Consider the following 114835-nt stretch of genomic DNA (forward strand, 5'->3'; position numbering starts at 1 on the left):
ACTCGCCGCCAGGATTGCTCCCGCGCTGCCGTTCGACTTGCATGTGTAAGGCATGCCGCCAGCGTTCAATCTGAGCCAGGATCAAACTCTTCAGTTCAATACCTGTTACTGTTTTCGGTCTCTCTCGAGACCGGTCGCTCACTCAAAGCTGACAGGTTCTGAATAAATTCAAAAACCTGACTTACTTTAGTGTGAGACTCTTGATACTTTTGCTGCTCCCGATATCGCTCCGAAGAACCACATCAGGCCGCCACCGCATCAAGCGCCCACACTTATCGGCTGTAAATTTTTAAAGAGCAATTCGTCTTAATCGCTTCGTTTTCGTTCGCAGCGATCAGCGAAGGAGGCGAATTATGCGGGTCATTCCAGATATCGTCAAGCGACTTTCGAATATTTATTTTGGGGGCTGCTACGCCGATTTTCGGCAGCCAGCGGCACCCACGCGTAACAGGTCGCCCCTTCTGTCACCAAATCGGGTACGGCAGCTGCGTCCGACCCACAGCACAATCGAATTTGAGCGCAGTGATGTCGTTGCCGATCAAGCGCCGACAGTCTCGACGACGCCTTCGGGAAGGGGCTGGGGCAACCCGACACAAAACCCTTGTGCGTAGTCGATGCCAATGCCGCTGAGACGCCCGATGATCGCCTCGCTTTCCACAAACTCGGCGATGGTTGCCTTGCCCGCGGCGTGGGCCACCTGGTGAATGGACTGGACGATCGTGCGATCGAGGTCGCTGCTGGCAATCCCGCGCACAAAGCTGCCGTCGATCTTCAGATAGTCCACCGGCAGGCGCTTGAGGTAAGTGAACGAGGACATGCCGGAGCCGAAATCGTCGAGCGCGAATCGGCAGCCGAGCGCTCGCAGGCTCTCCATGAGGGCAATCGCTTTCGAGAGGTTGGTGATCACGGCCGTTTCCGTGATCTCGAAGCAGACGCTTTCGAAGCTGATTGCGCAGCGTTGCTGCTGCTGCACGATGTACGCGAGCAAGTCTTCGTCGCCGAGCGACGCGCCGGAGAGGTTGATCGACCAGACGTTTGCCGCAAGATGGCCCGCCGCGATGGCTTCGAAAGCACGGCCGATCACCCATCGGTCGACGAGCGGCATCAAGTTGAAGCGCTCGGCGGCGCCAATGAAGTACGCGGGAGGAATCACACCACCCGATTCGTCGACCATGCGCAGCAGCAACTCGACGTGCACTTCCTCGCCGGGACCGCCCTCCTTGAGCGACTTGATCTGTTGCGCGTAGAGGCAGAAACGGTCGTGCTCGAGCGCCGCCTTCACGCGGGCCACCCACTCCATCTGGGTATGCGTAGTCGACTGGAGCTGATCTTCGAGGCAGTACTGATGCACGCGGTTGCGGCCTTTTTCCTTGGCCATATAACAGGCGACGTCGGCCGCCTTCATGATGTCCCACGTCGAGATTTGCGTGGCGTCCACCTCCACCACGCCAATGCTCACACCAGTCGTCAGCAAACGCTGGTCCCATGGTAGCCGGATGACCGTCACGGCCTCCCGCAGATCCTCCGCGACCCGCATGGCGTCGCCGATGCAGCACTCCGGCAGCACGACGCCGAATTCGTCACCGCCCAGGCGTGCGAGGATATGGGCGGCGCGCAGTTGTTGTTTCAACGCAGTGCCCACGCTGCGGATCAATTCGTCGCCGGCAGCGTGGCCGCACGTATCGTTGACGACCTTGAACTGATCGAGGTCGAGGAACATCACCGCATGCGGGCGTGTCCCGGCCTTCTCGAGCAAGCCCGATAGCCGGCGCTCGAATTCGCGGCGGTTCAGCAAACCCGTCAGATGATCGTGCGTAGCCTGATATTCGAGTTCGGCGGCATGCTTGCGCTCCGTGCTCGCGTCTCGAAGCACCATCACCGTGCCCAGCATTTCCTCTTCGTCGTCGCGGATCGTCGCCACAGAACAGGCCACGGGCAGGAGCGTGCCATCCGGGCGCGTCACCGAGAGTCTGCGCTGCGCGTCGTCGTCGGCCGCTGCTGCACGGTTGTGCAGACATTGCGCGGTGACGATATTGCCAGAGCGCTCGTCGTAGAGATCACACACGTCGAACAACGGCTTCTGGCAAATATCGCGCGAGGGACGCCCGAGCATGCGCTCGGCGGCGGCGTTGCAATAGGTCACGCTCGCCTGGTTGTCCATGCGGATCACGCCGTCGTCGATCGAAGCGAGCGTGGCCTCGGTGAGGCTCTTTTCCTTCGCGGCGGCCGCTTCTGCCCGCTTCAGCCCGGAGATATCGAAGAGGCAACCGACGATGCGCGTGGCCCGGCCGCTTTCATCGCGTATGGCCTTGCCGCGTCCCCGGCACCACAGGTATCGACCATCGGCCATTCGCAGCCGGTACTCGACGTCGTAGAGGCTGTCATGCTTCAGATGGTTGATGATGGTCTCGCGCAAACGGAGCAGATCCGCAGGATGCACGAGCGCGTTGAAAGCGCGGGTGTCCATGGGGAGGTCGCCGTCGCCATAGCCGAGTTGCTGGTACAGATAGCGGGAATAGTAGGCACGGTCGCTGACCAGGTCCCAGTCCCATAGTCCGGCATTGATGCCCTCGAATCCGAGGCTGAGGCGCTCCTCGCTCAAGCGCAAACGGGCGCCAAGGCGCCGGGAGAGGCGCAGCAGCAATAGCATGCCGGTGCAAGCGAGCACCGCGACGGGCCACGCTATGACAGCACGGGAGTACTGGGCGAGCACGGCCGCCGCTACGGCACTCACCCACACAGGGACGAGCGCCACAATGAGTCGACCGCGGCGGTTGCCTTCGGTAATCCAGTTCACAGCGCGTGTGATCAGTCTCATGGCTGATTTAGTATTCTTCTTGGTTCAGCTTCCATGCGTAGCGTGCGCGCGGCACTACGAGACAGCGTCACAGTAAAGCGTGACGGCGTGTATCTGGAAAACGCGCAAACGGAGGAAGGCCCACGGACGGGTGGGTAAGTCTACCCGCGTTCCCTATTCTGAATGAATGGGGATTACCCGCGGAAGTTATTTATGTTTGCGGGAATACGCATTCGCGTTCTTGCGCGCGCGAATGATAGAAACGAAAAGCATTGCATATTCGATATTCAACCGGCTCGCAAACGTTCGCGAGCCGGCCGTTTTCGAGAATAGAAAACAGAGGCCGCAACGCAGCCTCCTTACGCCCTCCTGCTTACCGGCTCTGCAGGCGGATATCGCGCGACGAGGCGCCCACATACACCGCGCTGCCAGACACGTAGGCCCAATCGTTATGCGACGTGTCCCAAACGCTCTGCGCACGTTCGGTGATCGTCACGCGCACCGGTTGCGACTGCCCCGGCTTCAGGAACACCTTCTGGAACCCAACCAGACGACGCGGCGGCTCGCCGGCATAGCTCACACCAAGATACACCTGTGCCGTTTCCGCACCGGCTACGCGGCCATCGTTGCGCACCGTAAACGACGCCGTGAGCGTATGTCCCGGGCCTTGCTTCACCGTCAGTCCCGAATAGCTGAAGTGCGTATACGAAAGGCCATAGCCGAACTCGTAAAGCGGCGTGATGTTGTTCGCGTCATACCAGCGATAGCCCATGTCCAGCTTTTCGGAGTACACGGGATCGGTCGCGAAGGCGCCGTTCGTCCCCCACGTAGGCGTGTCCTGATCGTGTACCGGGAACGTGACAGGCAGCTTGCCCGAAGGGTTCACCTGACCGAACAGCACGTTCGCGATCGCCTTGCCGCCACCTTCGCCCGGGTACCATGCCTCGACGATTGCCGAGACCTGGTCCTTCCAGGGCATCAGTACCGGATTGCCGCTCTCGATGATCACGATCGTGCGCGGGTTGGCCTTCGCAACGGCTTCGACCAGTTGATCCTGATTCGAGGGGTTCGCGAGGCTCAGGCTTTGCAGATCGCCGAAGTCCTCACCCGCTGGCTGCGCCACGACAACGATCGCGACATCGGACTGGCTGGCGAGCGTCGCGGCCTGGGTGATCTCCTGCTGCGTATAGGCGCGGAACGGCTGCGTCTGGTCGGTGTTGCCCGCGAAGCTCACCTGCGCCGAAGGCGCGAGCTGCTGGATCGCCTGGGTGATAGGCGTATTGAGCTTGAGCCACGGGTTGGTCCACCAGCCGCAGCCTGTGGACGAAGAGAACGTGAGCCCGCCGCAGCCCGAGAAGTTGCCCGTGACCGGATCGCGCGTATTGCCCGAGCCGCCGCCAGTCAGCACGGCCGTATCGGCGTGAGCGCCGATTACCGCGATCTTGTGCAGGCTCGGCGCCGAAAGCGGCAACTGGCTGTTGTCGTTCTTCAGGAGAACGATGGATTGTTCTTCTGCGGCCTGCGTGAACGCGTTGTACTTCGCGAAGTCGATCGTGGCACCGCCCTGCGCCGGATGGTCCAGCACGCCCGTGCTGATCATCACATAGAGCTTGCGCCGCACCATGTCGTCCAGGCGGTCCTGCGAGACGGCCTTCGAGGCGATCGCCTGTTTGACCAGATCGGGCGTGAGATAGACCGTCGGGCCCACGTCCTCTTCCTCGTCGAGACCCGCGTTGATCGCCGGGGCCGTGCTATGCGTCGCGCCCCAGTCCGACTGCACCTGGCCCTGGAAGCCCCAGTCCTTCTTCAGCACGTCGGTCAGCACATGCGTGTTCTCGCACGCGTAGGTGCCGTTCAGGCGGTTGTAGCTGCACATCACGCTGCCTGGCCGCGCTTCCTTCGCCGCGATTTCGAACGGCAGCAGATAGAGTTCGCGCAGCGTGCGTTCGTCGATCTGGCTGTTGCCGCCCTGGCGGCCCGTTTCCTGTTCGTTGCCGACGTAGTGCTTGATCGTGGCGATCACCTGCTGGCTTTGCGTACCGATGGTGCGCGCCGCCAGCATTTCGCCCGCCAGCACGGGGTCTTCGCCGAGGTACTCGAAGAGACGCCCGCCGCGCGGTTCGCGCGCGAGGTTCGTGCCGCCGCCGAGACCCATGCCGAATCCTTGCTCGCGCAACTGGTCGGCTATGCGCGCGCCGAAGTCGCGCGCGAGGTACGGGTCCCAGCTTGCCGCGAGCGCGATCGTCGCCGGAAAGGTCGTGCTCTTCTGGCTCGTGCTGCCTGAGCCCGTTGCGGAATCAACCATATTCAGGTCGGGAATGCCCAGACGCGGCACGCCCTGAATATAGCCCGCGCCGCCGCCCGGCACGGCGCTCATCTGGTATTCGGAATGGATGAACTGGAGCTTCTCGTCCTGCGTCATACGCTTGAGCAGCAGGTCGGCACGAACGTGCGCGCCGAGGTTCTGGGGGACGGCCATCAACGGCATCGGCAACGGATAAGGTACGTCGTTGCTGCTTTCGCCGGCATGGGCGGTAGCGGCCATCGCAACCAGCACGGCGGCGGTGGGCCAACGGGTGATCCTCATATGTCTCTCCGAGAGTTCGAGTACGTTATGGAGTACTGATCAGACCCGGTAAGCAGGGTCTGGCAGAGCGGCCGGCCGCGTCAGGCGCCGGCAAACTTCCTGCGGGGGAAACCGGTTGAGCCGCGATGCGCAAACGTTTGCTTTTGTACGTCCGCGTGGACCTCGCCGGTTGATGTAGCAAAACTCCAAATAATCATATAAAAACTATTGAGTAGCCTTACGAGCTTTTATCTCGGTGTTTTCCCGGCTGGCGGTAGCTGACACGCATGAAAGGCGTGAAATAGACAGGAACTCGTAAGCTATGAGTAATGCGATTGTTGCGAACGCAACGGAAATTCAGAATTCGATGTGATTTGCATGACGCTCGCGAAGGCGGAGCGGCGCCCCGTGAACGCAGCGCGCAGAGCGCGTCGCGGGCCGAAAGAAGCTAATCTGTTACGAGGCCTGCAGAACCGGCGGCGCTCGCGCCTGCGTGCGCGAAATCGACATCACTGTAAGGAGTGGCCACGATGGAAAGGCAACGCAAGGTTCCCCGAATCGCTTCGACCCTGCTCGCTGCAACGTGCGCATTCGCTCTGGCAAGCAGCGCACTCGCGCAAACGGGCATGCCACAAACGGAGCAGCAAGGTGACGTCTCGTTCGTGTCCGGCGGGGTCGGCCGCGACGAGTCCACGGCGCTGCGGCATGCGCGCAGCCAGTGGCCGCTCTCGCTGCTGTTTACCGGTCCCGGTTCGAGCTATGTTGCGGACGTGCAGGTACAGATAACGAACGCAGGCGGCACGTCCGTGCTCGACACGCGTTCGCACGGTCCGTACATGCTCGTGCGGCTGCCCACCGGACGCTATACGATCACCGCCACCTATAACGAGGTAACGAGGACGCAGCGCGTGAACGTCGCCGGCAACGGCAGCGCGCGTGCGACGTTCTCGTTTCCGGGCAAGCACTGAGCACGAGTCGCGTCTCCAGCCTGTCGAGATGGCTCACCAGGGAACGACTCTCCCGAGGTAGTCGAGGTAATGCAGTCCGGTGCGGCCTTCGTACGCTTCGATCGTGCTGACCAGGTTGGGGATGCTCTCCTCGATGCCCAGGCGCGCTTGCGGGCCACCCATGTCCGTGCGTACCCATCCCGGCGCCATGAGCAACAAGGTTTTCGCCTCGTCTTGATGGCGCGCCGCATAGCTGCGCATGAACATGTTCAGCGCGGCCTTGCTGCCGCGGTAGACCTCATGGTTGCCATTCGTGTTGTTGGTCACGCTGCCTTGCCCGGACGACATGACGCCTATCGTCCCGGCCGGCTGCACGAGGTCCTGAAATGCCTCGACGACGCGCATCGGACTCAACGCGTTCGTCACCATCACGCGAACGAACTCATCGGTTGAAACATCTGCAATCGTTTCACGATGGTCATTCGTGACGCCGGCGTTCACGAAGAGCATGTCCACCCGGCGATCCTGAAGGCGATCGTGGAGTGCCGCGACCTGCTCCGGCACCGTAATATCGACCGTGTCGACTTCGAGCGCACCTTGCGAGGCCTGCGCCGCCTGCGCAAGCCGACCCATCGAACCCGCCCTGCCGGTGGCCATCACCCGCCAGCCGCGCTTGAGATATTCCTCGACCATGGCAAAGCCAAGTCCGCGCGATGCGCCGATGAGAAGAACCGTCTTTGAGTGCGGTGATTCCTGCATGGCTATTTCCCTGTATTCAGTGGAGATGGGAAATATAGTGGCGCCTCAGACATGGCGGAAGACGCATGCCTTGCAGCTATAAGTTGCACGGAACGCCATGCCAAAAAAACCCGTGCTAGCATCGGGCATGTCTGAACCCGACCTGAATCTTCTCATCGCGCTCGACGCATTGCTCGACGACGGCAGCGTGGTCGGCGCGGCGCGTCGACTGGGGTTGAGCGCCTCGGCAACGAGCCGGACCTTGACCCGCCTTCGCGAGGCGACCGGCGACCCGCTCCTCGTTCGCGCCGGCCGCGGCATGGTGCTCACCCCGCATGCGCAGGCGCTGCGCGAGCGCACGCGAAACGCGGTTCACGAAGCACGCGCCGTCCTTGTGCCGTCGGCCGCCGAGCCCGATCTCGCCACCTTGCAGCGGACCTTCACGATTCGCGCCAACGATGGTTTCGTGGAAGCCTTCGGCGCGGCGCTCATCGCCGCGGCCACCGCGGTCGCGCCATTCGTGCGCTTGCGCTTCGCGCCCAAGGCGGAGAAGACGTCGACACATTTGCGCGAGGGTTCGGCCGACCTCGAAATCGGCGTGCTGGGCGAGATGGGTCCGGAAATTCGCGTGCAGGCGCTCTTCAGGGACCGCTTCGTAGGCGTCGTCAGAACGGGCCATCCGCTAGCGCTGGAGCGCGGGCCAAGCGCCGAACGGTATGTCGCTTTCGGGCACGTTGTTGCGTCGCGAAGCGGCCGCGGCAGCGGACCGGTCGATGTTGCATTGGCCGCGCTGGGACTGGAAAGAACGATCGTCGCCGTGGTGCCCAGCTTCCCTGCCGCGCTAGCCGTGGCGCGCGCTTCCGATCTGATTGCGCTCGTGCCCGGATCGTTTCTGTGCAATCACCGTGAGCAACCGCAGGGACATCATGACGAGTTGCGCGAATCGCCACCGTCCGCTGGAATCCACGTTTTCGAGTTGCCGGTCACGACCGAAAAGATCACGGTGTCGCAGATGTGGCATCCGCGCATCGAGGCCGATCCCGTCCATCGCTGGCTGCGGCACCTCGTGCTCACGGTATGCCGGCAACGCGTACCGCTGTGATGTCGCCGCAATCAATGCGCCGCGGCCCAGGCGACGATGAAATCGATGAATGCGCGCGTCTTCGCGGGCGTGTAGTGCCGCGACGGATAGTAGACGTATAGCGGGAAGCGTTCGTCGGGCCAATCGGGGAACAGATTCACCAGCCTGCCATCGCCAATCAGAGGCTCGGCGCCGAGAAGCAGCATTTGCGCAATGCCGGAACCGGCCAGGCACGCATTGAGCAAGGCGCCCGGATCGTTCACTGTGAGCCGCCCATGCGTCGCCACCACTGCATGCTTGCGCTTGCGATGAAACTCCCAGGGATAGGGCTTGCCTGTCTCGGGGTCGCGGAATTCGAGGCACCGGTGAGCGGGGCCTTCGAGATCCTCGGGGCGCAGCGGCCTTCCCCAGCGCGAGAGATAGCCTGGCGCCGCGACCGTCACGACGGCAGTATCGAGCAGCTTGCGGGCAACCAGCGTGGAGGATCGCGGCTTGCCGAATCGCATCGCGACATCGAATCCCTCCGCCACCAGGTCGCCAAGACTATCTCTCGCGATCAGTTCGATCTCGAGTTCGGGATGGGCGTCCATGAAGCGGTCGAGATCCGTGCCGAGAACTGCCCGATAGCACACCGGGTCCAGATTCACCCGCAGCCTGCCGCGCACCGCTGACGCATTGCCCGATGCCGCGATGGCCGCTTCCTCGAGCCCCGCGAGATGCGGGACGACCTGCTCGTAGAAACGGCGCCCGCCTTCGGTGAGCGAAATCGAGCGCGTCGTGCGATTGAAGAGCCGGATATCGAGCCGCTTCTCCAGCCTCGCAATCGCGCGGCTCACGCCTGGCGGCGACATGCCGAGCACGTCTGCCGCGGCGGCAAACGTCCCCGCGTCGACGACGGCGGCAAACACGCTAATCGCGCCGGAAATGTTCTCGAGTGTCGTTGTTCTCAATGTCGTCGTTCCAATGGCAGCCGGCACGGCGGCCCTAAAGCAGCCTTTGGCGATGATGGATCGGCCATCCGATTCGTGCGCGCGAGTCACTGATCTAGTGCCCTTCGCGGCATTTAGCTTCAGCCGCCCTGCGTCCAGAATGCGTCTCACCGAAACGGAACCAGGCAGCACCTTGCTGCCATCGTGTTCGGCTTTTTCGACAATCTCGTCGTCGCATGCGGAGGGTTTCAAGTGTACGCAATTACAGGCATTACCGGAAAAGTGGGCGGCGCACTCGCCCGTGCGCTGCTTGCCTTGGGGCAACCGGTGCGGGCAGTCGTGCGCGACGCTGCACGCGCCGCGTCGTGGCAAGCACAAGGATGCGAGCTGGCGACGGCAAGCATGGAAGACGCCGCAGCGCTTACCGCTGCATTCAGCGGCGCGCAGGGCGTGTTCATCCTGCTGCCTCCGCAGTTCGATCCCTCGCCGGGCTTTCCGGAATCACGCGCGGTCATCGATGCCGTTTGCACCGCGATCCACAACGCACGGCCCGCGAAAGTCGTTTGTCTCTCGACCATCGGTGCGCAGGCGCAAGAGAGCAATCTGCTCACGCAACTCTCGCTGATGGAGCAGGCGCTAGCCGCGCTGCCTGTGCCGGTGACTTTCCTGCGGCCTGGCTGGTTCATGGAGAACGCTGCGTGGGATGTCGCGTGCGCGCGCGACAACGGCGTGATCGAGAGCTACCTGCAACCGCTCGACCACGCCGTCCCGATGGTCGCGACCGCGGACGTCGGCCGTCTCGCCGCCGACTTGCTCCAGCAGACAAGGAGCGGCACACGCGTGGTCGAGCTGGAGGGCCCGCGCCGCGTGAGCGCCAACGACATTGCTTCCGCGTTCGCCCGCGTGCTTGGCAGGCCTGTGCGCGCGGTGGCGGTGAACCGGCAGGAATGGGAGTCGCGCTTTCTGGCACAAGGCATGAAGCACCCCTTGCCGCGTATGCGCATGCTGGACGGATTCAACGAGGGCTGGATCTGTTTCTCCAAGCCCGCCGATGAAATCCTTCGCGGGCGCGTCGAACTGGACACCGTGCTCAAAGCGCTCGCAAGCGGTGCGTGACGAAAGGCATTGGCGGGAATAACGCCAAAGATGACGCGTTCGGCCGTGGTCCGCCGAACGCGCCTCGTCTAGACTATCGTCACAAACCGTCCCCATCCCTTACCGGAGCGCGAATCATGTTCGATGTGCTGGCAACGAAACCTGCGGGCAGCACAACCGCGCTGGACAACGTGCCAGGGCACGCGCTGACCGGCCGCCAGCGCCATCTTGCCGTTGGGAACGATCGCGCGGTGCGGTATGTGCCCGCCGTCGCCCCCTTTGCGGCGATGACGGACACCACGCCTGAATCGTTCGACGCCTTGCGAGGACTGATCGAAGAGCACGCACCCGTTGCCCTGACCACGCTGGATGCCGTGGAGCCACCCGCCGGCTTCGCGCTGATCCGGCACGCCACGCTGCTGCAAATGGTCTGGCAAGGCGAAGCGCCTGCGCCCACCGCGCTGGAGCACGTGCGGCTAACGGAGCATGACGTGCCGGAGATGCTCGCGCTGGCCGCGGCAACACAGCCCGGTCCGTTTGGCCCGCGCACCATCGAATTCGGCGGCTACCTTGGCGTGCGCAGAGAGGGCAAACTCGTCGCCATGGCCGGCGAGCGCATGAAGATCGAAGGGCATACCGAAATCAGCGCCGTATGCGTGGACCCGGCCTTCAGGGGGCAAGGGCTCGCGGCGGGCCTCATGCAACTGCTGATGGCGGCAATCAGCGCGCGCGGCGAGACACCGTTCCTGCACGTGCTGACGTCGAATCACGGCGCCATTTCCATCTATCGCACCCTGGGCTTTGTCGAGCGCCGCGAGATGCATCTCACGGTGCTTGGCGTCGCGCCATAGAAAAGCCGCCCGTTCACAACAAGTCGGCACGCAGTTCCCGCACCCCTCTTCCCAACCGCTGCCGCAACAGGCTGCGCAGCGTCGCGCCGTCGCCGTAACCGACTTCGGCGGCGATCCTTTCCAGGTCGAGCTTGCCGCTGCGCAGCAGCGACTGCGCGTGCTCGACCCGCAAATCCTGAAAGTACGCCAGCGGCGACTTGCCGAGCACCTCCTGGCAGCGGCGCTGCAATGAGCGCGAGCTCGTTGCCAGCGCCTTCGCGGCGTCCTGCAGCGAGAATCCCGACTTGAGATTTTTTCTCGCCCATTGTTCGAAGCGCTGAATGAGCGGATCGGCCTGCGCCAGATGATTCGGGATGATGTACGGCGCCTGCGAAGAGCGGATGTCGGCCAGCAGATAGCGCGATACGAGCGATGCCAGTTCGGGGCTCGCCGAGCGGATCAGCCAGAGCGCGAGATCGAGATGCCCCATGGCCGCGCCGGCCGTCACGCCAATATCCGAAGGCACGAGCATGCGCGATTCGTTCAACTGAACATGCGGATAGCGTTGCCGGAAGAACGGCGCGAGCGACCAGTTGGTCGTGGCTTCGCGATGATCGAGCAGCCCCGCCTCCGCGAGGATGAACGTCCCCACGCACGAAGCACCGACTCGCGCGCCCCCCGCTTGCCATTCGAGCAAACGCGCCATGCCCTCTCCGACGTCCCGGCGCTCGAACGACTGCATCAGCTCCTGCGCAGATAACGTCACCAACGCCGGCACGATCACCCAATCGGGCTTCGAGTCCGGCGCGACCGGCTGCACCGGCACCGCGAGGCCGTGAGCCGAGCGCACCCGCTTTCTCACCCCCACGAGCGTGACGTCGAAACGCGGAACGCCACCCATGGTCGCGGCCGAAAGCTTGTTTGCGGCAGAGAACGCGTCGAGCGTAACGGAGAGCCCGGTATCGAAGACGCCGTCGAGAGCCAGGACAGCAATGCGCATGGCGTAAATGCCTCTAAAGTTGTCGTTTGTGACAGTACAGCCGACGAGACCCCAACGATACACTCAATCGTGTTGCAAGTCGCAACAAACATAGATCAAGGAGGTTGTCATGAAGGTTCTCGCCATTGGATCGATCGTCAAGGAACTCACGCCCGCGCAGCGCGACGAGATCATGCCGCACGAAGTGCCGGCCACGCTCAAGCTCTACCTGGACGACAAAATTGAGCAGTACTGGTTTCGCCAGGACAAACCGGGCGTGGTGTTTCTCATGAGCTCGGGCTCGGTCGACGATGTGAAGGCTACGCTGGATACGCTACCGCTCGCCCAGGCCGGCATCCTCGCGTTCGATCTGCTGCCGGTGGGCCCGCTCGCGCCGCTCGGGCTGCTTCTTCAAGGAAAGTAGGCGCTACGCAGGAGGCGCCGTCCACGCATGCACCATGGGTTGTCGGCGACCTCCTGGCAGCCTTCTTCTCCTCGCCAGAGATTTCACCTACAACGTACTGATCCGCCGCTTGGTTTCGATGCTGCCTGGCGGCGGGCGCGGAACCTTGGGGAACCTGCAGAACCTGGCAAAGGGAAGAAGGATGAAAACTAACGGTAAAAGCCAAATCGCCCGCGCGCTGGTGCTCGTGGCCATCGCGAGTTGCGCGGGCTATGCGCACGCACAAACGGCCGCGAGCGCGCCCGGCGACGCCTCCGCTCAAGAAGGCGCGCCCGCGCAGTCGGGCCGATCGGACAGTGCGTTGGTGCGTGACGTCCGCCGGGCCTTCACGCGCACAACAGGGCTGAATTTCGCCAACATTCACGTCACGGCGCGTGACGGCGTTGTCTCGTTGACGGGGTCGGTACCGCACAAATCGCAGATAGCGCGGGCCGGCGACGCGGCCGGGTCGGTGAACGGCGTCACGTCGGTGTCGAACCACTTGACCGTGCGTACGGCCCGCGGCAGCGGGCCTTGATCCGCGCCAGGCTCAGAAGCAAGCTCAGAAGCGGATTCGATCGGCCGCACAGCAGGATCGTCCTATTCCTGGCGCGCGCGCCCTGTCAAAGTGAGCCATCGACCTTCGATCAAGGAGCCCGCCGTGTCCGGCCAGCCTGCGTCCTCGAGCCTCGTCTGCGAGACTTTCACCGAATCCGACATCGAGGGCGCCCACGCGCTTTCCCTGCAATTCCGTTGGCCGCATCGTAGCGACGACTGGCGTTTCGCCGCCGCGGCCGGGCAAGGCTTCGTGGTTCGCGAAGGCACCGCCGTGGTGGGCACCGCACTATGCTGGCCGTGGGGCAAACATGGCGCGACGCTCGGGCTCGTGATCGTCTCGGCCGACCAGCAAGGCCGCGGCATCGGCCGGTTGCTGATGGAGCGCCTGCTCGAAGTGCTCGGAGCGCGCATGACCGTGCTGCATGCCACCGAGGCAGGCCAGCCGCTCTACGAAAAGCTCGGCTTCAGGAAGATTGGCCTGCTGCATCAGCACCAGGGCGACCGCTTTGCGGCGCCCATGGTCGAGCCGCCGCCGGGCGAGCGTTTGCGGCCCCTCGAACCGGGCGATACGCCGCGCCTCATCGAACTCGCTTCGCGCGCGAGCGGGCTCGACCGCAGCGCACTCGTGCCGCCGCTGCTCGATGTGTCCCAGGGCGTCGCGCTGGTGCGCGGCGACACGGTGCTCGGCTTCGCGCTGTTGCGCCCGTTCGGCCGCGGCCATGCGATCGGTCCAGTGGCCGTCGCCGCGGACGATGGATTGCACATGCAGCGCGCCAAAGCGCTGATCGCCAACCGCCTGGCCGCCAACGCGGGCGCCTTCACGCGCCTCGATACCCCCGACGAGCAGGGCCTCGGCCCATGGCTCGAATCGCTCGGCCTTGCGCGCGTCGACACGGTCGTGAAGATGGCGCGCAACGGCGCGCCCGCGCCCGATCCGGGCGTGCTGCAATTCGCCATCGTCAATCAGGCGCTAGGCTGAGCGCGGGAATCGGCTTCATGACGCTCCTCTACAAGGCCGACCCCGAGCGCGGCAAGCAATGGGCGCAGCTTTTCGCGCACAAGGCTCCCGAGATCCCGTTCCGCCTCTGGCCCGATACCGGCGACCCCGCCGCCGTGCGTTATCTCGCGGCGTGGCAGCCGCCCGAGGACCCCGCGCGCACGCTGCCCAATCTCGAAGTGATCTTCTCCGTGGGCGCGGGCATCGACCAGTTCGATCTTTCCGGCGTGCCGGAGCATGTCGCCGTGGTGCGCATGATCGAGCCGGGCATCGTCGAGGGGATGGTCGAGTACGTGATGCAGTCGGTCCTGACCATCCATCGCGATCTGTTCGACTACGCCCTGCAACAGCAGCAGCGCGTGTGGCGCGCCCTGCCCGTGCGCGCCGCCGCGTCGCGCCGCGTTGGCGTGCTGGGGCTCGGCATGCTGGGCAGCGCGGTGCTCGAACGCCTGGGCCTTTTCGGCTTTGCATGCGCGGGCTGGAGTCGCTCGCCGCGCGCCTTGCCCGGCGTGGAATGCTACGCGGGTGCCGAGGCGCTCGACGCCTTCCTCGCGCGCACCGATATCCTCATCTGTCTGCTGCCGCTCACCGAAGCCACGCGCGGCCTGCTCGACGCCACGCTCTTCGCGAAGCTGCCGCAGGGCGCGTCGTTCATCAACGTCGGACGCGGGCCGCAACTGGACCAGCGAGCGCTGCTCGACGCGCTCGACAGTGCTCACCTGCGCAATGCGATTCTCGACGTCGCGGACCCCGAGCCACTGCCGCCGGAGCATCCGTTCTGGACGCATCCGCGTGTGCGCCTCACGCCGCACATTGCCAGCGCCACGCGGCCCGAAACGGCCGTCGATGTCGTGCTCGAGAATATCCGCCGCCACCGCGACGGCGTGCGGATGCTCGGCCTCATCGACCGGACGCGCGGCTATTGAGGCTCGTGGCCGTGCCGAGGGCGCAGCACAATATGCTGCGCCCCGCGATCAAAACGCCACAAACACGCTATTTCGCGAATGATTTGGCGAAACGCGCACCGGTATCGGCCCGGTAGCATGGAACGGTGAATCAACGGCCAGCCAACGCCCAATCAACGGCCAGGCGCCGCACTCCTCTGACTCATCCGCCGGGAACCGAACCATGCCGAATCGCTCGCTCATTGAAGCCGACCGCAAACATCTGATCCATCCCGTCGTGAACTACCGCGCGCACGAAGCGCGCGGCGTGACCGTGCTCGAATCCGCCCAGGGCGTGTTCCTGCGCGACGCCGCCGGCCACGAACTGCTCGACGCGTTCTCCGGCCTCTGGTGCGTCAACACGGGCTACGGCCATCAAAGCATCGTCGAAGCCGCCGCGCGTCAGATGGCGCGCCTGCCCTACGCCACGGGCTATTTCCACTTCGGCTCGGAGCCCGCCATCGAACTGGCCGCGCTGCTCGTGGAGCGCGCGCCCGCTTCGCTGCAGCACGTGTACTTCACGCTGGGCGGCTCGGATGCAGTCGATTCCGCGCTGCGCTTCATCACGCACTACTACAACGCCACGGACCGCCCAGCGAAGAAGCACATCGTCGCGCAGGAGCGCGGCTATCACGGCTCGTCGGCAGTCGGCGCGGGGCTGACTGCGTTGCCCGCGTTCCATCGCAACTTCGACTTGCCGCTCGCCACGCAGCATCACATTCCCTCGCCCTATGCGTATCGCAGCGAGCATGCGGACGACGCGGCGCTCATCGCCGCTTCGGTCGCCGCGCTCGAAGCGAAGGTCGCAGCACTCGGAGCCGAAAACGTCGCCGCGTTTTTCTGCGAACCGATCCAGGGTTCGGGCGGCGTGATCGTGCCACCCGTTGGCTGGCTGAAAGCCATGCGCGAAGCGTGCTGCAAGCTCGACATCCTGTTCGTCGCCGACGAGGTGATTACGGGCTTCGGCCGCACGGGTCCGCTCTTCGCCTGCCAGGCCGAAGACGTCGAGCCGGATCTGATGACCGTCGCCAAGGGCCTCACGGCAGGCTACGCGCCGATGGGCGCCGTGCTGATGTCGGATGCCCTTTATCAAGGCATTGCCGATGGCGACGCCGCCGCCGTGATCGGCCACGGCCACACCTATTCCGCGCACCCGGTGAGCGCGGCCATCGGCCTCGAAGTCATGCGCCTCTATCACGAAGGCGGCCTGCTCGCGAACGGCGTCGCGCGCGCGCCGCGCTTCGCTCAGGGGCTCGACGCGCTGCTCGCCCACCCGCTCGTGGGCGACTCGCGCCACCGCGGTCTGCTCGGCGCGCTCGAACTCGTCGCCGACAAGGAGAGCAAGCAGCGCTTCGACGTAGCGCTCGGCCTGCCCGATCGCATCGCCGCCGCCGCGTATGGCAACGGCCTCGTATTCCGCGCGTTCGGCGACGGCATTCTCGGCTTCGCGCCCGCGCTTTCGTACACCGAAAGCGAGATCGACCTGCTGTTCGAGCGCCTCGAAAAAACGCTCGACGACGTGCTCGCGCAGCCCGAAGTGCGCGCCGCATTGAAGGCCGGAAACGGGACGAAGAATGGGGTCAGCGCCCGTGTCGCCGCGTGATACCATCATTCGACACTTCGACATGCAGGGCCGCCCCCATCACGATGAGCAACGACTGCAAGCTGGACCGAATCGATCTGCGCATCCTCTCGCAACTGCAGAAGCGGGGGCGCATCACGAATGTCGAATTGGCCGACGCAGTCGGGCTGTCGCCAAGCCCCTGCCTGATCCGCGTAAAACGTCTGGAGAAGGCGGGGTTCATCGTCGGCTACGGCGCGCAGATCCAGCTGGAAAAACTGGGCGACGTGCAGATGGTGTTCACCGAGGTCACGCTCGCCGACCATCGCCGCGAGGACTTCATCAAGTTCGAGAAGGCAATACGCGAGGTGGACGAGGTGGTCGAGTGCCATCTCGCGAGCGGCGGCTACGACTATCTGCTGAAGTTCGTCGCGCGCAGCGTGAGCCATTATCAGAGCATTGTCGAGGGGCTGCTGGAGCGCGATATCGGCATCGAGAAGTACTTCAGCTACGTGATCATCAAGACGGCGTTCGTCAAGACGCATTACCCGCTCGAAACGCTGTTCTCGCAGAACCTGCATTCCTGAGCACGGGCGACGCACGTGAGGCACGCGCCTCGCGCTCCTGCGTCCCGCCTCCGTATTCTCGCGCGCGCTTCGCGCTGAAACCTCACGGCTTCGGCGCACTCGTCGTGGGCACGCGCATCCCGGCATCGAACCATCTTCTTCCGCATGTGCGGAAAGGAATCGGCATATGACTACGCGTTATCCCTTGAGCGCGCTGATTCGCAGCGACAATTTCATCGACGGGCAGTGGGTGAGCGCGGCCTCCGGCACGCGCTTCGCCGTGACCGATCCCGCGACCGGCAAAACGATCGCCGAGGTCGCGGATAGCGATGCGAACGACGCACGCGCCGCCACCGACGCCGCCGCCCGCGCCTTCCCCGCCTGGCGCGACACGCTGCCCACGGAACGCGCCGCGGTGCTGCGCCACTGGCATGCGCTGATCGTCGCGAACGCCGACGAACTGGGTCAACTGATCTCGCTCGAACAAGGCAAACCCCTGCACGAGGGACGCGGAGAAGCGATGTATGGCGCGTCTTATGTCGCCTGGTTCGCCGAGGAGGCCACACGAATCTACGGCGATCTCATCCCGCAGCAGCAGCGCGGCAAGCGCATGAGCGCGGTGAAGGAGCCCGTTGGCGTGGTCGCGGCGATCACGCCCTGGAACTTCCCGCTCGCGATGATCGCGCGCAAGATCGCCCCCGCCCTCGCCGCGGGCTGCACGGTGGTCGGCAAGCCCGCCGAGGACACGCCGCTCACCGCGCTCGCACTCGTCATGCTCGCACACGAGGCGGGTGTGCCGCCCGGCGTGCTGAACCTCATCTGCGCATCGCGCGAGCGCGGCGTGACAGCCGTCGCCGACTGGCTCGCGGACGCCCGGGTGCGCAAGATCACCTTCACCGGCTCGACGCCCGTGGGCAAGCATCTCGCGAAGGAATCGGCGGGCACGTTGAAGAAGCTCTCGCTCGAACTGGGCGGCAACGCGCCGTTCATCGTGTTCGACGACGCGGATCTCGACGCCGCAGTTGTTGGCCTCATGGCCGCGAAGTTCCGCAACGGCGGCCAGACCTGCGTGTGCCCCAATCGCGTGTACGTGCAAGCGGGCGTGTTCGAGCGCTTCGCCGACAAGCTCGCCACGCGCGTGGCGGCTTTGAAAGTCGCGCCCGCGACCGACCCCGCCGCGCAGATCGGCCCGATGATCAACGCGCGTGCGGTCGAAAAGATCGCCCGCCACGTGGACGACGCGGTGAGCCGCGGCGCACGCGTGCTCACGGGCGGCAAGCGCCTGAGCGAGCTGGGCGCGAACTGGTACGCGCCCACCGTGCTCGCGAACGCCACGCCCGACATGCAGCTAAGCTGCGAAGAAACCTTCGGCCCCGTTGTGCCGCTGTTCCGCTTCGACGACGAAGCCGAGGCGATCCACGCAGCCAACGACACACCGTATGGCCTCGCCGCCTACTTTTACAGCCAGGAAGTGAGCCGCATCGATCGCGTCGCGCGCCAACTCGAAGCGGGCATCGTCGGCATCAACGAAGGCGCGCTCGCTAGCGAAGCGGCGCCGTTCGGCGGCGTGAAAGAATCGGGCTATGGCCGGGAAGGCTCGAAGTACGGGCTCGACGATTACCTCTCCATCAAATACCTCTGCCAGGGAGGGCTCGCATGAGCACCTATCCGATCGAAGTCGCGTTCCCCGACATCGCCGCGCACGAGCGCAGCGAGACGGGCATCCCCTATGTGCATACCTTCGACTCGGGCGCGCCCGGCCCCCATGTGATGATCAATGCGCTCACGCACGGCAACGAGGTGTGCGGCGCAATCGTCGTCGATGCGCTGCTGCGCGCGCGGCTGCGGCCGCGACGCGGCAAGCTCACGCTCGCGTTCGCGAACGTGGAGGCCTACCGCCGCTTCGACCCCGCGCACCCCGACGCCGCGCGTTTCGTCGATCAGGACTTCAATCGCGTGTGGACCGCGCTGGCACTGGACGACCTCGCGCGCGATTCGAGCGAACTGCGCCGCGCCCGCGCGATGCGGCCCGTGATCGACGACGTCGATCTGCTGCTCGACCTCCATTCGATGCACGAGAAGTGCATGCCGCTGATCGTCGCGGGGCCGCTCGCCAAGGGCGTCGAACTCTCGGCGCGGCTTGGCGCGCCGGCCACCGTCATATGCGACGAGGGCCACCCGGAAGGCCGCCGCATGCGCGACTATGAAGGCTTCGGCGACCCGGCGAGCGCGAAGAACGCGCTCTTGATCGAGTGCGGACAGCACTGGGAAACGAGCGCCGTGACCGTGGCGCGCGATGTCACGGCGCGCTTTCTGCTTCTCGCTGGCGTGATGGAAGAAGCGGATCTGCCTGCCGACTGGCTACAGCCGCTGCCGCCGGAAATGCGCGTGGTGCGCGTGACTGAGCCGGTGGTGGCGAAGAGTATGGACTTCCGTTTCGCGGGCGACTACACGGGCCTCGAAGTGTTCCCCAAGGCCGGCGCCGTGATCGGCTGGTCCGACGGCGCGCCGGTAGTCACGCCTTATGACGACTGTATTCTCGTGATGCCTTCGCTGCGCCAGTTGCGCCCCGGCGTGACCGTGGTGCGGCTCGGCAAGATCGAGCAGCGCATCGTTCAGAAGCGCTGAAGCGCCTTCTCGTTTTATTCAGGCTAACGAACGAATGATGAAAGTTCAACAGATCGCGCAAAGCGTCGACGTGCAGGCGGAAGGCACGTGGGAAGTCGACGAAACGATGCGCAAGGTCTACGTCATTCTGTGACGCGCGACGCAGGATAGAAGGCGCTCAAGCCGCTTCGAGCGCCTTCGCCCGCTGCAGGAAGGCGCTGGGCGTGACGCCGCAAAAGCGCTTGAAATGGCGCGCCAGATGGCTCTGGTCGAAGAAGCCGACCTGCGTCGCGACCACCGCGCCCGGCACGCCCGCCAGCAGCAATAGCTGCGCACGGCGTACGCGCACTTCGCACAGGTACTTGTAGGGCGAGAGGCCGACCTGCTGCCGAAACACGGTAGCGAATCGCGAGACGCTGAGCGCCGATACCTCGGCCAGTTCGGCGAGGCTCACGGACTTGTCGAAATTCGCGTCGATATACGCCAGCGCGTCGCGAAGCGGAGTGACTGGCGCGGCAACGGATGCATTCGCGTCATGCATGATCAAGCCTCGCTGGCCGTCGATGTGTGCGCGCTGACAGCGGGCGCCGCGCGCCCGAAGCGCGCAATTGAAAACGGCTCGAGCGGTATGCCGGTTGCGCCGGCATCGAGCAGTTCCGCGAGCGTCTCGCCCACGCCCGGCCCGATCTGGAAGCCCGAGCCGCTGAAGCCGAACGCATAGAAAAGCCCCTCCGTCGTCGAACTCGCGCCGATCACCGGCTCCGAATCCGGCAGGTAGCTTTCCACGCCGCTCCACACGCGGATCACATGCAGCGGCGCGAGCGCGGGAACCAGCCGGCGGAACTGTGCGATCTGCTGCACGGTGTTGCCGGGCAGCACGCCCGCGCGGCGCGTGCCGGCGTCGGCAGGCCCCGGAGCGCCGCCGCCCAGCACGAGGTTGCCGCGCGGAATCTGCCGGAAGTACACGCTCTCTTCCTTGATCGACGTGTAGACGCCCATCGAATGCATGAAGCGGTAGGGCACGGGCTCGGTCACGGCCATTTGCGGGCCGCGCGCGACGAGCGGCACCGGCTCGCCGAATTGCGCGGACAAGGCGCCCGCCCACGCACCCGCACAGATAAGCAGTTGCTCGGCGCGCCACACGGCGCCTGTCGCGCTCTCCACGCGAAAGCCGCCCGCTTCCTTTTCCACGCGCACGATCTCGGTGTTCTCCACGAGAGTCGCGCCGAGCCTCGCGGCGGCGCGGCCGAAGGCCGGTGCGGCCAGACGCGGATTGGCGTGGCCGTCGCGCGGCGAGATGGAGGCGGCCAGCACCTCGCGGCCCAGGAACGGAAAGCGCTTGAACAACGCGGCACCTTCGAGCACTTCGAGATCGAGCCCATAGGCGCGCGCCTGCTCGGCGTAGCGATGAAAGTATTCGGCGTCGTGTGCGTGGTAGCACACGCGCGTGTGGCCCGAAGGCAGAAATTCGACATCCTCGCCAAGCAGCGACTGCGCGCGATACCAGATATCGAGCGCGCGATTGGACATGGCAAGCTGCGAGAGTGCGCGTCCCTGGCGGCGCACGCCGCCGAAGTTCACGCCGCTCGCCTGCTGGCCCGTGAGCCCACGTTCGATCAGGATCACTGAGCGCTGGCGACGGCTCAGGAAGAACGCCGTGGACGTCCCGATGATGCCGCCTCCAATCACGATCACATCGGCGCGATCCGTCATTCGCTGAACTCCTTTGTGCGGCATGCGCCGGGCTGCGTTTGCGCGGCAAGCGCCGTGCCGTCCTGCGCTTCGTCGACGCCATTCCCGGCGGCGCTCAGCGCCATCGTCAGCGGCTTGACCGGCGCCTGCCCGCGCAGCCGGCCCACGGCTTCCAGCGGCACACGCGCCTCGGCTGCGATGACTTCGGCCCCTGCATGCGCGCAGAAGCGGCCCTGGCAGCGCCCCATTCCTACGCGTGAAAACGCCTTCGCGCGATTCGCTTCCGTCGCGCCTGTCTCGCGCACCACGCGGCGCAATTCGCCTGCCGTGATGGCCTCGCAGCGGCACACGACGGTGTCGTCTGGCAGCGTCGCCGCGAAATGCGCGGGCCACGGAAATGCCTGGCGCAAGCCTTGTGCGAAGCGCGTGAAACGTGCGAGTTCGACACGCAGTCTTGCCGCTTCGGCGAGTGCTCCAGTCGATGAACCTGCGCCCGCATCCTGCAATGCCGCCAGCGCGGCGAGACGGCCCGCGTGCTCGGCCGCGTCGGCGCCGCGCACGCGTGCCCCGTCGCCGGCCAGATAAACGCCTGCCACGCTGCTGCGGCCGTCCTGATCGACTTCGGGCAGCCATTGCCGCGCGGCTCGATCGAAATGGAATGCGCAACCCGCGAGATCGGCGATTTGCGTTTCCGGGCGCAAGTGATAGCCCAGCGCTACGGCGTCGCACGCCACGCGCTGCTCGCCGCCGTTCGCGAGTTTCACGCGCACCGCCGTCACGCCGTGCTCGGGCGAGCCCTCAATCGCGAGCGGTGTCACGCCCCGATGCATCGGCACACCCGCGCGGCGCAGCGTGCGCAGGAGCGCCATGCCCTTGCGCAGCGTGGCGGGCACTTGCAGCAAATCGGGCAACGCGCGCATGCGCTGGCCGAGCGTGGATGTATCGAGCACCGCGCTCACCGTCGCGCCCGCTTTCACGTACTGCGCGGCGACGAGGTAAAGCAGCGGGCCGGTGCCTATCATGACGGTGCGCGCGCCGATGGCGCAGCCCTGTGACTTCAGCGCAACCTGCGCGCCGCCCAGGCTATAGGCGCCCGCCAGATGCCAGCCCGGCACGGGCATGAGCCGGTCGGTCGCGCCGCTGCAGACGATCAGCGCGTCGAAGGCCAGCTCGTGGTAGCGTGCGCCGCTCGCCAAATGCACGGACTTCGGCCCGACGTTCCAGACGAGCGTGTCGGGCAGGTAGTCGATCTGCGAGCGCAGCGCGTCGAAGTCTCGATGCAGCGAGGCCGCGCGTTCGGCCTCGGTGCCATAGAGCGTTGCGTAGCTGCGCTTGAAGCCTTCGGGCTGACGCCGATAAATCTGCCCGCCGTCGCGCCGCCCTTCATCCACGACGACAGGACGCAGGCCCGTCGCGACCAGCGTCTGCGCCGCGCGCACGCCGGCCGGTCCCGCGCCGATCACGACGACCTTCAGCTCTACGCGCGCGGCCATACGCCCTCCCCGGCAAGCACGTCACGCGTGACGATCGACATGCCCGGCGCCGCGGGCGTCGTGCAGGCGCGCAGCCGCTCGCCCTGCGCGGTCCACACCCAGCAGTCCTGGCACGCGCCCATCAGGCAGAAACCGGCGCGGCGGCCGTCGTCGAACTCGCAGTCGCGCAGCGCGTCCTGCGTAGCGAGCAGCGCGACCATCAGCGTGTCGCCCTCGGCGGCCTGCGCCACGCGGCCGTCGATCTCGATCTCGAAGGTCGGGCGGCCCGCTTCCGCCACTCTCACGAAGCGTGCACTCATGCGGCCGCCCTCTTGGTGGATTGGGGGGATTGGGTGGATTGCGTCGCCTGCGCGACTTGCGCAGCCTGAGCAGTCTGCAGGCGCTCCAGCTCCGCCGTCGAGTGATGGCAAAGGATCTGCGCGCCGCTCGGCAAGCGCTTCATCGCGGGTGCCGACACATTGCACGCGCCATCGATACGCACCGGGCAACGCGCCCGGAACGCGCACAGCTCGCGCACCTCCGCCGACGCCCCGAGCGGCGGCAGCGCCGCGCCCCCCACGGCGCGCCGTGCGTCGAGCCAACCCGGCTGCAAGGCCGGCACCGAATCGACGAGCAAGCCCGTGTACGGGTGATAAGGCGGCGCCTCCAGCACGTCGCGCTGGCCTGCCTCGACGCACTGGCCGCCATACAGCACGACGACGTCGTCACAGATCGCGCGCACCGTTGAAATATCGTGGCTGATGAACATGTACGAGACGCCCAGTTCGCGCCGCAATTCGGCGAGCAGGTCGAGAATCGCCGCGCCCACGACGGTATCGAGCGCGGACGTCACCTCGTCGCACAGAATGAGCGCGGGCTCGGCCGCAAGGGCGCGAGCCAGGTTCACGCGCTGCTTCTGGCCGCCCGAGAGACCGCCTGGCTGACGCTTCGCAATCGATGCGGGCAGCCTCACGAGATCCAGCAGTTCGAGCATGCGCTTTTGCGCCCGCGCGCCGCGCAGGCCGTGATAGAAGCACATGGGCCGCGCGAGGATATCGGCAATCGTGCGGCTCGGGTTGAGCGCCGTGTCGGCGTTCTGGAACACGATCTGGATGCGCCCGTACTGATCGGGCGTGCGCGCCGCAAGCGTTGCAGGCAGCGGCACGCCGTCGAGCAGCACCTCGCCGCGCGCGCGCTCGACCAGCCCGGCCACCACGCGCGCGAGCGTCGTCTTGCCCGAGCCCGATTCGCCGATCACGCCCAGCGCACTGCCGCGCGGGATGCGTAGGCTCACATCCTCCAGCACCCGCACGGCGGGCACCCCGTTCGCGTCGACCCGGCCATAGCCCGCGATCAGGCTGCGCACTTCGAGCAGCGGCACCTCGGCGGCGGGCGGCACGGCGGGCGGACCAGGGTCGGGGTGGCGGCGCGCGGCCAGCAGCGCGCGCGTGTAGTCGTCGGCGGGGGCGTCGAGCACCTGGAGCGTCGTGCCGTTCTCGCGCACCGCGCCATTGTTCAGGACGACGATACGATCGGCCATCTGCGCAACGACCGCGAGATCGTGCGACACGTACACGGCCGTCGTGCCCAGCTCCCTCACGACCTTGCGGAAGGCCGCGAGCACTTCGATCTGCGTGGTCACGTCGAGCGCCGTGGTGGGCTCGTCGAACACGACCACGGCGGGATCGGTGATCAGCGCCATTGCCGCCATCAGCCGCTGCAGCTGGCCGCCGGACACCTGGTGCGGATAGCGCGCGCCGATCGTCTCGGGCGCAGGCAGCGCGAGCGCGCGAAACAGGCTCACCGCCTTCTCGCGCGCCGCCGCGGGCGACATCAGCTTGTGCAGCAGCGCAGGCTCGGTCACCTGATCCATGATCGTGCGCGCCGGGTTGAAGCCCGCCGAGGCGCTCTGCGCGACATAAGCCACGACGCGCGCACGCAGCGCGCGGCGCCCGCGTTCGTCGAGCGCGAGCACATCCTTATCGCCGATCTTTACGCTGCCACCCGCAATGGCGCAGCCGTCGCGCGCATGGCCGAGCAGTGAGAGCGCGATAGTCGTCTTGCCCGACCCCGACTCGCCGATCAGCGCAAGCACTTCGCCCTTCTTCACCGTGAAGTCGACACCCTTGACGATCTCGACGACCGCATCGGGCGCCGCGCCCGCGACCACACGCAGGCCCGTCACTTCGATCATGTTCATTTTCCGCCTCCATGCGCGCGGCCGCCGTGACGGCGCAGGCTGTCGATCAGCAGGTTCACGCCCACGGTCAGCGTCGCGATGGCGACGGCCGGCATCAGCACGGCGGGCGCGCCTTCCGCGAGGCCGCCGATGTTCTCGCGCACCAGCGAACCCCAGTCCGCGTCCGGCGGCTGCACGCCGAGGCCGAGGAACGAGAGGCCGGAGAGCAGCAGCACGATGAACACGAAGCGCAGGCCGAAGTCGGCGAGCATGGGGTGGATCATGTTCGGCAGCACTTCCACACGGGCGATATAGAACAGCCCTTCGCCGCGCGCTCTGGCGACCTGCACGTATTCGAGCGTCATCAGGTTCACGGCCAGCGAGCGCGAGATACGGAACGCGCCCGGAATATAGGCGAGCGCCGCGACGGTGATGAGCATAGGCACCGACGAGCCGAACGCCGCGATCACGACGAGCGCGAGCACCTTGCTCGGAATGGAGATCAGCGCGTCGAAAATGCGGCTCAGCACCTCGTCGATCCAGCGCGGCGCGACAGCCGCAAGCAATCCGAAGAATGTGCCGATGCCGCTTGCGAGCAGCGTGGCGGCCAGCGCGAGGCCCACGGTGTACTGCGTGCCGTAGAGCACGCGGCTCAGCATGTCGCGGCCCAGGAAATCGGTGCCGAGCAGATGCGCCGCGCTATACGAGCCGAAGATCTCCGTGGAGGTGATCGCGCCGCCCTTGTACGGCGCGACGAGCGGCCCGATGAAGGCCACGCCGAGCCAGAACACGACGATCGCAAGCCCGATCAGGCCGAGCACCGACAGGCGCCCGACGATGCGGCGCAGCGGCGAGCGCGGCGGCGTGGGAACGTCGCCCGGTACGTCCTTGACGACGTCGGCGGCGGACCGCTCCTCGCTCTCGCTAGTCGCGTAGAGCACGGTCGCGGCATGAGATGTGGCGGGTCGGTTCATCGTTGACGCAGCCTCGGGTTGGATACGATTTGACACAGGTCCGCGACCAGCACGAGCACCAGATACGCGGCGCAGAACACCATCACGCAGCCCTGCACGAGCGGCAGGTCGCGGTTGGTCACGGCGTCGACCATCAGGCTCGCGAGGCCCGGATAGTTGAAGATCGACTCCACGATCACCACGCCACCGAAGAGATACGAGAGGCTCAGCGCGACGGCATTGGCGATCGGGCCAATCGTGTTCGGCAGCACGTGGCGCAACACGATGCGAGCGGGCGACGCCCCCTTCAGGCGCGCCATTTCCACATAGGGCGCGCTCAGCTGGTCGAGCACGGCGGCGCGCGTCATGCGCGCCATCTGCGCGACGATCACGCAGCACAGCGTCATGACCGGCATCGCGTAGATGCGCAGCAGCGTGCCGAAGGAGTCCACCTCCGAGAGGTACGAGAGCGCGGGCAGCCAGCGCAGCTTCACCGCGAAAATCAGCACGGCGATGGTGGCGACCAGAAATTCAGGCACGGCGACGGCGCAGAGCGTGAGCACGTTGAGCACGCGGTCGAGTAGCGAGCCGCGGAACACAGCGGAAAAGATGCCGATGGCCAACGCCAGCGGCACCGAAACGAGCGTGGTGAGCCCCGCGAGCACGAGCGAGTTCGGCAGGCGTGTGGCGATCAGTTCGCTGACCGGCTGGTTGTTCGACACCGATGTGCCGAAGTTGCCGGTCACGGCCTGCAGAAGCCAGTGAACATAGCGCGTGAGCGCGGGCTGGTCGAGGCCGAACTGGTGCCGCAGCGCGGCCACCTGCTCAGGCGTGGCCGCCTGGCCGAGGGCCTGCTGCGCGGCGTCGCCGGGCAAGAGGCCCGTGAGGCCGAACACGATTGCCGAGACGATCAGCAACGTGAGCAGCGCGAGACCGAGACGCGCGGCAATGAGACGTTGCGCGTGAGCTTTCATCGGATGTCGCCTCCCTGAGCATCGTGAAGCGGGGAATCGGTGGCCGGGCGCACATCCAGGCGCACACCGGCCGCAAACATCACACCTCGAACTAGGCCTCGAGCCAGACGTTTTCGGCGAACTTGAAGCCCATGAGTCCGGCAATCGGAATCGAACCGAGGCCCTTGAGCTTCGTCGTATGTGCGTCGAGCGAGCTCAGGAACAGCGGAATGCCGATGCCGCCATCGCTGTGCACGAGCACCTGCATGTCGCCGTAAATCTTCTTGCGCTTCGCGTCGTCCGGCTCGCCGCGCGCGGCCAGCAGCATCTGGTCGAACTTCGGGTCCTTCCAGTTCGCCTCGTTCCACGGCGCATCCGACTTGAAGAACTGCGTGAAGATCACATCGGCGCTCGGGCGCGCGTTGATGTTGCCGAAGGTCAGCGGGTGCTTCATCCAGTGGTTCGACCAGTAGCCGTCGCCGGGCGTGCGCACCACCTGAAGGTTCAGGCCCGCCTGCGGCGCGACCTGCTGCAGCAGCATCGCCATTTCGACGGAGCCGTCCGCCGCCGGGGAAGCATAGATCTGCAGCGGCGTACTGCCGAGCTTTGCCTTCTGGAAGTAGAACTTGGCCTTCTGCGGATCGAAGGTGCGTTCCGGCAGGCCGGCAAAATAATATTTGTTGGTCGGATCGATCGGCTGATCGTTGCCGATCGCGCCATAGCCGAGGAACACGGCGTTGCGGATCTGCTCGCGGTCGAACAGGTGCATCATGCCGCGGCGGAAGTCGGCGTTGCCCGTGACGCCGCCTTCATCGCGCATGATGAGGTCGGTGTACTGGCCCGTCTTCGTCTCCTTCACCGCGAAGCCCGGCGTGCCCTTGATGCGCGAGGTTGAGCGCGGGCTCACCTGGTTGATGAGCTGCACGTCGCCCGAGAGCAGCGCGTTCACGCGCGCCGATTCGTCGCCGATGCCGACCAGTTCGATCTCGTCCAGATGCGGCAGGCCCGGCTTCCAGTAGCGTTCGTTGCGCACGACGACCGTGCGCACGCCCGGCGAGAAGTCCTTGAGCTTGAACGGGCCGGTGCCCACGGCCGTCTTGAAGTCGTTCGTGCCGTCCTTGATGATCATGAAGTGCGAGTCAGCGAGAATCACCGGCAGGTCGGCGTTTGCCCCCGTGAGCGTGATCGTCACTTCGTTCGGGCCCGTGGCCTTCACGTCCTGGAACTGATCGGCGAGCGTCTTGACCTTCGAGCCGACGGCGGCGTCCTTGTGGCGCATGAGCGAGTACACCACGTCGGCGGGCGCGAGGGTCTTGCCGTCGTGGAACTGCACGCCGCTGCGCAGCTTCACGACCCACACCGTCGCGTCCGTGGTTTCGAGCGACTGTGCAAGCGCCATCTGCGCGCCGAGGTGCGAGTCGTACTCGGTCAGCCCGTTGTACAGCATGTACGCCCGCACATAGTCGGTGGACACCGACCCCTTCGCGGGATCGAGCGTGTCGGAAGCCGACGACGACTGCGTCGCCACGCGGATCTTGCCGCCCTGCTTCGGCTTTTCCTGCGCGAAGGCCGCGCCGCTCGCGGCGAGCAGGCCCGCGCCCGTCATCGACATCATGCCCCCCGCGACCATCGCGCGAAGGAGGTCGCGGCGCGAGGCGCCGCGCTTCGTCAATTCCTCGAGCCGCACGCCCGGGTGAGCGATGTCTTCAAGCGATTTGTCGATGCTCATGAAACTTCTCCGCGTCTGATGTGGGGGGCCGCAGCTCGACGTATCGAGGCTGTGTGTTGTGGAAAAGCAGGGTCAGTAAAAAGCGTCTTTGATCTGGTAGTACGCGCCGACGAGCGGCAAAAACCACGGTTTGCCCGTGTGCCCCGGAATGGCAGGCCATGCGAAATCGCGCCACGGATTCGCGGACGGGTTGCCGCTCATCACCTCGGCCATCACCTGACCCATGTGCGTCGACATCTGTGTGCCGTGACCGCTGTAGCCCATCGAGAACCACACGCCTTCGTGCTGGCCCGCGCGCGGCAAGCGGTCCGCGGTGATATCGACGAGCCCGCCCCAGCAGTAATCGATCTGCACGCTCGCGAGCGCCGGAAAGAGCTGCGCGAGATTGCGCTGCAGGATGCGGCCGCTCCTGGCATCGGACGGCTGCTCCGACGCCGTGAAGCGCGCCCGGCCGCCGAACAGCAGGCGCGAATCCGGCGTCACGCGGAAATAGTTGTGCATGAGGCGGCTCGTCGTGTACGAGCGGCGGTTGGGCAAGAGCCGCATGAGCTGCGCGGGCGGCAGCGGTTCGGTCACGACGATGAACGAGCCGACCGGCGCAAGACGCCGCCGGTACCACGCGAACGGCCCATGGCGCGAAGGACCCGTGGCGATCAATACCTGTTGCGCGCGCAACGTCCCGCGAGTCGACTCCACGCGATAGCCCCCGCTCTCTTTCGCGATGGACGTCACGGCGGCGTGCTCGTAGAGCTGTGCGCCGCGCCGGACAGCGGCATTCGCGAGCCCTACCGCAAAGCGGCCCATATGCATCTGGCCGCCGTGCTTCTGGAGCAGTCCGCCATGGAAGCTGTCCGATTCCACCTCGCTGCGAATTTGTTCGCGGCCGATGATCTCGATGTCCGGATCGACTTCGCGGCGAATCAGTTCGGCCGCGCGTTCGAGGTGTTCGAGGTGATGCGGCTTCGCCGCGAGCTTGAGCTTGCCCGAAGCGAGGTAGTCGCAGTCGATGCCTTCTTCGCGAATCAGCCGCTCGACCGTCTCGACGGCCGCCGCGTACGCGCGGTAGCAACCCTGCGCGCGCTCGACGCCCAGTTGCCCGCGCAGCGCCGCATAGTCCTGCGCCACGCCGGTATTGCACTGGCCGCCGTTGCGCCCCGATGCGCCGCCACCCATGCGGCCCGCGTCCACCACCGCGACGCTCGCGCCGCGGCGGCCAAACGCGAGCGCCGCGGAAAGCCCCGTGAAGCCGCCGCCCACTACGGCGACGTCCACGCGGCCCTCCACCGGTCCCTCGCTCGCGAGCAGACCGCCAGGGGCGGTATCGAGCCAGTAGGAATCGAGCTTCATCGGGCGGCCTCGGCTATCGCCGTTCTCACAGACCCAGTTGCGAAGCGAGTTCGCCGATCGTCTCGACTTCGTAGTACTCGTAATACGGCGTGCCCGGCTCGTGGCCGCGCTTGACGAAGGCCTTGTGCTTGATGCCCAGGTCGTGCGCCGTCATGATGTCGTAGCGCAGGCTCGACGAAACATGCAGCACGTCGCCGGGGTTGCAGTTGAGCTGATCGAACATGTACTCGAAGCCCTGCATGCGCGGCTTGTACGACTGCGCCTGCTGCGCCGTGAACACGCGGTGGAACGGCGCGCCGAGTTTGTCGACGTTGCTCTGGATCTGGTCGTCCGAAGCGTTCGAAAGAATCACGAGCTTGTACTTCTTCGCCAGGCGCGAGAGGCCTTCGGGGACGTCCGGGTGCGGGCCCCATGTCGGCACGGCGGTGTAGAACTTTTCGGCTTCGGACTCGACGAACTCGACGTTCATGCGCTTGCAGGCGCGGCGCACCGAATTGACGACGACGTCGCGGTACGGCTTCCATGCGCCGAGCACCTCATCGAGGCGATAGCCCGCGAAGAACGTGACGAACTTCTCGAGGTCCGCGCCCTTGAGGCGGTCGCCGTACAGTTCGCGCGCCATGTCGGCCATGCGGAACTTCGTCAGCGTGCCGTAACAGTCGAACGTGATGTACTTCGGCTCGAAATCGATCATGATGGCAATCCTTTCGTGTGATGAACCCACTTGGGGCTCAGTGGCGAGAACAGGTGGAAGTGCGTCCCTGTGGAAAATTTAAACAGCGCAAAATTTTGGGTTGGCGTCGAATCGCGGGGCCTTCACGGTATAAACCACGCGTTTGCAGGGGCCACGACAGCAGATTCTGCGGTGGCGCCATCGCGCGGGGCATAGCCGCATGACCGTGCGCTTTCCTGCGTCATTCGTCAGCCTTGCCGTCAGCATGGCGTCAGGTTCCCGTATCGATCAGCACGCTCTTGAAACGCAGGTGCGCTTCGTAGCCCTGGCGCCCGAGGTCCTTGCCCATGCCCGAACGTTTGTAACCGCCCGTCGGGATCATGAAGTCGTTGCTGCGTCCGTAGCGGTTGACCCACACGGTGCCCGCCTCCAGCGCGCGCACGAGCCGCAGCGCGCGGCCGATATCCGCGGTGTGCACGCCGGCGGCGAGGCCGTATTCGGGATGCGAGGCGAGCGCGAGCGCTTCTTCCTCGGTGTCGAAGGTCTGCACCGTGAGCACCGGGCCGAAGATCTCGGCGCGCACCGCCTCGGTTTGCGGCGTCACGCCGGTGAGGATGGTGGGCAGGTAGAACGCGCCGGGCACGGGCGCGTCCGCGCGGTGGCCGCCGCAGTACAGCGTGGCGCCTTCGGCCACGCTGCGCTCGACGATGCCTTCGATGCGCGCGGCCTGGGTTTCCGAAATGATGGGCGGCAGCGTCGTGCCCGAAGCCCACGTCGCGCCGGCGCGCAGCGCAGCGAACGCCTGCTCGATGCGCGACACGAGTTCGTCCGCAACGGCGCGCTCGACCAGCAGGCGCGAACCGGCCACGCACACCTGCCCCGCGTTGACGGCAATCGCGCCGGCGATGCGGCGCGCGACCTCGTCGATTTTCGGCGCATCCGCGAACACGAGTTGCGGGCTCTTGCCGCCCAGTTCCAGCGTGACCGGTTTGGTGCCGCTTTGCGCGCACGCCGCCATGATCGCGGCGCCCGCGCGCGTCGATCCCGTGAACGTGACTTTCGCGACGTCCGGGTGGCGCACGAGTGCGTCGCCGGTCGTCGCGCCGTCGCCTTGCACCACGTTGAAGATGCCCGCCGGAATGCCCGCCTCGATCGCGAGTTCGGCCAGACGCAGCACGGAGAACGGCGTCATTTCAGAAGGCTTGAGCACCACGGCATTGCCCGCCGCGAGCGCCGGACCGATCTTCCACGATGCCATCACGAGCGGAAAATTCCACGGCGCGATCGCGCCGACCACGCCATAAGGCTCGGCGATCGTCATGCCCAGATGGTCGTGATCGGTGGCCACGACTTCGCCACCGATCTTGTCGGCGAACTCGGCATAGAAACGGATGCCTTCCGCCGTGAACGGCACGTCCCACGCGCACACGTCGCGCACGGGGCGCGTCGAGCCGAGCGCTTCGAGCGGCGCGAGCGCGGCGGTGTCGGCGGCGATCAGGTCGGCGAAGCGGCGCAGGATGCGGGCGCGCTCGCGCGGCGCCATGCGTGGCCAGCCGCTCGTGCGAAACGCGCGCTTCGCGTTGTCGACGGCGCGGTCCACCAGTTGCGCATCGCCAAGCGGCACCGAGGCAAAGACAACGCCGTCCGATGGCCGCGCGACCCCGATGCGCGCCGCGCCCTCAGCGACCCATTCTCCGCCGATGAAATGGCCGGCTTTTTCAGCCACTGCAGCAGCCACTGCGGCGGGATCGAACTGGTCCATGACTGGGTTTCCTCGACTTAGTCTCGATGGGAAATATCGTAGGTCCACTGCCACCGCATATTTCGCTGACAAAAAAGCGCAATCAGCAGAATCGACGCGTTATTGACCGTCCAACCCCGCGTTTTGCATTGCACCACGGGCGCGGCCGGGCGCGCGCCCAAACAGGAAGATCGTCCTAGTCAGCCACGGCGGGCGATGCGATAGTCACGGGACGCGTATACAGAATCTGGAGGCCGGCGTGTCCGACCCAAACCTGAACAGCGTCATTACCTACCGCGCATTTACTGCCGACGATCTGCCCGCCGCGCATGCGTTGTCGACGGCGGTGCGCTGGCGGCACCGCCCCGAAGACTGGCGTTTCGCCGCCCGCATCGGCGAAGGCATCGTGGCCGTGGACGAAAGCGGCTCGCTCGTCGGCACGGCTTTCTCGTGGTTGTTCGGTCCCAACGCGGCGACGCTCGGCATGCTGATCGTCAAGCCCAGTCATCAGCGCCGCGGCATTGGCCGGGCCATGATCGAGCACTGGATGCAGGCGCTCGCCTCGCGCACGCTGCTGCTGCACGCAAGCGACACGGGCTGGCCGCTCGTCGAGCGGCTCGGCTTTACGCGCATCGGCCGCATTCACCAGCACCAGGGCGCGGCGTTTCAGCCGCCGCTCGTCTCGCTGCCCGCGGGCGAGCGGCTGCGCCCGATCGGCGCCAGCGACCGGCCCCGCCTCATCGAGCTGGCGACGCGCGCAAGCGGGCTCGACCGCTCGGACATGCTGCCGAAGCTGCTCGATCAGGCGAGCGGCATCGCGCTCGACCGCGACGGCGACCTGATCGGCTTCGCCCTCTTTCGCCGCTTTGGCGACGGGCACGTGATCGGCCCCGTGATCGCCCCCGATTCGCCGGATGCCTGCCGCGCCAAGGCGCTGATCAGCCATTGGCTCGCCTCCAACGCGGGCATATTCGTGCGCATCGATACGCCCGTCGATCTGGGCCTCTCCGACTGGCTCGAAGGCGTGGGGTTGCCGCTCGTCGATCACATCGAGAAGACGGAGCGCGGCGCGCCTTTGCGCGTCGATACCCAGTTCAAGCAGTTTGCAATCACGAGCCAGGCGGTGTGGTGAGCGCGGTCGAGTGGAAGGCCTCCGGCGCGCTACCACCCGGGCAGCGAACGGATTACCATTAGGGTTCTCGCCTCGAGGGTGACGGTTATGGCTACCTATGGTATCGACGGTGTCCGCATCAGTTCCTCAACGGACCGCGTAACACACGTGCGCTGGGCGCTGATCGACCCCCAGACGCACGACTGGCTCTCGACACCCACCATCTCCGAGGTGGCGGCCGTCACCAGCGACATCCGCTCGGGCGCCGTGGTTTATTCGGTTTTTACGCTGGGCGGCATGAGATTCCTTGGCCCGAAGATCAAGCCGGTGCCGCATCCCAACGGAATCGATGGAATCGATCTGGAAGTGCCGGACGGTAACGTCGAAAAATCCATCGACGATCTACCGCGCGTCTAGCGACGCGTCGATCGTTCTGCCGACTACTGGAAAGAAAAAGCGGAAAGAAAAAGCGGGAAAGAAAAGCGCGATGCGCGCGGATGGGCGCACATCGTCCGCTTGTCGCCAACGCTGACTCGCCGAATCCAATAATTCGGAATACCGAGTATTTGACCCGGCAATCGGCGAGCAAAGGTTGCTGTCAGTTGTAGCCCAGTATCGCCGACGTAGCAACGTCGGCGCGGTCGCTTGGGTTGCCAGCCAGCACGACGGTGGGCTCATGCAATAACGAGCGATACGGATGCAGATACGGTTCGTTCGCCGGATCGACGTCGTCCTGTTCGATCTCCTGGGAGTGGCTGTTCTCACGTTTATCCATGATCGTCTCCTGATGTAGGGTCTAGTTGTTCGACCAGTAGGGTTCCCTACACACCGACTCAGCAAGTTTGGTGCCGTAGCCGCAACTGCGGCGGCCCATGCCTCGCCATCGCACGGATCCATGCGGCCGCGCGCCTTGTCCCCAAATCGCCGCACGGATTCGGCCCTGCATCGACTGTCGAACGCCTCCGATAGATATTACATCACAATGTGATGCTTTTACTCTCTATCACCGCCGGAGGAAACCCGTCTGCCGTGCGTGACTATTGCGAAGTCGTGAGCTTCAGGTTCGGACGCAAGTCGTGTGTAACCGCTTCACGTTGCCCCTTGCGCAGGTCCGACACCTGTTCGATGCCAGCCTTCAGCACTTCTTCGCAAAACCCAATTCGCGTGCGGTAATACTCGGCCTGCAATTGCGCATCCAGAACCCGCTGTTCGGCCTGGAAGAGTGCCATGCGCAATTCACCCAGCGCGCGTTGAGCCTGCTTCTCCGGCGTTGCGGCATTGTGGGCAATCAAGTTTGAAAGCCAATGCAACATGGATAAGCCCCCCTGTCTTCGATTTCACGATCGCACGCGTCAAGTTTGATAACCGCCCGAACTGTCGCTGGGAAAAGACTATCAGAGGCGAAGAAAACCAGTGTGTGCACAAACGAACGTGTTGTATAAACGATGCAAAAGGTCGTACCCACGACGCGCTTTCATCGCGCGTCTTCATCGCATGCTTTCGTTGCGCGCTTTCGTTGCAAATAGGGAGCGATACATGTCCGTGGTGCCGGATCAGCCGATCGAGATGGGGCGCAACCGTGACTATCCACAAGCTGAGGGTTCGCACACTCGCATTCGGCATAGCGTTCGCGTTACTGGGCCCAGGCGTGTGTCTGGCAGACCAGGTGAAAGTCATGATGTCGGGCTGGTTTGCCCCAGCGTATCGTGACCTGGGCCCGCAATTCGAGGACGAGAGCGGCTATACACTGGCCACCGTCTGGGGGGCGGCGACGGGCACCGCCCTGAATGCGATTCCCGTGCGGTTTGCGCGTGGCGAGTGGGCCGACGTGCTGATCGTGGTCAGCTATGCGCTCGACGACCAGATTCGCGCCGGCAACGTCGTGCCTGGCAGCAAGGTGGACTTCGCACGCTCGCCAATCGGTATGGTGGTACGCGAGGGTGCGCCGAAACCGGACATCAGCACTGTCGACGCCTTGCGCCGCACGCTGCTTGCAGCGAAGTCGATTGTCTATCCGGAAAGCCCCAGTGGCGTCTATATCGCCAACGAACTGTTTTCGCGTCTCGGCATTGACGGGCGTGTGAAAAGCAAGAGCCGCATGGTTTCCGCCGAGCGGGTCGCCACTATCGTCGCGAACGGCGACGCCGAGATTGGCTTGCAGCAGGTCGTGGAACTGTTGCCGGTGAAGGGGATATCGGTGGTCGGCAGTCTGCCCGCGGAAGTACAACGTTACACGGTGTACTCCGGGGGCATTGCGACTACAGCGAGAAATCCGGTCGGCGCGGAAGCGCTAATGCGCTTTCTGTCCTCGCCGGAGGCGGCAGCCGCGATCACGCACAGCGGGCTCGAACCGATCACGGCGCCACAACCTCCTGCGCTGCCGCTACCGCCGCAGCAGCCACAATCACAGCCGCAACTGGCACCGCAACCGCCGCCGCAACCGCAACCGCAGCTGGCGCCACAAGAGCCGTAACTGCAACCTCAACCGAATTGAGCGAAGCAGCGATACTGCCGATCGGCCGTCACCAGGAGTTGGACATCAACCCACCGCCATCCCTTTTTCGGCCAGCTCCTTCTTCGCGCTTTCGTTCTTGGTCAGATGCGTCAGGCCCATGCCGCGCAGAACGTTCGGCGCCTTCGTGTACTGGATATTGTCATAGCCCACGATCTCGATGCGATTGCCCCAGGGGTCGCGAAAGTCCAGAAACGGTCCGTCGAGCGGCTTCACGCCCGCGGCCTCGAGTGCGGCGCGTGCCGCCTCCTTGTCGTCGACAACGAGGCCGACATGCCGGCCGTCGTCGGCGGGCTGTTTGCGTCCCGCCTGTAACGCGATGAATTGATCGCCAAGATCGATGAAGGCCATCGTCCTGCTCTTGCCGCGCAACTGAAAGTCGAAGATGCGGCCGTAGAAAGCCAGTGCTTCCTCGATATCGCCGACTTCCAGTGCGACGTGATTGAAGCCGATGGCGCGCGGCTTGGTAGTTGTGGTGTCAACCATTTTCCTCTCCTTCAGCAATCCGTGCATAGCGTTCATGAACTCGCCCGGAACTGGCCAGTGGGACACCATCAAGTATCGGGATTGAAGGCGTCCGACACTAGCCGGTCAAACAGGATATGTTTGAGCCATGATTGAACAAATATCGTTCCCGATCCGGCGCATGTACCGTGCGTCACCTATGATGGTTCGTGCGGAACGAGTTGGCAAACCTCGAGGGCACCATGGACAGGACAGAGCGGACCATCAAATGGCGCAGTCTGCCAAATGTAAGCAACGGCGCGAGCGAGCCCCACAATCCACTGCCTGCGGTCTGTGACGTTTCGGTGACGAACGTTTGCAACGCTGCATGCGACTTCTGCGGCTTTTCGCGTGAGAAGAAAATGGCGGGCCCGCGCCGCTATCTCGATCCTGAAGCGTTTGCGCGTGCAATGCCGATGCTGCGCAGACGCAAGATTCGCTACATGACGCTGCAGGGCGGCGAGCCTCTGGTGCACCCGCAGATCGAATCGCTCGTCGGCTCGGCCACGAAAGCCGGCATCCAGTGCGGCGTGATCACGAACGGCTGGTTCCTGCCCCGCCACATCAAGCGACTCGCTGACGCCGGCCTCAAGCGTCTCCTGATCTCGATCGATAGCGCGGACATGAGCGAACACGAGCGCAATCGCGGCCTGCCCGGCCTCGAGGCACGCATCCGCGAGGGCATCGCCCAGGCGCACGCGTTCGGCATCCCGGTCTGCGCAACGGTTACGGTAAGCCATCTGGTGCGTTACGCCGCGCTTCCCGAAACGCTCAACCGGCTCGGCTTCGATTCCGTGGTGTTTTCCTATCCAAGGCGCGAGGCATTCGGTTCCACATCGCTCGTGTATGACGAAAATTCGAAACTCGTCGACCTCAGCCGTGACGAGCTACTCGAAGCATTGAGTGCCATCGGGTCCCTCAAAAAGCGCTTTCGCGTGATGGACCCTGGCGCTGCACTGGACGAGGTCGCGCGGTTCGTGCGCGGCGAACAGCAACTCATTCCGTGTATCGCCGGCAGCAAGTATTTTTATATCGACTGGAACCTCGATGTCTGGCGTTGCGAACCATGGCACGAGCCCATGGGCTCCGTGTTCGACCTCGACCGCCTGCCCGATCAACGCGAACCGTGCAACGCCTGCATGATGGGGTGCTACCGGCATGCCAGCGTCCTGATGCACGGCGCCAAGGCCGTCACTGACTCGGTCTATGCGCTGGGCAGGGGCGAGCTTCGCAGTGCCGTCAGCATGTTGTTCCAGCGCGGCGTGGCGTATTCGCTGTGGGCACTCGCCACCGAAGAATTGCCTCGGACGGCGCTTAGCGCACTGGCAGGACGGAGCGGCGCACGCCGTTCCTCGCCGCAGAGCGCATAAATCGAGGCTATGGGCGAATCACCGTCATGCTGAACGGGCCGCCGTTCGCCGCTGCATGAGCGACGGCCTCGTTCGCATCGTCGAGCGCGAAGGTCGTCACATCGAAATGGCCCAGATCGAGCAGTGCGCCGCGAATCAAACCCGTCATTAGCGTCACGGCGTGCCTCGGGTACATCCACTTGCCCCGTACCGTGATGTCATTGCGCATGATCCACGGATAAGGCAGTTCGAGCCCGGCGCCGCCGAGCATGCCGACCCCGCCCATCAGGACCACGCGCCCGTATGGGCGGACCGCCATCACCGCGGCACGCACCGTCGTCGCCGGAACCGATGGCGGCATCAGGTCCATCACGCAGTCGATCGGCCCAGGCGCCGCCTGTTGCATGCGTTCGCGGTCCGTGGCTTCGTCGCCGGAAAGCGCCACGGTTCGCACGCGCTCGCCGAATTTGCGCGCCAGCTTCTCGAGCGCCTGCACGTTGCGCCCAGGTGCAACGACGCACCGCGCACCCATGGCGAGCGCGACCGCGACGCACGCGCTGCCGAAGTTGCCGGTCGCGCCGCTCACGAGCAGGATCTCGCCCGCCCGCAGATCGGACGCGAGCAGCCCGCCATAAGGCACGAGCAGCGTATTGAGCGCGCACCATCGCGCGGCGTCGGCCGGATCGATGTCGCCGATACGCACCGCGTTTTCGGTCGGCACCCTTACCCGTTCCGCAAACGGACCATCATGGAAATAGCGCTGCAATGTCTCGCCGCCCTCGCCCCGCGCGCTCCAGCCTTGCAGCACGATATCGGGCATGAGCGCGTCGTCGCGCGCGCGCACCGTCGGATCGCAGAACACCCAGTCGCCCGGTTGCAGTTTCGTCGCATCCGGGCCGATGGTCCGAACCCGGCCGATCGCGCCGCAGCCGGGCACGATCGGCAGCGCGATGGGATAGCGGCGTTCTCCGCTGAACACTTCCTGCGCGTAGGACAACACCGGCGCCGCAACGACGTCCACGATGACCTCGCCGGTGCCGGCGGAGGGATCCGGTATCTGTTCGATCGCGAGCGGCGTGTTGAGCGTTTTCAGAATGGCAGCTTTCATGGCGCTTCCAGAAGGGGGAACGAGCCGATTCTGGCAGGCTTAGAATGGGCAACAAGGCCCGCTGCGATCCCAGGATCGCGCAGTCCCTCCCTGCACGAAGCGAACGCGATGACAGCCACGACTCGAACCCAATTCGGCGATTTTCTGCGCTCCCGGCGCAAGAAGCTCAGACCCGGCGACGTCGGCCTGGGCGGCGGCCAGCGCCGCCGCACGCCCGGCCTGCGGCGTGAAGAAGTCGCGGAACTCGCGGGCATCGGTGTCGACTGGTATGTCCGGCTCGAGCAGGGGCGCGCGGTCAGTCCTTCGGATGCGACGCTCGATGCGCTTTCTCAGGCATTGCGGCTCGATAAGGCGGAAGCCGCCCATTTGCGCACGCTCGCGCAGCGCGGCGAGCCGCGCGCCTTCGCCCGCGAGAGCGTGCCGCCGACCCTTGCGCGGATCGTCGCCAGTCTCGCTCTGCCGGCCTATGTGACCGGCCGGCGCTGGGATATCCTCGCGTGCAACGAGGCCGCCGCGGATCTGCTTGGCTTCGATCGCCTCGCTGCCGAAGATCGCAACATCATGGTCTACATGTTCATCGAACCCGAGGCGCGGCGGCTCTTTGGCGCGAGCTGGTCCGATGAAGCCCGCCGCATGATCGCGCTGTTTCGCACGAGCCACGATCTCTATGCGGGCGACCCTGCGTTCGTCGAGCTGGTAGAGCGCCTGCGTTCAGGCAGCGAGGAGTTCGCGAGGTGGTGGAGTGCGCACGACGTGCGCGGCGGCGCGTCGGGCCAGAAGGTTTTTGCGCACGCGAAGCGAGGTATGCAGCGCTACGAGTATGCGACGTTTCAGGCGAACGACGATCCGGCGCTGAAACTCGCGATCTACACGCCGGTCGGCACGGATATCTGAGCCTGCAACGAGGAGCCAACCACTTGCGCTCAATCGCTCAACGCAGCTAGCCGCTCGACAATCTCATCGAATGAAGGCCGCGTCTCGACTTGCTCGCGCAAACAGTCTGCGATCAGCGCATCGAACCCGGCGGCGCGATCATGGGCCTCTCCGGTCAGACGTTGCGCGAGTTCTTCCAGCAGGCAGCCAAACGCGCGCACCTCGATGCGCTCGAGCGCCTGCGCCTGTGCGCGATCGTCGATATCGTGAAAGGACGCCGCGCCGAAGTCGCCGAGCAATACGTGCCCTGAGCCGTCGTGCAGGATGTTGTGCGCATAGAGATCGCCGTGCATGATCCCGCGCCCATGCAGGTGGCGCGCCGCCGACGCGATCCCGCGCGCGATCTGCAGTGCAACCGGCCGGTCGAAGCGTACATCGGCCGCATAGACGTCACGCGTACACGAATCGAGGCTCGGAGGCCCGGCGAGATTGACGAACGCCGGATGGATCAGCTCCATCACGAGGCCGTGCTCGCCCAGCGGATGCCCCGTGATCTTGCCGAGCACCGGGATGAGGTTCGGGTGCGGCCCGGCTTGCAGGCACGCGGCCATTTCGAGCTCCGGCAAACCGTCGCTCGTCACCGCGCCCTTGAACAGCTTGACGGCGACCGCCTCCACCGGATGCCCGTCGCGCAGGAGACGCGTCGCGCGATGCGTCACGCCCGATGCGCCCTCGCCAAGCGTTTGTCCGAGCGCGAGCGTATGCCAGCCGATATCGGGCACCGGCGCATCGGCCAGCGCAACCTGCTCGCGCACGACGTTCAGAGGATTGCCCGCGTAGGCGAGCCACGCGAGCCGGGGCAGGCGCAACAGCCAGTCGGGCAACGCGTCGAGCCGGTTCGCCGAAATCCGCAGCAGTTCGAGCCGGTTGCAGGCGGCCATCGTCTCGGGCAACGAGCGCAGCCGGTTGCCGGCGAGCATCAGCTTCTGCAGATTCGGACGCTCGCCGATTTCCGCCGGCAGCGCGTCGACGTCGTTATCGGTCAGGATCAGCCAGCGCAATTGCGGCGGCAGCGCGCGCCCCGAAACGCGGCGGATGCGGTTCGCCTTGAAGCCGACCATGCTCAGCGATTCGCAGTCGCCGAGGACGGGCGGCAACTCGGTGAACGGGTTGTTCGAGGCGAACAGAATGCGCAGACGGCGCAGCTTCGCCAGGTCGTCCGGCAACGACGTGAGCGCATTGCCCGAGAGGTCGAGCACCTCCAGGCTGTCGGCGAGGTCGAAGATCTCGCGCGGAAATTCGCTCAACCCGCAGGCGAGCTTGAGCTGTCGTGCGCCGGCGAGTTGCCCGTCACGCAGTTGTTCGAGGGTAGCGGTCTTCACGCGTGAATTGAATCGAGTAATGGCAAGGAAGTCGCAAGCGCCGCGGCACAACGCAGCGCCGGCCATTGCAATTCTAGCGGGTCGCTCGCCTGGATCGCATCCTGGACTGCATTTTGGACTGCATGCGTCAGGAACGCGCCTGCTCGCTTGCGGCAGCTTGCTCATGGACGCTCGTCGCGGACCAGCCGCCGCCCAGCACCTTGTACAGCGTGACCTGGTTCGAGAGCTTCGCCAGCTCGTCGGTGACGAGTTGCTCCTGTGCGGTATAGAGCGTGCGCTGCGCGGTCAGCACGGTCAGGAAGCTGTCGGTGCCGGTCTTGTAGCGCGCCTGCGCGAGATCGTAGTAATCCTGCGCCGATTTCACGTAGTCGCGGTCCGCCGCGACCTGATCGACATAAGTCGCGCGCCCCGCCAGTGCGTTCGACACTTCCTTGAATGCCGTCTGGATCGCCTTTTCGTAGTCGGCCACGTCGATATCCTTCTCGATCTTCGCAACGTCGAGCGACGCCTTGTTGCTGCCGTAATCGAAGATCGGCATCGTGATCGTCGGCGCGAACGTCCACGCGCCCGTGCTCGCCTTGAAGAGTTGCGAGAGGCTCGTGCTGGCCGTGCCGGCGCTCGCCGTCAGCTCGATCTTGGGAAAGAACGCGGCGCGTGCGGCGCCGAGATTTGCGTTCGCCGCCTTGAGCGTATGCTCGGCCTCGATGATATCGGGCCGCCGCGCGAGCAGATCGGACGGGATGCCCGCATCGACGTCGGCGAACATGGCGTCGCTCTCGAGCAGCGTGGACCCGGTGGCAAAGTCATCGGGCAACGGGCAGCCAATTTCGGCGATCAGATTGTTACGGTCCTGCGCGACCGCGCGCGTGTATGACGCCACGCTCGCGCGTGCGCTCGCCAGCGAGGTCTGCGCCTCGCGCACGTCCTGAAGCGACGCGCTGCCGATCTTCATCATGCTCACCGTGAGGTCGTACGTGCTCTGGTCGGCCGCGGCGGTGTCGGTCGAGACCTTCAGCAAGGTCTCGTCGGAGAGCAATTGCAGATAGTCGGTCGCCACATCGGCCACGAGCGAAAGCTGCGTGCTGGTGCGCGAGGCCTGCGTCGACAGATAGTTTTCGAGCGCCTGGCGCTTCAGGCTCCGGATGCGCCCGAAGAAGTCAATTTCCCACGACGTCGTGCCGACCGAAACGGTATTCGAGTGGCTGACCGCGCCATCGGTGCGCGTGTTCGTGAGCGAGCCGCCGGCGTCGATCGTCGGCGCCAGTTCCGCTCGCGTGATGCGGTACTGCGCCTCGTACTCGGCCACCTGCAGCGCCGCGACACGCAGGTCCCGGTTGTGGTCGAGTGCGAGCGCGATCAGCTCCTGCAGGCGCGGGTCCTTGAAGTAATCGCGCCAGCCGATGTCGGCCGCGTTCGGTGCTGCAGGTGACGTGGCAGGCGTAGCCGCCGATGCACCTGCGTCGTACGCGGCGCCCGTTGGCCACGTGGTGGCGACTGGCGCCGCGGGCCGCTGATAAACCGGGTCGAGAGAACACGCACTCAATGCTGCCGCACAGAGCACGGATAGAAGCTTCAATTTCATTCCTGGTCCTTTGCGGGCTGCATGGCTTCGCCGTCGCCATGCTCCTTGAACAGCCGGCGCACGACGATGAAGAACACGGGCACGAAGAAGATGGCGAGCGCCGTCGCCGCGATCATCCCGCCGGCAACGCCGGTTCCGATCGCATGGCGCGCGGCCGAGCCCGCGCCGGTGCTGATCACGAGCGGCAGCACGCCGAACACGAACGCCAGTGAGGTCATCAGGATCGGCCGCAGACGCTGGTGCGCCGCTTCGAGCGTGGCCTCGACGAGCCCGCGGCCCTGCTCCTGGAGGTCTTTCGCGAATTCGACGATCAGAATCGCGTTCTTGGTTGCGAGGCCGATGGTCGTCAGCAGGCCGACCTTGAAATAGACGTCGTTCGACAGCCCGCGCAAATGCGCGCCCAACAGTGCGCCAAGCACGCCGATCGGCACAACGAGAATGACCGCGAGCGGCACCGACCAGCTTTCGTACAGCCCCGCGAGGCACAGGAACACCACGATCAGCGAAATCGCATACAGATAGGTGGCCTGCGAACCGGCAAGCACTTCCTGGTACGATTGCCCCGTCCACTCGATGCCGAATCCGGCGGGCAACTGCTTCGCGAGGTTTTCGACGGCAGCCATCGCCTGGCCGGTGCTCACACCGGGCGCTGGCTGTGCGCTCATCTGCATCGCCAGTTCGCGGTTGTAGCGTTCGATCTGCGGCGGCCCGAACGTCCAGCGCGTGGTGGCGAACGCGGAGAACGGCACCATCTGGCCGTCGTAGCCCGATGTCGTCGTGGACGAGGTAGACGTCGAGCCCGAAGTCGAACTCGACGACGAACTCGAGGATGACGAAGTACTCGACGACGACGTATCCGCGCGCACGTACCATTGCCCGATGTCGTCCGGCATCATCCGGTACGGTGCGTCCGCCTGCACGTAGACCTTCTGGATGCGCCCGGTATCGATGTAGTTGTTCACGTACGCAGAGCCAAACGCGGTGGACAGCGTCGTGTCGACATCGGCGATCGACAGCCCGAGCGCACTCGCCTTTTCCCGGTCGATATCGACGTAGAGCTGCGGCGTATCTTCGAGGCCCGCGGGACGCGTCATTGCGAGCGACGGATCCTTCGCGGCCAGCGCGACGAACTGGTTACGCGCTTTCAGCAGCTTGTCATGACCCTGGCCCGCACGGTCCTCGATCTCGAAGTCGAGGCCACTTTGCGTGCCGAGACCATGAATCGCGGGCTCGTTCATCACGAAGACCTGTGCATCGCGATTGCCCGCGAAAGCCGCGTTTGCGCGATTGATCACCGCCTGCGCGCTATCGGTCGATCCGCGCTGGCTCCAGTCCTTCAACTGGACGAACGCGAGCGCATTGTTCTGCCCTTGCCCGTTGAAGCTGAATCCGTTCACGGCCATCACGTGCGTCACCGCGGGCTGCTTCAGGAAATACTGCTCGACGGCTGCCACGGTCTTCAGCGTCTTCGAAGAAGGCGTGCCGACCGGCGCCGAAATCGACACCATGATCGAGCCCTGATCCTCCTCCGGCAGATACGACGAAGGCAGCGTCACGTACAGAATGCTGACCACGCCCGCGATGAGTGCATAGCCGAGCATCCAGCGCGCGGGCTTTGCCACCACGCGCGCAAGCGTGGCGCTATAGCGCGCGTTGCTCTTCGTGAAGAAGCGATTGAACGCGCCAAGCAAGCCACGGCTCTGCGCGTGTTCGACGGCCGACGGGTTCAGCAGGCTTGCGCAGAGCGCGGGCGTGAGCGTCATGGCGAGCAGCACCGAGAGCACCATCGCCGAAACAATGGTGACCGAGAACTGGCGATAGATCGCGCCGGTCGAGCCGGAAAAGAAGGCCATGGGGATGAAGACGGCGGTCAGCACCGTCGTCACGCCCACGAGCGCGCCGGTGATCTGGCCCATCGCCTTCTTCGTCGCCGCCTTCGCGTCGAGCTTTTCCTCGGCCATGATGCGCTCGACGTTCTCGACGACAACGATCGCGTCGTCCACGAGCAGGCCGATCGCGAGCACCATGGCGAACATCGAAAGCACGTTGATCGAGAAGCCGATCGCCGACATCACGCCCAGCGTGCCGAGCAGCGCGACCGGCACGACGATCGTCGGAATCAGCGTCGCACGCAGGTTCTGCAGGAACAGATACATCACGAGGAACACGAGGATCACCGCTTCGAAGAGCGTCTTCATGACCTCCTCGATCGAGATCTTCACGAACGGCGTAGAGTCGTACGGATACGCAATCGCCACATCCTTGGGCAATTGCGGCTGCAGCTCTACGAGCTTCGCGCGCACGGCCTTCGCGACCGCCATGGCGTTCGCGCCAGTCGATAGCTTGACGGCCAGCGCGGCCGCCGGCTTGCCGTCGAGCCGCGAGGACGTGTCGTATGAATCGCCGCCCACCTCGACGCGCGCGACGTCTTTGAGCCGAACCTTCGAGCCGTCGCTATTCACGCGCAGGAGAATGTCGCCGAACTGGTCGGCCGTGGTCATCAGGCTCGACGCCGAGATCGTCGCGTTGATCGCCTGGGAACCCGTAGCAGGCGCGCCACCGAGTTCGCCGACGGAAAGCTGCACGTTCTGGTTGGTGACCGCAGTCGTCACGTCGGACGCGGTGACGCCAAAGCTGCGCAGCTTCACGGGATCGAGCCAGATCCGCATGGCATGCTGCGCGCCAAAGAGCGTGACGTCGCCCACACCGTTGATCTGGGTAAGCGGGTCCTCGATCTGCGTGGCGATGACATTGCCGAGGTCGATCGAATTGAGCGTGCCTCCCGGCGACGAGAGCGCGACGATCATCAGAAAGTCGCTCGACGCCTTCGCCACCTGCACGCCCTGCTCCTGTACCGTCTCCGGCAGCGAGGCGGTGGCCTGGGTCACCTTGTTCTGGACCTGCACCTGCGCGATGTCCGGATTCGTGCCCGGCTTGAACGTCAGATTGATGGTCGCCTGCCCCGCGCCGCTGCTCGTCGACGACATGTACAGCAGGTTATCGATGCCGGAAAGCTTCTGCTCGATCACCTGGGTGACGGTCTTTGCGACCGTGTCGGCGGAGGCGCCCGGATAGGTCGCCGTGACCTGCACCGAAGGCGGTGCGATGGTCGGATATTGCTCGATCGGCAGCGTAGTGGTCGCCGCGCCGCCGATCAACATGATGACGATCGCAACGACCCACGCGAGGATTGGGCGCTGGATGAAGAAACCTGCCATGCACCCTCCTTACGATGCCGCAGCAGACGAGGCTGCAACCGCGGTGGCCGAATCCGCGGCCACGTGAACCGCCACGCCGGCCTGCACCTTCTGCAGCCCGCTCACGATCACGCGATCGCCGGCCTTCAGTCCGCTCGTGACGATCCACTGGTCTGCGTAGGCATTGTCCGCGTGCACCGCAACCTGCTTCGCGTGTCCGGTCGCATCGACGACCCATACGCTCGCGCCGCCGTCCGAAGCGCGCGTGACCGCGAGCTGCGGAACGAGCAGCGCGCTCGTGCTCTCGCCCTCGTCGAGTTGCGCGCGCACGAACATGCCGGGCAGCAGTTCACCCTCCGGGTTCGGGAAGACCATGCGCAGCGTGACCGAGCCCGTCGTCGCGTCGACGGTGATGCCCGAAAACTGCAGCACGCCCGCGTGGGCGTACGGCGTGCCGTCCTCCATCACCAGTTGCACCGCCGCGCCCGTGCCCGAGCGCTTGAGCCGGCCCGAGGCAAACGCCTTGCGCAAGCGCAGCCAGTCGGCGCTCGAGCGCGTAACGTCGAGGTACATCTCGTCGTATGCCTGAATGGTGGCAAGCGCGGTGGTCTGCTCCGAGGTCACGAGCGCGCCTTCGGTCACCGACGAAGCGCCGATGCGGCCTGAAATGGGCGCCGTGATCCGCGTGTAGCCGAGATTGATGCGCGCCGACTCGAGCGACGCGCGATCGGCGATCACGTCGGCCTCGTCCTCGCGAACGGCCGCGATCGCGTCGTCGTTATCCTGCGCGCTGACCGCGTTGATCTTCACGAGCTGCGTGTAGCGGTCGGCTTTCGTCTTTGCGGAAGCGAGCGTTGCCTCCGCCTTGGCGAGCGTGCCGCGCGCCTGATCGTACGTCGCCTGGTAGGTGGCCGGATCGATCTGGTAGAGCACCTGCCCCGCCTTCACGTCCGAACCCTCGACGAAGAACCGCTTCTGCACGATGCCGCCAATCTGCGGCCGCACATCCGAAACCTTGAGCGACGAAAGCCGGCCCGAAAGCTCGGCCGTCATTACGATGCGTTGCGGTGCGAGCGTCTTGACGCCGACTTCGACGCTCTGGCTCGCGGGGTTCGCGGGCATCCCGGCGTCGTGACGTTGACAGCCGACGATCAATATGACGGTCGAGCAGAAAAGCGCCGTGCCCAGGCGTAGGCTTTTCCTGCTCCACCCCTCTCTTGCATGAATCTGTTGTGGCATATATCCCATCGAATCGCGTGTTGACTCGCGTTGCCGGAACATAGGCAGGCGCGAAGCCATTGACTCGCAGTACTAAGCGGTTGAAGTCTTGCAGCCCGGAAAGGCTGATGCCTCGTTGCGCATCAGCTTCCAACCCTGAATTGGTAGTTTCCGGTCACATAACTAAACTGAACGGTATGGTTTATAATGGAACGATCGATGGCTGTCAATCGCCTTACCCGGCAACGAATGTTTCAATCCATGACGGGCCAGGGTATTGGCGTGGGCGCTCGCGTCCCAGCCCGAGAGCGAGTGAGGAAGGGAGACCCATGAGAAAGAAGACCGAAGAAAAGCGTCAATCCATCATCGAAGCCGCGCTGGCCGTGTTCCGGGACGTCGGCTTCGAGCAGGCGTCGATGACGCAAATCGCGGCTCGTTCGGGCGCGTCGAAGGCGACGCTGTATAGCTATTTCGAATCGAAAGAGGCGTTATTTGCTGAAACAATGACGAGCCGCGCCGGAACGGAAATCCGCCATGCGTTCAGTCAGCTGACGCTCGATATACCGCCAGGCGAGTCGCTCGTCGCGTTTGGGATCCACTACCTGACGGCAGTGCTGCAGCCCTCTTTTCTCGCGACACGCCGCCTGTGCTATCAGGAGGTCGACCGGTCGAACGTGGGCCGGGCCCTGTACGAATCGGGTCCGAAACGGGGATTGATGCATGTGCGCGACTTTCTGGCCAGCGCGATCGAGGCGGGCACGATTCGGCCGTGTGACGCAGGCGTCGCCGCGCACCATCTGCTGGCGCTTCTCGAAGCCGAGTTGGTCGAAATCGCGACGCTTGGCTATGAGGTCAAAGCCTCGCGCGCGAAATTGCTGGAGGTCGTGAACCGGGCAATCGACGTATTTCTCGCGGGCTATGCCGTGGCAGCGCCGCAGGCGAACCGCAAGGGTCCGCCGAAGGCAAAATAATGACGGGCTTGGTGAGCCCAAGCCGCATCAGCAAGGCGCGACATGCGGAATCATCGCCGCCTGCCCGCGCAGCACGCCGACTTCGTCGATCAGTTGCCATACAGTCGCGCGCTCGATCCAGAAGCGCTGCCCTGACTTCGTGATGCGGATGCCGCGATAGTCTTTCACGAAGCCTTCGCGCGTCACCGAATCGAGAAATGCCTGCCGCTCGCTACGCTCGGGCGCCTGCGCGGAAAGACGCGAAGGCAGCGCCGTGATTTCGTCCCAGTCGTAGCCGAAGATCGCTTGTGCGCGACGATTGCCATACATGAACACGGGGTCCGCCTGCGTGCCGTGCGCAAGCAATCCGAACGGCGCGTGCTCGTAGAGCCAGGCCGCGCCCTCGGTGTCGCTCATGCCTTCGGGCACGAGCGCAACGCCCACCAGGCGGCGATAGCTGTTTGCGAGAAGGCGAAAAAATTCGGTTTCCGTGTTCGGCGACATTCAGACTGGCTCCTTCGATTCGAGGGGTTGCTTGCGCGTTGCGCAATTCTATCAATCGCGAGTGAAAGCGCGCGCCCAGCCCAGCGGCACATACCGCCGACACAAACGCGATAAAAACGGATACGTGGGCGCGTCAGGCAAGCTGGAATACGACCGGAACGCCGAGCTGGGTGTCGCTGCATCCGTCGCTTCACCGTCCCTCGCCTCAACCGCATCTCGCCACGTTGGACAGCTAGTTATTTCGCAAACCTTATTATTTCATCCGACCTGATTTTGTCACGAATATGCCTGATCGATCGCGTGTCGTGCCCTCCAGATCGCCGCTTCCCATGACGCGACGGTTTCAACTTTCGAAGGGCTACGCAATTGCCGATCTGTAGTTCGCGGCGCCGCCCGCGCGCAAGGTACTTGCAACGGCTTACGTATGACGAAAGGCGGCGAAATGCGCTAAAGCTCAAGAAGGGCAGGCTCGAGCCGTAATAAGGAGGTCGGCGCGTCATGCGCCTTGCATTTACAGCCATTCGACCCCCATGAAACTCAGCCGCAAGATTCCGCTCGCTTTCGCAGCCTCCCTCACCCTCATGTCGGCGGGTGCGTTCTACGGCATCCACACGCTCAATCAGGCCATCGATACCTACCGCACCACCGTGCAGGACGCCGCCGCGAACGAGCGCATGGTGTCGGCCACGCTCGTCGAGTTCAAGCTGCAGGTGCAGGAGTGGAAAGACACACTCCTGCGCGGCAAGGACCCGCAAAAACTCGATCGTTACTGGAGCGCGTTTCAGAAGCGCGAGCGCACCGTGAACGATCTCGCCGCCGCGCTCGAAACGAAGCTGCCCGAAGGCGAAGCGCGCACGCTCGTCGCGCAGTTCGCCGAGGCGCACGAGGCGATGGGCCAGGGGTATCGCAAGGGCTTCGAGGCATTCAAGGCGGCGGGCGCCGATCCCGTTGCGGGCGATACCGTGGTCGCCGGCGTCGATCGCGCGCCGGCCCAACTGCTCGACCGCGCCGCGCAGACCATTGCCGCCGCCAACGCGCAAGTGGCCGCACAGGCCGCGGTGCAGGCCGCGCAAGCCACCCTCGTGAGCGCCGTGCTGATGGTGGTCGCGTTCCTGCTCGCGCTGGCGGGCGGCGTGCTGTTCAGCCGCACGGTAACGAGCCCGCTGGGCCGCGCCGTGGAGTTTGCGCGCGAGGTCGCCGACGGCGACCTGTCGACCGATCTGCATGCGCATGGCGACGACGAAACCGCGGAACTGCTCACGGCGCTCGCGAAAATGCAGACGAGCCTCGCGCGCGTGGTGAGCGAGGTCCGCGCCAACGCCGAAGGCGTGGCAACGGCGAGCGCACAGATCGCCTCGGGCAACCAGAATCTGTCCTCGCGCACCGAAGAGCAGGCGGCGTCGCTCGAAGAAACGGCCGCGAGCATGGAAGAGCTGACGTCGATCGTACGCATGAACGCGCAGAATGCGGAGCACGTCAGCGCGCTTGCGGGTACGGCGGCGCAGACTGCGGCGCGCGGCGGCACGGTGATGCGCGGCGTGGTCGGCACGATGCAGTCCATTGCGGACAGTTCGAGCAAGGTCGGCGAGATCATCGGATTGATCGACGGCATCGCGTTCCAGACCAATATTCTTGCGCTCAACGCCGCCGTCGAAGCGGCGCGGGCGGGCGAGCGAGGCCGCGGTTTCGCCGTTGTCGCGGGCGAAGTCCGCACGCTCGCGCAGCGCAGCGCGAGCGCGGCGCGCGAGATCAAGGCGCTCGTCGAGCACTCGAAAGAACACGTCGAAAGCGGATCGTCCCAGGTGGCCGACGCCGGCCACATCATCGACGAGATCGTCGAAGCCGTGCAGCGGGTTTCCGGCACCGTGCAAGACATTTCGACGGCGTCGCGCGAACAGTCGACGGGCATCGAGCAGGTGAACATCGCCGTCACGCAAATGGACGAGGTCACGCAGCAGAACGCGGCGCTCGTGGAGGAGGCATCGGCGGCGACGTATGCGCTGGCCGAGCAGGCGCACGCGCTTCGCGAGACCGTGGCCGCGTTCAGGCTCAGGGAGGGCGCCATCGCCTGACTTCACGCGCATGTCGCGCGCGCCCTGGGGGACATAACCGCCGCGGCATGTCCGGCATCTTGCGGGCGAGGCTCCGTTGGCGAGCGGGTAATCGTCGCGTACGAATGCGGCGACAAAGCACTCGACGCAGAGCACGGCGCCCCGGTGCTGTTTTCGGGCGCCGATCTCGTACCCGCGCCGCGCCACGTCAAGCGTCTCGCGCGCATCGAGGCTCGCGTCCTCGCGCTCTGAGCCTGTTCCCCGGCTGGTCTGTGCAACGCAGGCTGGCCGTCACTGACTGACACGCCCGGCCGCGGCTCGCCGTGCGGCTCGGGCGGCCACCGCCGCCGTGTTCGCGCTCTAATTTTGTGAGGCGATACGCCGCACAAAAACTTCGCTCCCATTGCTTGAAAGCAAATCTTACGAAATGTAAACTTGGTGCAAGCTTTGGATTCGGAAGCAGTCTTCCCGGGGCGCCCCTCGAACCTCGAGTCAATCCATCGGTAATTTAGTCATCCTTTATTTCATTGCCAGGGAGAAAACCATGAACACGTACATCAACCGACTCAACGCCTCGTTCGCGATTGCCGGCCTCCTCATGATGGCGCCGTTCATGGCCATGGCCCGCTTGCCAATGCCGAGCACCGCCCCGCATGGCGAATCCCTCGTCAAGAAGCGTACGTCGAACCGCGTCGCCGATGAGGAGCGTCGCGCCAGCGAATCCGGTGGAAGTGAATCCGTTAGTGAGTGATCAACATTCCTAAGGAAATTTCATCTCACTTCCTCTTTTCTTGAACGCTATTTGGAGCATTCACCATGAAAGCGAAAGTCACGACATTCTTCATTATTGCCGCCCTGCTCGCAACGACAGGCACCGCGTTCGCATCGCAGCCTGAACACCGCCCTGGCAACCCGCCGCCCACGTCGATCGAAAGAGCCAACCGTCCGGTCGGTGCGATTCCGCATCGCGACTGGCATCGCGGCGACCGCCTGCCGCCTGAATATCGTGACCGGATTTTTGTGGTCGAAAACTGGAATCAGCATGGCCTGAAAGCGCCCCCGCGCGGCTACCATTGGGTCGGCGTAGCCGGCGACTACGTGCTCGTTGCCAGCACGACCGGCGTGATCTCAACGGTTCTGGCCGCCGGTACGCATTGATCATCGCGTTGTTTTTCCACGATTTGCCCGCTCTTCGCCGCCACGCGGCCGAGGGCCGGCAACCGCAGCGATCTGAAATCGAGCCGCAACGACGGCAAAAAAGCCTAGCTCTCGCAAATACCGGGCACGGCAACTTTCTGGAAGATATGCGGCGACGCGATCACCGAGGAAGGATAAGCGGCCAGACTCGACCGGAACGCCGGCGCAGAGAACGCCGCCCGAAAATGCGCCGTGGATTCCCAGACAGCGTAATTCATATAAGCCGGCTGCTCTCCAAGCGCACGATGGAGCTGCGTTGAAATAAAACCGGGTTGCTGCTTCATGAACGCAGCGTCGTTCTGCCAGGCCTCGAGAAACTTCGCCTCATCGGCCAGATCCAGTGTGAAAACGTTCACGAGCACAACGGGCTCGGCGTCAACGGCAAGTTGACGTTCGATCGGGAAGGAAGGATCAAGCGGTCGCAATTGCAGCATGGTGCACTCCAGATTCTAAAAGCATGATGTCAAACGGTCATGGCCAATTTATAGTAAATTGACATGATGATGTCAATTTAGAAATAGGGTGACATATGCGCGAACCTGCGAGAACACCGGCCGGCGAATTCCTGTCGAGCATCATGCTCGATCTCTTCCGGCTCAATAGCGGACTGCTCACCTCGGGCGACCGCCTGGTCGAGGGCCTCGGGCTCACGAGCGCACGTTGGCAAATGCTTGGCGCCATCAGTGCCGCGGAGCGGCCGCAGCCAGTGGCCTGGATCGCCCGGGATCTGGGGGCCAACCGGCAAAACGTGCAACGAATCGTGAACGACCTCGCCAACGACGGTCTGGTCCGCTTCGAGGCCAATCCCCACCACCGCCGCGCGCAGCTTGTTGTTTTGACCGACGAGGGCCGGCAAGCCTTCGAAGCGGCCATGCGTCTTCAGGCCCCCTGGGTCAACCGCCTCTCCGAGGGCGTGACCGTCAACGAAATCAAGACCTTGCACCGCGTCATCATGAAATTGCAGGCGAATCTGGACCCCATGGCCGGAGCCGACGAACCCGATTGATCGCCCGGCGCTGCTTGCGCATGCAATGTGCTACAGCAGGGCATCGTTCCCATCCGCGAGGCGAGGCCTACGCATGTCCACCATTGCCCTCATTGTCGTGACGGTCGCGGTGACGCTCGTCGTCATCCTGGTGATTGCGAACCTCACGAGCGGCGAAAAGAAGATCGAGCACAAGATCAACCGGCTTTACGCGAGCGACAGTCCGCAGTTCATCCGCTCGATGGGGCTGCTGCTCGGGCCGCCTGTCGTGGGAGGCAACCGCTTCGACGCGCTCCTGAACGGCGACGAAATCTTTCCGTCGATGCTGGCGGGCATCCGCTCGGCCCAGCACACCATCACCTTTGAGACCTTCATCTACTGGTCCGGCGCGATTGGCGAGGAAATCGCGCGTGCGCTGTCCGACAAGGCGCGCGCGGGTATCGCCGTGCACGTGCTGCTCGACTGGGTTGGCTCGTCGAAGATGGACAGGCGTTATCAACGGATGCTGCGCGAGGCGGGCGCCCAGCTCGTGCTGTATCACAAGCCCCACTGGACCGGCCTCGGCCGCATGAACGACCGCACCCACCGCAAGTTGCTCGTGATCGATGGACGCGTCGGTTTTACGGGGGGCGTGGGTATCGCGGACGAATGGACCGGGCACGCGCAGGACGAGAAGCATTGGCGCGACACGCACTTTCGCATCGAAGGCCCGGCGGTCGGACAAATGCAGGCGGTCTTCATGGACAACTGGGTCAAGTCGACGGGCAATGTGCTGCACGGCCCGCAGTACTTTCCCGCGATCGACGCCGCGGGCAACGGCCTCGCGCACGTGTTCAGCAGCTCGCCCTCGGGCGGCAGCGACGACATGGAGCTGATGTACCTCATGGCGATCACCGCCGCGGCGCGCTCCATCCATTTGTCGACGGCGTACTTCGTGCCGGACAAGCTGACGATCAACGCGATCGTCGAGGCGGTGAAGCGCGGCGTGAAGGTGCGCATCATCACGCCGGGCAAGCGCATCGACACCCACACGGTGCGCGAGGCGTCACGCGCGTGCTGGGGCGACCTGCTCGCGGCCGGCGGGGAGATGTACGAGTATCAGCCGACGATGTTCCACTGCAAGGTGATCGTCGTCGACGAATATCTGGTGTCGGTCGGCTCGACCAACTTCGACAGCCGCTCGTTCAAGCTCAACGACGAGGCCAATCTCAACATCTACGACCGCGATTTCGCGCGCCAGCAGACGGCCATTTTCGACGCCGACGTCGCCCTCGCCAAACGCATCACGCTTGAAGACTGGCGCCGCCGGTCGTTCAGGGAAAAGCTGCTCGAACACGCGGCCGCCCTGCTCGATTCGCAGCTGTGACGCCTCCCGCGAGCGCGGCGATGCCAATCGACAACGAAGCGCAGATCGCCGACAATCGGTGCCCGACATCGGGCAGTCGACAAAGCAATCAGAAAAAAGGGACCGCAATCCATGCTGCACATCGAGGATCTGGTCGCTCCGCCAGAGGGGTTTCTGCGCGACGAGCCGGAGGGGGCGGAGTTTTACCAGGCCTTTCAGACGGCCCGGCTGGATGATTTCAGCTTCGGTTATTTCGCCGTGTACCGGGACAGCGCGCTCGTTACCGTGGCGCCCTACTTCGTGATGGATTTCCGGCTCAACACGCTGCTTCCCAGCGGCTGGCTGAAGCGCAGCTTGAGCTGGGTCCGCTTCAAGCTGGCCTGCATCGGGCATCCGACCGTCGATGCCGGCCGCATCCAGGGCGAAGTCTCGCAGGAGACGCTCGCGGCCATCAGCACGGCGCTTGCGAAGAAAGGGAGCCTGCTCGCGTACAAGGGTTTCGCCGAAGACTTGCCGCTGCGCGGCTTCGTGGCCGCAAAAGGCCTGCCGGTGCCCGTGCTGTCGATCGGCCCGGACTACTACCAGGCCATGAAGAGCGACCGCAGGAACCTGCTCAAGCGCAAACTGAAGAAAGCCGCCCCGTTGCGCTATGAAGAATGCGTGGGTCTGCCCGATCACCTCGTCGCCAGCGTGTATGCGCTCTATCTGAACACCTGGCAAAAGGCCGAGTTGAAGTTCGAGAAGCTCACGCCGGAGTATTTCGCCAATACCCGCAGCCTTAGCCATTATCTGCTGTACTTTCTCGACGACGAGTTGATTGGCTTCACCCAGTTGATCGGCAAGGGACGGCACCTCGTCAACCGCTATATCGGGCTCGACTACGACAAGAGTCAGCAATACGGTTTGTATTTCGCCATGTTCATTCGCACGGTCGAATTCGGCATTCGGGAAGGCTTCGAGGAAATCGAGCTGGGCGCGACGTCCTACGAGTTCAAACGCATTCTGGGCGCCCGCCAGATTCCCACCTGGAATCACTATCGGCACAACAACGCGTTCGTCAACTGGCTGCTCGGCAAGCTGCGCAGCGTGCTGGAACCGTCGGAGTCCGAACTGCGTTAGCGCGCGCCGGATGGGCCCGGTGCGCGTGGGTGCCGGCGACACGCGTTACAGGCGATAATGTGCCAAATGCAATCGACTTGAGAAACGGAGTAAGAATGAGCAAGCAAGGCTTCACCACTGGCATCGTTCACGGCGACAGGATCGCGGGCACCGAGCACGGCGGCGTGCGCCAGCCGATTCATACGTCCGTGCAATATGGTTTCGAGCGCGTCGAGGACCTGATCGGCGTGTTTCAGGGCACGAAGAAAGGCGGTTTCAACTACGCGCGGCAAGGCACCCCGACGACCGCCGCGCTCGAGCGCAAGATCACGAGCCTGGAAGGCGGTAGCGGCACGGTCTGCTTCAGCACCGGCATGGCCGCGATCACGGCAACCTTCCTCACGCTCCTGCGCGCGGGCGATCATCTCGTGTCGAGCCGCTATGTGTTCGGCAATACCAACAGCCTGTTCGGCACATTGCGCACGCTCGGCGTGGAAGTCACGACCGTCGATGCCTGCGACGCCGCAAACGTGAAGAACGCCATCCAGCCGAATACGCGCATGGTGTTCGTCGAAACCATCGCAAATCCGGGCACGCAGATTCCCGACCTGCAAGGCATCGGCGAGCTGTGCCGCGAGCGCGGCATTGTCTACGTCGTCGACAACACGATTACCTCGCCCGCTTTGTTCCAGCCGAAGGCGGTTGGCGCGAGCCTCGTCATCAACTCGTTGACGAAGACCATCGCGGGCCATGGCGCCGCGCTCGGCGGCGCGGTGACCGATACGGGCCTGTTCAACTGGAGCGCGTACCCGAACATCGCCGACGACTACCGGCGTTCGGCGGCGAAAGATCAGGGGCTCCTGCAGATCCGCAAGAAGGGCCTGCGGGACATGGGGGCATCGTTGTCGTCCGAGCAGGCGCACGCCATCGCGATGGGCGCGGAAACGCTCGCCCTGCGCGTGAAGCAAAGCAGCGACAATGCGCTCGCACTCGCGCAGTTTCTCGAACGCCATGCCGCCATTGGCAAGGTGTTCTATCCGGGCTTGAAGAGCCATCCGCAATACGAGGTCGCACAGGCGCTCTTCAAGGGCGCGTCGTGGCTGCTCTCGTTCGAACTGCTCAACGTGGAGCGCATGATCGACGTCGTCAACGCGCTCGAACTGCCGATCAAGGCGACCGGCCTCGGCGACACGCGCACGCTCATCATTCCCGTCGCGCCGACGATCTTTTTCGAAGCCGGGGCGCAAACGCGCAAGGCGATGGGCATCTCCGACGGCATGCTGCGGCTATCGGCGGGCATCGAGGATATCGACGACCTGATTGCGGACTTCTCGCAGGCGCTCAAGCTGGCGGCCTGACGCCGGAAGCATCGATGTCGTGAACGGGGCCAGCGCACGCTGGCCCTCCGCGTTTGCAGCGCTTACGGATTGAAGCGTTTCGCCTCGTCGCGCCAGTAGTGCTGCTGTTGCCAGCCCAATAGCCGTTTGAGCTTCTCGTTGCTAAGCAGCGTCTCGAACTCGCCGAGGGCCTTCTTGACCGGCACGCCCGGATAGTAGCGATCCAGCAGCGTCTGGGTCGGCAAGTCGGACGACACGTCGTCCGCCGCGACATTCATGATCTCGAAGCCGAGGCCGTCCGTTTCGATGGCGAGGCGGCACGCGTTGGCGAGATCTCGCCCGTCGATATAGCTCCACGCAATGCGCTTGCGCAGCGCGGGGTCCTTGAGCCACGTGGAGAACTTCGCGTAGTCCTCGGGATCGAGCACGTTGCCGATGCGAAAACAGTAGATGTCCGACCCGGTGCGCGCCTGGAATGCCTTCGCGGTCACTTCGTTGACCACTTTCGAGGTGGCGTAGCTGTCCATCGGGTCCACCGGATAGTTCTCATCGAGCGGAAAGTACGCGGGATCGCGATGCCGGTGCGCGAACACCACGCCGTAAGTCGTCTCGCTCGAGGCCACGATCACCTTGCGGACCCCCAGCTTCGCAGCGGCGTCGAGGATGTTGTAGGTCCCCATCACGTTGATGCGGTAGACCTCGTTATCGGTCGTCAACATGATGCGGGGAATCGCCGCGAAGTGAACGATCGCGTCGATCGGTTTCGGCTCCAGGTCGTCGGCGAATTCCACCGGCGCCGTGGTCGATGCGATCGCATTGAAAACCTGGCCCGCGTCGGTGATGTCCGTGATCAGCGTGCGCGCGGTGCGCTTCGGCATAGGCACACGGTCCAGATTCAACACTTCGTAGCCGTGCGCTACCAGGTTCTCGACCACCCATTTGCCGGCAAGGCCGCTGCCGCCGGTCACTATCACTCGCTTTGTCATCTGTCTCTCTCCTGTTCGTGGCGTCATTCCAGCCTCTGCAAACGCGCACGTTACCGCAAACATTGGCCGGCTGTAATGACCACCGCTTCCTTTCCAGCCGGATGGATTGTCTACGGTGGGGGAGACAAAAAAGGGGCTTCACGCGCCCGATTGCGCGGGCGCAGCGACCGCAGTCTGCCGATTGAACCGCTCCGCCAGAAAATCGATGAACGCACGCGCACGCGCCGATTGATTGCGCTTGTTCGGGTAATACACGAACAAATCGGCAAGCGGCTGCACGAACTCAGGCAGCACGACGCGCAACCGCCCGCTCTCCAGATACTTCGCGAGGTCCCACTCCGAGCGAAGCAGAATGCCGTGCCCGTCGAGCGCCCAGCCAAGCACGATATCGCCGTCGTTGCTCGACAGCATGCCGTGCACCTTCACCGAATGCGCCTCGCCACCGCGCGCGAGGCGCCATATGCCGTAGGCGTTATCGTTCTGTCGATGCACGATGCACTGATGATTGGCGAGATCGCCGAGCGTTGCGGGCGTGCCCTGCGTCTCCAGATAGCGCGGCGACGCGCACAGCAAGCGGCGGTTCGTCATGATGCGCCGCGCAATGAGCCGCTTGTCGGGCAACTCGCCAAAACGGATCGCCAGATCCACGCCGCTTTCGACGAGGTCGATCGGCCGGTCGGTGACATCGAGCTGCACTTCGACATGCGGATTCCGCCGCGCAAACTCCGAAACGAGCGGCGCGATCGTCGTGCGCCCAAAGCCGAGCGTCGCGTTCACACGCAGCAAGCCGCGCGTCACGGAGCGGCTCGACGACACCACATCCTCCATTTCCTTCACTTCGGCGAGAATTCGCGTCGCGTAGTGCAGAAAGGTCTCGCCTTCGGCGGTCAGGCTCACGCTGCGGGTGGTCCGGTTGACGAGCCGCACGCCCAGGCGCGCCTCGAGCTGCGCGAGCCGCTTGGTCGCCGCCGGCGGCGTGATGTCCATGTCCCGCGCAACGCTTGAAAGGTTTCCGTAACGTCCGAGCAGGACGAAAAACGCCAGGTAGGAGGTCAGGTCATTCTTCACCGCAAGTTAATAAAGATGTGAAAACAAGTGAATCATAGTACCGATCCGGGCGCATAACCTAGCGTCTCCCACAGCCAGCTCATCGCGAACGACCGCGAGAACGCCCGCGCATGCTGGCCGTGCCACCAGGAGACACCCGTGAGAATCGTTGAAATCCGCGAAAAAACCGTGCCGATCAGTTCCTCGATCCGCAACGCCTATATCGACTTCAGCAAGATGACGCTCAGCCTCATCGCCGTGGTCACCGACGTGATCCGCGACGGCAAGCCCGTCATCGGCTATGGCTTCAACTCGAATGGCCGCTATGGCCAGGGCACGCTGATGCGCGAGCGCTTCATCCCGCGCATTCTCGAAGCCGATCCCGCCTCGCTCGTGAACGACGCCGGCGACAACCTCGACCCGCACAAGATCTGGGCGACGATGTTCACCAACGAGAAGCCGGGCGGCCACGGCGAGCGCTCGGTTGCGATCGGCACGATCGACATGGCGGTGTGGGACGCCGTGGCAAAGATCGAAGGCAAACCGCTGTTCCAGCTGCTCGCCGAGCGCTACGGCAACGGCCAGCCCGACCGCAAGATCTTCGTGTATGCGGCGGGCGGTTACTACTACCCAGGCCAGGACCACAACAAGCTCAAGGACGAAATGCGCAGCTATGTCGACCGCGGCTACACGGTCGTGAAGAAGAAGATTGGCGGCGCGTCGCTCGACGAGGACCTGCGCCGCATCGATTCGATTCTGAGCGTGCTGGGCGACGGCCAGAAGCTTGCCGTCGACGCCAACGGCCGTTTCGATCTGGACAACGCGATCCGGTACGCGAAAGCGCTCTCGCAATACGACCTGTTCTGGTACGAGGAGCCGGGCGATCCGCTCGACTTCGAATTGCAGGCGACGCTGCGCAACTACTACGACAAGCCGATGGCAACCGGCGAGGATCTGTTCTCGATGCAGGATGCGCGCAACCTCATCCGCTACGGCGGCATGCGTCCCGACCGCGACTGGCTGCAGTTCGACTGCGCGTTGAGCTATGGCCTCGTCGAATATCTGCGCACGCTGGAGATGCTGCATCAGCACGGCTGGTCCGCGAGCCGCTGCATTCCGCACGGCGGCCATCAGATGTCGCTCAACATCGCGGCGGGCCTCGGGCTTGGCGGCAACGAGTCGTACCCCGATCTGTTCCAACCTTATGGCGGCTTCCCCGACGGCGTGAAGGTCGACAACGGCTACATCACGATGCCCAACCTGCCTGGCATCGGCTTTGAGGGCAAGGCCGACCTGTTTGCGCAAATGCAGAAGCTCGCGGCCTGACGCCGAAGCGAACAGTAAAGCGCGACCGAAAACACAACCGCTGCACGCATGGCGGTTGGCGGTCGCCCAAATCCACCCGGATGGCGCCATGCTCAGGAGACAGACATGCGGCCCTCGAAACTCAAAAAGTATCTTTCGAAGCTCTACATACAGGTCTTGATCGGCATCCTGGCGGGCATTCTCGTCGGCCACTTCTATCCGGATATCGGAGCCGATCTGAAACCGCTTGGCGACCTCTTCATCAAGCTGATCCGCATGGCGCTCGCGCCGATCATCTTCGCTTCGGTCGTCGTGGGCATTGCCCGGATGAACGATCTGCACGAGGCGGGCCGCGTAGGCGTGAAGGCGTTGCTCTACTTCGAAGTGGCTTCGACCATCGCGCTTCTCGTGGGCCTCGTCGTCGTAAACGTGATCAAGCCGGGCAGCGGCATGAACATCGATCCGGCGCACCTCGACAGCTCGGCGATCGCCAGCTACGCGCACGCGGCGCATGACCACACGGCCCTCGGGTTCCTCATGAGCATCGTGCCGAACAGCATCGTCGGCGCGTTTGCGAACGGTGAAATTCTGCCGATCATCTTTTTCTCGGTGCTGTTCGCCATTGCGCTGGCGAAGCTCGGCCCGCGGACCGCACCGCTCGTCGATATGCTCGACATGTTCTTGCAGGGCATGTTCGGCGTCGTGCGGATCGTCATGTATGTCGCGCCCGTGGGCGCGTTTGGCGGCATGGCGTTCACCATCGCGAAGTATGGGCTCGGCACGCTGGCGTCGTTTGGCGAGTTGATGCTTTGTCTGTACGTGACGTCGATATTCTTCGTCGTGGTGGTGCTCGGGCTCGTCATGCGCGTTTGCGGCTTTTCGCTGTGGAAGTATCTCCGCTATATCCGGGACGAAATCCTGATCACGTTCGGCACGGCGTCGACCGAGGCCGTGCTGCCGCAGATGCTCGTCAAGATGGAGAACCTCGGCTGTTCGCGTCCGGTTGTCGGCATGGTGTTGCCGACCGGCTATACGTTCAACGCGGACGGCACGGCGATCTATCTCACGATGGCGGCCCTCTTCGTGGCGCAGGCGATGAACATTCATCTCTCGCTGCTCGATCAGCTTGTCGTGCTGAGCGTTTTGCTGCTGACTTCGAAGGGGTCTGCCGGGGTGGCGGGAGCGGGGTTCGTTGCACTCGCGGCGACGCTCGCTTCGATGCATAAAATTCCGGTTTCCGGGCTCGTGCTGTTGTTGGGGGTCGATCGGTTTCTCAATGAAGCTCGTGCTGTGACGAATCTGATTGGGAATGGCGTTGCGACGATCGTGGTCGCAAGGTGGGAAGGTGCGATGGATGTTGCGCGGGCGCGGGCGGTTTTGAATGGCGAGGTTGAGGTTGAGTTTGGGGAGGCGGCGGGCGCTGGCGATATGTCTTTGCCTTGCGGTGAGGGTGTTCTGGACCTATAGCGGCTTCGACAAGGACGGGCAACGAACGCTGACGCCGCACGGCCACGCGGCGATCGAAAAACCGATTTGACGTCGAGACCGTGACGGGGCGCGCGAGCGTCGGCGGCCCCCTCTTGTCACGAACCTCGCCTGTTCGAAACGAGCAGGTCGGCAATCGCACCCGAGAGCGGCAATCCCGGGTGCTTTTCCAGCCAGAAGAATTCGCCGACCGGGTTGACCTCCAGAAAGCAGTGACGGCCGTCGGGGGTGAGGATGAAGTCTGCCGCGCCGTAGTTGAGGCCCAGAGCATGCATGAGTTTCAGCAGCCCATTCTCGACCTCGGGCGGCAATGCGTACGGCTCCCACGCTTCGAGCAGCTCAAGGCCGTCACGGCGCCAGTCGACGCTCGCTTTTTCGGACCGCTGCGAATCGATCGACGCGGTGAATACGCGGTTTCCCACGATCGTGGTCCTGAGTTCCAGCGCCTTGGGCACTTGTTCCTGAAAGATGGCCGGGCAATAGCGAAGGTCATCGAGGCGCTCGAGGTCTTTGTCATGAACCGTGCTGGTAAAGACCACTTTCTGCTCGCACTCCTCGTAGATGGCAAACGATGACAGCGTCTTCATGATCATCCCGTGCCTGCATTCGCGTGCGAAACTGCGCACCGCTTCTGGCGCATTGGTGATCAAGGTGCGTGGAATCGTGAGCCCAACCTCTCTCGCGATCTTGAGCTGGAGCTGCTTGTTTTCCGCGCGGCGCAGGCGGTGCACGGGATCGAGATGAAACGCATCGAGGCTGGCAATCATGCCGTGCAGCGTCGCGCGAGATTGATCGACTGCAGCCCGCCTGAGCTGCCGGTCCATCGCCTCGGGAATGCACTGCCCGGTGGCGATCCGCCGGTACCACACGGCGGACACCGTGCCCAGGTCCAGCTCGTAGTCTTCACACGCGATAACCTGCCGCTCTTCGTAGCCGCTGTAGTGGCTGGAGAACCGAATATCGGTGGGAAAGCGGTTGGTATCGAAGCGGTAAGCCATGCCGCCCTGTGCCGCGACAGCATTCATGACGAGCGGGATACTCTCGTTGTCGTTGCTGTGGGTGATGATCAGTACCACCGGCCGTGGGTGTCGCTCGGACATGCTTGCGCTCCTTTGCTGAAGGCGCGCAGCGGGATAGCACCTCGACGCGCGCTCGACTCCGGTCCAGGCATGGTCGCCTGATGGTGAAGAGGGATACTAAATAGACGCACTTTCGCCGTCGGAGGGATACGCCATGGTCACCGGCGAGGAGGGATTATTGCCGGGCATCTGTCCCATAGGCCACCCCATGTGCCGGAGCATGCCCAGGAAGTCGGGCAATTCACCGACCGGCATGCCCTCCTGGTCGGACGGCGCCACCATCGTCACGACCGCACCGCCGCGTATGGCCTGCATCTCCGCTGCCGTAAGGCTCCTCGAAAACTGGCCTTCGAGGAAATGCGAAAAAAACGGTACGGGTTCCTGAGTTTCGATCTTGACGTTAGCCATGGTGCTTACCTCGCTCGAAGTGTGGGGCCATTGATAACCACTACGGCGGCACAGGCCGCCGCCACGTCCTGCAACCGCCGTGCCAGCCAGGTCCGCTCCTCACGGCGGCGCGCCACGCCCTGTCGTGGCGGAGAATTCATGTCGAATCAAGGCCGGAATCGTTGGCTCGAAGCCAACGCGCGGGTACGCAAAGGTGGCCGTCGACCAACAGCAGGGTCAGCAGCGTGGCAAGCGGCCAGCTACACTACGGGCGCAGAGGCTATTGCAACGCCTGCGAGACAACTGCGCAAACCACAGGAGGAGCACGCAAATGACGCTTTCGAAGAGAAATTTTGGGCGGACCGGCTGGAATGTGTCCGAAATCGGCTTTGGTGCATGGGCAATCGGCGGCTCGTGGGGTAGCGTTGGCGAAGACGACGCCAGAGCCGCGCTGAACGCCGCGCTCGATAACGGCGTCACGTTCATCGACACCGCCGACGTCTACGGCGACGGCCGCTCGGAGCGCATTATCCGGGACGTGTTGCGCGAACGCGGCGGCGAGCGTCCCATCGTGGCCACCAAGCTCGGACGCCGCCTCGACCCGCATGTGACCAGCGGCTATCTGAACAAGCGCGAACTCGAAGGCTTCATCGACCGGAGTCTCTCGAACCTGGGTGTCGACACGCTCGACCTCGTGCAACTGCACTGCCCGCCGACGGAGGTCTATTACCGCCCCGAGGTGTTCGACGCGATGGACAGCTTTGTCGCCGCCGGCAAAATCCGCTTTTACGGCGTATCGGTCGAAAAGGCGGAGGAAGCGCTGAAGGCGATCGACTATCCCAACGTGGTTTCGGTGCAGATCATCTACAACATGTTCCGTCAACGTCCTGCCGACCTGTTTTTCCGCGAGGCGCTCAAGAAGAACGTTGCGGTCATTGCGCGAGTGCCGCTCGCGAGCGGCATGCTCACCGGAAAATTGTCCGCGGATTCCGTTTTTGCGGCAGACGACCACCGCGCGTTCAATCGTCATGGCGAGGCATTCGACGTGGGCGAAACGTTCTCGGGGGTGCCGTACGACGTCGCGTTGAAGGCGGTCGATGAACTGCGCGGTCTGGTACCCGTGGACGCCTCGATGGCACAGTTCGCCCTGCGCTGGATACTCATGGAAGACGCCGTCTCCGTCATCATTCCTGGCAGCAAGAACGCGGCGCAGGCGGCGTCGAACGTCTCGGCGGCGAACCTCGCGCCGCTGTCCGATGCGGCCATGCAACGCGTGCGGGACGTCTACGAACGCTTGATCGCGCCTCACGTCCACCAGCGCTGGTAAAAGCCCTTGCGGTCGAGGCCACTGGAATTTCTGCGCCCGCTTACTCCATTTTGCTCCGCTCCGATTGTTCGGATGATCCTGCCAGTCAATTCGCGCCCGGCCGCTTTATCGCGGCGGCGCGGACCTTTAGATTCGTCTGCGTCGCCGGCCGATGGCTTCGTGCAAGTCGAGACGCCGGTTCTATTCGATGCTGCGACTTACGGTAGGGAGTTCGGTCGTGACGACGATCACGCCACCGACGACAGCCGTCTATAGCGGCACGAAGGGCGCGGTGGATGCGATCACCGGCGTGCTCGCACGCGAACTGGGACCGCGCAAGATCCGCGTGAACGCGATCAATCCTGGCGTAATCGAGACAGAAGGCGCACACACGGCCGGCGTCATCGGCTCGGAGTTCGAAAGCCATGCGGTCAGCCAAACGCCGCTCGGACGCGTGGGCCAGCCGGACGATATCGCCTCGGCCGTGGTGTTCCTTGCGTCGGACGATGCCAAATGGTTGACGGGCGAGCGAATCGTCGCCAGCGGGGGCATGCGCTAAGGCGGTTGAGTGAAACTGGCTGGCGCCAAAAAACGCGTGCGTGCTAATCTCCCGAAGACCGGTCATGTCGCCCTGGCGGCGGCACGTCCTGCAACGCTTCGGAACGAGGAGTTTGGCCAGGCCGCCTCATGCGAGTTTCCGACCTTGTAGACAGCCGCACGATCCTGCGCAGCCGGCGGCGCTGGCTGTATTTCGGCGTGTTCTGGCTTGGCGCCATCGCGACAGGGCTCGTCGCGGTCATGTACGCGCGGCTCGTCGACTTCGGCTACGCGCTCTTTGTGCAGATGACCGCCCACAACTGGTGGTTGCCGCTCGTCATCACGCCAGCGATCGCGGCGTTCAGCGTCTGGGCCACGCGCCGCTGGTTTCCGGGTTCGGAGGGCAGCGGCATCCCGCAAGTCATTGCAACGCTGCACGACGTGCGCAAATTCGGCCCGCGCCTGCTCACGCTGCGCATCCTGATCGGCAAGATCGCCCTGTCGTTCCTCGCGATCCTCGGCGGATTCACGATTGGCCGCGAAGGGCCGACCATCCACGTGGGCGCCGCGGTGATGTACAGCCTGCGGCGCTTCTACCCGGCGCGGCTGCGCAGCATGTACGGCGTCGGCCTCGAATACAAGCTCGCGCTCGCGGGCGCCGCCGCGGGCCTTTCCGCCGCGTTCAATGCGCCGCTCGCGGGCGTGGTCTTCGCTATCGAGGAACTCACGCGCAGCTTCGAAGCGCGAACGAGCGGCGTGATCATCGCGGCGATCATCTTTTCGGGCATCGTTTCACTCGCGCTGCAAGGCAATTATGTGTATTTCGGCACGATCGCCATCGGCAGTCATATGCCCGATCTGCTCGCCGTCGCCGTCATTCTCGTCGGCGTGATCACCGGCCTCGCGGGCGGCGTGTTCTGCTGGCTGCTGCTCAATACCGAACGATGGATGCCCGCCCGCTTGTTCACTCTGCGAAAGGACCGTCCTGTAGCGTTCGGCGCGCTATGCGGTTTGTTCATCGCCGTGATCGGCGTGGCGAGCGGCGGCCACCTGTTCGGCAGCGGCTATGCGGAAGCGCGCGGCATGCTCGAAGGCCATTCGCAGCTCGGCGTCGCCTATCCCGTGCTGAAAATGGCCTCGATGGTGGGCTCGTATCTGCCGGGCACGCCGGGCGGCCTGTTTGCGCCGTCGCTGGCGATCGGCGCGGGCATCGGCAACGTGCTGCACATGGTGTTCGGGCAGATGCAATTGCCGATGCTGATCGCGCTCGGCATGGTCGGCTATCTGGCCGCCGTCACGCAGAGCCCGATCACGGCGTTCGTCATCGTCATCGAAATGATCGACGGGCACGCGCTCGTGATCTCCCTGATGGCGACGGCGCTCGTGTCCAGCCAGGTTTCCAGGCTATTCGCGCCGCCACTGTACGAAGCCCTGGCGCAACGCTTCCTGAAGCAGTGACGCGCGCGCCCGTTGACCGGCACACGCAGTTACCAGCGCAGTAGCCGCGGCCCTAGCCACGCGCCAATGCCAGCGGGCAGCGACATGCCGATCACATACCAGACGCTCCAGAACGCCGGGCTCATCTCCGGGCAATGGAGGCAATACGCAATGGTCGCGAGCGCGCTCGCAAAGAGCCCGGCCGCCGCGCCCGCCGCGCGCAGGCGGGTGGGCGCGAGACCACGCACGGCCCAGAACACGGCCGCGAACGTGGGCACCGAAAGCAGCACGATATTGAACGGGCACGTGCGCCATGTGAGGCCCATCACGAGCGGCATGCGTTGCGCGGGCGCCGCGTCGCCCAGCGCGAGCCATGCGCCCGCCAGCACGGCGACGAACGGCAGCGCCACCAGCGCCCACGCATAGCCGCCGCGCCGGCCCGGCCGCCCGAGGCGGCTGACCGCGAGCGCGGCAGCGGCCGCGACGCACAACGGGAACGCGACCTTCGCCCAGAAGATCGGCGTGTGCATGACACTCATGAGATCGTGCCGCACGCCGAACACCACGCTCATCAGCGCGACCGAGCCCGCAAAACCGAGCGCCAGCGCCCGCGCGAAGCGGCGCAGCACGGCCTTGCGGTCCACGCGCGCATCGCCGGCGGCGAGCAGGTTGATCAGATCGTCGGTTTTCATCCCGCTCCCCTGATGCGCGCGGCAAGCGCCTTCAAACCCCGATGAATACCCACCTTGACCGCCGATTCGGAGAGTCCTGTTAGCTTCGCCGTTTCCACGACCGAAAGCCCTTCGAGCTTCACGTGGACGATAGGCAGGCGCTGCTTGTCGGGCAGCTGCTCGAGCAGCTTGCCGATATCGCGGCGCGCCTGCGCGGGTTCGTCGTCGGGCGCGGCGAAGAGATCGGTGTGATCTTCGAGCGGATCGTTGAGCATGTCGCGGCGTGCGCGCGAGCGGAAAAAGTCCATCAGCTTGTAGCGGGCGATCGCGTGCACCCAGGCCGTGAGCGGCTCGTCGGGGCGCCATGTGTGACGCGCGTTGTGAACCGCCAGCAGGATCTCCTGGACGAGGTCCTCGACGTCGTCGCGCAACTGCGGAATGCGCCGGCGCAGGTAGCCGCGCAAATGGCGCGTGAGTTCCTCGAGGAAGTCGCGATACGCTTGCGCGTCGCCTTCGAGGCCGCTGACGAAAAGCGCTTTGAGACGGGTTTCCGCGGAGTGCAAAGGTCGTCCTGGATGGTCGCGACGATAGGTTAATGGGCTTGCGGGCATGGCGCTCGCCTGGTCCTGCGAAGGCGAACTTTCAAAATTATTACGAACGCCGCCACACTCGCGCCCGTTCGCATGAGCGTAGCCGAACGCTTCGCGCGCCGCAACGGCATGCGCTGCCCCGGCGCGCGCGCCGGGCGTCGCCCCTTCCGTCATCGCCGCCCATGTGCTGGTCAAACCCACCTTGTGCCTCTTTCCCGTGGCGCGAGCGCGTGTGCCCGTTGCGGGTAGTTCGTTCGCCACGCCAGCAGGGTTACAGCCTCGACGACTTATTTTTAGCCGCCCCGGTCGCGCGCATTTTTTCTCGACGCGATGTAACCGGCGCGCGCGCCACAGCGAATTCACTGTCAACTCTGCGCTAACGAGGAATCGTCATGCACACGTCGATAGGTGAATCGCCCGCACTTGCCGCCAGCGTGCGCCGCCCACGCGCCATCCAGCCGCTCTGGCTGCGCGTCACGCATTGGCTCAACGCGCTCGCGGCGCTCGTCATGATGTTCTCCGGCTGGCGCATTTACGATGCGTCTCCCGTGTTCGCGGGCTTCGTCATTCCCCCCTCGATCACGCTCGGCGGCTGGCTCGGCGGCGCACTGCAATGGCATTTCGCGGCTATGTGGCTGCTGTTTTTTAACGGCCTCGTCTATCTCGCCATGAATCTCGTCACCGGCCGCTGGCGCATGAAGTTCTTCCCGCTGAGCCCGCGCGCCGTGCTGCATGACTTGCGCGCCGCGCTCACGGGCCGGCTCTCTCACGCCGACCTGAGCCAGTACAACGCCGTGCAGAAACTCGCCTATCTCGTTGCGATCGCCGATCTCGTCGTCCTCGTGCTGTCGGGCCTTGCGATCTGGAAGTCGGTGCAGTTTCCGCTGCTGCGCGAGTTGATGGGCGGATACGACCGCGCGCGCGTCGTGCACTTTTGCGCGATGTCCGTGCTTGCGGCCTTCGCACTCGTTCACGTGACGATGGTCGCGCTCGTGCCGCGCTCGCTGCTCACCATGCTGCGCGGACGCTGAACGCGCCGACCGACGCCATTCGAGTCGCCGCCCTTCGATATCGATAAGGATTCCAGATGAACACGAACGACCGCAAGATCATCGCAGTCGACCGCGCAGCGATTCTTGCCGATGCACGGCGCGAACTCGACATGCCGTCACGGCGCCTGTTCGGCAAGCGCATGCTCACGCTCGGCGGTCTCTCCCTGCTGACTGGCTGCACGATCACCGACGACGCCTCGGTCAACACGTTCCTCACCGCCGTTTCCCGGCTCAACGATCGCGTGCAGGCATGGCTGTTCGACCCAACCCGGCTCGCACCCACGTACACCGAAGCCCAGATCACGCGCCCCTTCCCCTTCAACGCGTTCTACAGCGAAAGCGAGGCGCCCGTGGTCGATGGCGGCGACTATCGGCTCAGGCTCAGCGGACTCGTCAAGGGCCAACGTGTCTGGACGCTACCGGAGTTGTACGCGCTGCCGCACGCCGAGCAGATTACGCGGCATATCTGCGTCGAAGGCTGGAGCGCGATAGGCCGCTGGGGCGGCACGCCATTCGCGCATTTCCTGCGCCGGATCGACGCGGATCTCACCGCGCAATACGTGGGCTTTCGCTGCGCCGACAACTACTACGAAAGCATCGACATGGCCACGGCGCTGCATCCGCAAACCTTGCTCGCTTTCGACTATGACGGCGAGCGGCTGCCAGCGAAATACGGCTATCCGATGAAGCTGCGCATGCCGACGAAGCTCGGCTACAAGAACCCCAAGCACATCGTCGAGATCTTCGTCACGAATACGTATCCAGGCGGCTACTGGGTCGACCAGGGCTACAACTGGTTCGGCGGTTCGTGACGTCTTCCTGCCGCCGCGTCGCGCGACGGCTCCGTTTCACATCCGCCCGAAAAGGGGCAACGGTTTTTTCCACCCAGCAAGGAGCAATGCAAATGAACACGATCCGATTCGCAGCCATCGCCCTCTCGGCCGCCCTGTTGAGCATGAGCGCGGGAGCATTCGCGCAGGCGAGCGGCGCGATGTCGAACGACGCCATGTCGAAGGACTCGACGCAGAAGGACACCATGGGCAAAGGCGCCATGTCGCACGATACAATGAGCAAAGGCGACGCGATGAGCCATGATCAGATGAACAAGCCGATGAAGCACGACGCCATGGGCATGGATCATCCGGCATCGGGCGCCATGGCGCATTGAACCGTCGTAACGCGCTCCCGGCGTAGCTTGTGCCAGGAGCGCATCGCGCGCGCCCCAGCACGATGCGCAAGCGATGCACGATTTCCGCGGGGCCGCACACCCTGCACCGGGAGTACGTGATGGGAAGCGAATGGCAACGCCGCCTGAAATTGTTTATTCAGCGCTTCTGGCAGCCAACCAGCGCGTGCATGACCTGCATGCCGGGTAGCTGGGGCAACATCATGAGCCTGCCCCATTGGACCATCGCATTCAAGACGGGACTGTTCACCGGCGCGCTGGCCGTCCTGCTCACCTTCACGCCAGCCACGAAGTGGTACGCGAATCGCTATGGCAACGCGCTACTGGTGGGCTGCCTGACAATCATCGGCGATGCCTACGCGCACACGAGTCACTATCGCATTCATGTTCTCGAACACATTGTGACGGGGGTCGTGTCGGGCCTGTTCGCACTCGCAGCGTCGTATCTGTTCGACGACTCCGCGCGCCGCATACGAACGCTATGGGCGCGCCTGACCGGATAACTCACGAGGCGATGCGGGCTTACGCATAGGACATAGGTCCGATTGACTGGGCATCCACGCATGGCACCCTTCGACAAAGCCGTCGTTCGGCTCATCAAGGGGAACCCGATGCGCGCCTGCCGATATGTGGTCCTTTGCGCTTTGCCATTCATGATCGTTGGCTGCAATACGCCGCCGATCCCGCCGGGCAAGCCGGTTGATATCCCAACCGCCCTCCAGCAAGTTCTCGAAGGTCTGTGCAATTTCAGGAAAGAACAGGCCGACCGCAAGCAGGATATGGGTGTCGCTATCGACTCGGTCACCGTGGAGCTCGACCTGACCGTCGACGGCGCAAGGAATCCCCCTGTGGCGGTCGCGCCGGATATCCAGTTCATTCCCACGGTGAGCTATGGGCAGATCATCACGGCGAACCGGGGCAGCCGGCTTACGCTCACCCTGAAAAACACCGGCTCCCGCGGCGGCTGTGACGTCATGACATCGGCGAAGTAGCGGCTGTTTTCTTTCTCTATAGGACCATCGGCCCATAGCCAGCCTATGCGGTTGTGACATGATGGGAAGGCGCGGAACATTCGGCCCTGCCACCATGCGTATTGTTCATACGTTGCTGATCGTCCTGGCTTTCGGGATGACCATTGCCGGCCGGCCGACAGGATGCCTCGCGGCCCAGGGTCCGCCTGCGCAAGCCGTGGCGTCACAGGCCGCGAGCGCTGCGCCAGCCAGTGCGCCATCGCCCCCCGCGGCCTCGACGCGCACCCCCACCCGCCGGCTCAACCTCGCCATTCAGCCGAAATTCGGCGATTTCGACGCCATGGTCGACCGCAGACTGATCCGCGTACTGGTGCCGTACAGCAGGACGCTCTATTTCAACGAGCTCGGTCATGAGCGCGGGCTGACCGCCGGGCTCATGCGCGACTTCGAGCGCTACCTGAACAAGACGTACCGGAGCAGTCTCGGCAAGCGTCCCTTGACGCTCGTGATCATCCCGACGACGCGCGACCAGCTCATTCCCGCTCTGCTTGCCGGGAAGGGAGACATCGCCGCCGGCAATCTGACCGCCACCGAAACGCGGCTCAAGCAGGTCGACTTCGTCGCGCCGCGCGACCGCAAGCCGGTCCGGGAGCTGGTCGTCACCGGTCCGAAGTCGCCCGCGCTCACCAAACTCGACGATTTGAGTGGCAAGACCGTGCACGTGCGCGCGAGCAGCAGCTACTTCGAGAGTCTGACCGCCCTGAACGCGCGCTTCAAAAAGGACGGCAAGGCGCCGATGAAACTGGTATTGCTGCCCGATGCGCTCGAGGACGAGGACGCCATGGAGATGCTCAATGTCGGGCTGGTCCAGATTCTCGTCGTCGACGACTGGAAGGCGAAATTCTGGGCGCAGGTGCTGCCAGGCATCGTGGTGCACGACGACATGGCCGTGCGTGACGCCGGCTATATCGGCTGGGCGATCCGCAAGCAGAGTCCGAAGCTCCAGCAGGCCATTACCGACTTCTACGTTGGCTATGTGAAAAAGCAGAGCGTCGCGGAAGTGCGTCTGCAGCAGGAACTGCAGCGCGTCAAACAGATCACCAGCAATACCGAGGACGCGGAATTGAAGCGCTTCTCGCAAACGGTCGGTCTCTTCGAAAAGTACGGCGCGCAATATCACTTCGATCCATTGATGCTCGCCGCGCAAGGGTTCCAGGAATCGCAGCTCGATCAGAGCGCCCGCAGCCACGTTGGCGCGATCGGCATCATGCAGCTCATGCCGGCGACCGGCAAGGAGCTGGCCGTCGGTGACATCCGCGTGACGGAATCGAACATCCATGCCGGCGCGAAATACCTGGACCTCCTGATGTCCCGCTACTTCCCGGATGCGCACTTTTCCGACTCGGACCGTGCCCTGTTCGCGTTCGCGAGCTATAACGCGGGTCCGGCCAGGATCGCGAAGATGCGCAAGGAAGCGGCCGCCCGGGGGCTCTCGCCCGACAAGTGGTTCAACAACGTCGAGATCGTGGTTGGCGAGAAGATCGGGATCGAGACGACCACTTACGTGCGCAATATCTACAAGTACTACGCCGCCTACCGGCTCGTGCAGCAGGCGCAGGCGGCGCGCGAACGCGCCATCGGGCAGGTGCGCAAGCAGGGGTGAGGCAGGCTTACGCGTCAGGTGTCCAGCACCGCGAGATGAATCTCGCGACTTCATCCAGCGCATACCGCGCGCCCGGCAGTTCGTGGGTGGATCGCTGGAACACGTGGTGCAGGCCTTCGTAGATTTCCAGCTGCACCGCTGCGCCCTGCTCCGCCGCTGCCGTCGCGTAACGTCGCGCGTCGTCGAACAGCAGCTCGTCCGTGCCCACCTGGAGCGCGATGGGCGGCAGGTGCCCGGGAATGGCATGCAGCGGCGACGCGCGTCCATCCCTGGGATCGGCAGCGCCCAGGTACGCCGCGGCGGCATTGGCGAGCACAGGCCGCGTCAGGACGGCATCCCGGGTCGCTTCGCTCTTGAACGACGGCCCCGTCAACGCCAGATCGACCCACGGTGAGAAGGCGGCCACGCTCGCGATGTTCAACGCCCGCCGCTCCTCGACACCCAGAACCGCAAGTGCAAGGCCGCCGCCTGCGGAGTCGCCAACCAGGGCGACTTCGCGTATGCCGGCGTTCGCCAGCCATCGCAGCGCGGCGCGCACGGCGTCGTGCGCCGCGGGAAACGGATGTTCGGGCGCCAGCGGATAGTCGAGCACAAAGGTATCGACGCCGGCGCGCACCGCGATCTGGCTCGCGAACCCGCGATACCCCCAGGCAGACCCGAGCACAAAGGCCCCGCCGTGCAGGAACAGGATCGCGCGATGGGCAGGCGCGGCTCGCGGCCGAATCCACCACCCTGTTGCGTCCGCGTTCGCGATGCTCTCGAGGCCGACGCCATCCGCCACCGGCGTCTGCGCGGTCATGGCGTCGTACGCCTCGCGCATCGTGCCAGTGAATTCGTTGAAATGCCGTTGCGTGCGCTCGATCGAAGCCCTCGCCGCGTCGCGGTCGTCATCGCTCAGGCTGTGCCGCCCTTCGATCAGGTTGGCTCGTTGTCCGATGCTCATCATGGCTCCTTCGTTGCGTGAATGCGTTGTCAATGGGCATGACGATATCGATTCCACCCGGAGCATGGAAGAAGGCCAAATGGAATAGAATCCATTCCGGTCAGGAAGTTTTGGGAAGAAAAAATGGATCGGCTCGACGCGCTCAAACTTTTCATTCGCATCGTCGAAAGCGGGAGTTTCGCCGCGGCGGCGCGCGACATCGGCGTGGGTCAGCCTGCGGTCAGCAAGCAGATCGCGTCGCTCGAGCGCTATCTTGGCGCTCAACTGGTGAGGCGCACGTCGCGCAGCATGACGCTCACCGAGACCGGTCAAACGGTTTATGAAGCCGGCTTGCGCATCATTGGCGACTTCACCGATCTCGAGTCCTCCGTCGCGCATGGCCAGCTGTCTCCGGGCGGGCTGATCCGCGTCACCGTGCCGCCGGTCTTTGGCCGGCTGTATGTCGTGCCGCACCTGCCGGTGTTTTTCTCCCGCTATCCGCAGGTGTACGTGGACCTTTCCGCAACGGAGCGAAACGTCAATCTCGTCGAGGAAGGTTTCGATCTTTCGATCAAGAGCGGGCCGCTTGCCGACTCCTCGATGATTTCGAGGCATCTGGCCTCGAGTCCGGTCGTTGTCGTCGCAACGCCGGGGTACCTCGAAAAGCACGGGCGCCCCGAACGGCCACACGAGATCGAACAACATGACTGTGTCGTTTTCGCGCCCATGCACGAGCCGCGGGCATGGCGTTTCGGGAACGTCGAAGGGCCGGGCCTGCAGGTTCCGTCCGGCAATTTCCGCACTGGCGACGCGGAGCAGATTCGCGCTGCCGTCCTCGCCCATATGGGCCTGGTTCAGGCGCCCGGTTGGCTCTTCGCAGCGGAGATGGCGAGCGGCGCGGTCGTCAGCGTGCTGGAGGATTTCGCGCCGCCGCCGTTGCCCATCCACGGCGTACATCCATCGGGCAGGCGGCTGCCGAACAAGACCCGCGTGTTTCTCGACTTCGTCGCCGAAATGCTCGCGGCCGATCCGCACCCGGCTTTCGTTGCGGCCTGATGGCTTTGCGCGGGCGTTGCGCGGTCTTCGCGCGCCTGTGTGGAACGGCGCTTGCTGGAATGAGTGGGTCACTCATCAAGGAGAGCCAAAATGCCCGAGAAGAAAACGATCGAGCGTGCGCGCGCGGACAAGCGCGCAGGCAAATCCGCAAGCACCCAGGCCGGCGAATTCGTGAAGGAGGAATTCGATCGCGTGCGCGAGGGCAAGCATGGCGTGCGTTCCGCGAAGCAGGCGGTCGCTATCGGCTTGTCGAAGGCGCGACGCGCCGGTGTGGACCTGAAACCGCCGGCGCCAGGCAAAACCAGCGAAGCGACGCGCAAGAAAGCCGCAAAGGATAGCGCGGCGGGCCACGGCGAGAAAACGGGCCGCGCGAGCACGGAATCGAAAACCAAACGTTCGCGCACGACGACGCAAGTGCTCAAGGGCGAGAGCCGGGCGGGCGCATCGCCACAAGCCGTGTCGAAGCAGGCGAAGACCGCGGCGGCGCGCCGCCCCGCGGCAAGCCGCTCGGCGGCGGCAAAGAAGGCTGCGCAGACCAAGGGCGCAGCGGGCCGCTCCGCCGCGGCCAAAAAGGCGGCGAAGACACGCGCCGCACGTGCGCAGCACACCCGCCACTAGCGGGGCGCGGGGTTATGAGACTATGTTCCTCATCGCCCCGCATGCGCATGCTGCAAATCCGCCGATGTCCCCACCCGCTCTGCTGCTCGAACAGATCCTTCGCGACGTCCCACGCCGTTATCGCTTGCCGCGAGAGCCCGCGGCTTCGGCGCTGCCGCTTCGAGACGCCAATCCGGCTATGGCGCTGGCACGCGTCATCGAACAGGCGCGCGAAGCCATCGCGCATGGCGGAGCACCGGACGCGACGCTGAAGCCGCGTTTCGTCGACGCGCTCGCGGCCATGATCACCGAGGCGATGCACGCCGATTCCGGAGACCGGGCATTTCAGGCGATGGTGCTACGGCAACGCGCCCCCCAGGTGCGCGAATTTGCGTCGCTTTCGGCACAGGCCGATCAGGACCGCCGGCAGATCCATGCCGCCGTCAATACGATCGCGCATCCGGCCAAACAGCAGCGCGCCCTGCAAGCCTGGCAGCGCGACGCGCTTGCGCGGCTGCATGCGTCCGCGTCGTTGGCGCACCACGAGGCCCATTACGCCGGACTTCACGAAACCGCGCGAGACCTTCTCGCGTTGCCGGAGCTTGCGAAGGGCTCGGATTTCGCGCCCGCGCTGGCGGATCTGCGGGACAGTCCGGCACTTGCGCGCTTGTGCCGGCTCGAAGCCCTGGCGCCCGACCCACTCGTGCAGCAGTACGTATCAATGCTGGATGCGTATGGTCCGCGGCCGGGTACGCCGGCGGCCGTGGCGCAAGGCCGGGCGTCGCAGCGACGCGGCGCGGCTGTCGAAGCGCTGGCCGTACAGGCACTCGAAGTCCTGGCTCAAAGGCTCAACGCCGCGCAGGAGAACCCGCACGCGTACCGTGTCGTGAGTTCAATGCGCGTTCCGGCCTCGATACCGGGCACGCACGAACGCGCCAAAACGGAATGGGACGTGGTCCTGCTGGAGCGGCTGCACGCGAAGACCTTCGATATCGTGCCCATCTGGAACGTGCGCCTGCTCGTCGAAGCGAAGGCATCCGTCGAATCCGCAACGACCGACCTCCCGCGGCTCATGCGCGGTTTGCGCCTGCTCACGCACGCCGAAGAAAACATCGTGTATACGTTCGAGACCCAGCAGGGGCCGGTACGACTGCACGGCGCATCGCTACGCGCACAAGGCATCGACGAGTCCGGCTTGCTGAACACCGTACTCTATTGCTGCGATGCGCCCGCCAACGGCACTTCGCGAATGCTCAACGCCGCGAGCCGCATGCAGCTTTTGTCCGCACCGGCGAGCCTCGCATACGCCAGCGCCCAGTGGGACGGGCAACATGCAGATCCGGAAGTACTGGATGCTGTCTGGCAGCACCTCACGCAATCGCCACGCTGGCAGGCCGTGCTCGACCAGTATTCGATGCTGCGTCTCGTGCGCGAATTGATGGTGCACCCCGATGACCTGATGGCCACGATTCGCGATGCAACGGGGTGTGCGCCGGGGTGTTCGCAGTACACGGCGAACGAACGGCCTTGTTGACGTGAGCGTGCGTTCGAGAGACAGGCACGCTCACGCCTCAATGCTCCGTGCTCGCGCGTGCCGCCGCGGGGCACGCCGGGTCCTTGCCCCAATGCCCGTCGCACACGCGCCAGCGGCAAAGCTGATCCTCGAAAAAGCCCTGCGCTCCGCACGCCTTGACCTGCTGCGCGAGGGTGAGCTTGCTTGCCGCCGACTTCGACGCGTGCGTGGACGCGTCCTTGCCGTCGCCCGGCTTCGTGCGGGCAACGAGCACGGCTAGCAGGTCGACATCGGAATCGTCCTTCTTGCTGCCTGGACGCGCATCGTGCCGCTTCTTCGCCAGCGCCTCAGCCTTGGCGTTCCCTGCATGCGCGACGCTTTTCGCATCGTGCCGGGTTTCGACGCCCCTGGCCGGGTGCTTGTGATTCGCGTCTGCTGACGCGCTCGCCAGCGGCGCGGCGCCGCCCGCCGGCGCGCTCGCGCCGGCATCGCGCGCGCCATTGGCCAACGCACGCGAAAGCCGGCCGTCGTCGGGTACCGTTGCGGACGCAACGGCGCCGGGGGCGGCCTTCGCGTTGTCGGCGCTTTCGTCGTCGCTCACGATGGTGGCGGCGTGCGAAGCCGACGCCACATCCGGCGCGCTCGCCGCGTTTGCAACGGCTGGCGCAGCGCCTGCGGGGGCAACGGTCGGTGCAACCGCGGGGGCGGCCGCCTGCGTCCCGGCGTTCGCCGGCGCGCTGCGCTCGGCCACGTGCCAGGCGCCGAAACCGGCAGCGCTGATCAGAACCAGCGCCCCGATCAGCATCGGCGCGCGCGAGCGCCGTCCTGTGCCCGGCGGCGTGGCCGGCGGCACGACGCGGCCCTCGAGATTCGCGAGGATGCGCGAGCCGCCCGGCTGTGCGCCCGGCACGCTGGCAGGCGTGTCGGCGAGGAGGCTGGGTGGAGCCTTGGGGGTAGAGTTGTCCGGCGCACTCATTCACTGTCTCGTTGGAATCGTGCTCATTGTGCTCATTGAACTGAGCCTGTTTCACCGCAATAATACGAGGCGGCCCAACTTCGGGCAGCGCTGATTCTAAAATCAAGCATTACAAAAAACAATTGCCACTCCGCGGGTTCGCTTTTGGTCGCCATTGCTCTCGTCGCCTATTTTGCCATTGCCGTACCACTGGCCGCACTATTGCTGCTGCCCGCCGTACGTGCATCGCTTTTCAGCACGTTATTCGAATTGCATAATTTGATTAGGCGTCGCGCTTCAGCGAGCGCCACTCACGCCCGGAGTCAGTTCTTTAAGTCGGCAAAAATTTCTCATTCGAGAATGGCCGATATGAAAAATATACTCGTCAGGCGGCGCTTGCTGATTTCCATTACCGCAGGTATTCTTGCGACGCCGCCGCTCATTGCCATTACATTGCGCGGTCATCAGTTATTTCAATACGATGACACGCCCCGGGTGCCGGACGAAAAAATCGCTGCCTTGCTGAACGGCGAGCAGCTGGTTCCACCGCCGCCGCTGCCTCCCGAGGTATTCGCCACGAAGGAGGTCGAGCAGGTGCGGCCCGCGCTGCACGACGCAAGCCGCGACTGGAATCTGCTGGACGCCGATTTCCGCACGCGGCTATTGCTCGTCTACAAAATCATGCGCGAGCAATACGGTTATGAAATGGCACTACTGGAGGGTTACCGCAGCCCCGAGCGGCAAAACCGGCTTGCGCAATTGGGCGGTAATGTGACAAACGCCGCAGCTTTCCAAAGCTATCACCAATATGGACTCGCGGCCGATAACGCATTTCTGCGTGACGGCAAGCTGGTCATTTCAGAAAAAGATCCCTGGGCGATGCGGGGTTATCAGTTATACGGCCAGGTGGCCGAGCAGGTTGGCCTGACCTGGGGCGGACGCTGGAAATTGATGGACCTGGGCCACGTCGAATATCACAAACCCGGCTTCGTTCTGGGTCGCGCGCCGGCAATTGTTAAATAAGGCGCAGCGGGAAAAAATGGGGAGTTTATGGGGCGTTCATTCATTCTGCCGGGCGGCAAAACCTCTTGCTGCGTGACGACACCGCACACCACGACAAACAGCACCCAAGGCACCAGGACCTGAACGGCTTATGCAACGCTTTTTCAACGTGTTGACAAACACGCGCACGCTCTCCGTCGTCGGCGTGATCGCGCTCGCGGCCGCCTTGTTCATCGCAGCCGATGCGCTGCAAATCAGCCCCGTCTGGCCCGCTGCCGTGCTGGGCGCGCTGTTCGCGCTCTGGCTCGTGTTCTGGCTGTGGCGCCGCGCGCGCGTGCGGCGCGCGAACCGCAAGCTCGGCGACATGCTGGAGCAGCAGGCGCAGACCGACAACGGCGCGCCGGCCGCTGCACCCGCCAGGCAGGCGGAGCTGGACGTGCTGCGCACACGGCTCGTCGACGCCGTAAAGACCATCAAGACCTCGAAGATCGGCCAGCTTTCGGGCGGCTCGGCGCTGTATGAGTTGCCGTGGTACATCGTCATCGGCAATCCGGCGGCGGGCAAGAGCAGCGCCGTGCTGAACTCGGGCCTGCAGTTCCCTTTCGCCGACAAGCACGACGCCGTGGTGCACGGCATTGGCGGCACGCGCAACTGCGACTGGTTCTTCACGACCGAAGGCATCCTGCTCGACACGGCGGGCCGCTATTCGGTCCACGAGGAAGACCGCAGCGAATGGCTCGGTTTTCTTGGCCTCCTCAAGCGCCATCGCCCGAAGGCGCCGATCAACGGCATCATCGTCACCGCGAGCATCGCGGAACTCACGGGCAACCGCCCCGAATTCGCCATCAACCTCGCGAAGAATCTGCGCCAGCGCGTGCAGGAACTGACCGAAAAGCTCGAAGTGTTCGCGCCCGTGTACGTGATGTTCACGAAGGCCGACCTCATTACCGGCTTCACCGAATTCTTCAGCGGCAACGACCGCCAGGAGTACGACCGCGTGTGGGGCGCCACCCTGCCCTACGAGCCGGACGAGAAGCGCGATATCGTCGCGCTGTTCGACGAGCGCTTCGAAGAGCTTTACGAAGGCCTCAAGGAAATCAGCATCGCGCAGATGTCGCTCAGCCGCGGCAAGCAGCTAACGCCTGGGCAACTGAGCTTCCCGCTCGAGTTCTCGGCGATCAAGCCGGCGTTGCGCGCGTTCCTCGCCACGCTGTTCGAGAACAACCCGTTCCAGTACAAGCCGATCTTCCGCGGCTTCTATTTCACGAGCGCGCTGCAGGAAGGCGAAACGAGCAGCGCTGCCGCGCAGCGCATTGCCAACCGCTTCGTGCTCTCCGCCGAGGGTCTGCCCAAGCCGCATAGCGCGTTCTCGAAGAACGGCTTCTTCCTGCGCGATCTGTTCTCGAAAGTGATCTTCGCGGACCGGCAAACGGTGAAGCAGTTCGCGAGCCCCGCCAAGACGCGCCTGCGATACGCCACGTTCTTCGGCTTCGTCGCGGTGCTTGCGCTCGCGCTGGGCGGCTGGACGTGGTCGACCATCGGCAACCAGCAGCTCGTGGCGAACGTGCAGGCCGATCTCGACAACGTCGAGCGCCTGCAGCAGAACCGCAACGACCTGCAGTCGCGCCTGCAGGCCATGGACATTCTCGAAGACCGCATCGAGCAGCTCGAGCAGTTCCGCCGCGACCGTCCGCTCGCCGTATCGCTCGGCCTCTACCAGGGCGACCGGCTCGAACAGCATCTGCTCGAGGAGTATTACAGCGGCGTCAGGCAGATCATGCTGACGCCCGTCTCGCAGAATCTCGCCTCGTTCCTCAAGGACGTGGACGCGCATCCCGAACTGCTCGCGCCGATGTCGCATACGCCCGACTCGGGCGCGATTCCCGTGTCCGCGCACACGGCAATGGCGGGCGGCAGCCAGGGCGGCCTCTATAGCGCCGCCTCGCCCACGAGCGTCGAAGACGCCTACAACGCGCTCAAGACTTACCTGATGCTCTCCGACAAGCGTCACGTCGAGGCCGCGCACCTGACCGACCAGATCGCGCGCTTCTGGCGTGGCTGGCTCGAAACGAATCGCGGCAACATGCCTCGCGACGAGATGATCAAGAGCGCCGAGCGCATGATCACGTTCTACCTCGCACGCGTCTCAGACGACGACTGGCCGATGATCGACGCGAACCTCGCGCTCGTCGACCAGACGCGCGAGAACCTGCGCCACGTGGTGCGTGGCATGCCGGCGCGCCAGCGCGTGTACGAGGAGATCAAGGCACGCGCCTCCACGCGATTCGCGCCCATGACGGTGGCGCGCATCGTTGGCGACACGAATACCTCGCTGATTGCGGGCAGTTATGCGATTTCCGGCACCTTCACGCGCGAAGCGTGGTTCCAGTACGTGCAGCCCGCGATCCGCGACGCCGCGACGAAGGAACTGCAGGCGAAGGACTGGGTGCTCAACACCTCGGCGCAAGACGATCTCACGCTCGAAGGCAGCCCCGAGCAGATCCAGAAGGCGCTGGTGTCGATGTACAAAACAGAGTACGCGCAGAACTGGCAGAAGTTCATGCAAGGCATTGCCGTGCAGGACTTCGGCACGTTCGGCCAGGCCGTCGATGCGATGAATCGCCTGGGCGACCCGCAGGATTCGCCGATCCGCAAGATCCTCGAAACCGCGTACGACCAGACCTCGTGGGATAACCCGTCGCTCGCGAGCGTGAGCATCAAGCGCGCGGAAAGCGGCGTGACGGGCTGGGTCAAGCAATGGTTCTCGCGCATGTCGGGCAACACTGCCACGGCCAATCTCGACCTCAACGGTAATCCGGTCGAGCCTTCGATGGGTCCGATCGGCCAGGCGTTCGCGGGTCTGGGCCGCATGGTCGTGACGCACGACAACGCGTCGCTGCTCGGCGGCTACATGGACTCGCTCTCGAAGGTGCGCACGCGTCTGAACGTCATCAAGAATCAGGGCGACCCGGGACCTGGCGCGCGCCAGCTCATGCAGCAAACGCTGGACGGCAACGGCTCCGAACTGTCCGATTCGCTCAAGTTCGTCGACGAGCAGATGCTCACCGGCTTGACCGACGCGCAGAAGAAGGCCCTGCGTCCGCTGCTCGTGCGCCCGCTCATGCAGGCCTACGCCGTGGTGATCCAGCCCGCGAGCGTGGAGGTGAACAAGGTGTGGAATGCGCAGGTGTACCAACCGTTCCAGGCCTCGCTTGCGAACAAGTACCCGTTTGCGGGCAGCGCGAAGATCGAGGCCGGCGCGAGTGAAATCGCCCAGATGTTCGGGCCGGACGGTGCGATCTCGAAGTTCGTCGGCACGACGCTCGGGCCGCTCGCCGTGCGCCGCGGCGACACGCTCTCCGCACGCACCTGGGGCGACATGGGCCTCACGCTCGCGCCCGACTTCACGAACGGCTTCGCGCGCTGGGTGGCGCCGCTTGCGGGCGGCGCGGCGGGCGCGGGACAAGGCTCGTCCGAGCCGCAGACCGTGTTCCAGATCCTGCCGCAGCCTTCGAGCGGCACGACCGAGTACACGGTTGCGATCGACGGCCAGCAACTGCGCTACCGCAACACGCCGCCGCAGTGGACGAACTTCGTCTGGCCCAATCCGCAGGGCGCGCCGGGCGCGACGCTCTCGGCCACCACGTTCGACGGTCGCACGATCCAGTTCGTCAACGAGCCGGGACGTTACGGCCTGGAGAAACTCATCAACTCGGCGCAGCGTACGCGCCATCCGGACGGCACGTTCGACCTGACGTGGACGCAAGGCAGCGTGACCGTATCGGTGAGCATGCGCATCGTCAGCACCTCGCAGCCCACGGCTGCGAGCAGCAACGCGCCGCAGCAGCAAGGCTTGAGCGGCGTGCAGCTGCCCTCTTCGATCGCAAGCGTCGGGACGGTGAGCACCGCGGCTGCCAACCCCGCCCCTGCGGTCGGCGCGAGTGCGTCGCCCGCCGCCGTGGCCGCTGCGGCCCCCACTCAGACAGGAGGAACCGCGCAATGACGCAGTCCGTTCAGGCGCAGATCGCGTACTTCGGCAAGATTCCGTCGCGCGGCGACTTCGTCAAGAGTGCTCACAATCCGCAGCTGCTGCAGACATTGGATCGCTGGATCGCACAGGCGATGGAACTGCTCGCCGACGATCCGCGCTGGAAGATCGTCTATGCCGAGGCGCAGCCCATGCACTTCGCGTTTCTCGGCTCGCAAAGCAAACTCGCGATTGCCGGGCACATGGTGGCGAGCCAGGACCAGTCGTCGCGGCGCTTTCCGTTTCTCGCGGCCACCGCGCTCGAGGTCGAGCAGCCGCTCGCCTTTCTCGCGCGCAGCCCGCTCGCCTTCGCGCGGCTGTGGTCGCGCGCCGCGCAGCAGATGCAGCCGCTCCTTGGCGCGAGCGAGCCGGCGGGCGCGCTGCACGCGCTAGGCGAAACCCAGGTGCCCGTGGATGTGGGCGGCGTGGGCAACCCGCACGACGGCACCTTCAACGACTTCGTCGAACACCAGACGCTCGAAGGCCTCGAGCGGATGCTGCTCGCGAGCGGCCACCCCGTGCGTCTGCGCGGCGCGATGCTCGCACTCGGCTCGCTGCTGCGGCCCGTGATGACGAGCGGCTCCTCGCATCTGGAGCGCGGCCTCACGTTGCCGCTGCCGGTCGACCCGTTCTATCGCAGCCTCGTGGCCGCATTCTGGCTGGAGCTGATCGCGCCGTTCGTTTCGAAGGCGGACTTCGAACTCGCTATCTTCATCGGCACCATCGCGCAGCGCGAGCGGCTCATCGTCGGCTTCAACGGCGCCTCGGCCCGAACCCTGCACAGCGTGGTCGATCCGCAAACCTACGCCGCCCACAACATCGATATCGACGACCCCGAATGGGTCGACGGTCACGCACAAAGCGACCATGGCATCAGCAAACTCGTCAGCTACCTCGATCAGCCGCAACTGTCGCTGCGTCTTGCGATCGACACGTTCCAGGAAGCGTTCGCTGGGGAGGCTGGGCATGCACGGCGCGGATAAACAGGCGTGGAATCCTGCGCGCACGGCGATGGCTGCGGCGCTCGCAGCTGGCGTGTTCGGGTTCGCAGGCGCGAACGCGTGGGCCGACGACGCGAGCCCTGCTCGCGTCACGCCCGTGAACAACAGCGGCGCGCAGGTCAGCACGACTGAGCTTCCTGCGGCCAACCCGGCGGCCTCTACGGCTGCCACTGTGCCCCGCTCGACCGCCATGTCCACACCCGCGCCCGTCGATACGGCGCCCGGCCAGGTCGTGGCGGGCGGAAAGGTGCCCGACGAGGCCACGCATGCAGCCGTACTTGCTCGACTGCGCGAAACCTATGGCGCGGCAAACGTCGTCGACCAGATCGAAGTGGGCGACGTCGCCACGCCGCCGAACTGGTCGGACAACGTGCAGAAGCTGCTCAATGCGCAGCTCAAGCAGGTCCACAAGGGACAACTGAAAATCGACGGCACGCAGATCGACGTGCGCGGCGAGGTGGGCAACGAGGCCACGCGCCAGCAGATCGCGAGCGACATGGCCACCGCGCTCAATCCGACCTACACGATCCGCAATGGGCTGCGCGTGAGCGCGTCCGAACAGGGCCTGCTCGACCAGACGCTCGCGAACCGCACGATCGAATTCGAAACGGGCAGCGCGACGCTCACGCCGCAAGGCCGCGCGATCCTCGACCAGATGGCAGCCGTGCTCGTGAAGATGAATACGCGCACGGTGGCGATCATCGGGCATACGGACAATGCGGGCAATCGTGCGTCGAATATTGCGTTGAGCCAGGCGCGCGCCGATGCGGTTAAGGGCTATCTCGTCGCCAAGGGGATCTCGCCGCAGCAGATGACGGCGACGGGTGTGGGTCCTGACCAGCCGATTGCCTCGAACGACACGAGTGATGGGCGGGCAAGGAATCGGCGGATTGAGTTTCGGGCAGGGTTGTAGGGGGACGGCCCTTGGGCCGATCATCGCGACTACAAGTCACTTCAGGCGGAAAGCGTTCCCGTGGTTTGCGACGCCACAAGCTTCGGCTGAGGTTCGCAGTGGCACTGACACAGGTCGCCTTCGAGAGCGACCTGTTTTCCCATTACCGTTAGCGTGTGCGGAGTTCCATCCGACACGATGACGCCCTGGGTATTGCAGGTGTGGCACATGACGGGCGCTCCGATATAGGCCATCGGTCTCCCGGAAAACGAGGACCCCTCGATGCCATCCATAACGACGCCGTTGTGATCGGTCTTGTCGTCTTTCAGTATGAATTTGCGAGTCATATCTGCTCCCTGAGATTTTTCTCTGATGCGACTTCGGTTGTGCTTGCCACGAATGCGTCGGGCTTCTGCGACTCCTCAATTGCGTCAGGCCAAACCGGCTTCTTGCATGTTTTCCAGCTCAACCATGCACACACAGACTGAAGATAGCCCAATGGAGCCGTCCTCTTGACCATGTCGCCATTTCCCTGGTCAATCAGAATCTTGTCATCGCAGGTGGCGATCCAGCGAGCGGCAGCAAAAGAGGTCGTTGTGGGTAGAAATTCTTCAACCACAACGGCTGAAGGACCGCCTTCCATGTACCGGCGGATGAATTCCAGGCGTCCCTTCAGACGCTCCATCGTGGCCGCGCCCGCCTCGGTCGTCTCGTCGTCAAATGACATAAGACGCGGACCGATCGAGAACGATTGAACGACGTTCGAGCGATCGTCAAGAACATGGCAGCGCAAGACGTATGGAATTGCGCGCATGATAGCGTCTCGGGGACGTTTCTCGATGAAGAAGTGAGCCTTTTCCCATGCAACGGAGATGACCTCGCTGGAGCCCGCGCCCCGATACGCATGAATCGTTCGCGTTTTGCGGTAAAAGCGAACGGGTCTTCGGGTCCACGTAAAATTCTCGAGGTGCAGCCCCCAAAGGATGAACGCAAGAAGACCGAGGGAAAAAACCAGACCGACGGCCACAGCGGAGTAAGCGAGGACAAGGTCGCTTCCATGCACACCTGGAGGCGGCGTCATGAAGGCCCAAATACAAAAATGGATGAGCATAAATGCCCCCGCGAGGAGCCACGGCCCTCCCCACGTAATGACACCTCGTTGGAGAAACATCACATCGCTCATTTCAAGGTAAGCGTCGTTGATGTCAAACACGGAGTGTCCAGGAGGCGCGCCCATACTGATGGGAGCGTCTACCTTGAGATGCTGACTCTTTTCCCAGTCAGACAAGGGTCGCCGAAGCTTGACCCAGATGTTTCCGTCGAATGCCATGCTTAACCTCACAATGCGTTGAAAGCGTGCTGCTCTTCCTGGAAAGATAGATATTTTTCCTTGCCCGTACCAAAGCGGCTGCGACCGAGGAATTCTAACAACTCCCGCTCCTTCAGGAAGCTAATAACGAATCCGATTGCGAGAAGCAGCAACCCAAGCGGGAGCACCCAACTGGTGGCGACTTCGAATAACGCGAAGGCGCCGAGGAGCATCCCTATCCCCGCCGACACGAAATAAGCGATTGCCAGTCCGACATGTCCCGAATTCCACTGTTCTTTCGCGTTCTGGAAGTCATAGAACGCACCAATGAAAGCAGCAGGAGCCAGGAAGCAGCGCCCCCAGAATGACGACCTTTCTATCCACTCCACCGAGACATACCGTTTCAATTTCAGGGGAACAGAAATCTTGCCCTTCTTGATATTCTCCAGCACCTTGCTCGCAGTCGTCATGATGGAGCCGATGAACGCTGCGCCGGAGGCGATGAATTTTGCCTCCGTTTCAGTGCTGTTGAAGTGCGTGGCTTTCCGATAGTCCTTGTATGTCAGCAAGACATTGACAAAGGCGAAGACTGCCCCAATGCTCGCCGCCGAAGCCTCCCCTTCCATCACCTTCCGGAACGACGGGACGAACCTCGTCTCCACGATTTCATCGGTGAGTATCACCTTGTTAGCCGGATTCATAATCTTCTGGGCGGCATTTTGAGTATTGCCCACGACCGCGGTTTGAAGGTTTTCCTTGTCCACCACAATATATTGTGGAACAGTCGTCACCTTGCCCTCGGGCGTCTTCGTTGTGTACTGCTTGTAGAACGCCGCATTAAATTCCTTCTTGCTCGGCCGTTTGTCAGCAGGCGCCAGTTCCCACATCTGGCGTGCAAGATACTTGAGCTTTTGGGACGGCGTACCTTCTGTCGGTTGGTGAAGGATGACCTTGCCACTGCGGGCACTCATCGAAAGAATCAAGGTTTTGGCGGCAAGACTATCCACTTCATCTGCTACGACTTTGGCAATGGGGGCGCCCAGCTCGTAGATGAGCTTTGCGCCGGACTTATAAAAATTCGTGAAAAACGGCGGATAGGTCTTCTCCATCGTTACCTTCGCCGCTTGAAACCATGCTTCGATTGCTTTGGCACAGGTTTCCCGTAGTTCAATGTACGGGTAATTGCCTGCAGACTGGAGCCTGTCGCCGTTCTGCTTCTGATTCAGTGTCAAGGCCCGCAGCGCAAGATTGCGCTTGTCATCGACTTTGCCCTTGAGCCAGGTTGTCATCAAATCGTAAGACTCCCGACGCGCGCAGGCTCCCGTAATGCAGCTGGTAAATACACTTTCATAGACCATGCCGCTCGGATAGTGGCTCTCATCGTAGTCGTACTGAAAGACGTGGGCCAGATTCGGAGAGCCGAGCCAAGCCGTGTAGTCCTGCGACAGCGGCAACCATGCATGCTGCTGTGCCTTGTCGTAGTTCTCATGCATCTTGTTCAGGTATTCCTTCGCAGCCGTGTCACTCACGGACTCCTTGTACTTCTCCCACGCGTCCTCCTTGACCTTGCCAAGTCCAGCCGCGTCCGATGCTCGCATCTGGTTGATCGTCTTGTCCGCCTGGGCGCCGCCATCGAATAGCGATCTGATCGCGAACGCCGACGCCACCTGCCCTTCGGCCATATCCTCCGCTCGTTGATCGTCTTCAACCGCGCCCTTTTCAACTGCTTCCTTGAAGTTCAGGACCATGCTCGCAGACCATTCACCCCACTCATGGTCAGCTGCTATGAATCCATAGGCAGCGTGATTCTCAATGTTGAGTTCCTGTGTGATACCGATGGGGTCCCATAGGGCAAAAACCGCCCCCTTGTCTGGGGCGATATGATCCATGGCCGTACTTAGCGCATCTTTTTCCCCGGAGCGGTCTTTATAGGGAAAGGGCGAAGCAAAGAACGCCTTTTCCGCCCCACCCTTGTATTCAGCGACGTGCTGATGAACATCCTTATGCGAAGCAGCGTGTGGAGCATGGCCCGGCTTCGCGTGCCATGCAGACGCGTTGAAAGCCTGCATACGCTTGCTGCGGCAGCCGTCAGAATCATGTGCATAGGCATCGCGCACCGCTTTCGTCCATTCAACATCACTGAACGCCATGTAGACGGTGCCCGCCTTATCAGGGTTTTCGATCGTGATGCATTGCGCCAGTTCCGGGTGCCCTGTCTGTGTACAGGAAAAAGGCTTCTCGGTCGAGCGGTCGAGACCGCCCTCAATGGGGTACTCGTAGCAGTTGCCTTCCCTGGTTACCGCAAAGCACTTCCACACGGACTTTTTCGGGTAGAAGATGTAGATGAACCCATAGCGCATAGAGCGCAACGTGTACTGCGCGTTGCGAGAGGCAATATTCTTGACGTGCGCCCCAAAACTGCCGCTCACTACGGGGACACCCTCAAGGCCGTGCATGTCATGGGTTCCCACAGCCGAATACCGGACGGGCAGAATCGGCAAGCCTTTCTTCTGGCACATGTTGCATTGAGCCGCAGGAGCGCCTGCTGCTGCTGCAGACTTCGTAATGGCACTGACACTCGGCATACTGGCTTCAGCCATACGACCCCCTAAAAACAAGTTGTCTTTTTCGGTTACTGGTACGGGTAGCGGGCGCTCTCTTTGCCCACCCGAAGCCACATCTCATCGGTCCAGTTCACGACAGCCTCGGTGTACGGCGTCTCGTTCACCATCGCCAGAATCGCCTGAACCTGGGGATGCTGGTCAAAGTTAGGGGCGACAAGCATCCCGTGCAGCGCAAAAGGAATCTGGTCTTCGAGGGGAAGTCCGTAGCGCTCCGCCTTGAGTAGCATCCGGTCAAGTTGCCGCGCAACCTCAGGCGTCGCTTGCATACCCGCCGCCGCTACCGTCTCCAGTGCTTTCCGGACCAGACTCAGCCGTTCAAGCTGTTTGAATTGTTCGTCCGAAAATGTCAAGTCGATCTGCCGATAACCACTTGAAAGCACTTCCTGCCAGTGCCCGCCTTCGTCGAGCCACCTCCATCGGGAAACGGGCCCCAATAGCGATTGCAATTGGACCGAGTCCAGAATCCATTGCAAGTGGCCGAAAACACGCGGGTCATAGTATCGAAACACCGCGTGACTTCCGCCGGGACGAGTGATTAGCAGCGCGTTGGCAAGATGCTCGTGCAGTCTATCTGTCCGAATATCCGACTCGATAATCGCGCATACCATCGGAGGACGCCCACTGCCATGGGCAATTTCGGCGACTTCGATGACACGCGAAAACTGCCGTTCAGCGTGCTCAAGCCGCATCAGCACCGGAGCAACCCCTTCGAGGTCAGGCTTCGCCTGCGGCACGAGTTCGCCCACGCGGTAGGCATTGGGGGCGTCTCCGAATTCGAGTTCCCCGTTGCTTGGCTCTGCAATGACGTATGTGTTCATAGTTAAATAGCGCGTCAGTTCTGCCGTATCAGGTAACCAGCGCCGCGCCACTTTGCGCGGCGCTGGCAAATTGCGACGCGCACGACGCGGATGCAGGAACGACGTTCGCCGCATTGTCGCCTTCGGGCCCAGCAAACGTGTGGCTCGCACCCTTGAAATCCAGTGCCCCTGGCGCGTGAATGTGAATCGCGCCATCCGCAATACGAATCGTTGCGCCCCCCGCTGAAAGCGTAATTTCCTTCTGTGCGGTCACTGAGACAGCGTCCGAGCTGGACGCAATCTTTAGCGTCTTGTCTGCGGTGAGTTCGAGATTGTCCGCGAGCGCCATGACCTGAACTTTGCCCTTGCCAGCAAAGAGCTTCATGCCTGCGCCTTGTGCAAACAGACTGATCTTTTGGCCCACGCTTGCGATGAAAGACTTGCTTGCAGCAATGTAGCTGTTCCCGCCGCTCACAACATTCACGTGCTCGGTCGACGTCACATGAATCGATTTCAGCGATGTCAGGCCGATGCCGTTCGGGCTTCCCAATACCATCACGGGTTCGGAAAACCCATTTGCACTGCTATCGCCTGTTCCGGAACTCCCGGTTTGAGACTGCTGTGTAGCGTTCGCGAACGCAGCAAGTTCGTCGTGTCCATCGCTTAGACCCTCTGCCTGGACAGCCGCCGCCGAATCGGACCGGGCCTCCATGATGGCCGCTGAATCGGTCAAGTGGGTATTGGCTTCCTTGACATCGAGTGGCTCGCTGGCCGTCCCGCCGCGCGTGAAGGTCGAAAGGTACAGGCCCTTCGTCGCGCGCACCGCGCCGTATGCCTCTGTCTTGAGGTCAAAGCCCGTCCCCAGGAATGCCTCCCGGGTATTGTCCTGCTGAGCAACCAGATGGCCCAGATGCAGATACGAGTTTGCGCTGGAACTGTAAAGCTGCGAGCGGTTCTGTCCCGTCGTGTCATCGAAGACAAGTTGATTGAACCCTTGGCCCTTGTACTCCTTCGACTTGTACCCGGACATCGTGCCCTGCGTATGCCACTGCGGCGTCTGGTTCCCGTTGAACACTGCCCCGCTGATGAGTGGCCGGTCGCAATCGCCGTCCAGGAAAGTCACCACAACTTCCTGACCAATGCGCGGCACATACACGCCGCCGAAATTGCTGCCTGCATGGGTGGACATGACCCGCATCCAGCACGACGCATCTTCCCTGTTGCTCGAACGGTCCCAATTCATCAGGACTTTCACGCGATTGAGGCTGTCGGTGTAGACCTCCTCGCCGGATGGACCGACAACCGTGGCTGTCTGCGTGGAAAGCCCTGGCTTCCTGTGGTCGAACGGACTGCGGAAGGGCACAGTCCGGCGCTGAGCTTCGATTTCAACCAGAAAGAACCCGGCGCTCGCCGCTGAGCTGGATGAGGCACCCGTTATCGCGTCCGCCAACGCTACGGCATAGGGATTCCCAGCACCGCTATTCGTGCCCTGATGCGCGGATCGAACACGTTCCAGTTCACTTTGCAGACTGAACGGATACGGTTGTACATTGCCGCCAACCGCGAGATTGTTCTCGATGTACCAACGAGCCTCGATCACCGTAAACTGGCAGTTCGAAGCCGATTCGTTTGCATATTCCGGATAGTTGGTGAACTCAAACCATCGCCCGGCATCCATGCCGCGAACACTGCCCGTTCCCAAGAATCGCTTGGCACGGGACTCCCACTCCTCCATGCGAAAGCGGCTGATGTCTTCGCCCCGGCTGCCGTCAGCGTACGTATATGCACCTCCGTACTCGTACACCTCCGCCTGATCGGGCAATCCTCCTTGATCACTCTTCGTCGGAATGCTCTGCGTTTTAGGCGTTTGCGGTGCCTTGTAATCGACGGTACTAAACGTATAGCTCGTACTTTGAAGCTCGCGCGTGCCAACCCACTGCACAAGTGCATCCGTTTCGCTCGCCACGCTCGAACGGTAGAACGCCACTTGCTGTGGCGAAAGCGGCTTCAGCGAGTAAACGTCGTCCGTGATGACAAGCGTATGCGACTTGCCATCCGAAGTCTGCTCGATCGCGCAAAACCAGCCTTCCGATTCCATCAACCGGTGTACGAAGTGGTAGTCGTCCTCGTACTGCATGCAAAACGAGCGCACTGGAGCCGGCTTGGCGATCTCGAACCGATACGCTCCAGCCGCTTGCGGATGTTCTGCGAATATCGCTTCGATAATCGCGTCAGCCGCTTTCTCCTGAAAGATTCTCGCGTCCTTTCGAAAGCGCAAAAAATGCATCCAGCTCGAAAGAACCAGTTGATAGCTCGTGAGCCCGCCATCCGAGCCGAGTCGACGCGCGGTATGAACATAGCCGTTCATTGGCCGGTACGACTTGTCGGTCTGCTGCAACCAGAGCGTAACAGGTTGCGCAATCAGGCTCTTCAGTTCGATCGAATCGCTTAACGAAGCGACATCGAGCGTGAAGTCATAGTCGCGCCCCACGCGACTTTTCCCGACCACACGCTGGACCAGCAGCATATCGCTGCCGAGGGGCGTGTCGAGCTTGAGCAGACGGCTGTTCTGAAGCACGCCCGAGCGTATTTGATCGATTATGTCCGCTTCCGCCATTTGATTGACTCCGTCACATCTGGAGCGCCTTTGAGCGCCAACGAATTCCGAAAAAGACAAACGAATGAATCAACACCCTCAACCCGCATCATCCGTCTTCACACCAAGCATCTCGCGAATCTGCGCGAGCGTGCCATCGTCTTTCACCACGGTCGAAAGCCACTTGTGCAGCGGCATTTCCGCCCATTCCGCCGCCTTGTCCGCGAGATAGGCGGCGGGGCTATGCGGTTCGGTCTCGCGAAAGAAGACCGCGACCGCGCGCAGTTGTGCAACGGCTTCGGCGCGGCTCTGTATGCCCGCGTACGTGCGGACCGGCATTCGAATCGGATTCGCCATCGTGTCCTCAACGGCCAAAGGTGTCTTGAAGCTCGGTTCCGCGCGCTCGACCGTCACGGGCGAAGCGGCAGGCTGCACGGCAGGCTCCAAAGCCTCCGCATTCAGGTTCACGCCCACATCACGCGCGAACCGCTCCGCGAGTCCATATACGTTCTCGCAGGCCTCGCGCGCTTGTCTGAAGCTCGGTGCCGCATCCCCGGCGCGCGCCTCGAGCACCGTATCGAGCGCTGCGAGAGCGGCTTCGAAGGCATTCAGCTGCGCGAGCAGCGTTCTATAGAAAACTGCCGGCGTGGCCCGCTTCGAAGCGTCGATCTGCTCGACCGAAGGCTTGCCGCGCGCGATATCGTCCGCGTGATCCGGGTCGCGCTTGACGGCCTGCGCGACATGCATCGCGACATCCCAGTCGATCGCGCTGAACGCCACACCCGACTGCGTGAGCGGCACCGAACGCAGCAATTCCGCGGTGCGTCCCGCGAGCCACGCAACATTGCCCAGGCGGTACTCCGTATCGTCCCCATCGGGCAATGGATGCACCTGCTCCCAATACTGCTCGACCAGTCCAGTCAGGAGCGCATAGCCCTGCGTGAGCCCCGGCACGCCCTCCTGAATGGCGAGCGCCTCGGTGAGCCACACGGCCAGCCGCAAGTCCTTCGTCTGCGTGCGCAGCAACGCCGTGCAACGTTCGACGACAAAAGGCCAGTCGGCCTCCTTGATCTCGGTGATCCACTCGCCCTGGTCGAGCGACGGGTCGTCGAAGCGGCGGGCATGCTGGATCGCGTCGAAATCCGCCGAAAACAGCAGGTCGGCGCCGCACGGCGACGCTTCATCAATGGGCGCTAGCAGCGCGGTCGTGTCAGTCGACATGGCGTTCTACATAAAGGCTAGGGCGGCGGGCTTCGAGCGAAGCTTGGCGGCCGCATTTCATGGTCATGGTCATTGCACCGCGTACTCGAACTCGCCTGCGTCGTCGGCGCGCACGCTCACGCGCGCGAGCGACGTGCCCTGCGCGATACGCTCCAGAATCTGCTGTGCGAGTTCCGGCAAGAGCGTGCCGTTGAGAATGTGATCGACGTTGCGCGCGCCCGAATCGACTTCGGTGCATCGCGCGAGCACCGCATCGACGAGTGACTCGTCCCATTCGAACGTGGCGCCGTGGTTCGCCTCGACGCGGCGGCGAATGCGTTCCAGCTTCAGCTCGATGATCTCCGCGAGCACGTCGTCGGAAATCGGGTAGTACGGCACGACTTTCATGCGGCCGAGGAAAGCGGGCTTGAACGACTTGTACAGTTGCGGGCGCAGCAGCTCTGCCAGTGCGTCAGCGTCAGGCAGTTCTTCCTCGGACTTGTTCAGGCAGGCCTGCATGACCGCGACCGAACCCACATTCGACGTGAGGATGATGAGCGTGTTGCGAAAGTCGATCGCACGGCCCTCGGCGTCGTCCATCGTGCCTTTGTCGAAAACCTGGAAGAACATTTCCAGCACGTCGGGATGGGCCTTCTCCACTTCGTCGAGCAGCACGACCGAATATGGGTTGCGGCGCACGGCCTCGGTCATCACCCCGCCCTCGCCATAGCCTACATAGCCGGGCGGCGAGCCCTTCAGGCCCGATACGCTGTGCGCCTCCTGATACTCGCTCATGTTGATGGTGATGAGCTTGCGCTCGCCACCGTAGAGAATATCGGCCAATGCGAGCGCCGTCTCGGTCTTGCCCACGCCGGACGGTCCCACGAACATGAAGACCCCGCGCGGTTTGTTCGGGTCCTCCAGATTCGCACCCGCCGTGCGCACGCGCTGCGCGATGGCTTCGAGCGCGTGATCCTGGCCGATCACGCGCTCGGCCAGCAGCGGTTGAAGATTCAGCATGGTCTGGATCTCGTCCTTCACCATGCGGCCAAGCGGAATGCCGGTCCAAGACGCAACGATTTCCGCCACCACCTGCGCGTCGACCTGCAGCGGCACCATCGGCGCGTTCTGCTGCAGCGCGTGCAGGCGCGCAATAAGCGGCGGCAACGATTCGCGCGCCGTATCGGCTTCGCGCATTCGTTCGGATGACGTACTGTCTTCGCGCGCCGCGTCGATCTGGCCGCGCAGTTTCGTGATCAGCGCCACGAGTTCGCGCTCCTCGGCGTGGCGCGCCTCGCTTTCGGCCAGTTCACGCCCGGCAACGTCGCGCGCCTCGCGCAGCGCCACCAGGCGCGCGTCATGCTCGGCGCCATGTACGGTTTCCCGCTCGAGCGAGGCGATCTCCGCCTCGATACGTTCGATGCGCTTCTTGCCGTCATCGATCGCACCAGGCGTCGCGCCCTGCGCGAGCGCCACTCTGGCGCACGCGGTATCGAGCACGCTCACGGCCTTGTCGGGCAGTTGCCGCACGCTGATATAGCGATGCGAAAGCCTCACCGCCTCGGTAATCGCCTCGTCGAGAATGCGCACGTCGAAGTGGCGCTCCATGAGTCCCACCATGCCGCGCAGCATGGCCGCCGCAAGCGTTTCGTCGGGCTCCTCGATCTTGACCACCTGGAAACGCCGCGCCAGCGCCGCATCTTTCTCGAAGTAGCGCTTGTACTCGCTCCACGTCGTCGCGGCGATCGTGCGCAGCTCGCCACGCGCGAGCGCGGGTTTGAGCAGGTTCGCCGCATCGTTCTGGCCCGCCTGACCGCCTGCGCCGATGATGGTATGCGCCTCGTCGATGAAGAGCACAATGGGCTGCGCACTCTTCTTGACTTCGTCGATCACGCTTTTCAGGCGGTTCTCGAACTCGCCCTTCACGCTCGCGCCAGCCTGCAGCAGTCCCATGTCCAGCACGCGCAATGCAACGCCGCACAGCACCTCAGGCACGTCGCCCGCGGCGATGCGCAGTGCGAGTCCTTCCACCACGGCCGTCTTGCCCACGCCCGGCTCGCCTGTGAGGATCGGGTTGTTCTGGCGGCGGCGCATCAGGATGTCGATGGTCTGGCGGATCTCCGCTTCGCGCCCGATCACCGGGTCGACGTGCCCTTCGCGTGCTCGCTGGGTCAGGTCGGTCGTATAGGTGTCGAGTGCGGGCGTTTTCGAAGGAGTAACACTCGTTGCGCTTGCAACTTCATTACCAGCTTCTGCCGTGCCTTCACCCAGCTCGACCTCGACCGAACCTTGCGTCACTTCATCGAAGCGATGTTTAAGCTCAGCGACGGGAACCTCGGCGAAACGCGCCGACATGCGCTGCGCGAACTGCGCGAGATCGGGCGCGCTCAACAGCGCGAGCAGCAGATGACCAGAACGGATGCGCCCGATCTGCGAGTCGAGCGACGCGATCAGCCACGCCTGCTCGAACAGCGCGATCAAATGCGGCGAGAACACTGGAGTGCGCGTATTGCCCGTCTTGAGGCGCCGCAGTTCGCGCTCCAGATCCGCTCGCAGCGCGTGCACATCAACGCGCGACGCACGCAGCACGCAGGCGAGATCGCTGGCCGGTTCCTCGAGCAGCGCGAGCAGTACATGCTCGAGGTCCACTTCGTAGTGCCCGCGCGACAGGCACGCGCTCGCCGCACGCTCGGTAGCCAGCCGGCAGGTGGTGTTCAGCTTCGCGATCAGGGTCTTCAGGGGCGTGCTCATGTCGTGCTGTCCAGCCTCGGGTCTCGTGTGTTCAATGAATAACGTGCAGTTCGTAGCGTGCGTCGCGGCGGTCGCGTTCGGCTTCGTGCGTGCATAGGAAAGCGTCCCAGCCCAGGCGCGCGCCGGCGCCCAGGCGGCTTGGCCCCACTTCCTCGCGACGCAGCACCAGCAGCACCTCGTATTCGAGCGTTACGCGCGCGAGCAGCGTAAGCATGCGTTCGAGCGCGAGCGCGTGTTCCGCACCCGGCAGGAAGGCCTCATAGTCGGCCTTCGAAAGCGGCCCGATCACGAGGCGCGCACGCATGTCGCGTTGCCAGACGCGTTCGCCCGCAAGCGCCGTTGCACCGAGCATCACGTTGCGCTGGCCGAGCATGGAAAGCTGGTCGTGCGGCACGTCGTACCACTTGCCCACGAACTGCTCGACTTGCACGGGCACGCCGAAATAGTCGGAGAGCGTCTGGCGCAGATACGCGGCGGAAACCGGCTGATGACGCGCGGCCACGGCATGACCCGCGATCGCCTCGTCGAAAAGCGCACCGCCGCCGTCCTGCAGGCTCTCGCGCGACGCGTCGTTGGCCACGCCTGCAAGCGCGAGCAGCAGCGGCAGATAGCGTTCGTCGCGATCGAGCTCGTAGTGCAACGGCAGCCGGTACTTTTTCCACGCCGAATAGAACAGCGCCGTGGCGCGGTTCGAGAACACGTCAAAAAACTCGCGCGCCGCGCGGTCGCGCCGCAATTGCTCGCGCGCGACGATCTGCTCGGTATAGTTCAGCGGCAGCGCGCCTTGCGCGCCCAGCAGCCCGAAAAACGCGGGCGTGAGATCCACGCGTTCGAGTTCGCCCGCATCGAGCGCGGCCGCGCGCTGGCCGGCATCGGCCAGCGGCGCGCCAGCCGCGTCATAAGACACGGCCCCCGCAATTTCGCTGGCCGGAAACGCGAGCGACAGCGTGTTGCGAAAGGCGATACGCTGCGGAAGCACGTCGCGCTGCCGCGCGCCGGCCTTGTCGACGAACCAGCGTTCGAGCAGGCGCACCGCCTGGAAAAAACCAAAGCGGTGCGGTTCCTCGAGCAGCCGCTCGATTACGCCAGAATCGATTCGCCGCTGCGGGGGCTGCATCGCATGATCTCCTCGCCGGTGCGCCGCGAGACGACGACCAGTTGCACGAAGCTGTTGATGTGCACGTAAAGCCCGAAAAACACGTCGATGACGCGCACGAACGTTCCGAGGCTAGTGCCGACAAAGTGATCTTCGTCGACGGTCAGGCGGATCTCGATGCCGCGCACGAAGGTCGCAAACGGTTTGCCGGGCAGCCATTGCACGGCGGCGCGCTGCTCGACGTCGACGATACCGTCCACGTGCCGCGCCGACACCGCCGTGCGCCGCAGGTCATAGAGCGCGAGCATTTCCTTGAGCGTCGTTGCGCCGTGGTTCACGAGCGAGACGTGGTTGAGCGCGAGATGCGAGATGAGCCGCCAGTGCGCGGCCTGGCGGCGCTCGAAGCGCACGCACGGCGTTGGCCGCATCAAGAGCGCGATGCTGCTCGCAATCGCGCCTCCCTCGAGAAACAGATCGCCGCCTTCGAGTCCCGTCGCGAGCGCAGTGGGCAAGTCGCGGTTGGTACAGGTCAGCTCGAGGCTCAATGTTTCGTTCTGCCCGGTATCCACTTCGAAGTCGATATCGACGATCGAGATCTCGGTTTCGTAGCCCGGGCTCTTTTGCGCAACGGATTCGTCGCGCCGGGCGAACCAGTAGTGGCCAGCGCGCATCGATTCGCCGTGCCGCAGCGAATAGAAAGGCCGGAACTCGACGACCGTTTCTTCGTGCGCGCGTTGCCGTACCAGTTGCACGGAGTCGATCGAATAAACCTCGTAGGCGAATGCGCGCCGCCCCTCTGCCACCACGGGATACGAGACCGACTGATGATCGAGGCGAATCGGCTCGCCGTGCTGCTTGAAGAGGTTCACCACGGGCGTGCAGAAGAGCCGCAGGTGGTGCGCCGCGAGCGCGTCGAGCAAGCGCGCCACGTGCGAGTCGCCGCGCACGTCCTTGAGCACGATATGAAGCGTGAGACGCTGGCAGCGGCCCGCCGCGGCGGTCATTGCCGCGAGGTCGAAGTCGACGAAATCGAACTTGTCCGGAAACGCGAAATACTCCGTGAGCAGGCGGTACGCCGGGTGCGATTTCGCGGGATAGTCGATCAGTGCATCCGCCACGTCGAAGCCGGCCTGCGCGAACGGCAGCGCGGAGAGCGCGCGCCAGCGGCCATTGCGTTCGGGCTCGGCGTAAGCGGCGATCGCATGCACGAACAGGCAGTCGCCGAGCGCCGCGATGAACGACTGCTCGCCGTGCAGGTAAGTGCGCAGCGCGCCGCTTCTCCACGCCGAGAGGTCGAACTGCGGCGAGGTCGATTCGAACGTGATCGACAGGACGCCGGTTGCATTCGGCGGCAGCACGGTCGCGCTCGGTACGATCGCCGCCGGCACGTAGCGCGCCTCCGAAATGCGGATCGGTGCAAGCGTCACGTCGTAGGAGGTGCGAAAGCGGCATTGCACGCCGCGGATCGGCCGCGACTTGAGTTCCGTGCCGCGCTCGATCACGGCCGGCTCGGTGAGATTGCCGAGCGCGCCCGCGGCGCCGAACTGGGCGATCGAGCACGAGGGGAACGGTCGCAGATAATGCGGGTACAGCACCTCGAGCAGCGCCTCGGTGAACTCCGGGTAATCGTCGTCGAGACGCTTGTTGATGCGCGCGCCGAGCAACGCGAACGACTCGATCATCCGCTCGACGTGCGGGTCTTCGCAGTGCTCTCCCGTCATCGCGAGGCGGGCCGCGATCTTCGGATAGCGCTGGGCGAATTCGCGCGAATAACGCCGCAGGAACGACAGTTCGCGCTCGTAGTACGGCAACAGCTCTTCCATCGGTACGCTCCCGCCCCCCAAAACTGCCTTTATGTCAAGCCATGTCGCGCGCCGCCGGTCGCGGCCGCGTCAGGCTTTTGCGCGTGCGCGCGTGACCGAATACTGCAGCGTCGAAGGCTGCAGCATCGCGTCGAAACTCACCGGCTCTTGCGCCGGATGCACCACCAGCAACGCCTGAATCGCGAAGTACAGTGCGTTGGTCGAGCGCTCGTTCAGTTCGAGCGTCACTGAAACGCGCTGCAAACGCGGCTCGTGCCGCTCGATCGCCTGCTGGATCGACTTGCAGATGAACGCGCGATCGTAATGACTCGCAAGGCTCAAGCCAGCGAAATCGTTCAGCCCGTAGGTCAGGATCGAGCGGCGGCACTCGGGCAACAGCGCGAGTTCGTGCTCGGTGAACGCGATGCGCGAGTTCAGGATCGACTCCAGATCGCGCGCAACGCTCCCCTTGAGCTCTTCGATCGAGAACTGCCGCACTGCCGCCGGTGCCGGCGAATGCGGATCGTCGTCGAAGAGCTTGTCGAGTAGTCCTGGCTCGAAACGCTTCATCGGTTCAAATAGAGTCGGTCAGCCAGATGAAACAGGCGCAGGCAGTGCACGCGATCGCGCGCGCCGCCTGCGCGCGCCGCGTCAGACCGCGTAGGTCTTGTCGTTCTTCGTGAGGCTCCATGCGCCTTGCGCATTGCCGCCCTGGTTGCCGCCGATCTTCTGCTGCGTATACTTCCACTGCACGGCCGCATACTTCAGCGAGAACTGCTCCGTGGGCAGCCCTTCGCCGACCACTTCCGGCGTGATGCTGGAAATGATCACGTATTTGAGCTTGATTTCGAGGTACTTGATGCGGTTGCCCTCGCCGTCCGAGCGCATGAAGTCGATCGTGACTTCGTCGAAGGTCGTGCCGCCCGAAGCGTGCTGATAGAGCAGCGGGCTCACGACGTCGATGTCCTTCAGGAAGCGCATGTCGGCATGCTCGCAGCGCTCGACCGTGTGACCGCCGGCCGTCGAGGCCGTTGCCGAACGCGGCTGCAGAATCGAGTGATTCCACGAATCGATTTCGATCCAGCCGGCATGGTCCTTGTCCTGCGACTCGCCCTTGATGGCCGGATTTCCGAATTTTAGATAGATATCCTTCATAACGCCTCGACTCCCCAGAGTGGTGGTTTACGGTAGTTTGATAACGCGAGCCCAAAGGCGATGCCCCGGGTTGCTTCCCGGAGCGATCCGCTGGATGGCGGACCGCTCCTGCTCAACTCATTCGCGCGCTTGCGCGGTTTTATGAATTAGCCGGCTTCGGCAGATCCGCCACGAGCCGCAGCGAAATCGACAGCTCGTCGAGCTGGAAGTGCGGCCGCAGGAACGCGACCGACCGGTACGAACCCGGCTTGCCCGGAATCTCGCTGACCTGGATCGACGCCTCGCGCAACGGAAACTGCGCCTTTTGCTCCTGCGAGGCGTTGTCGTCGAGCAGCACGTACTGCGAAATCCAGCGGTTCAGGAACACTTCGACGTTCTGTGCGGACGCGAAGCTGCCGATCTTGTCGCGCATCATCGCCTTCAGATAGTGCGCCACGCGCGACACCGAGAAGATGTATTGCAACTGCGCCGAAAGCACGGCGTTCGCGTTCGCGTTGTCGGTACTATATTTTTTGGGCTTCTGCACTGACTGTGCGGCAAAGAACGCAGCGTAGTCCGAGTTCTTGCAATGGACGAGCGGAATGAAGCCGAGGTCGCTCAGTTCCTTTTCGCGCCGGTCGGTGATGGCGATTTCGGTCGGGCATTTCAGCGCGATTTCGCCGTCGTCGGTCTTGAAGGTGTGCGTGGGCAGGTCCTCCACGAGTCCGCCGCCTTCCACGCCGCGAATCGCCGCGCACCAGCCGAAGTCGTCGAACGCCGCGGTCAGGCGCGCCGCAAAGGCCCAGGCCGCGTTACACCAGAGGTATTTCGCGTGATCGGTGCCGTCCACGTCTTCGACGAAATTGAAGCCTTCCGCCGTCGCGCCGTCCTTCGGATTGAACGGCAGACGGCCGAGAAAGCGCGGCAGCGTAAGACCCACGTAGCGCGAATCTTCCGCGTCGCGGAACGACTTCCACTTCGTGTATTCGACGGTGTCGAACACCTTGCCGAGATCGCGCGGCTTGCCGAGGTCGGCGAACGACTCGAGCCCGAGCAGTTCCGGCGACGCCGATGCGACGAACGGCGCATGCGCCGCCGCCGCAACGTGCGACATCTGCTCGATGAAATACATGTCTTCGGGCTGGCGCGTCACTTCATAGTCGCCAATCAGCGCACCGAACGGCGCGCCGCCGAACGTGCCGAATTCTTCTTCGTAGATTTTCTTGAAGAGCGCGCTCTGGTCGAATTCGACGGCGGTCTTGAAGTCGCGCACGACGTCGCGCTTGGGCGCGTGCAGCGCCTTGATCTTGATGGTCGAGCCGGTATTGCTTTCCTTGCACAGATACTCGAGGCCGCGCCAGGTGCTTTCGAGCCCCTGGAATTCCGGCGCGTGCATCACGGCGCTCAACTGCGCCGAGATCAGGCGGTCGAGTTCGGCCACGCGGGCATCGATCGTCGCGGAAAGATTGTTCGAGACGATCACGGTGCCTTCCAGCACCTGATGCACCAGCTCGCCAATGAGGTCTTTCGCGCGCGCGTGCTCGGATTCGGATTTGGCCACCTTGCTCTTTTCGACGATCTCGTCGAGCAACGAGAGCGCGGCCTGGGCTTCTTCCAGGGTCGGTGCGCGAACTGCGCCAGTCTGCTGATTCATGTCGATCTCCCCTGGCGCTTAGTGATCGTTGCCGTCGCCGGATTCGTTGCGCTCGCCACGATCCGCTTCGCCGGCACCACCCGTGTTGCCCGCGAGCGCCTGCAACTGCTGTGTATTGGCCAGCACCTCGCTCAGCAGGTCTTCGAGCTTGTCGTTGCCGGCGAGCTTGTTGCGCAGGTCCGCGAGCTTCGAGCGCGCCTCGAGCAGACGGCGCAGCGGCTCGACCTGCGCGACGACTTCGTCGGGATTGAAGTCGGCCATCGAACGGAAGCGCAAGTCCACGGCGAACTTGCCGCCCGCCTCGCTCAAGCGGTTCTCGACCTGGAACGCCGCGCGCGGCTCGATGCCCTTCATGACGTCGTCGAAATTGTCACGGTCGATATTGACGAACTTGCGGTCGCGCAGCCGCGGCTGTTCGACTTCGGACTGACCCGCGAGATCGCCCATCACGCCGACTACGAACGGCAGCTCCTTCACCTCAATGGCGTCGCCGAGTTCGACTTCATACGTCAACTGGACGCGCGGCGGCCGCACTTTCTGCAAGCGCTTCTGAATACTTTCTTTCTTGGCCATCGAGGGCTCCCCTGTTCGAGTCGTTCAAGACCTGTTGTCAGCAATTCACCGCCGGGCGGTTCAGCGCAGTGCGCTGAACGGATCGGACGCACCACCGCTTGCAGCCGCTTTGGCCGGCGCCGCTTTGGCGGGCGCGGGCGCCGCAGCCGCGGGGGCAGCAGGCGCAGGCGGTGCAGCCGGCGCGGCCTCGGCCGTTTCAACGGGCTTCGCCGCCGGCTTCTGCACGTGGCGAACGATGCGGCGCTTCTTCGGCGCAGGCTTTTCCGCCTGCTCGGGCGGGAACAGCGAATCCTCGCCGAGCGTGTCGCGCAACTGCTTCGCGAGCGCCTGCGCATCGGACTTCGCGTCGCCCTGCAGCGAGGCATCCTGGCGCAGTTCGCCGAGCGACTGCGTCGCGACACGCAGGCCGGCCACGGCAAGCACGCTCTTCGCGGCGCGGTCGGTCTGATCGCGCTGCAGCGCTTCCTGCGCCGCCACGATGGCCTGTCCATAGTGTTGCTGCTGGAACTGGATCTGCGCGATGCGCGACCACGGCTCTTCGCGCGTGGGATCCGCCGCGGCGAGTTTCTGGTAAAGCGAGATCGCGCGATCCTGGTCGCCGCCCTTCGCCGCGGTATCGGCGTCGGCTAGCGCCTTGTTGAATGCGTCTGGCGACGCCGCGAGATTATGGTCCTGCGTAGCGCAGCCCGCGATTACCCCGCATGCCAGCACCACCCCGGAGAGCCTTGAAATGACCCGGTTTATCATTCTTTCACCAACGTGTAATTATTAATTCGATGGAAGGGAACTAGAGTTTTGCTTTAGCTCGAGCGCGCGGGTATAGTACAGCCCAAATTTTGATAATTCAACTTCTTAATGTAATGCGCCGACACTAAATCGCTTCTTTGATGCGGGGTTTACTGCCACAAGAAATTCACACAGGAAAGAATTTCTCACTCGTGCAATTGAAAACGCGAGCGAGCCGGAAAAGTTTGCCGCATCACATAATCAACCGCTTATCGGCGCCACGCGGGGTAAATGCGCTTTTATGCGGATAGCATTATCCGGATCGCATATCACCACTTAACGGACCCTGGGCATTCACGCCTAGCCAACAAATAATGAATGCGCGTGTTATTCGTTTCGCATCGCTCCTCGTCGTCACGGCGCAACTCGCCGGCTGCGCGGCGGCCGTGCCGGCGCTCGGCAGTGCGGCGTCGGCGGCCTTGCAGCTCGCGGGCATCGGCAAGCCCGACGTGCCGGACAGCCAGAAACCCCCGCGCGACCTCGGTATCACGCTATTGGCGGCGCAAAACCTCAACGCGGCGACCGACCGCAAGCCACTTGCGCTCGTCGTGCGGCTCTATGTGCTGAAGGACCCTACGTCATTCCAGCAGGCATCGTTCGATACGTTCACCGACCCCGCAAAAGAAAAGAGCGCGCTGGGCGCCGACCTGCTCGGCGTGCGCGAAGTGACGCTCATTCCCGGCCAGCGATATAACGCCACCGAAAAGGTTTCACGCGAGGCGCAGGCATTCGGCATCGTCGCGCTATTCCGCGATCCGGCCATGCGGCGTTGGAAGTTCGCCTTCGATCCTGCGAAATCCGAGAAATCCGGCATAATGGTCGGCCTGCATAACTGCGCAATGACCGTCACGAGCGGCACGGTGATCTCGCCGGACCAGGGATTACCGCCGCAGCAGCTGAATCTGCTTTCGTCGGTGACTTGCGGGTGAATAAAGGACAAAGCACCGGGCAGAGTAACGAGCACGCGGAATATTTAACAATTTCAGTCCGCCGATCGCCGGCGCGAGCGGCACGGGCCGAATCACGCATAAAGCCGATTTAACATGAGTTATTCCTCGAAAGTGCTTTGGGGAGAGGGCCTGTTCCTGAGGCCTCAGCACTTCCAGCGGCAGGACGCCTATCACGAAGCGCGCCTCTTCGAATCGATCCAGGCCATTGCGCCGTACAACTGGGGCGTTCGCACCGCGCGGCTCGACCACGACGCACTGGGCAGCAACATGCTGCGCATGAGCGAGGTCGCGCTCGTGTTCCCGGACGGCACGCTCTACAGCGCGCCGCAGGCCGACGACCTGCCGCCGCCCGTCGCGCTCGACACGCTGCCCGAGGGCATCAACGAATTCACGTTCTACCTGGCGCTGCACCAGATGCGCGAAACCGGCACGAACTACGCGCCGGATCGCAACGAGGGCTTCGTCACACGCTACGTGAGCGAGCAGGCGAGCGTTGCCGATCACTACACGGACGCGGCGCAGGCCGACGTGACGTTCCTGAAAACGAACGTCAAGCTGATCGCGCACAGCGAGCCGCGCGACCAGTTGCTCTCGGTGCCCGTCGCGCGCGTGCGGCGCACCGCGACTTCGGGATTCGAGGTCGACGAAAGCTTCGTGCCGCCGAGTCTCGCCATCGAAGCATCGCCGCTCCTGCACCAGCGGCTGCGCCGCCTCATCGACGCGCTGCAGGCAAAGGTCAATGCGCTCTATGGTTTTCATCGCGAGCCGACCAAGAACATTATCGAGTTCCGGTCGGGCGACATCGCCTCGTTCTGGCTGCTGCATACGGCGAGCGGCGCGTTCGCCACGCTGGCGCATCTCTATCAGCATGCGGCGCTTCACCCCGAGCGGCTCTTTCACGAGCTGCTGCGCCTCGCGGGCCAGCTCATGACGTTCTCCAAGGGCTACGCGCTGGCCGACCTGCCCGCGTACCGCCACGACGATCCCGGCCCCGGCTTTGCGCGTCTCGATACGATTCTGCGCGACCTGCTCGAAACGGTGATCTCCACGCAATACTTCGCGATTGCGCTCGAAGAAGTGCGCCCGTCGTTCCATATCGGCCGGCTCGATTCGGGCAAGATCGACGACAAGACCACGTTCTACCTCGCCGTTTCGGCGGACATGCCCGCCGTCGATCTCGTCGAAGCCGTGCCGGCGCGCTTCAAGGTCGGCGCGCCCGACGACGTCGACAAGCTCGTGCTCTCGGCCATGCCGGGCGTGCGGCTCGTCTACACGCCCCAGGTGCCGCCCGCCATTCCCGTGCGACCGGGCGCATGCTACTTCGCGTTCGAGGCGCGCAGCGCGCTTTATGAGCGCATGGTGCAAGCGCAGTCGGCCATGGTCTACGCGCCCTCGGGCCTCAACGATCTCAAACTCGAACTGATCGCGGTGACGTCATGAGCAACGCCCCTTCCCTTTTCGGCGACGCGGCGCCGGCCGTGAATCACCCCGCGCCCGCCACAGAACCCGCTTACCAGGTGCGCTCGCTGCTCGATCTGCTCTACGACGGCTTCTTCATGCTGTTCCTGTTGAAGAACGGCCGCGAGCCTGGCGACGCCAGCGAATTCGGCGCGCGCGTGCAGCAGTTTCTGGGCGATTTCGAGCGCGGCGCGAAGAAACTGAACGTCGCGGCCGAAGACGTGTACGCGGCCAAGTTCGCGTTCTGCGCCGCACTCGACGAATCGGTGCTGGCATCCTCGTTCCGCATTCGCACCGAGTGGGAACGCCGCCCCTTGCAGCTCGCGCTGTTCGGCGAACAGCTTGCCGGCGAGAAGTTCTTCCAGTATCTCGAGGAATGTCGCGCGCAGGGCGCGCCGCGACTGCAGTCGCTCGAAGTCTTCCATATGTGTCTGCTGCTCGGGTTCCAGGGCAAGTACATTCTCGAGGGACCGGAAAAGCTCGCCTATCTCACGGCGCGCCTGGGCGACGAGATCGCGCATATCAAGGGCAAGCGCGCGCCCTTCGCGCCGCATTGGCCGCTGCCCGATCAGGTCGCGCACCGCCTCAAGCGCGAGGTGCCGCTGTGGTCCATCGGCGCGGTGTTCGCGCTGGTGGGTCTGCTCGCGTGGCTCGGCCTCAGCACCTGGCTGCGCGACAACACGGTGCACACGCTCGCGCCATATACGCAACTCATCAAGCTCGGGCCGCAATCGGCGAATCTGACGATCTCGCTGCCTTGAGCGTGTGAAAGCGGCGCGGCGCGCGGCCCGCCCCTTTCGCACCCGATCAACGCAAACAGCAGGGCCACCGCAGTAGCGGATATTTCGAAGCACCAGCAGAAGTAGCCGGATTGGCGCCTTGTCGATACGAACAACTAAGCAAATCATAATTCGTTGGTTTGCCTGAAATCGTTGCAGATCGACAATCATCGAGCATCGTCAATTCACTTACCTACCCTGCTCGTTGCCGAGTCTCCCGCTCATGAAGGCGTTCTCCCCGAAAATCCGCCGGCACTCCGCCGGAACCGTCCTGCTTGCCGCCTGCGCGGCTTCGGCCCTGATTCTCGCAAGCGGTTGCAAGCCGCATGGAGAGCAGACGCAAGACGCGTCGGCGCAGCAGGAAATCACCTATTTCAAGTACCCCGACAATCCTGCGTTCGACCTTGTCTATCTCGCCGACAAGCTGGGCTATTTCGACAATACGAGCACGCGGCCCAAATATGTCGGCAAGATTTCCGCGCCGCAGATCATTCCGCTCGTAGGTACCGGCGATATCGATTTCGGCACGCGCATGGTGCCGCTCGTCATCTCCGCAATCGCCAGCGGCGCCGATATCAAGGTCATTTCCGCAGGCGGCGAAACGCTGCCCGACGCACCCCACATGAAGTATTTCGTGCGCAAGGATTCGCGCATTTTCGGGCCGAAGGACTTCGAGGGCAAAACCGTGGCGTTCAACAGCTTCGGCGCGTGCGCGGAGTTCGTCACCAAGAAGTATCTGGCGCAACACGGCGCGGACGTTTCGAAGGTGAACTGGCTCGTCGTGCCCGACAATCAGTCCGAGCAGGCGCTCGTCACGAAGAACGTGGACGTCGCGATCATTCATCCGCCCTTTTCCGGCTCGGCGGAAGCCGATCCGCAACTGCGCAAGCTGTGGAGCGACTGGGACGAGGATCACGGCCTTGGCGGCATGGCGCCCTATAGCGTGAACGGCGCGTTCGCCCGCGCCCACCCGCAGGCGGTGCGCGACTTCGTCACGGCCATCGCGAAGGCGGGCAATTGGGTCAATGCGCATCCCGACGAAGCGCGCAAGCTGACGGCCGAGCGGCTCGGCATCGACGTTCGGCTCGTGGAGCGCTATGCCTACGTGAAGGATCTCGTGGTCACGGAGCCGCCCATCCAGTACTACATCGATATTCTCGAGGCGGCGGGCAAGATTCCGAAGGGCAAGGTCAACGTCAAGGATGTCTACACGAACGACTTCAATCCGTTCGCGAAGCACGAGGCCCAGGCCAGCGCGATGACCCTGCCTAACGGAACGCGCTCGTGAGCACGGCAACTGCGCTACGCGAGAAGATCGTCGCGCGCGATCTCTCGCTCACCTATGGAAACGCGCAAACGGACACGCATCATACGGTCCTCAAGCGCTTCGATCTCGCCGTACGCGACGGCGAATTCATGGCGCTTTTGGGTCCGAGCGGCTGCGGCAAGTCGACCTTCCTCAACGTGCTCGCCGGCCTCACGCCGCCAACCTCGGGCGATATTCGCGTGGACGGCGACCCCGTGAGCGCCGTGCGGCAAAAGCTCGGCTTCGTGTTTCAGGGCTACGCGCTCTTTCCGTGGCGCACCGTGCGCAAGAACGTGGAAGCGGGACTCGAAATTCGCGGCATGCAGCGCGCCGCGCGGCGCAGCGAGGCCGAACGCTTTTTGCGCCTCGTGGGCCTGCTGGAGTTCGCGGATCATTATCCGCATCAGCTTTCCGGCGGCATGCGCCAGCGCGTCGCGATCGCTCGCGCGCTCGCTTACGGCCCCGAGATTTTGCTGATGGACGAGCCGTTCGGCGCGCTCGATGCGCAGACGCGTGAATTGCTTCAGCAGGAATTGCTCGCGATCTGGGAGCAAAGCGCCACGACCGTCGTGTTCGTCACGCACAGCATCGACGAGGCGATCTTTCTCTCCGATCGCATCGCCATTCTCGGGCGCGGTCCCGGTCGCGTGAAAGAGATCATCGACGTCGATCTGCCACGCCCGCGCGACGCCGCGCTGCGTCACTCGGCGGCGTTCGTCGCGCTGCGGCAGCGCGCGTGGGCGAGCCTCAGCACGGAACTCGACACACGGCTCGACGTACAGCCGCAAACCGATGCATTGACGGGAGCCGATCATGTCCGATTCGATGTCTGACTCGATGTCCAACCGGGGCGCGGTCGGCGAATCCTCGCGCAGCGTACGGCGCGTGCATGCAGCTTCATCTATCGCACGCCTTTATGTGGGCGTGGAGCGCTCCATCGCGCTCGTCGCCTTCCTGCTGTTGTGGGAGTTGCTGCCCCGGCTCGGCGTGGTCAACGCGGCGTACCTGAGCCCGCCTTCACAGGTCGCCCTCGCGATCGCGCGGCTCTTCGAAAACGGCGACGCGTGGACACATATCGGCGCGAGCGCCGTGCGCTCCATTAGCGGCCTGCTGCTCGCCGTGGCCGGTGGCATCGTCTGCGGCTTCCTGCTGGGATGGTTCCGTCGCGTCGAGCGCATCGTCGATCCCGTCTTTCAGCTGCTGCGCCAGGTGTCGGCCTTCGCGCTCTTTCCGGTTTTCATGCTGTTTCTCGGCATCGGCGAGTCGTCGAAGATCGCCATTGTCGTGTGGGCTGCGTTCTGGCCGGTGCTGCTCAATACCATTGCGGGGGTCAAGCAGGTCGAGCGCGTGCTGATCGACTGCGCGCGCTCGATGGGCGCCTCGCAGCGCTTTATCGCGACGAGGGTCGTGCTGCCGGCGGCGCTGCCGCAGATCCTCACGGGCGTGCGGCTGGCGGGCGCATACAGCATTACCGCGCTGGTGGCGGCGGAAATGATCGGGGCGCGTTCGGGGCTCGGCTTCTACACGCTCAATTCGCAGGAGACGTTTCAGATTCCCGACATGTACGCGGGCATCGTTCTGCTCGCCATCTTTGGACTGCTGATCAATCAGAGCCTGTCGATCCTCGAACGGCAACTGCTGCGCTGGCGCGTCGGGCTCGCGCAGAATGGCTAGCAACGCTCCGCTCGACGCCTCGGCAGTTCCGCGGCGCTTGCGCTGGCCGGCCACCACGCTAACGGCCACGCTCGCATTGGTCGCATTGCTCGCGCTGCTCGCGTGGGTGCTGAACGGCGACTTGCCACGCACCCTTCCCGAGAGCGACCGGCCTTTCGCCGCTGCGGCAGCGCGCGGCGTGCTGATCGTGGCGGTGCCGCCGCGCCCCGCGCCCACGCTTTACGTCGGCAAGGTCGACCGCACGGCGCGCTCGCCCGATCCGTTCGCGGCGGCGCTCGCTTCGGATCTCGCTCGCCGCGCGGGGCTGCCCGTGCAGTTCCTGCTGGTCGAACCGGCCGCCGCGCGTGCCGCCCTGCAGTCGGGCAAAGCCGACGCCGCGATCGCCGGCCTGGGCTTCTCTCCCGACGCGCGGGTTGCGTTCGCGCCGGCTTCGTATTCGAGCGGCCGTGGCATGGCGCTCGTGCTGGGCCATGGCACCGTGCGGACATGGCGCGACCTGCGCGGCCGCGCGATTTGCGCATCGCAAGGCAACCCTTATGCACAGCGCGCAGCGCGCGAGTACCACGCGAACATGCACGGTTTCGATCGACCGCTCGATGCCCTGCTGGCGTTCCAGGCGGGCGATTGCGCCGCCCTCGTCGACGACGAGTTCGTGATCGAGGCGCTGCTCAAGCAGGCGGACTGGTCCTACTATCGCCCGCTACCCGGAACGATCGCTGCGCAGGCCGCGTTCATCGCGACGCGCGCGGGCGACGCGGCGAGCGCCGTCTTCGTCGGCGACACGTTGACGGCCTGGCGACGTAGCCGGTGGTTGGCGACCGTGCGCAAAGATCAGGCAATCAATCTCGCGTTCGACATGTTCAACGCGGAAAACGACCTGTATTGCCACTAACCGCGCCGCTTCAGTTCTGCTACGCGAAGCCGATAGCTTTTCAACAGGCACGCCTTGTCACCGCACGCATTGCGCGAGTTTCGAAGCCATGCCCGTTGCTCTGCCCTTAGCCGGTCTTTGTTGGTCGATACCTTCAGCTTCTGGTGATAGGCTTCTGCCATGGTCTTGTCGATGCTGGCGAGTTCCGAATCTCCGCAAACCAGCTGTGCCTGAGCGGAGATGATTTCGCTGCAATTGAAGCTTTGCGCCAGCGCCGCTTTCGTTGCGGGCTGCGCTTCCAGCAGCCCTGGCCTGCAAAGCCCGTGAAGCAAGGTGCACGCGATATTGCGCCCGACCCACGCCATGTCTGCCGCACCATACTGCTCGACGAAGCGGTTGATGCCGGCGTGGCTCACGCCCCGTTGCATGGCGTTCGCCGCGATGATTTCGTTGCAGAGCGAGTCCTCGGCGTAGGTGCTCCCGGCGCGCCGATAGCAACTGTGAAAGCCAAGCTGCCCCGTGCCCATGACACTTCTACGCTCCCCTGAGGCGAACAGAATCGAGGCGCATGCGGACGCGCACCGCGCATTGTCCGCAACGATCGTATAGACCCTGACCTGATCCATTGCATCCACCACGCGAAAAGCCGCTTCGACGTTTCCGCCGGGGCTATCCAGGACCAGGGGCACGAGTCCTTCGCGATCACGGTCGGCGAGTTTGGCGGCTGCCAGAAACTTTTCGGCATCGCCGCTCTGAATCTTTCCCTTCCCGATCACCATCTTCAGTTTTAGATCGGGCTGGTAGTAGATCTTGAACTCCATTGCCCGCAAGACGCTGGGCAGCACGAGCAGCGCAGCCAATAGCCACGCGCGCGCGAGGCGGTGCAGGGTCGTCGAATGCCAGGCGTTACGCATACACGCCTCCGCGCGGCGCACGCCTCCGAACGGAACCTGGTTTAGAAGCCGCGCCTCAGGTTCCGGTCGCGTAATGGATCAGTCGTCTTCTGCGTGAGCCGCAAGATGCCCTGATCGTCGAAGTAGAAGTGAAACATCATGTAATCGATGTTGTTCTCGATGTAGCGGTAGGACCAGACTTCCCGCTGCATGCGCGAAAAGTAGGCTGTCTCCGCGGGCCGGCCGAAATGGATCAGGACATCGTTACGTGTCCATTCGTTGACTTTCGCGCGATAGAACTCGCTCTCCTGCAAGACCTGACGCAAGCTCACGACCTTGCCGCTCGCGTCGATATCGGCAACGGTGTTCGTCGACCCCATCGGCTGGGTCGGCCACATGAGCCGTTTGCCGCCGTCCGGCAGGTTATAGGTTTCGCGCGGCGGCCCGAGGCGCGCGATCAACGCGGACTGGTCGGCGCCGGGCTCGACGCTTTGCCACGGCTGGGCGCAACCGGCCACGAGCGCCACCACGGCGGCAAACACGAAGTTGGACAGAGTCCCCATTCACGCTCCCCTGAGCAGCGAACCTGGCGAGCAACACAGGCAGATCGTGCCGGACGTGGTGCATGCGCACAATCGGACCATGGTCCTACCGCCAGGACAACCGTGGCGCCTGCGCAAACGCCGCCAACGTGTTTGCTCGTTGAAAACGGAACGCCGAAGAGTATGCTTGGGCCTGATGTTCGGGCTCCCGAGCATCGCTGGGGGCGCCGCCCACGCGTGCGTCCAGCCTCTGGTTCGTTCCCTAACGTTCCATCCCCCGGGGTGCGAAATGATCAAGCGCATTTCGCTGATTTCCGCTTCGGTCGCACTCGGGTGTCTCGCCACCCTCGTCCCCGTTTTCACGAGTCTTTACGTTGCGAACGAGGACGTCCAGCGGCGTGATCGCGCCGAGCTCAGGGAGTTCGCCGACAAGGCGGTGATGCGCACTGACCTCGTCACTTACCAGGCCTTTGCCGCCCTTTCCGACCTGGACCGCGAGCCGGGCACGCCGTGTTCGCCATCCAGCCTCGAACAGGCCTCGCGTGTCATCTACAACTACCGCTATGTTCAGGATGCCGGCGCATACGCCGACGGGCACTATCTCTGCTCTCCGCTGCTTGGCGACGTGCGCAGCAAGGACCTCACGCTCCCGCCGCCCGACTATCGCAGCGACGACGGCTACCTGGTGTGGTTCCAGCAGAAGAGTCCGCTAAGCGACGTCCGCAAGGACATTCAGTTTGGCCGCAATGGCCACTACGTTTCCATCGACCCGGGCTCCTATGTCGATCTCATTGATCCAGCGAGGCGCCCTATCGCCGTGATCCAGATTACGACGGGAAGGCTCCTCGCGGTCTCGACCGGCGCGGATCCGGACGACATGCTCGATGCGTGGAAGCACAACGGTAATGTGGACAGCAATGACTGGAATTACGCTGTCGCCCGATCGTCGACACGCCCGCTTGGCGTCGTGGTCAAGTCGCCGCGCAGCAGCGTGGCGGGCGACTGGCCCAAGCTGCTCGCCGCGTGGCTGACCATCGGCGTGTTCGCGGGCGCCGCGCTCGGCTGGCTCGCCTACAAGCGCGTTTCTCGGCAACTCTCGTTCCCGTCAACGCTGCAGTGGGCCATCACCCGGCGCAAGATCGACGTGGTTTTCCAGCCCATCGTGCGGCTCGAGGACAACCAGTGTGCAGGCGCCGAAGCGCTGGTGCGCTGGACACTGAACGGGCGCGCCATCTCGCCAGAGGTCTTCGTGCGCGTGGCCGAAGACAATCACCTCATTCAGCCGCTGACCGATCTCGTGCTCGAAAAGACCATCGCGCAGCTAGGAAAACTGCTCACGGCGAATCCAGCGTTTTATGTCTCGATCAACGTGAGCGGCGAGGATCTGCAGAGTTTGCGCTTTCTGAACCTGCTTAGCGCGTCGCTCGAAGGAACCGGCATCGCGCCCGCGCAAATCCGCATCGAGGCGACGGAGCGCAGCTTCATGAACGCAGAGGCCACGCGGGGTGTCATTGCGGCCTTCCGGGCCGCAGGCCACCCCATCTATATCGACGACTTTGGAACCGGCTACTCGAGCCTGTCGTATCTGCAGAGCTTCGAAATCGATGTGCTGAAGATCGACAAGTCGTTCGTCGATACGATCGTCCAGGATACCGCCTCGAGCGTCGTCGCGCCGCACATCATTTCCATGGCCCACGAGTTGGGGCTGAAAATCGTCGCCGAGGGCGTGGAGTCCGGCGCACAGGTGACGTGGCTGCGTAGCAAGGGCGTGCAGTATGGCCAAGGCTGGTACTACTCAGAGGCGATGTCCGCCGCCGATCTCGCGAAATGGCTGGGTAAGCATCGCGCGCCGCGCGAGCCAAACAGCATGCCGGCGAGCTTTAGTTGACAATTCAACTCGATGTCGCAGCCGTCGCGACGGCACGAGCGCTCACGTCAAGCGCCCGCAAGCTGAAAATCGACACCGCCTGCTGCAACTGCGCCGCCTGATCGGCCATCGGGCTTGCCGCGGCGGCCGCCTGTTCAACGAGGGCCGCGTTTTGCGACGGCTACCGCAAATACGATCACACCGGCGAATGCTGTCAGCAGCTTTTTGAACACCGTCATGCGATCGAGCCACTTCATGGCTGTCCCCTTATTCGATTCCGTTTTATGTGGCTCACGGCGAGAGAAGGCCTCGAAGCGAGCGCGCCAAGCTTGACTCAATCACCCCCGCCAAGGGTAGGAGGAGAACCGATATAGGGAGAATCAGCCAGCGCTTCTAGCGTCTAGCGGTGTCAGCGGAGTTCTGCTAACCCGCCACGCGCGCTGCGTTTCGAGGGGAACGTTGCATCCATGACGCGTTGCCGGGGCGCAAGCGCTGCCAGGCCGCCCGTCAGCCTGAGAACCCTTAATTTCCGGCCTGCTGCGCGCCGGCCGGTACGAGCTTCAGCGTGTGCACCGCCGTACCCGGCAGGAACGGCGCCGCGTCGCCATGCACCCACGTTTCATGCCCCGCGAGGAAATACGGCGACATGGGATTGCCCGATTGCCCGCCCGGCATCTCGAAGATGCCGTCCTGCTCGCGCCCCGGCGACACCGCGAAGCGCTCGGACGCGCCGAACGCGGGCGTCTGCACGCGCGGCATGTTGATGTCGCCTGGCAGCGGGTCATGCGGCGCGCTGAGCCAGCCGCGAACCCACGGCAGCCACGCCGGCACCATGCGCGCGAACGGATGCGCAATTACCGAGCGGTTGCGCACGCCCCAGCGCGCCTCTTCGAGCCTGGTGCCCTTGGGCAACCGGGCGATCGCGTGATCGATGCGGCCCAGCATGAACGCACGCCAGTCCGAAAAGCCGCCCGGTATCCACGCGCGATGATCGGCCAGCGTCTCCATCGTCGCTTCGTAACGCGAGTTCGCCGCGCGATAGCTGAGGTCCGGCGCAATCGCGGCCATCTGCTTGTCCAGTACACCGAACCATGCTTCGTAGAGCGAGTCGTAGAACGCACGCACCAGCCGGTAGCCGACTGCATTCACATCGGCGCGGCCATCCCACGCCTGAACGAGGCGCTGGAATTCGGCGCGTTGGGGATGACCGTCGAGCGCGCGCGCATCGAGCGCGTCGAGCGCCACGCGGCTCCAGTGCTCGATCCAGAACGCGCGGTCGTCGGTCTGCACCGCGAGCATGTCGCGCTCGCTCGCGTGCGGCAGCGCGAACAGGTCGTTGCGAATCTGCGTGGCGCGCGCGCCGAGATCCGTGCCGGCGTCGCCGATCTGCGCCACCTCCTCCATCGGCAGGGTGCGGTTGTTCGCGGTCCAGATGCGGCCGGCCGGCGGATCGACGCGTACGGGATACGCGTCGGGCGTCCGATACCCTTGCCAACCGGCGTACGTCCCGGAGCGGTACGGCAAGCCCGAGAGGGCTGCCGCCTGACCGTCCGCCTCAGCGTCCGCATCGGCATCCGCGAAGCGCGGCAGCGGTCCGGCAAGCGTCCAGCCGATATGGCCTTGGGCGTCGACCGCCATGAAGTTCTGCGTCGGCATGCCGAAGGTCTGCGCGGCGCGCAACGCGTCGGCGACGTTCGAGATGCCTTCGAGCCGCATGAAGTTCATGTTGGTCGCCTGCGGATCCTGCGCGACCCAATGCAATGCATACGCGCGCTCGCCGACCACGAGTTGCGGCCCCCAGCGCGTTTGCACGACCGGCAGATCGAC

Annotated in this window: 101 protein-coding genes, 1 rRNA gene and 2 pseudogenes (1 of these 104 cut by a window edge); 52 read left to right on the forward strand and 52 right to left on the reverse strand. The window is 64.0% G+C overall.

The annotated features are described in order from the left end of the window. The 3 genes from M3A49_RS17175 to M3A49_RS17185 all read right to left on the reverse strand — a co-directional run. A 16S ribosomal RNA gene (locus M3A49_RS17175) occupies positions 1 to 97 on the reverse strand; the annotation flags it as partial. Positions 98 to 538: 441 nt separating this feature from the next. Then, entirely contained in the window at positions 539 to 2818 is a 2280-nt protein-coding gene (locus M3A49_RS17180; protein WP_266229780.1) for an EAL domain-containing protein, read from the reverse strand. A 352-nt stretch (positions 2819 to 3170) separates the two neighbouring features. After that, on the reverse strand, positions 3171 to 5384 hold the full coding sequence (locus M3A49_RS17185) for a glycoside hydrolase family 3 C-terminal domain-containing protein (RefSeq protein ID WP_266229782.1): 2214 nt from the start codon (positions 5382 to 5384) through the stop codon (positions 3171 to 3173). A 509-nt stretch (positions 5385 to 5893) separates the two neighbouring features. On the opposite strand from M3A49_RS17185, the gene M3A49_RS17190 reads away from it, so the two are divergent. Next, entirely contained in the window at positions 5894 to 6331 is a 438-nt protein-coding gene (locus M3A49_RS17190) for a carboxypeptidase regulatory-like domain-containing protein (protein ID WP_254357300.1), read from the forward strand. Between the two features lie 33 nt (positions 6332 to 6364). Here M3A49_RS17190 and M3A49_RS17195 read toward each other — a convergent pair whose 3' ends face one another. Next, complete coding sequence (locus tag M3A49_RS17195; RefSeq protein WP_266229784.1) at positions 6365 to 7069, reverse strand: SDR family NAD(P)-dependent oxidoreductase; 705 nt, start codon at positions 7067 to 7069, stop codon at positions 6365 to 6367. A 127-nt stretch (positions 7070 to 7196) separates the two neighbouring features. Here M3A49_RS17195 and M3A49_RS17200 point away from each other — a divergent pair, with 127 nt between their 5' ends. Continuing rightward, the gene (locus tag M3A49_RS17200; protein ID WP_266229785.1) at positions 7197 to 8150 is read left to right on the forward strand and encodes a LysR family transcriptional regulator; all 954 of its coding nucleotides are present in this window, start codon (positions 7197 to 7199) and stop codon (positions 8148 to 8150) included. 11 nt (positions 8151 to 8161) lie between these two features. Here M3A49_RS17200 and M3A49_RS17205 read toward each other — a convergent pair whose 3' ends face one another. Next, positions 8162 to 9079 (reverse strand): LysR family transcriptional regulator, encoded by a 918-nt coding sequence (locus M3A49_RS17205; protein WP_266229786.1) that lies wholly within the window; start codon positions 9077 to 9079, stop codon positions 8162 to 8164. Positions 9080 to 9310: 231 nt separating this feature from the next. Between M3A49_RS17205 and M3A49_RS17210 the strand changes: the two genes are divergently transcribed. Further along, on the forward strand, positions 9311 to 10174 hold the full coding sequence (locus M3A49_RS17210) for an NmrA family NAD(P)-binding protein (protein ID WP_266229788.1): 864 nt from the start codon (positions 9311 to 9313) through the stop codon (positions 10172 to 10174). Between the two features lie 116 nt (positions 10175 to 10290). Then, a complete protein-coding gene (locus tag M3A49_RS17215) occupies positions 10291 to 11004 on the forward strand; it encodes a GNAT family N-acetyltransferase (RefSeq protein ID WP_266229790.1) in 714 nt (237 codons plus the stop codon). A gap of 13 nt (positions 11005 to 11017) precedes the next feature. Here M3A49_RS17215 and M3A49_RS17220 read toward each other — a convergent pair whose 3' ends face one another. Next, a complete protein-coding gene (locus tag M3A49_RS17220; protein WP_254357308.1) occupies positions 11018 to 11983 on the reverse strand; it encodes a GlxA family transcriptional regulator in 966 nt (321 codons plus the stop codon). A 109-nt stretch (positions 11984 to 12092) separates the two neighbouring features. Between M3A49_RS17220 and M3A49_RS17225 the strand changes: the two genes are divergently transcribed. The 8 genes from M3A49_RS17225 (at position 12093) to M3A49_RS17260 (ending at position 19658) form a co-directional block, all read left to right on the forward strand. Next, a complete protein-coding gene (locus M3A49_RS17225; RefSeq protein WP_254357309.1) occupies positions 12093 to 12386 on the forward strand; it encodes a hypothetical protein in 294 nt (97 codons plus the stop codon). Between the two features lie 118 nt (positions 12387 to 12504). Further along, a complete protein-coding gene (locus M3A49_RS17230; RefSeq protein WP_266229964.1) occupies positions 12505 to 12942 on the forward strand; it encodes a BON domain-containing protein in 438 nt (145 codons plus the stop codon). A gap of 123 nt (positions 12943 to 13065) precedes the next feature. Further along, positions 13066 to 13941, forward strand: a complete 876-nt coding sequence (locus tag M3A49_RS17235; RefSeq protein WP_266229793.1) for a GNAT family N-acetyltransferase — start codon at positions 13066 to 13068, stop codon at positions 13939 to 13941. 17 nt (positions 13942 to 13958) lie between these two features. Continuing rightward, positions 13959 to 14885, forward strand: a complete 927-nt coding sequence (locus M3A49_RS17240) for a 2-hydroxyacid dehydrogenase (RefSeq protein ID WP_266229794.1) — start codon at positions 13959 to 13961, stop codon at positions 14883 to 14885. A gap of 202 nt (positions 14886 to 15087) precedes the next feature. After that, positions 15088 to 16506, forward strand: a complete 1419-nt coding sequence (locus tag M3A49_RS17245) for an aspartate aminotransferase family protein (RefSeq protein ID WP_266229795.1) — start codon at positions 15088 to 15090, stop codon at positions 16504 to 16506. Positions 16507 to 16550: 44 nt separating this feature from the next. Then, positions 16551 to 17051 carry an Lrp/AsnC family transcriptional regulator gene (locus M3A49_RS17250; RefSeq protein ID WP_042269347.1) on the forward strand — a complete coding sequence of 167 codons (501 nt, stop codon included), beginning with the start codon at positions 16551 to 16553 and terminating at the stop codon, positions 17049 to 17051. A gap of 166 nt (positions 17052 to 17217) precedes the next feature. After that, on the forward strand, positions 17218 to 18690 hold the full coding sequence (locus tag M3A49_RS17255; RefSeq protein ID WP_266229796.1) for an NAD-dependent succinate-semialdehyde dehydrogenase: 1473 nt from the start codon (positions 17218 to 17220) through the stop codon (positions 18688 to 18690). Then, positions 18687 to 19658: a succinylglutamate desuccinylase/aspartoacylase domain-containing protein gene (locus tag M3A49_RS17260; protein WP_266229797.1), complete on the forward strand. Its 972-nt coding sequence runs from the start codon at positions 18687 to 18689 to the stop codon at positions 19656 to 19658. Before M3A49_RS17255 ends, M3A49_RS17260 begins: the two co-directional genes overlap by 4 nt. A gap of 157 nt (positions 19659 to 19815) precedes the next feature. Here M3A49_RS17260 and M3A49_RS17265 read toward each other — a convergent pair whose 3' ends face one another. The 11 genes from M3A49_RS17265 to M3A49_RS17315 all read right to left on the reverse strand — a co-directional run bounded on the left by M3A49_RS17265 (position 19816) and on the right by M3A49_RS17315 (position 32397). Then, positions 19816 to 20178, reverse strand: coding sequence for a helix-turn-helix domain-containing protein (locus tag M3A49_RS17265; RefSeq protein WP_266229799.1), 363 nt, complete (start codon positions 20176 to 20178; stop codon positions 19816 to 19818). A 2-nt stretch (positions 20179 to 20180) separates the two neighbouring features. Continuing rightward, entirely contained in the window at positions 20181 to 21350 is a 1170-nt protein-coding gene (locus tag M3A49_RS17270; protein WP_266229800.1) for an NAD(P)/FAD-dependent oxidoreductase, read from the reverse strand. Beyond that, on the reverse strand, positions 21347 to 22822 hold the full coding sequence (locus tag M3A49_RS17275; RefSeq protein ID WP_266229802.1) for an NAD(P)/FAD-dependent oxidoreductase: 1476 nt from the start codon (positions 22820 to 22822) through the stop codon (positions 21347 to 21349). Before M3A49_RS17275 ends, M3A49_RS17270 begins: the two co-directional genes overlap by 4 nt. Continuing rightward, positions 22807 to 23121, reverse strand: coding sequence for a (2Fe-2S)-binding protein (locus M3A49_RS17280; RefSeq protein ID WP_266229803.1), 315 nt, complete (start codon positions 23119 to 23121; stop codon positions 22807 to 22809). The genes M3A49_RS17275 and M3A49_RS17280 overlap by 16 nt, the downstream gene beginning before the upstream one ends. Continuing rightward, complete coding sequence (locus tag M3A49_RS17285) at positions 23118 to 25001, reverse strand: ABC transporter ATP-binding protein (RefSeq protein WP_266229804.1); 1884 nt, start codon at positions 24999 to 25001, stop codon at positions 23118 to 23120. Before M3A49_RS17285 ends, M3A49_RS17280 begins: the two co-directional genes overlap by 4 nt. Then, positions 24998 to 25954: an ABC transporter permease gene (locus tag M3A49_RS17290; protein ID WP_028207989.1), complete on the reverse strand. Its 957-nt coding sequence runs from the start codon at positions 25952 to 25954 to the stop codon at positions 24998 to 25000. The genes M3A49_RS17285 and M3A49_RS17290 overlap by 4 nt, the downstream gene beginning before the upstream one ends. Then, positions 25951 to 26907, reverse strand: coding sequence for an ABC transporter permease (locus tag M3A49_RS17295; protein ID WP_266229806.1), 957 nt, complete (start codon positions 26905 to 26907; stop codon positions 25951 to 25953). The genes M3A49_RS17290 and M3A49_RS17295 overlap by 4 nt, the downstream gene beginning before the upstream one ends. Before the next feature lie 91 nt (positions 26908 to 26998). Continuing rightward, positions 26999 to 28615: an ABC transporter substrate-binding protein gene (locus M3A49_RS17300; RefSeq protein WP_266229807.1), complete on the reverse strand. Its 1617-nt coding sequence runs from the start codon at positions 28613 to 28615 to the stop codon at positions 26999 to 27001. A gap of 72 nt (positions 28616 to 28687) precedes the next feature. After that, positions 28688 to 29962: an NAD(P)/FAD-dependent oxidoreductase gene (locus M3A49_RS17305; RefSeq protein WP_266229808.1), complete on the reverse strand. Its 1275-nt coding sequence runs from the start codon at positions 29960 to 29962 to the stop codon at positions 28688 to 28690. A 25-nt stretch (positions 29963 to 29987) separates the two neighbouring features. After that, complete coding sequence (locus tag M3A49_RS17310) at positions 29988 to 30656, reverse strand: haloacid dehalogenase type II (protein WP_266229809.1); 669 nt, start codon at positions 30654 to 30656, stop codon at positions 29988 to 29990. 250 nt (positions 30657 to 30906) lie between these two features. After that, a complete protein-coding gene (locus M3A49_RS17315; protein WP_266229811.1) occupies positions 30907 to 32397 on the reverse strand; it encodes an aldehyde dehydrogenase family protein in 1491 nt (496 codons plus the stop codon). Positions 32398 to 32635: 238 nt separating this feature from the next. Between M3A49_RS17315 and M3A49_RS17320 the strand changes: the two genes are divergently transcribed. Continuing rightward, entirely contained in the window at positions 32636 to 33508 is an 873-nt protein-coding gene (locus M3A49_RS17320; protein WP_266229812.1) for a GNAT family N-acetyltransferase, read from the forward strand. Between the two features lie 87 nt (positions 33509 to 33595). Continuing rightward, entirely contained in the window at positions 33596 to 33904 is a 309-nt protein-coding gene (locus tag M3A49_RS17325) for a hypothetical protein (protein ID WP_028207982.1), read from the forward strand. A 181-nt stretch (positions 33905 to 34085) separates the two neighbouring features. Here the strand turns inward: M3A49_RS17325 and M3A49_RS17330 are convergent, their stop codons facing one another. Both M3A49_RS17330 and M3A49_RS17335 read right to left on the reverse strand, forming a co-directional pair. After that, positions 34086 to 34262 (reverse strand): hypothetical protein, encoded by a 177-nt coding sequence (locus tag M3A49_RS17330; protein WP_266229814.1) that lies wholly within the window; start codon positions 34260 to 34262, stop codon positions 34086 to 34088. A 262-nt stretch (positions 34263 to 34524) separates the two neighbouring features. Beyond that, positions 34525 to 34800, reverse strand: coding sequence for a hypothetical protein (locus M3A49_RS17335; RefSeq protein WP_028207981.1), 276 nt, complete (start codon positions 34798 to 34800; stop codon positions 34525 to 34527). Here M3A49_RS17335 and M3A49_RS17340 point away from each other — a divergent pair. Further along, the gene (locus M3A49_RS17340) at positions 34782 to 35960 is read left to right on the forward strand and encodes a substrate-binding domain-containing protein (protein ID WP_266229815.1); all 1179 of its coding nucleotides are present in this window, start codon (positions 34782 to 34784) and stop codon (positions 35958 to 35960) included. The two genes, M3A49_RS17335 and M3A49_RS17340, sit on opposite strands and share 19 nt — an antisense overlap. Before the next feature lie 66 nt (positions 35961 to 36026). Here the strand turns inward: M3A49_RS17340 and M3A49_RS17345 are convergent, their stop codons facing one another. Then, positions 36027 to 36485, reverse strand: coding sequence for a VOC family protein (locus M3A49_RS17345; RefSeq protein WP_266229816.1), 459 nt, complete (start codon positions 36483 to 36485; stop codon positions 36027 to 36029). A 221-nt stretch (positions 36486 to 36706) separates the two neighbouring features. Between M3A49_RS17345 and M3A49_RS17350 the strand changes: the two genes are divergently transcribed. Continuing rightward, a complete protein-coding gene (locus tag M3A49_RS17350; protein WP_266229818.1) occupies positions 36707 to 37873 on the forward strand; it encodes a radical SAM protein in 1167 nt (388 codons plus the stop codon). Positions 37874 to 37880: 7 nt separating this feature from the next. On the opposite strand, the gene M3A49_RS17355 is transcribed toward M3A49_RS17350, so the two are convergent. Then, the gene (locus M3A49_RS17355) at positions 37881 to 38960 is read right to left on the reverse strand and encodes a zinc-binding dehydrogenase (protein ID WP_266229820.1); all 1080 of its coding nucleotides are present in this window, start codon (positions 38958 to 38960) and stop codon (positions 37881 to 37883) included. Positions 38961 to 39068: 108 nt separating this feature from the next. Between M3A49_RS17355 and M3A49_RS17360 the strand changes: the two genes are divergently transcribed. Continuing rightward, positions 39069 to 39854: a helix-turn-helix transcriptional regulator gene (locus M3A49_RS17360; protein WP_266229821.1), complete on the forward strand. Its 786-nt coding sequence runs from the start codon at positions 39069 to 39071 to the stop codon at positions 39852 to 39854. Positions 39855 to 39883: 29 nt separating this feature from the next. Here M3A49_RS17360 and M3A49_RS17365 read toward each other — a convergent pair whose 3' ends face one another. From M3A49_RS17365 to M3A49_RS17380, 4 genes are all read right to left on the reverse strand, one after another. Next, a complete protein-coding gene (locus M3A49_RS17365) occupies positions 39884 to 41215 on the reverse strand; it encodes a leucine-rich repeat-containing protein kinase family protein (protein ID WP_266229822.1) in 1332 nt (443 codons plus the stop codon). A gap of 127 nt (positions 41216 to 41342) precedes the next feature. Continuing rightward, positions 41343 to 42797 (reverse strand): efflux transporter outer membrane subunit, encoded by a 1455-nt coding sequence (locus M3A49_RS17370; protein WP_266229823.1) that lies wholly within the window; start codon positions 42795 to 42797, stop codon positions 41343 to 41345. Further along, the gene (locus M3A49_RS17375) at positions 42794 to 46015 is read right to left on the reverse strand and encodes an efflux RND transporter permease subunit (protein WP_266229824.1); all 3222 of its coding nucleotides are present in this window, start codon (positions 46013 to 46015) and stop codon (positions 42794 to 42796) included. The genes M3A49_RS17370 and M3A49_RS17375 overlap by 4 nt, the downstream gene beginning before the upstream one ends. Positions 46016 to 46024: 9 nt before the next feature. Continuing rightward, entirely contained in the window at positions 46025 to 47242 is a 1218-nt protein-coding gene (locus tag M3A49_RS17380) for an efflux RND transporter periplasmic adaptor subunit (protein ID WP_416338967.1), read from the reverse strand. Between the two features lie 299 nt (positions 47243 to 47541). Here M3A49_RS17380 and M3A49_RS17385 point away from each other — a divergent pair, with 299 nt between their 5' ends. After that, positions 47542 to 48183, forward strand: coding sequence for a TetR/AcrR family transcriptional regulator (locus M3A49_RS17385; RefSeq protein WP_266229825.1), 642 nt, complete (start codon positions 47542 to 47544; stop codon positions 48181 to 48183). Between the two features lie 27 nt (positions 48184 to 48210). On the opposite strand, the gene M3A49_RS17390 is transcribed toward M3A49_RS17385, so the two are convergent. Next, entirely contained in the window at positions 48211 to 48666 is a 456-nt protein-coding gene (locus tag M3A49_RS17390) for an MEKHLA domain-containing protein (protein WP_254357356.1), read from the reverse strand. 530 nt (positions 48667 to 49196) lie between these two features. Between M3A49_RS17390 and M3A49_RS17395 the strand changes: the two genes are divergently transcribed. From M3A49_RS17395 to M3A49_RS17410, 4 genes and pseudogenes are all read left to right on the forward strand, one after another. After that, on the forward strand, positions 49197 to 50738 hold the full coding sequence (locus M3A49_RS17395; protein ID WP_266229826.1) for a methyl-accepting chemotaxis protein: 1542 nt from the start codon (positions 49197 to 49199) through the stop codon (positions 50736 to 50738). A gap of 75 nt (positions 50739 to 50813) precedes the next feature. Continuing rightward, positions 50814 to 50969: pseudogene (locus M3A49_RS17400) on the forward strand (molybdopterin-binding protein); the annotation flags it as partial. A gap of 292 nt (positions 50970 to 51261) precedes the next feature. After that, complete coding sequence (locus M3A49_RS17405; RefSeq protein ID WP_254357362.1) at positions 51262 to 51468, forward strand: hypothetical protein; 207 nt, start codon at positions 51262 to 51264, stop codon at positions 51466 to 51468. A gap of 65 nt (positions 51469 to 51533) precedes the next feature. Next, positions 51534 to 51875: an RcnB family protein gene (locus tag M3A49_RS17410; protein WP_266229827.1), complete on the forward strand. Its 342-nt coding sequence runs from the start codon at positions 51534 to 51536 to the stop codon at positions 51873 to 51875. A gap of 104 nt (positions 51876 to 51979) precedes the next feature. Here M3A49_RS17410 and M3A49_RS17415 read toward each other — a convergent pair whose 3' ends face one another. Next, the gene (locus M3A49_RS17415) at positions 51980 to 52348 is read right to left on the reverse strand and encodes an antibiotic biosynthesis monooxygenase family protein (protein WP_254357366.1); all 369 of its coding nucleotides are present in this window, start codon (positions 52346 to 52348) and stop codon (positions 51980 to 51982) included. A gap of 143 nt (positions 52349 to 52491) precedes the next feature. Between M3A49_RS17415 and M3A49_RS17420 the strand changes: the two genes are divergently transcribed. The 4 genes from M3A49_RS17420 to M3A49_RS17435 all read left to right on the forward strand — a co-directional run bounded on the left by M3A49_RS17420 (position 52492) and on the right by M3A49_RS17435 (position 56700). Further along, a complete protein-coding gene (locus M3A49_RS17420) occupies positions 52492 to 52920 on the forward strand; it encodes a MarR family winged helix-turn-helix transcriptional regulator (RefSeq protein WP_416338968.1) in 429 nt (142 codons plus the stop codon). A 73-nt stretch (positions 52921 to 52993) separates the two neighbouring features. Continuing rightward, on the forward strand, positions 52994 to 54265 hold the full coding sequence (gene cls / locus M3A49_RS17425) for a cardiolipin synthase (protein ID WP_266229829.1): 1272 nt from the start codon (positions 52994 to 52996) through the stop codon (positions 54263 to 54265). 111 nt (positions 54266 to 54376) lie between these two features. Then, on the forward strand, positions 54377 to 55363 hold the full coding sequence (locus M3A49_RS17430) for a GNAT family N-acetyltransferase (protein ID WP_266229831.1): 987 nt from the start codon (positions 54377 to 54379) through the stop codon (positions 55361 to 55363). Positions 55364 to 55458: 95 nt separating this feature from the next. Then, positions 55459 to 56700: a cystathionine gamma-synthase family protein gene (locus M3A49_RS17435; protein ID WP_266229832.1), complete on the forward strand. Its 1242-nt coding sequence runs from the start codon at positions 55459 to 55461 to the stop codon at positions 56698 to 56700. 62 nt (positions 56701 to 56762) lie between these two features. Here the strand turns inward: M3A49_RS17435 and M3A49_RS17440 are convergent, their stop codons facing one another. Together M3A49_RS17440 and M3A49_RS17445 are read right to left on the reverse strand one after the other, a co-directional pair. Then, positions 56763 to 57665 (reverse strand): NAD-dependent epimerase/dehydratase family protein, encoded by a 903-nt coding sequence (locus tag M3A49_RS17440; RefSeq protein WP_110388101.1) that lies wholly within the window; start codon positions 57663 to 57665, stop codon positions 56763 to 56765. A gap of 138 nt (positions 57666 to 57803) precedes the next feature. Beyond that, positions 57804 to 58733, reverse strand: coding sequence for a LysR substrate-binding domain-containing protein (locus tag M3A49_RS17445; protein WP_266229834.1), 930 nt, complete (start codon positions 58731 to 58733; stop codon positions 57804 to 57806). 138 nt (positions 58734 to 58871) lie between these two features. Between M3A49_RS17445 and M3A49_RS17450 the strand changes: the two genes are divergently transcribed. Together M3A49_RS17450 and dctA are read left to right on the forward strand one after the other, a co-directional pair. Then, positions 58872 to 60038 (forward strand): mandelate racemase/muconate lactonizing enzyme family protein, encoded by a 1167-nt coding sequence (locus tag M3A49_RS17450; protein WP_266229835.1) that lies wholly within the window; start codon positions 58872 to 58874, stop codon positions 60036 to 60038. A 105-nt stretch (positions 60039 to 60143) separates the two neighbouring features. After that, complete coding sequence (gene dctA / locus M3A49_RS17455) at positions 60144 to 61484, forward strand: C4-dicarboxylate transporter DctA (protein ID WP_266229836.1); 1341 nt, start codon at positions 60144 to 60146, stop codon at positions 61482 to 61484. Positions 61485 to 61600: 116 nt separating this feature from the next. Here dctA and M3A49_RS17460 read toward each other — a convergent pair whose 3' ends face one another. Then, on the reverse strand, positions 61601 to 62602 hold the full coding sequence (locus tag M3A49_RS17460) for an MvdC/MvdD family ATP grasp protein (protein ID WP_266229837.1): 1002 nt from the start codon (positions 62600 to 62602) through the stop codon (positions 61601 to 61603). A 96-nt stretch (positions 62603 to 62698) separates the two neighbouring features. Further along, the gene (locus M3A49_RS17465; protein WP_266229838.1) at positions 62699 to 62989 is read right to left on the reverse strand and encodes a microviridin/marinostatin family tricyclic proteinase inhibitor; all 291 of its coding nucleotides are present in this window, start codon (positions 62987 to 62989) and stop codon (positions 62699 to 62701) included. A 310-nt stretch (positions 62990 to 63299) separates the two neighbouring features. Here M3A49_RS17465 and M3A49_RS17470 point away from each other — a divergent pair, with 310 nt between their 5' ends. From M3A49_RS17470 to M3A49_RS17480, 3 genes and pseudogenes are all read left to right on the forward strand, one after another. Further along, positions 63300 to 64295 (forward strand): aldo/keto reductase, encoded by a 996-nt coding sequence (locus tag M3A49_RS17470; RefSeq protein ID WP_266229840.1) that lies wholly within the window; start codon positions 63300 to 63302, stop codon positions 64293 to 64295. A gap of 208 nt (positions 64296 to 64503) precedes the next feature. Continuing rightward, positions 64504 to 64833, forward strand: a pseudogene (locus M3A49_RS17475) (SDR family NAD(P)-dependent oxidoreductase); the annotation flags it as partial. Between the two features lie 128 nt (positions 64834 to 64961). Next, on the forward strand, positions 64962 to 66269 hold the full coding sequence (locus M3A49_RS17480) for a chloride channel protein (protein WP_266229841.1): 1308 nt from the start codon (positions 64962 to 64964) through the stop codon (positions 66267 to 66269). A gap of 29 nt (positions 66270 to 66298) precedes the next feature. On the opposite strand, the gene M3A49_RS17485 is transcribed toward M3A49_RS17480, so the two are convergent. Together M3A49_RS17485 and M3A49_RS17490 are read right to left on the reverse strand one after the other, a co-directional pair. Next, on the reverse strand, positions 66299 to 66940 hold the full coding sequence (locus M3A49_RS17485; RefSeq protein WP_266229842.1) for a DUF1109 domain-containing protein: 642 nt from the start codon (positions 66938 to 66940) through the stop codon (positions 66299 to 66301). Then, positions 66937 to 67482: a sigma-70 family RNA polymerase sigma factor gene (locus M3A49_RS17490; protein ID WP_266229843.1), complete on the reverse strand. Its 546-nt coding sequence runs from the start codon at positions 67480 to 67482 to the stop codon at positions 66937 to 66939. Before M3A49_RS17490 ends, M3A49_RS17485 begins: the two co-directional genes overlap by 4 nt. A gap of 419 nt (positions 67483 to 67901) precedes the next feature. Here M3A49_RS17490 and M3A49_RS17495 point away from each other — a divergent pair, with 419 nt between their 5' ends. The 6 genes from M3A49_RS17495 to M3A49_RS17520 all read left to right on the forward strand — a co-directional run bounded on the left by M3A49_RS17495 (position 67902) and on the right by M3A49_RS17520 (position 72381). Beyond that, a complete protein-coding gene (locus tag M3A49_RS17495) occupies positions 67902 to 68540 on the forward strand; it encodes a cytochrome b/b6 domain-containing protein (RefSeq protein ID WP_266229844.1) in 639 nt (212 codons plus the stop codon). A gap of 56 nt (positions 68541 to 68596) precedes the next feature. After that, positions 68597 to 69373: a molybdopterin-dependent oxidoreductase gene (locus M3A49_RS17500; RefSeq protein WP_266229845.1), complete on the forward strand. Its 777-nt coding sequence runs from the start codon at positions 68597 to 68599 to the stop codon at positions 69371 to 69373. 92 nt (positions 69374 to 69465) lie between these two features. Beyond that, positions 69466 to 69729 (forward strand): pentapeptide MXKDX repeat protein, encoded by a 264-nt coding sequence (locus tag M3A49_RS17505; protein WP_266229846.1) that lies wholly within the window; start codon positions 69466 to 69468, stop codon positions 69727 to 69729. A 119-nt stretch (positions 69730 to 69848) separates the two neighbouring features. Further along, complete coding sequence (locus M3A49_RS17510; protein WP_266229847.1) at positions 69849 to 70250, forward strand: hypothetical protein; 402 nt, start codon at positions 69849 to 69851, stop codon at positions 70248 to 70250. 150 nt (positions 70251 to 70400) lie between these two features. Further along, a complete protein-coding gene (locus tag M3A49_RS17515; protein WP_154678210.1) occupies positions 70401 to 70739 on the forward strand; it encodes a hypothetical protein in 339 nt (112 codons plus the stop codon). Between the two features lie 94 nt (positions 70740 to 70833). Then, positions 70834 to 72381, forward strand: coding sequence for a transglycosylase SLT domain-containing protein (locus M3A49_RS17520; protein WP_266229848.1), 1548 nt, complete (start codon positions 70834 to 70836; stop codon positions 72379 to 72381). A gap of 7 nt (positions 72382 to 72388) precedes the next feature. On the opposite strand, the gene M3A49_RS17525 is transcribed toward M3A49_RS17520, so the two are convergent. Then, a complete protein-coding gene (locus M3A49_RS17525; RefSeq protein ID WP_266229849.1) occupies positions 72389 to 73327 on the reverse strand; it encodes an alpha/beta hydrolase fold domain-containing protein in 939 nt (312 codons plus the stop codon). Positions 73328 to 73447: 120 nt separating this feature from the next. Between M3A49_RS17525 and M3A49_RS17530 the strand changes: the two genes are divergently transcribed. The 3 genes from M3A49_RS17530 to M3A49_RS17540 all read left to right on the forward strand — a co-directional run bounded on the left by M3A49_RS17530 (position 73448) and on the right by M3A49_RS17540 (position 76490). Then, positions 73448 to 74359 (forward strand): LysR family transcriptional regulator, encoded by a 912-nt coding sequence (locus M3A49_RS17530; protein ID WP_266229850.1) that lies wholly within the window; start codon positions 73448 to 73450, stop codon positions 74357 to 74359. 90 nt (positions 74360 to 74449) lie between these two features. Beyond that, complete coding sequence (locus M3A49_RS17535; RefSeq protein ID WP_266229851.1) at positions 74450 to 74977, forward strand: DUF6496 domain-containing protein; 528 nt, start codon at positions 74450 to 74452, stop codon at positions 74975 to 74977. 64 nt (positions 74978 to 75041) lie between these two features. Next, positions 75042 to 76490: a 3-deoxy-D-arabino-heptulosonate 7-phosphate synthase gene (locus M3A49_RS17540; RefSeq protein WP_266229852.1), complete on the forward strand. Its 1449-nt coding sequence runs from the start codon at positions 75042 to 75044 to the stop codon at positions 76488 to 76490. Positions 76491 to 76527: 37 nt separating this feature from the next. Here M3A49_RS17540 and M3A49_RS17545 read toward each other — a convergent pair whose 3' ends face one another. Then, positions 76528 to 77445, reverse strand: a complete 918-nt coding sequence (locus tag M3A49_RS17545) for a hypothetical protein (RefSeq protein ID WP_266229853.1) — start codon at positions 77443 to 77445, stop codon at positions 76528 to 76530. Positions 77446 to 77589: 144 nt separating this feature from the next. Between M3A49_RS17545 and M3A49_RS17550 the strand changes: the two genes are divergently transcribed. The 4 genes from M3A49_RS17550 (at position 77590) to M3A49_RS17565 (ending at position 84367) form a co-directional block, all read left to right on the forward strand. Then, positions 77590 to 78447 carry a M15 family metallopeptidase gene (locus M3A49_RS17550; RefSeq protein ID WP_028208854.1) on the forward strand — a complete coding sequence of 286 codons (858 nt, stop codon included), beginning with the start codon at positions 77590 to 77592 and terminating at the stop codon, positions 78445 to 78447. A gap of 130 nt (positions 78448 to 78577) precedes the next feature. Beyond that, on the forward strand, positions 78578 to 82429 hold the full coding sequence (gene tssM / locus M3A49_RS17555) for a type VI secretion system membrane subunit TssM (protein ID WP_266229854.1): 3852 nt from the start codon (positions 78578 to 78580) through the stop codon (positions 82427 to 82429). Continuing rightward, entirely contained in the window at positions 82426 to 83436 is a 1011-nt protein-coding gene (gene tagF, locus M3A49_RS17560) for a type VI secretion system-associated protein TagF (protein ID WP_028208852.1), read from the forward strand. Before tssM ends, tagF begins: the two co-directional genes overlap by 4 nt. Continuing rightward, positions 83420 to 84367, forward strand: a complete 948-nt coding sequence (locus M3A49_RS17565) for an OmpA family protein (protein WP_416338969.1) — start codon at positions 83420 to 83422, stop codon at positions 84365 to 84367. The genes tagF and M3A49_RS17565 overlap by 17 nt, the downstream gene beginning before the upstream one ends. A 41-nt stretch (positions 84368 to 84408) precedes the next feature. Here the strand turns inward: M3A49_RS17565 and M3A49_RS17570 are convergent, their stop codons facing one another. The 14 genes from M3A49_RS17570 to M3A49_RS17635 all read right to left on the reverse strand — a co-directional run bounded on the left by M3A49_RS17570 (position 84409) and on the right by M3A49_RS17635 (position 102629). Beyond that, positions 84409 to 84693: a PAAR domain-containing protein gene (locus M3A49_RS17570; RefSeq protein WP_266229855.1), complete on the reverse strand. Its 285-nt coding sequence runs from the start codon at positions 84691 to 84693 to the stop codon at positions 84409 to 84411. Further along, on the reverse strand, positions 84690 to 85559 hold the full coding sequence (locus M3A49_RS17575) for a DUF6708 domain-containing protein (protein ID WP_266229856.1): 870 nt from the start codon (positions 85557 to 85559) through the stop codon (positions 84690 to 84692). The genes M3A49_RS17570 and M3A49_RS17575 overlap by 4 nt, the downstream gene beginning before the upstream one ends. Before the next feature lie 125 nt (positions 85560 to 85684). Further along, complete coding sequence (locus M3A49_RS17580) at positions 85685 to 88255, reverse strand: T6SS effector BTH_I2691 family protein (RefSeq protein ID WP_266229857.1); 2571 nt, start codon at positions 88253 to 88255, stop codon at positions 85685 to 85687. Between the two features lie 32 nt (positions 88256 to 88287). Then, complete coding sequence (locus tag M3A49_RS17585; protein ID WP_266229858.1) at positions 88288 to 89097, reverse strand: DUF4123 domain-containing protein; 810 nt, start codon at positions 89095 to 89097, stop codon at positions 88288 to 88290. A gap of 28 nt (positions 89098 to 89125) precedes the next feature. After that, the gene (locus M3A49_RS17590; RefSeq protein WP_266229859.1) at positions 89126 to 91693 is read right to left on the reverse strand and encodes a type VI secretion system Vgr family protein; all 2568 of its coding nucleotides are present in this window, start codon (positions 91691 to 91693) and stop codon (positions 89126 to 89128) included. A gap of 78 nt (positions 91694 to 91771) precedes the next feature. After that, the gene (gene tssA / locus M3A49_RS17595) at positions 91772 to 92893 is read right to left on the reverse strand and encodes a type VI secretion system protein TssA (protein ID WP_266229860.1); all 1122 of its coding nucleotides are present in this window, start codon (positions 92891 to 92893) and stop codon (positions 91772 to 91774) included. Between the two features lie 69 nt (positions 92894 to 92962). Beyond that, positions 92963 to 95623, reverse strand: coding sequence for a type VI secretion system ATPase TssH (tssH, locus tag M3A49_RS17600; RefSeq protein WP_266229861.1), 2661 nt, complete (start codon positions 95621 to 95623; stop codon positions 92963 to 92965). Positions 95624 to 95654: 31 nt separating this feature from the next. Next, complete coding sequence (gene tssG, locus M3A49_RS17605) at positions 95655 to 96740, reverse strand: type VI secretion system baseplate subunit TssG (RefSeq protein WP_266229862.1); 1086 nt, start codon at positions 96738 to 96740, stop codon at positions 95655 to 95657. Next, positions 96704 to 98542, reverse strand: a complete 1839-nt coding sequence (gene tssF, locus M3A49_RS17610) for a type VI secretion system baseplate subunit TssF (RefSeq protein WP_266229863.1) — start codon at positions 98540 to 98542, stop codon at positions 96704 to 96706. The genes tssG and tssF overlap by 37 nt, the downstream gene beginning before the upstream one ends. Before the next feature lie 69 nt (positions 98543 to 98611). After that, on the reverse strand, positions 98612 to 99091 hold the full coding sequence (gene tssE, locus M3A49_RS17615) for a type VI secretion system baseplate subunit TssE (protein WP_028206759.1): 480 nt from the start codon (positions 99089 to 99091) through the stop codon (positions 98612 to 98614). An 81-nt stretch (positions 99092 to 99172) separates the two neighbouring features. Continuing rightward, positions 99173 to 99676 carry an Hcp family type VI secretion system effector gene (locus tag M3A49_RS17620; protein ID WP_028206760.1) on the reverse strand — a complete coding sequence of 168 codons (504 nt, stop codon included), beginning with the start codon at positions 99674 to 99676 and terminating at the stop codon, positions 99173 to 99175. A gap of 139 nt (positions 99677 to 99815) precedes the next feature. Next, a complete protein-coding gene (gene tssC / locus M3A49_RS17625) occupies positions 99816 to 101309 on the reverse strand; it encodes a type VI secretion system contractile sheath large subunit (protein WP_266229868.1) in 1494 nt (497 codons plus the stop codon). An 18-nt stretch (positions 101310 to 101327) separates the two neighbouring features. Next, positions 101328 to 101882 (reverse strand): type VI secretion system contractile sheath small subunit, encoded by a 555-nt coding sequence (gene tssB, locus M3A49_RS17630; RefSeq protein ID WP_266229869.1) that lies wholly within the window; start codon positions 101880 to 101882, stop codon positions 101328 to 101330. Positions 101883 to 101942: 60 nt separating this feature from the next. Continuing rightward, the gene (locus M3A49_RS17635; RefSeq protein WP_266229870.1) at positions 101943 to 102629 is read right to left on the reverse strand and encodes a tetratricopeptide repeat protein; all 687 of its coding nucleotides are present in this window, start codon (positions 102627 to 102629) and stop codon (positions 101943 to 101945) included. 353 nt (positions 102630 to 102982) lie between these two features. Here M3A49_RS17635 and tssJ point away from each other — a divergent pair, with 353 nt between their 5' ends. From tssJ to M3A49_RS17670, 7 genes are all read left to right on the forward strand, one after another. Continuing rightward, positions 102983 to 103597, forward strand: a complete 615-nt coding sequence (gene tssJ, locus M3A49_RS17640; RefSeq protein WP_266229871.1) for a type VI secretion system lipoprotein TssJ — start codon at positions 102983 to 102985, stop codon at positions 103595 to 103597. A 114-nt stretch (positions 103598 to 103711) separates the two neighbouring features. Next, positions 103712 to 105058 carry a type VI secretion system baseplate subunit TssK gene (gene tssK, locus M3A49_RS17645; RefSeq protein ID WP_266229872.1) on the forward strand — a complete coding sequence of 449 codons (1347 nt, stop codon included), beginning with the start codon at positions 103712 to 103714 and terminating at the stop codon, positions 105056 to 105058. Next, the gene (gene icmH / locus M3A49_RS17650; protein WP_266229873.1) at positions 105055 to 105837 is read left to right on the forward strand and encodes a type IVB secretion system protein IcmH/DotU; all 783 of its coding nucleotides are present in this window, start codon (positions 105055 to 105057) and stop codon (positions 105835 to 105837) included. Before tssK ends, icmH begins: the two co-directional genes overlap by 4 nt. Before the next feature lie 241 nt (positions 105838 to 106078). Then, positions 106079 to 107143: an ABC transporter substrate-binding protein gene (locus M3A49_RS17655; protein WP_266229874.1), complete on the forward strand. Its 1065-nt coding sequence runs from the start codon at positions 106079 to 106081 to the stop codon at positions 107141 to 107143. Further along, positions 107140 to 107994, forward strand: a complete 855-nt coding sequence (locus tag M3A49_RS17660) for an ABC transporter ATP-binding protein (protein ID WP_266229875.1) — start codon at positions 107140 to 107142, stop codon at positions 107992 to 107994. The genes M3A49_RS17655 and M3A49_RS17660 overlap by 4 nt, the downstream gene beginning before the upstream one ends. Next, a complete protein-coding gene (locus M3A49_RS17665; protein WP_266229876.1) occupies positions 107975 to 108835 on the forward strand; it encodes an ABC transporter permease in 861 nt (286 codons plus the stop codon). Before M3A49_RS17660 ends, M3A49_RS17665 begins: the two co-directional genes overlap by 20 nt. Next, complete coding sequence (locus M3A49_RS17670) at positions 108828 to 109727, forward strand: transporter substrate-binding domain-containing protein (RefSeq protein WP_266229877.1); 900 nt, start codon at positions 108828 to 108830, stop codon at positions 109725 to 109727. Before M3A49_RS17665 ends, M3A49_RS17670 begins: the two co-directional genes overlap by 8 nt. Here M3A49_RS17670 and M3A49_RS17675 read toward each other — a convergent pair. Both M3A49_RS17675 and M3A49_RS17680 read right to left on the reverse strand, forming a co-directional pair. Continuing rightward, complete coding sequence (locus M3A49_RS17675) at positions 109724 to 110620, reverse strand: lysozyme inhibitor LprI family protein (protein WP_266229878.1); 897 nt, start codon at positions 110618 to 110620, stop codon at positions 109724 to 109726. The genes M3A49_RS17670 and M3A49_RS17675 overlap by 4 nt on opposite strands. 41 nt (positions 110621 to 110661) lie before the next feature. Then, positions 110662 to 111162, reverse strand: coding sequence for a hypothetical protein (locus M3A49_RS17680; protein ID WP_266229879.1), 501 nt, complete (start codon positions 111160 to 111162; stop codon positions 110662 to 110664). A gap of 268 nt (positions 111163 to 111430) precedes the next feature. Here M3A49_RS17680 and M3A49_RS17685 point away from each other — a divergent pair, with 268 nt between their 5' ends. Continuing rightward, positions 111431 to 113029: an EAL domain-containing protein gene (locus M3A49_RS17685; RefSeq protein ID WP_266229880.1), complete on the forward strand. Its 1599-nt coding sequence runs from the start codon at positions 111431 to 111433 to the stop codon at positions 113027 to 113029. Between the two features lie 501 nt (positions 113030 to 113530). Here M3A49_RS17685 and M3A49_RS17690 read toward each other — a convergent pair. Further along, positions 113531 to 114835, reverse strand: the 3' portion of a protein-coding gene (locus tag M3A49_RS17690; RefSeq protein WP_266229881.1) for a penicillin acylase family protein. It continues 1218 nt past the right edge of the window; only the last 1305 of its 2523 coding nucleotides appear in the window; its start codon lies beyond the right edge, outside the window; it ends in the stop codon at positions 113531 to 113533.

It is taken from the genome of Paraburkholderia sp. CNPSo 3076, from assembly GCF_026343935.1.
Lineage (GTDB): Bacteria > Pseudomonadota > Gammaproteobacteria > Burkholderiales > Burkholderiaceae > Paraburkholderia > Paraburkholderia nodosa.

Bases quoted from the DNA above. Each gene is read 5' to 3' on its own strand.
- M3A49_RS17405 (WP_254357362.1), top strand. From the start codon at position 51,262: ATGAACACGTACATCAACCGACTCAACGCCTCGTTCGCGATTGCCGGC.
- M3A49_RS17375 (WP_266229824.1), bottom strand. From the start codon at position 46,015: ATGGCAGGTTTCTTCATCCAGCGCCCAATCCTCGCGTGGGTCGTTGCG.
- tssE (WP_028206759.1), bottom strand. From the start codon at position 99,091: ATGAAGCGTTTCGAGCCAGGACTACTCGACAAGCTCTTCGACGACGAT.
- icmH (WP_266229873.1), top strand. From the start codon at position 105,055: ATGAGCAACGCCCCTTCCCTTTTCGGCGACGCGGCGCCGGCCGTGAAT.
- M3A49_RS17220 (WP_254357308.1), bottom strand. From the start codon at position 11,983: ATGCGCATTGCTGTCCTGGCTCTCGACGGCGTCTTCGATACCGGGCTC.
- M3A49_RS17305 (WP_266229808.1), bottom strand. From the start codon at position 29,962: ATGAAGCTCGATTCCTACTGGCTCGATACCGCCCCTGGCGGTCTGCTC.
- tssM (WP_266229854.1), top strand. From the start codon at position 78,578: ATGCAACGCTTTTTCAACGTGTTGACAAACACGCGCACGCTCTCCGTC.
- M3A49_RS17345 (WP_266229816.1), bottom strand. From the start codon at position 36,485: ATGGTTGACACCACAACTACCAAGCCGCGCGCCATCGGCTTCAATCAC.
- tssJ (WP_266229871.1), top strand. From the start codon at position 102,983: ATGAATGCGCGTGTTATTCGTTTCGCATCGCTCCTCGTCGTCACGGCG.
- M3A49_RS17290 (WP_028207989.1), bottom strand. From the start codon at position 25,954: ATGAACCGACCCGCCACATCTCATGCCGCGACCGTGCTCTACGCGACT.
- M3A49_RS17360 (WP_266229821.1), top strand. From the start codon at position 39,069: ATGACAGCCACGACTCGAACCCAATTCGGCGATTTTCTGCGCTCCCGG.
- M3A49_RS17670 (WP_266229877.1), top strand. From the start codon at position 108,828: ATGGCTAGCAACGCTCCGCTCGACGCCTCGGCAGTTCCGCGGCGCTTG.
- M3A49_RS17240 (WP_266229794.1), top strand. From the start codon at position 13,959: ATGACGCTCCTCTACAAGGCCGACCCCGAGCGCGGCAAGCAATGGGCG.
- M3A49_RS17265 (WP_266229799.1), bottom strand. From the start codon at position 20,178: ATGCATGACGCGAATGCATCCGTTGCCGCGCCAGTCACTCCGCTTCGC.
- M3A49_RS17540 (WP_266229852.1), top strand. From the start codon at position 75,042: ATGTCCCCACCCGCTCTGCTGCTCGAACAGATCCTTCGCGACGTCCCA.
- M3A49_RS17620 (WP_028206760.1), bottom strand. From the start codon at position 99,676: ATGAAGGATATCTATCTAAAATTCGGAAATCCGGCCATCAAGGGCGAG.
- M3A49_RS17395 (WP_266229826.1), top strand. From the start codon at position 49,197: ATGAAACTCAGCCGCAAGATTCCGCTCGCTTTCGCAGCCTCCCTCACC.
- tssC (WP_266229868.1), bottom strand. From the start codon at position 101,309: ATGAATCAGCAGACTGGCGCAGTTCGCGCACCGACCCTGGAAGAAGCC.
- M3A49_RS17280 (WP_266229803.1), bottom strand. From the start codon at position 23,121: ATGAGTGCACGCTTCGTGAGAGTGGCGGAAGCGGGCCGCCCGACCTTC.
- M3A49_RS17565 (WP_416338969.1), top strand. From the start codon at position 83,420: ATGCACGGCGCGGATAAACAGGCGTGGAATCCTGCGCGCACGGCGATG.
- M3A49_RS17430 (WP_266229831.1), top strand. From the start codon at position 54,377: ATGCTGCACATCGAGGATCTGGTCGCTCCGCCAGAGGGGTTTCTGCGC.
- M3A49_RS17230 (WP_266229964.1), top strand. From the start codon at position 12,505: ATGCTGCCTGGCGGCGGGCGCGGAACCTTGGGGAACCTGCAGAACCTG.
- M3A49_RS17465 (WP_266229838.1), bottom strand. From the start codon at position 62,989: ATGGCTAACGTCAAGATCGAAACTCAGGAACCCGTACCGTTTTTTTCG.
- M3A49_RS17545 (WP_266229853.1), bottom strand. From the start codon at position 77,445: ATGAGTGCGCCGGACAACTCTACCCCCAAGGCTCCACCCAGCCTCCTC.
- M3A49_RS17215 (WP_266229790.1), top strand. From the start codon at position 10,291: ATGTTCGATGTGCTGGCAACGAAACCTGCGGGCAGCACAACCGCGCTG.
- M3A49_RS17500 (WP_266229845.1), top strand. From the start codon at position 68,597: ATGAACACGAACGACCGCAAGATCATCGCAGTCGACCGCGCAGCGATT.
- tssB (WP_266229869.1), bottom strand. From the start codon at position 101,882: ATGGCCAAGAAAGAAAGTATTCAGAAGCGCTTGCAGAAAGTGCGGCCG.
- M3A49_RS17255 (WP_266229796.1), top strand. From the start codon at position 17,218: ATGACTACGCGTTATCCCTTGAGCGCGCTGATTCGCAGCGACAATTTC.
- M3A49_RS17525 (WP_266229849.1), bottom strand. From the start codon at position 73,327: ATGATGAGCATCGGACAACGAGCCAACCTGATCGAAGGGCGGCACAGC.
- M3A49_RS17480 (WP_266229841.1), top strand. From the start codon at position 64,962: ATGCGAGTTTCCGACCTTGTAGACAGCCGCACGATCCTGCGCAGCCGG.
- M3A49_RS17195 (WP_266229784.1), bottom strand. From the start codon at position 7,069: ATGCAGGAATCACCGCACTCAAAGACGGTTCTTCTCATCGGCGCATCG.
- M3A49_RS17180 (WP_266229780.1), bottom strand. From the start codon at position 2,818: ATGAGACTGATCACACGCGCTGTGAACTGGATTACCGAAGGCAACCGC.
- M3A49_RS17410 (WP_266229827.1), top strand. From the start codon at position 51,534: ATGAAAGCGAAAGTCACGACATTCTTCATTATTGCCGCCCTGCTCGCA.
- M3A49_RS17590 (WP_266229859.1), bottom strand. From the start codon at position 91,693: ATGGCGGAAGCGGACATAATCGATCAAATACGCTCGGGCGTGCTTCAG.
- M3A49_RS17310 (WP_266229809.1), bottom strand. From the start codon at position 30,656: ATGATCGATTTCGAGCCGAAGTACATCACGTTCGACTGTTACGGCACG.
- M3A49_RS17515 (WP_154678210.1), top strand. From the start codon at position 70,401: ATGATCGTTGGCTGCAATACGCCGCCGATCCCGCCGGGCAAGCCGGTT.
- M3A49_RS17270 (WP_266229800.1), bottom strand. From the start codon at position 21,350: ATGACGGATCGCGCCGATGTGATCGTGATTGGAGGCGGCATCATCGGG.
- M3A49_RS17335 (WP_028207981.1), bottom strand. From the start codon at position 34,800: ATGTTGCATTGGCTTTCAAACTTGATTGCCCACAATGCCGCAACGCCG.
- M3A49_RS17245 (WP_266229795.1), top strand. From the start codon at position 15,088: ATGCCGAATCGCTCGCTCATTGAAGCCGACCGCAAACATCTGATCCAT.
- tagF (WP_028208852.1), top strand. From the start codon at position 82,426: ATGACGCAGTCCGTTCAGGCGCAGATCGCGTACTTCGGCAAGATTCCG.
- M3A49_RS17635 (WP_266229870.1), bottom strand. From the start codon at position 102,629: ATGATAAACCGGGTCATTTCAAGGCTCTCCGGGGTGGTGCTGGCATGC.
- M3A49_RS17390 (WP_254357356.1), bottom strand. From the start codon at position 48,666: ATGTCGCCGAACACGGAAACCGAATTTTTTCGCCTTCTCGCAAACAGC.
- M3A49_RS17315 (WP_266229811.1), bottom strand. From the start codon at position 32,397: ATGGACCAGTTCGATCCCGCCGCAGTGGCTGCTGCAGTGGCTGAAAAA.
- M3A49_RS17460 (WP_266229837.1), bottom strand. From the start codon at position 62,602: ATGTCCGAGCGACACCCACGGCCGGTGGTACTGATCATCACCCACAGC.
- M3A49_RS17530 (WP_266229850.1), top strand. From the start codon at position 73,448: ATGGATCGGCTCGACGCGCTCAAACTTTTCATTCGCATCGTCGAAAGC.
- M3A49_RS17185 (WP_266229782.1), bottom strand. From the start codon at position 5,384: ATGAGGATCACCCGTTGGCCCACCGCCGCCGTGCTGGTTGCGATGGCC.
- M3A49_RS17250 (WP_042269347.1), top strand. From the start codon at position 16,551: ATGAGCAACGACTGCAAGCTGGACCGAATCGATCTGCGCATCCTCTCG.
- M3A49_RS17370 (WP_266229823.1), bottom strand. From the start codon at position 42,797: ATGAAATTGAAGCTTCTATCCGTGCTCTGTGCGGCAGCATTGAGTGCG.
- M3A49_RS17275 (WP_266229802.1), bottom strand. From the start codon at position 22,822: ATGGCCGCGCGCGTAGAGCTGAAGGTCGTCGTGATCGGCGCGGGACCG.
- tssA (WP_266229860.1), bottom strand. From the start codon at position 92,893: ATGTCGACTGACACGACCGCGCTGCTAGCGCCCATTGATGAAGCGTCG.
- M3A49_RS17580 (WP_266229857.1), bottom strand. From the start codon at position 88,255: ATGGCTGAAGCCAGTATGCCGAGTGTCAGTGCCATTACGAAGTCTGCA.
- M3A49_RS17685 (WP_266229880.1), top strand. From the start codon at position 111,431: ATGATCAAGCGCATTTCGCTGATTTCCGCTTCGGTCGCACTCGGGTGT.
- M3A49_RS17485 (WP_266229842.1), bottom strand. From the start codon at position 66,940: ATGAAAACCGACGATCTGATCAACCTGCTCGCCGCCGGCGATGCGCGC.
- M3A49_RS17505 (WP_266229846.1), top strand. From the start codon at position 69,466: ATGAACACGATCCGATTCGCAGCCATCGCCCTCTCGGCCGCCCTGTTG.
- M3A49_RS17225 (WP_254357309.1), top strand. From the start codon at position 12,093: ATGAAGGTTCTCGCCATTGGATCGATCGTCAAGGAACTCACGCCCGCG.
- M3A49_RS17665 (WP_266229876.1), top strand. From the start codon at position 107,975: ATGTCCGATTCGATGTCTGACTCGATGTCCAACCGGGGCGCGGTCGGC.
- tssH (WP_266229861.1), bottom strand. From the start codon at position 95,623: ATGAGCACGCCCCTGAAGACCCTGATCGCGAAGCTGAACACCACCTGC.
- M3A49_RS17495 (WP_266229844.1), top strand. From the start codon at position 67,902: ATGCACACGTCGATAGGTGAATCGCCCGCACTTGCCGCCAGCGTGCGC.
- M3A49_RS17260 (WP_266229797.1), top strand. From the start codon at position 18,687: ATGAGCACCTATCCGATCGAAGTCGCGTTCCCCGACATCGCCGCGCAC.
- tssK (WP_266229872.1), top strand. From the start codon at position 103,712: ATGAGTTATTCCTCGAAAGTGCTTTGGGGAGAGGGCCTGTTCCTGAGG.
- M3A49_RS17440 (WP_110388101.1), bottom strand. From the start codon at position 57,665: ATGACAAAGCGAGTGATAGTGACCGGCGGCAGCGGCCTTGCCGGCAAA.
- M3A49_RS17675 (WP_266229878.1), bottom strand. From the start codon at position 110,620: ATGCGTAACGCCTGGCATTCGACGACCCTGCACCGCCTCGCGCGCGCG.
- M3A49_RS17570 (WP_266229855.1), bottom strand. From the start codon at position 84,693: ATGACTCGCAAATTCATACTGAAAGACGACAAGACCGATCACAACGGC.
- M3A49_RS17385 (WP_266229825.1), top strand. From the start codon at position 47,542: ATGAGAAAGAAGACCGAAGAAAAGCGTCAATCCATCATCGAAGCCGCG.
- M3A49_RS17420 (WP_416338968.1), top strand. From the start codon at position 52,492: ATGCTCGATCTCTTCCGGCTCAATAGCGGACTGCTCACCTCGGGCGAC.
- dctA (WP_266229836.1), top strand. From the start codon at position 60,144: ATGCGGCCCTCGAAACTCAAAAAGTATCTTTCGAAGCTCTACATACAG.
- tssF (WP_266229863.1), bottom strand. From the start codon at position 98,542: ATGGAAGAGCTGTTGCCGTACTACGAGCGCGAACTGTCGTTCCTGCGG.
- M3A49_RS17355 (WP_266229820.1), bottom strand. From the start codon at position 38,960: ATGAAAGCTGCCATTCTGAAAACGCTCAACACGCCGCTCGCGATCGAA.
- M3A49_RS17535 (WP_266229851.1), top strand. From the start codon at position 74,450: ATGCCCGAGAAGAAAACGATCGAGCGTGCGCGCGCGGACAAGCGCGCA.
- M3A49_RS17200 (WP_266229785.1), top strand. From the start codon at position 7,197: ATGTCTGAACCCGACCTGAATCTTCTCATCGCGCTCGACGCATTGCTC.
- M3A49_RS17330 (WP_266229814.1), bottom strand. From the start codon at position 34,262: ATGGATAAACGTGAGAACAGCCACTCCCAGGAGATCGAACAGGACGAC.
- M3A49_RS17510 (WP_266229847.1), top strand. From the start codon at position 69,849: ATGGGAAGCGAATGGCAACGCCGCCTGAAATTGTTTATTCAGCGCTTC.
- M3A49_RS17520 (WP_266229848.1), top strand. From the start codon at position 70,834: ATGCGTATTGTTCATACGTTGCTGATCGTCCTGGCTTTCGGGATGACC.
- M3A49_RS17680 (WP_266229879.1), bottom strand. From the start codon at position 111,162: ATGGGGACTCTGTCCAACTTCGTGTTTGCCGCCGTGGTGGCGCTCGTG.
- M3A49_RS17325 (WP_028207982.1), top strand. From the start codon at position 33,596: ATGGCTACCTATGGTATCGACGGTGTCCGCATCAGTTCCTCAACGGAC.
- M3A49_RS17190 (WP_254357300.1), top strand. From the start codon at position 5,894: ATGGAAAGGCAACGCAAGGTTCCCCGAATCGCTTCGACCCTGCTCGCT.
- M3A49_RS17655 (WP_266229874.1), top strand. From the start codon at position 106,079: ATGAAGGCGTTCTCCCCGAAAATCCGCCGGCACTCCGCCGGAACCGTC.
- M3A49_RS17300 (WP_266229807.1), bottom strand. From the start codon at position 28,615: ATGAGCATCGACAAATCGCTTGAAGACATCGCTCACCCGGGCGTGCGG.
- M3A49_RS17415 (WP_254357366.1), bottom strand. From the start codon at position 52,348: ATGCTGCAATTGCGACCGCTTGATCCTTCCTTCCCGATCGAACGTCAA.
- cls (WP_266229829.1), top strand. From the start codon at position 52,994: ATGTCCACCATTGCCCTCATTGTCGTGACGGTCGCGGTGACGCTCGTC.
- tssG (WP_266229862.1), bottom strand. From the start codon at position 96,740: ATGCAGCCCCCGCAGCGGCGAATCGATTCTGGCGTAATCGAGCGGCTG.
- M3A49_RS17285 (WP_266229804.1), bottom strand. From the start codon at position 25,001: ATGAACATGATCGAAGTGACGGGCCTGCGTGTGGTCGCGGGCGCGGCG.
- M3A49_RS17295 (WP_266229806.1), bottom strand. From the start codon at position 26,907: ATGAAAGCTCACGCGCAACGTCTCATTGCCGCGCGTCTCGGTCTCGCG.
- M3A49_RS17350 (WP_266229818.1), top strand. From the start codon at position 36,707: ATGGACAGGACAGAGCGGACCATCAAATGGCGCAGTCTGCCAAATGTA.
- M3A49_RS17380 (WP_416338967.1), bottom strand. From the start codon at position 47,242: ATGGGATATATGCCACAACAGATTCATGCAAGAGAGGGGTGGAGCAGG.
- M3A49_RS17585 (WP_266229858.1), bottom strand. From the start codon at position 89,097: ATGAACACATACGTCATTGCAGAGCCAAGCAACGGGGAACTCGAATTC.
- M3A49_RS17435 (WP_266229832.1), top strand. From the start codon at position 55,459: ATGAGCAAGCAAGGCTTCACCACTGGCATCGTTCACGGCGACAGGATC.
- M3A49_RS17470 (WP_266229840.1), top strand. From the start codon at position 63,300: ATGACGCTTTCGAAGAGAAATTTTGGGCGGACCGGCTGGAATGTGTCC.